At 68.6% G+C, this 90,421-nt stretch carries 92 protein-coding genes and 1 riboswitch (1 of these 93 running past the window's edge); of the genes, 57 read left to right on the top strand and 35 right to left on the bottom strand.

The features are described 5' to 3' along the window. The 8 genes in view from CFN17_RS03305 to CFN17_RS03340 are tightly spaced (at most 55 nt apart) and all read right to left on the bottom strand, a layout consistent with a single transcriptional unit that may run on beyond the window. Positions 1–756: the 5' portion of a sugar phosphate isomerase/epimerase gene (locus CFN17_RS03305; RefSeq protein WP_208749953.1), read on the bottom strand. Its footprint begins 348 nt before the window's first position; the window shows 756 of its 1,104 coding nt (coding positions 1–756); its start codon is at positions 754–756; its stop codon lies beyond the left edge, outside the window. Next, positions 753–1,148 carry a DUF6379 domain-containing protein gene (locus CFN17_RS03310; protein WP_208749954.1) on the bottom strand — a complete coding sequence of 132 codons (396 nt, stop codon included), beginning with the start codon at positions 1,146–1,148 and terminating at the stop codon, positions 753–755. Before CFN17_RS03310 ends, CFN17_RS03305 begins: the two co-directional genes overlap by 4 nt. A 55-nt stretch (positions 1,149–1,203) precedes the next feature. Then, positions 1,204–2,766, bottom strand: a complete 1,563-nt coding sequence (locus CFN17_RS03315; protein WP_208749955.1) for a GMC oxidoreductase — start codon at positions 2,764–2,766, stop codon at positions 1,204–1,206. Continuing rightward, positions 2,763–3,539, bottom strand: a complete 777-nt coding sequence (locus CFN17_RS03320) for a TIM barrel protein (RefSeq protein WP_208749956.1) — start codon at positions 3,537–3,539, stop codon at positions 2,763–2,765. The genes CFN17_RS03315 and CFN17_RS03320 overlap by 4 nt, the downstream gene beginning before the upstream one ends. A 31-nt stretch (positions 3,540–3,570) precedes the next feature. Further along, on the bottom strand, positions 3,571–3,942 hold the full coding sequence (locus CFN17_RS03325) for a nuclear transport factor 2 family protein (RefSeq protein ID WP_208749957.1): 372 nt from the start codon (positions 3,940–3,942) through the stop codon (positions 3,571–3,573). A 6-nt stretch (positions 3,943–3,948) separates the two neighbouring features. Next, positions 3,949–4,785 carry a carbohydrate ABC transporter permease gene (locus CFN17_RS03330; RefSeq protein ID WP_208749958.1) on the bottom strand — a complete coding sequence of 279 codons (837 nt, stop codon included), beginning with the start codon at positions 4,783–4,785 and terminating at the stop codon, positions 3,949–3,951. A 4-nt stretch (positions 4,786–4,789) separates the two neighbouring features. Next, the gene (locus tag CFN17_RS03335) at positions 4,790–5,749 is read right to left on the bottom strand and encodes a carbohydrate ABC transporter permease (RefSeq protein ID WP_208749959.1); all 960 of its coding nucleotides are present in this window, start codon (positions 5,747–5,749) and stop codon (positions 4,790–4,792) included. Positions 5,750–5,802: 53 nt separating this feature from the next. Further along, a complete protein-coding gene (locus CFN17_RS03340) occupies positions 5,803–7,098 on the bottom strand; it encodes an ABC transporter substrate-binding protein (protein WP_208749960.1) in 1,296 nt (431 codons plus the stop codon). A 232-nt stretch (positions 7,099–7,330) separates the two neighbouring features. Here CFN17_RS03340 and CFN17_RS03345 point away from each other — a divergent pair, with 232 nt between their 5' ends. Continuing rightward, positions 7,331–8,275 carry a LysR family transcriptional regulator gene (locus tag CFN17_RS03345; protein WP_208749961.1) on the top strand — a complete coding sequence of 315 codons (945 nt, stop codon included), beginning with the start codon at positions 7,331–7,333 and terminating at the stop codon, positions 8,273–8,275. 61 nt (positions 8,276–8,336) lie between these two features. Here CFN17_RS03345 and CFN17_RS03350 read toward each other — a convergent pair whose 3' ends face one another. Then, positions 8,337–9,815, bottom strand: a complete 1,479-nt coding sequence (locus CFN17_RS03350) for a DUF6379 domain-containing protein (protein WP_208749962.1) — start codon at positions 9,813–9,815, stop codon at positions 8,337–8,339. 30 nt (positions 9,816–9,845) lie between these two features. Beyond that, positions 9,846–11,138 carry a DUF6379 domain-containing protein gene (locus CFN17_RS03355; RefSeq protein ID WP_208751316.1) on the bottom strand — a complete coding sequence of 431 codons (1,293 nt, stop codon included), beginning with the start codon at positions 11,136–11,138 and terminating at the stop codon, positions 9,846–9,848. Between the two features lie 294 nt (positions 11,139–11,432). Between CFN17_RS03355 and CFN17_RS03360 the strand changes: the two genes are divergently transcribed. The 7 genes from CFN17_RS03360 to CFN17_RS03390 all read left to right on the top strand — a co-directional run bounded on the left by CFN17_RS03360 (position 11,433) and on the right by CFN17_RS03390 (position 18,783). Further along, a complete protein-coding gene (locus tag CFN17_RS03360) occupies positions 11,433–12,233 on the top strand; it encodes a hydroxypyruvate isomerase family protein (protein ID WP_208749963.1) in 801 nt (266 codons plus the stop codon). A gap of 33 nt (positions 12,234–12,266) precedes the next feature. After that, a complete protein-coding gene (locus CFN17_RS03365) occupies positions 12,267–13,145 on the top strand; it encodes a 2-hydroxy-3-oxopropionate reductase (protein ID WP_208749964.1) in 879 nt (292 codons plus the stop codon). 119 nt (positions 13,146–13,264) lie between these two features. Further along, positions 13,265–15,055: a glyoxylate carboligase gene (gene gcl, locus CFN17_RS03370; RefSeq protein WP_208749965.1), complete on the top strand. Its 1,791-nt coding sequence runs from the start codon at positions 13,265–13,267 to the stop codon at positions 15,053–15,055. A gap of 2 nt (positions 15,056–15,057) precedes the next feature. Beyond that, on the top strand, positions 15,058–16,266 hold the full coding sequence (locus tag CFN17_RS03375; protein ID WP_208749966.1) for a glycerate kinase: 1,209 nt from the start codon (positions 15,058–15,060) through the stop codon (positions 16,264–16,266). Beyond that, a complete protein-coding gene (gene allB, locus CFN17_RS03380; RefSeq protein WP_208749967.1) occupies positions 16,259–17,602 on the top strand; it encodes an allantoinase AllB in 1,344 nt (447 codons plus the stop codon). Before CFN17_RS03375 ends, allB begins: the two co-directional genes overlap by 8 nt. Further along, entirely contained in the window at positions 17,599–18,228 is a 630-nt protein-coding gene (locus CFN17_RS03385; protein ID WP_208749968.1) for a winged helix-turn-helix domain-containing protein, read from the top strand. Before allB ends, CFN17_RS03385 begins: the two co-directional genes overlap by 4 nt. A 45-nt stretch (positions 18,229–18,273) precedes the next feature. Next, positions 18,274–18,783 carry a peroxiredoxin gene (locus tag CFN17_RS03390; protein WP_208749969.1) on the top strand — a complete coding sequence of 170 codons (510 nt, stop codon included), beginning with the start codon at positions 18,274–18,276 and terminating at the stop codon, positions 18,781–18,783. A gap of 24 nt (positions 18,784–18,807) precedes the next feature. Here the strand turns inward: CFN17_RS03390 and CFN17_RS03395 are convergent, their stop codons facing one another. Then, positions 18,808–19,773, bottom strand: a complete 966-nt coding sequence (locus tag CFN17_RS03395) for a serine hydrolase (RefSeq protein WP_261792337.1) — start codon at positions 19,771–19,773, stop codon at positions 18,808–18,810. Between the two features lie 169 nt (positions 19,774–19,942). Here CFN17_RS03395 and bcp point away from each other — a divergent pair, with 169 nt between their 5' ends. Beyond that, entirely contained in the window at positions 19,943–20,422 is a 480-nt protein-coding gene (gene bcp / locus CFN17_RS03400; RefSeq protein ID WP_208749970.1) for a thioredoxin-dependent thiol peroxidase, read from the top strand. 66 nt (positions 20,423–20,488) lie between these two features. Here bcp and CFN17_RS03405 read toward each other — a convergent pair whose 3' ends face one another. Further along, entirely contained in the window at positions 20,489–21,337 is an 849-nt protein-coding gene (locus CFN17_RS03405; protein ID WP_208749971.1) for a methyltransferase domain-containing protein, read from the bottom strand. 100 nt (positions 21,338–21,437) lie between these two features. On the opposite strand from CFN17_RS03405, the gene CFN17_RS03410 reads away from it, so the two are divergent. The 3 genes from CFN17_RS03410 to purM all read left to right on the top strand — a co-directional run bounded on the left by CFN17_RS03410 (position 21,438) and on the right by purM (position 24,795). Then, positions 21,438–21,815 (top strand): hypothetical protein, encoded by a 378-nt coding sequence (locus tag CFN17_RS03410; RefSeq protein WP_261792338.1) that lies wholly within the window; start codon positions 21,438–21,440, stop codon positions 21,813–21,815. Positions 21,816–21,925: 110 nt separating this feature from the next. Next, the gene (purF, locus tag CFN17_RS03415) at positions 21,926–23,629 is read left to right on the top strand and encodes an amidophosphoribosyltransferase (RefSeq protein ID WP_208749972.1); all 1,704 of its coding nucleotides are present in this window, start codon (positions 21,926–21,928) and stop codon (positions 23,627–23,629) included. After that, positions 23,626–24,795 (top strand): phosphoribosylformylglycinamidine cyclo-ligase, encoded by a 1,170-nt coding sequence (gene purM, locus CFN17_RS03420; protein WP_208749973.1) that lies wholly within the window; start codon positions 23,626–23,628, stop codon positions 24,793–24,795. Before purF ends, purM begins: the two co-directional genes overlap by 4 nt. 61 nt (positions 24,796–24,856) lie before the next feature. Here the strand turns inward: purM and CFN17_RS03425 are convergent, their stop codons facing one another. Together CFN17_RS03425 and CFN17_RS03430 are read right to left on the bottom strand one after the other, a co-directional pair. Further along, positions 24,857–25,651, bottom strand: a complete 795-nt coding sequence (locus CFN17_RS03425) for a VOC family protein (RefSeq protein ID WP_208749974.1) — start codon at positions 25,649–25,651, stop codon at positions 24,857–24,859. 287 nt (positions 25,652–25,938) lie between these two features. Further along, entirely contained in the window at positions 25,939–26,172 is a 234-nt protein-coding gene (locus CFN17_RS03430) for a DUF3073 domain-containing protein (RefSeq protein WP_208749975.1), read from the bottom strand. 291 nt (positions 26,173–26,463) lie between these two features. On the opposite strand from CFN17_RS03430, the gene CFN17_RS03435 reads away from it, so the two are divergent. Beyond that, positions 26,464–27,276, top strand: a complete 813-nt coding sequence (locus tag CFN17_RS03435; protein WP_208749976.1) for a septum formation family protein — start codon at positions 26,464–26,466, stop codon at positions 27,274–27,276. A 94-nt stretch (positions 27,277–27,370) separates the two neighbouring features. Here CFN17_RS03435 and clpB read toward each other — a convergent pair whose 3' ends face one another. Further along, on the bottom strand, positions 27,371–30,028 hold the full coding sequence (gene clpB / locus CFN17_RS03440; RefSeq protein WP_208749977.1) for an ATP-dependent chaperone ClpB: 2,658 nt from the start codon (positions 30,026–30,028) through the stop codon (positions 27,371–27,373). A 685-nt stretch (positions 30,029–30,713) separates the two neighbouring features. On the opposite strand from clpB, the gene CFN17_RS03445 reads away from it, so the two are divergent. The 6 genes from CFN17_RS03445 to CFN17_RS03470 all read left to right on the top strand — a co-directional run bounded on the left by CFN17_RS03445 (position 30,714) and on the right by CFN17_RS03470 (position 37,060). Continuing rightward, entirely contained in the window at positions 30,714–31,772 is a 1,059-nt protein-coding gene (locus CFN17_RS03445) for a LacI family DNA-binding transcriptional regulator (RefSeq protein ID WP_208749978.1), read from the top strand. Positions 31,773–31,879: 107 nt separating this feature from the next. Further along, positions 31,880–33,199: an MFS transporter gene (locus CFN17_RS03450; protein ID WP_261792339.1), complete on the top strand. Its 1,320-nt coding sequence runs from the start codon at positions 31,880–31,882 to the stop codon at positions 33,197–33,199. 102 nt (positions 33,200–33,301) lie between these two features. Next, positions 33,302–34,066, top strand: coding sequence for an SDR family oxidoreductase (locus CFN17_RS03455; protein ID WP_208749979.1), 765 nt, complete (start codon positions 33,302–33,304; stop codon positions 34,064–34,066). An 18-nt stretch (positions 34,067–34,084) separates the two neighbouring features. Further along, positions 34,085–35,017 (top strand): 3-keto-5-aminohexanoate cleavage protein, encoded by a 933-nt coding sequence (locus CFN17_RS03460; protein WP_208749980.1) that lies wholly within the window; start codon positions 34,085–34,087, stop codon positions 35,015–35,017. 4 nt (positions 35,018–35,021) lie between these two features. Beyond that, positions 35,022–36,050, top strand: coding sequence for a glycerate kinase (locus CFN17_RS03465; protein ID WP_208749981.1), 1,029 nt, complete (start codon positions 35,022–35,024; stop codon positions 36,048–36,050). Between the two features lie 503 nt (positions 36,051–36,553). Then, positions 36,554–37,060, top strand: coding sequence for a carboxymuconolactone decarboxylase family protein (locus CFN17_RS03470; RefSeq protein WP_208749982.1), 507 nt, complete (start codon positions 36,554–36,556; stop codon positions 37,058–37,060). A gap of 52 nt (positions 37,061–37,112) precedes the next feature. Here CFN17_RS03470 and CFN17_RS03475 read toward each other — a convergent pair whose 3' ends face one another. From CFN17_RS03475 to CFN17_RS03490, 4 genes are read right to left on the bottom strand one after another with little or no spacing between them, the layout of a single operon-like run. Beyond that, positions 37,113–38,162 (bottom strand): sulfate/molybdate ABC transporter ATP-binding protein, encoded by a 1,050-nt coding sequence (locus tag CFN17_RS03475; protein WP_208749983.1) that lies wholly within the window; start codon positions 38,160–38,162, stop codon positions 37,113–37,115. Next, complete coding sequence (locus CFN17_RS03480) at positions 38,159–39,031, bottom strand: ABC transporter permease (protein ID WP_395926100.1); 873 nt, start codon at positions 39,029–39,031, stop codon at positions 38,159–38,161. The genes CFN17_RS03475 and CFN17_RS03480 overlap by 4 nt, the downstream gene beginning before the upstream one ends. Continuing rightward, positions 39,009–39,791 (bottom strand): molybdate ABC transporter substrate-binding protein, encoded by a 783-nt coding sequence (modA, locus tag CFN17_RS03485; protein ID WP_208749985.1) that lies wholly within the window; start codon positions 39,789–39,791, stop codon positions 39,009–39,011. The genes CFN17_RS03480 and modA overlap by 23 nt, the downstream gene beginning before the upstream one ends. Then, positions 39,788–40,198, bottom strand: coding sequence for a molybdopterin-binding protein (locus tag CFN17_RS03490; RefSeq protein WP_208749986.1), 411 nt, complete (start codon positions 40,196–40,198; stop codon positions 39,788–39,790). The genes modA and CFN17_RS03490 overlap by 4 nt, the downstream gene beginning before the upstream one ends. A 195-nt stretch (positions 40,199–40,393) precedes the next feature. Here CFN17_RS03490 and CFN17_RS03495 point away from each other — a divergent pair, with 195 nt between their 5' ends. Next, positions 40,394–41,731, top strand: a complete 1,338-nt coding sequence (locus CFN17_RS03495; protein WP_208749987.1) for an FAD-binding oxidoreductase — start codon at positions 40,394–40,396, stop codon at positions 41,729–41,731. A gap of 37 nt (positions 41,732–41,768) precedes the next feature. Next, on the top strand, positions 41,769–42,638 hold the full coding sequence (locus CFN17_RS03500; RefSeq protein ID WP_208749988.1) for a DUF4031 domain-containing protein: 870 nt from the start codon (positions 41,769–41,771) through the stop codon (positions 42,636–42,638). A 7-nt stretch (positions 42,639–42,645) separates the two neighbouring features. On the opposite strand, the gene CFN17_RS03505 is transcribed toward CFN17_RS03500, so the two are convergent. From CFN17_RS03505 to CFN17_RS03515, 3 genes are all read right to left on the bottom strand, one after another. Continuing rightward, positions 42,646–43,119, bottom strand: a complete 474-nt coding sequence (locus CFN17_RS03505) for an SRPBCC domain-containing protein (RefSeq protein WP_208749989.1) — start codon at positions 43,117–43,119, stop codon at positions 42,646–42,648. Between the two features lie 62 nt (positions 43,120–43,181). Then, positions 43,182–43,595: a YccF domain-containing protein gene (locus CFN17_RS03510; protein WP_208749990.1), complete on the bottom strand. Its 414-nt coding sequence runs from the start codon at positions 43,593–43,595 to the stop codon at positions 43,182–43,184. Positions 43,596–43,673: 78 nt separating this feature from the next. Then, a complete protein-coding gene (locus CFN17_RS03515; RefSeq protein WP_208749991.1) occupies positions 43,674–44,225 on the bottom strand; it encodes a YceI family protein in 552 nt (183 codons plus the stop codon). Positions 44,226–44,480: 255 nt separating this feature from the next. Between CFN17_RS03515 and CFN17_RS03520 the strand changes: the two genes are divergently transcribed. Continuing rightward, positions 44,481–45,584 (top strand): metallophosphoesterase, encoded by a 1,104-nt coding sequence (locus tag CFN17_RS03520; RefSeq protein WP_261792340.1) that lies wholly within the window; start codon positions 44,481–44,483, stop codon positions 45,582–45,584. Positions 45,585–45,685: 101 nt separating this feature from the next. Here CFN17_RS03520 and CFN17_RS03525 read toward each other — a convergent pair whose 3' ends face one another. Further along, entirely contained in the window at positions 45,686–46,411 is a 726-nt protein-coding gene (locus CFN17_RS03525) for a glycoside hydrolase family 16 protein (protein ID WP_261792341.1), read from the bottom strand. A 576-nt stretch (positions 46,412–46,987) separates the two neighbouring features. Between CFN17_RS03525 and CFN17_RS03530 the strand changes: the two genes are divergently transcribed. The 8 genes from CFN17_RS03530 (at position 46,988) to CFN17_RS03565 (ending at position 55,385) form a co-directional block, all read left to right on the top strand. Further along, positions 46,988–47,839, top strand: coding sequence for a glycosyltransferase family 2 protein (locus tag CFN17_RS03530; protein ID WP_261792342.1), 852 nt, complete (start codon positions 46,988–46,990; stop codon positions 47,837–47,839). Between the two features lies 1 nt (position 47,840). Continuing rightward, positions 47,841–48,839 (top strand): glycosyltransferase family 2 protein, encoded by a 999-nt coding sequence (locus tag CFN17_RS03535; protein ID WP_208749993.1) that lies wholly within the window; start codon positions 47,841–47,843, stop codon positions 48,837–48,839. A 99-nt stretch (positions 48,840–48,938) separates the two neighbouring features. Next, positions 48,939–50,039 carry a hypothetical protein gene (locus CFN17_RS03540; protein WP_208749994.1) on the top strand — a complete coding sequence of 367 codons (1,101 nt, stop codon included), beginning with the start codon at positions 48,939–48,941 and terminating at the stop codon, positions 50,037–50,039. Positions 50,040–50,050: 11 nt separating this feature from the next. Beyond that, positions 50,051–52,141: a glycosyltransferase gene (locus CFN17_RS03545; protein ID WP_208749995.1), complete on the top strand. Its 2,091-nt coding sequence runs from the start codon at positions 50,051–50,053 to the stop codon at positions 52,139–52,141. 11 nt (positions 52,142–52,152) lie between these two features. After that, positions 52,153–54,033, top strand: a complete 1,881-nt coding sequence (locus CFN17_RS03550) for a hypothetical protein (protein ID WP_261792343.1) — start codon at positions 52,153–52,155, stop codon at positions 54,031–54,033. After that, on the top strand, positions 54,023–54,406 hold the full coding sequence (locus CFN17_RS03555) for a hypothetical protein (RefSeq protein ID WP_208749996.1): 384 nt from the start codon (positions 54,023–54,025) through the stop codon (positions 54,404–54,406). The genes CFN17_RS03550 and CFN17_RS03555 overlap by 11 nt, the downstream gene beginning before the upstream one ends. Further along, positions 54,403–54,582: a hypothetical protein gene (locus CFN17_RS03560; protein ID WP_208749997.1), complete on the top strand. Its 180-nt coding sequence runs from the start codon at positions 54,403–54,405 to the stop codon at positions 54,580–54,582. The genes CFN17_RS03555 and CFN17_RS03560 overlap by 4 nt, the downstream gene beginning before the upstream one ends. Positions 54,583–54,656: 74 nt before the next feature. Continuing rightward, complete coding sequence (locus CFN17_RS03565; protein ID WP_261792344.1) at positions 54,657–55,385, top strand: hypothetical protein; 729 nt, start codon at positions 54,657–54,659, stop codon at positions 55,383–55,385. Between the two features lie 21 nt (positions 55,386–55,406). Here CFN17_RS03565 and CFN17_RS03570 read toward each other — a convergent pair whose 3' ends face one another. After that, the gene (locus CFN17_RS03570; RefSeq protein ID WP_208749998.1) at positions 55,407–56,033 is read right to left on the bottom strand and encodes a phosphoribosylanthranilate isomerase; all 627 of its coding nucleotides are present in this window, start codon (positions 56,031–56,033) and stop codon (positions 55,407–55,409) included. A 120-nt stretch (positions 56,034–56,153) separates the two neighbouring features. Between CFN17_RS03570 and CFN17_RS03575 the strand changes: the two genes are divergently transcribed. After that, a complete protein-coding gene (locus tag CFN17_RS03575; protein ID WP_208749999.1) occupies positions 56,154–56,789 on the top strand; it encodes a HutD family protein in 636 nt (211 codons plus the stop codon). 23 nt (positions 56,790–56,812) lie between these two features. Here the strand turns inward: CFN17_RS03575 and CFN17_RS03580 are convergent, their stop codons facing one another. From CFN17_RS03580 to CFN17_RS03595, 4 genes are all read right to left on the bottom strand, one after another. Further along, positions 56,813–57,640 (bottom strand): ABC transporter permease, encoded by an 828-nt coding sequence (locus tag CFN17_RS03580; RefSeq protein WP_208750000.1) that lies wholly within the window; start codon positions 57,638–57,640, stop codon positions 56,813–56,815. Between the two features lie 13 nt (positions 57,641–57,653). Then, a complete protein-coding gene (locus CFN17_RS03585; protein WP_208750001.1) occupies positions 57,654–58,583 on the bottom strand; it encodes an ABC transporter permease in 930 nt (309 codons plus the stop codon). A 73-nt stretch (positions 58,584–58,656) separates the two neighbouring features. Then, on the bottom strand, positions 58,657–59,844 hold the full coding sequence (locus tag CFN17_RS03590) for an ABC transporter substrate-binding protein (protein ID WP_208750002.1): 1,188 nt from the start codon (positions 59,842–59,844) through the stop codon (positions 58,657–58,659). 39 nt (positions 59,845–59,883) lie between these two features. Further along, positions 59,884–60,957, bottom strand: coding sequence for an ABC transporter ATP-binding protein (locus tag CFN17_RS03595; RefSeq protein ID WP_208750003.1), 1,074 nt, complete (start codon positions 60,955–60,957; stop codon positions 59,884–59,886). A gap of 184 nt (positions 60,958–61,141) precedes the next feature. Between CFN17_RS03595 and CFN17_RS03600 the strand changes: the two genes are divergently transcribed. The 6 genes from CFN17_RS03600 (at position 61,142) to CFN17_RS03625 (ending at position 65,323) form a co-directional block, all read left to right on the top strand. Continuing rightward, positions 61,142–61,882, top strand: a complete 741-nt coding sequence (locus CFN17_RS03600; RefSeq protein WP_208750004.1) for a FadR/GntR family transcriptional regulator — start codon at positions 61,142–61,144, stop codon at positions 61,880–61,882. Between the two features lie 79 nt (positions 61,883–61,961). Beyond that, a complete protein-coding gene (locus CFN17_RS03605; protein WP_208750005.1) occupies positions 61,962–62,741 on the top strand; it encodes a cache domain-containing protein in 780 nt (259 codons plus the stop codon). A gap of 58 nt (positions 62,742–62,799) precedes the next feature. Beyond that, a riboswitch (guanidine-III (ykkC-III) riboswitch) is annotated at positions 62,800–62,866 on the top strand. Between the two features lie 10 nt (positions 62,867–62,876). Next, complete coding sequence (locus tag CFN17_RS03610) at positions 62,877–63,200, top strand: multidrug efflux SMR transporter (RefSeq protein ID WP_208750006.1); 324 nt, start codon at positions 62,877–62,879, stop codon at positions 63,198–63,200. Then, on the top strand, positions 63,197–63,580 hold the full coding sequence (locus CFN17_RS03615; RefSeq protein WP_261792345.1) for a multidrug efflux SMR transporter: 384 nt from the start codon (positions 63,197–63,199) through the stop codon (positions 63,578–63,580). Before CFN17_RS03610 ends, CFN17_RS03615 begins: the two co-directional genes overlap by 4 nt. 61 nt (positions 63,581–63,641) lie before the next feature. Further along, on the top strand, positions 63,642–64,652 hold the full coding sequence (locus tag CFN17_RS03620) for an aldo/keto reductase (protein ID WP_208750007.1): 1,011 nt from the start codon (positions 63,642–63,644) through the stop codon (positions 64,650–64,652). Between the two features lie 20 nt (positions 64,653–64,672). Then, complete coding sequence (locus CFN17_RS03625; RefSeq protein WP_208750008.1) at positions 64,673–65,323, top strand: MBL fold metallo-hydrolase; 651 nt, start codon at positions 64,673–64,675, stop codon at positions 65,321–65,323. A 152-nt stretch (positions 65,324–65,475) separates the two neighbouring features. Here CFN17_RS03625 and CFN17_RS03630 read toward each other — a convergent pair whose 3' ends face one another. Together CFN17_RS03630 and CFN17_RS03635 are read right to left on the bottom strand one after the other, a co-directional pair. Further along, positions 65,476–67,350, bottom strand: coding sequence for a DEAD/DEAH box helicase (locus CFN17_RS03630; protein ID WP_208750009.1), 1,875 nt, complete (start codon positions 67,348–67,350; stop codon positions 65,476–65,478). 333 nt (positions 67,351–67,683) lie between these two features. Beyond that, the gene (locus tag CFN17_RS03635) at positions 67,684–67,989 is read right to left on the bottom strand and encodes a hypothetical protein (protein WP_208750010.1); all 306 of its coding nucleotides are present in this window, start codon (positions 67,987–67,989) and stop codon (positions 67,684–67,686) included. Between the two features lie 220 nt (positions 67,990–68,209). On the opposite strand from CFN17_RS03635, the gene CFN17_RS03640 reads away from it, so the two are divergent. From CFN17_RS03640 to cycA, 12 genes are all read left to right on the top strand, one after another. Continuing rightward, positions 68,210–69,211 (top strand): SAM-dependent methyltransferase, encoded by a 1,002-nt coding sequence (locus tag CFN17_RS03640; RefSeq protein WP_208750011.1) that lies wholly within the window; start codon positions 68,210–68,212, stop codon positions 69,209–69,211. Positions 69,212–69,213: 2 nt separating this feature from the next. Then, entirely contained in the window at positions 69,214–69,882 is a 669-nt protein-coding gene (locus tag CFN17_RS03645) for a cyclopropane-fatty-acyl-phospholipid synthase family protein (protein WP_208750012.1), read from the top strand. A 133-nt stretch (positions 69,883–70,015) separates the two neighbouring features. After that, entirely contained in the window at positions 70,016–70,432 is a 417-nt protein-coding gene (locus CFN17_RS03650) for an Asp23/Gls24 family envelope stress response protein (RefSeq protein WP_261792346.1), read from the top strand. Then, positions 70,429–70,620, top strand: a complete 192-nt coding sequence (locus CFN17_RS03655) for a DUF2273 domain-containing protein (RefSeq protein WP_208750014.1) — start codon at positions 70,429–70,431, stop codon at positions 70,618–70,620. The genes CFN17_RS03650 and CFN17_RS03655 overlap by 4 nt, the downstream gene beginning before the upstream one ends. Continuing rightward, positions 70,617–71,006: a hypothetical protein gene (locus tag CFN17_RS03660; RefSeq protein ID WP_208750015.1), complete on the top strand. Its 390-nt coding sequence runs from the start codon at positions 70,617–70,619 to the stop codon at positions 71,004–71,006. Before CFN17_RS03655 ends, CFN17_RS03660 begins: the two co-directional genes overlap by 4 nt. Positions 71,007–71,114: 108 nt before the next feature. Further along, the gene (locus CFN17_RS03665) at positions 71,115–71,588 is read left to right on the top strand and encodes a hypothetical protein (RefSeq protein WP_261792347.1); all 474 of its coding nucleotides are present in this window, start codon (positions 71,115–71,117) and stop codon (positions 71,586–71,588) included. Further along, positions 71,585–72,190 (top strand): hypothetical protein, encoded by a 606-nt coding sequence (locus CFN17_RS03670; protein WP_208750016.1) that lies wholly within the window; start codon positions 71,585–71,587, stop codon positions 72,188–72,190. The genes CFN17_RS03665 and CFN17_RS03670 overlap by 4 nt, the downstream gene beginning before the upstream one ends. 50 nt (positions 72,191–72,240) lie before the next feature. Then, positions 72,241–72,429 carry a hypothetical protein gene (locus CFN17_RS03675; protein WP_208750017.1) on the top strand — a complete coding sequence of 63 codons (189 nt, stop codon included), beginning with the start codon at positions 72,241–72,243 and terminating at the stop codon, positions 72,427–72,429. A 29-nt stretch (positions 72,430–72,458) separates the two neighbouring features. Beyond that, on the top strand, positions 72,459–73,058 hold the full coding sequence (locus CFN17_RS03680; protein WP_261792348.1) for an RNA polymerase sigma factor: 600 nt from the start codon (positions 72,459–72,461) through the stop codon (positions 73,056–73,058). Then, positions 73,055–73,675, top strand: coding sequence for an Asp23/Gls24 family envelope stress response protein (locus tag CFN17_RS03685; RefSeq protein ID WP_208750019.1), 621 nt, complete (start codon positions 73,055–73,057; stop codon positions 73,673–73,675). The genes CFN17_RS03680 and CFN17_RS03685 overlap by 4 nt, the downstream gene beginning before the upstream one ends. Beyond that, positions 73,672–74,091, top strand: coding sequence for a hypothetical protein (locus tag CFN17_RS03690; RefSeq protein WP_208750020.1), 420 nt, complete (start codon positions 73,672–73,674; stop codon positions 74,089–74,091). Before CFN17_RS03685 ends, CFN17_RS03690 begins: the two co-directional genes overlap by 4 nt. Positions 74,092–74,466: 375 nt before the next feature. Continuing rightward, complete coding sequence (gene cycA / locus CFN17_RS03695; protein ID WP_208750021.1) at positions 74,467–75,984, top strand: D-serine/D-alanine/glycine transporter; 1,518 nt, start codon at positions 74,467–74,469, stop codon at positions 75,982–75,984. A gap of 71 nt (positions 75,985–76,055) precedes the next feature. Here the strand turns inward: cycA and CFN17_RS03700 are convergent, their stop codons facing one another. Both CFN17_RS03700 and CFN17_RS03705 read right to left on the bottom strand, forming a co-directional pair. Continuing rightward, entirely contained in the window at positions 76,056–77,483 is a 1,428-nt protein-coding gene (locus CFN17_RS03700; RefSeq protein ID WP_208750022.1) for an MFS transporter, read from the bottom strand. A 59-nt stretch (positions 77,484–77,542) separates the two neighbouring features. Then, entirely contained in the window at positions 77,543–78,574 is a 1,032-nt protein-coding gene (locus CFN17_RS03705; protein ID WP_208750023.1) for an Lrp/AsnC family transcriptional regulator, read from the bottom strand. 157 nt (positions 78,575–78,731) lie between these two features. On the opposite strand from CFN17_RS03705, the gene CFN17_RS03710 reads away from it, so the two are divergent. Further along, positions 78,732–79,988 carry a M20 family metallopeptidase gene (locus CFN17_RS03710; RefSeq protein WP_208750024.1) on the top strand — a complete coding sequence of 419 codons (1,257 nt, stop codon included), beginning with the start codon at positions 78,732–78,734 and terminating at the stop codon, positions 79,986–79,988. A gap of 24 nt (positions 79,989–80,012) precedes the next feature. Beyond that, a complete protein-coding gene (locus CFN17_RS03715) occupies positions 80,013–81,302 on the top strand; it encodes an MFS transporter (protein WP_208750025.1) in 1,290 nt (429 codons plus the stop codon). 10 nt (positions 81,303–81,312) lie between these two features. On the opposite strand, the gene CFN17_RS03720 is transcribed toward CFN17_RS03715, so the two are convergent. Further along, entirely contained in the window at positions 81,313–82,521 is a 1,209-nt protein-coding gene (locus tag CFN17_RS03720) for an MFS transporter (RefSeq protein ID WP_208751325.1), read from the bottom strand. Between the two features lie 165 nt (positions 82,522–82,686). Between CFN17_RS03720 and trmB the strand changes: the two genes are divergently transcribed. Both trmB and CFN17_RS03730 read left to right on the top strand, forming a co-directional pair. Then, positions 82,687–83,643 carry a tRNA (guanosine(46)-N7)-methyltransferase TrmB gene (gene trmB, locus CFN17_RS03725; protein ID WP_261792349.1) on the top strand — a complete coding sequence of 319 codons (957 nt, stop codon included), beginning with the start codon at positions 82,687–82,689 and terminating at the stop codon, positions 83,641–83,643. A 148-nt stretch (positions 83,644–83,791) separates the two neighbouring features. Further along, on the top strand, positions 83,792–84,598 hold the full coding sequence (locus CFN17_RS03730) for a DUF1206 domain-containing protein (RefSeq protein WP_208751327.1): 807 nt from the start codon (positions 83,792–83,794) through the stop codon (positions 84,596–84,598). Positions 84,599–84,619: 21 nt separating this feature from the next. Here the strand turns inward: CFN17_RS03730 and CFN17_RS03735 are convergent, their stop codons facing one another. Next, complete coding sequence (locus CFN17_RS03735) at positions 84,620–85,300, bottom strand: anti-sigma factor (RefSeq protein ID WP_208750026.1); 681 nt, start codon at positions 85,298–85,300, stop codon at positions 84,620–84,622. Beyond that, entirely contained in the window at positions 85,297–85,806 is a 510-nt protein-coding gene (locus tag CFN17_RS03740; protein WP_208750027.1) for a sigma-70 family RNA polymerase sigma factor, read from the bottom strand. Before CFN17_RS03740 ends, CFN17_RS03735 begins: the two co-directional genes overlap by 4 nt. 188 nt (positions 85,807–85,994) lie before the next feature. On the opposite strand from CFN17_RS03740, the gene CFN17_RS03745 reads away from it, so the two are divergent. The 4 genes from CFN17_RS03745 to CFN17_RS03760 form a co-directional block, all read left to right on the top strand. Next, entirely contained in the window at positions 85,995–86,537 is a 543-nt protein-coding gene (locus CFN17_RS03745) for a hypothetical protein (RefSeq protein ID WP_208750028.1), read from the top strand. A 222-nt stretch (positions 86,538–86,759) separates the two neighbouring features. Beyond that, positions 86,760–87,767, top strand: a complete 1,008-nt coding sequence (locus CFN17_RS03750) for a LacI family DNA-binding transcriptional regulator (RefSeq protein ID WP_222612657.1) — start codon at positions 86,760–86,762, stop codon at positions 87,765–87,767. Positions 87,768–87,979: 212 nt separating this feature from the next. Beyond that, positions 87,980–89,674 carry a glycoside hydrolase family 13 protein gene (locus tag CFN17_RS03755; RefSeq protein WP_208750030.1) on the top strand — a complete coding sequence of 565 codons (1,695 nt, stop codon included), beginning with the start codon at positions 87,980–87,982 and terminating at the stop codon, positions 89,672–89,674. Positions 89,675–89,731: 57 nt separating this feature from the next. Next, positions 89,732–90,421: extracellular solute-binding protein (locus tag CFN17_RS03760; RefSeq protein ID WP_208750031.1), on the top strand; the 690-nt coding region annotated here is incomplete at its 3' end.

Consider the following 90,421-nt stretch of genomic DNA (forward strand, 5'->3'; position numbering starts at 1 on the left):
GTTGATGGCGAAGTCAATGCCGAGGTCGGGCCTGCCGTTGCGGGCGGCCAGGCCGATGAAGGCTCCGAAGCGCTCACCATGGGCCTTTTGGGTGTTGGGCGGCCCTTCGGCGTAGAACCCGTTCCACAGGTCAACCACCTGGCGGAGCAGATCCTCGGAGGCACCACGGCGGCGGTAGGCCTCCAGCAAGGAAGGAGCAAAGCCCGTAACGGTGGCACCCCAGTCGGCGGTGAAGCCCAGCAGCGGAGAATCGAGTTTCTCGTAGCGGTCCCGCAGGGCCAGGACACGCTCGTGCGCGCCGTGCTGGTCCGCGTGGACCTCCAGTGCCAGGGTGACCCCGTACTGCTCGGCGACGGGCAGCAGGCTCTCCATCGCGTCGGGAGTCAGCGAGATCTGCACGCGGGCGACCGGGAAGCCGAGCCGGGCGGCCACTTCGATCTGTTTGCGCATATATTCGACCAACTCGTCATGGTTCATGAGCCGGTCGCGGCGGATGCCGGTGTCAACGTTGACGGCGAGGGAGGTGGGAACCAGGTCCACTTCTGCCACCAGGTCACGGAACTGCCCGACGAAGGTGTCATCGACACGGTCCGGGAAGCCGCGGAGGCTGGAGAATCCGATGATTTCAAGCCCCGGGCCGAAGCCTTCGGCGGCCACCTTGCGGATCAGGCCATCGAGGTCGAACTGCCGGGCGTGGAATGCCCGGGTAAAGCTGTAGAGGGTAACGCCCTGGATGGGCGTGCCGAGGCTGGTCATCGCTGTGCCGCCTTCATGGTCTTGGTGTCGTGCTCGTCGATGTGCAGCACGCCGTGGTCGGTGATGATGTACGGGATGTAGAGCTTCAGGTCCACCCGGACCTCGTGCTCAGCCTGGGTGTCCGCGATTGGAAGGTCGCCGGACAGGACGGCCGAGTCCAGCGGGAACCACCATTCCCCGGTTTCATCCACGAGCTCTTCGAAACTGAACGTGCGGTTGTTCATGGTCCAGCGCAGGGAGCTCGCCGGGGCGGCGACGCCGTCAACCGTCAGTGCCGCCCCGGCGATGCACGAACCCGGCAGCGCGCGGTACCACGGGATGCGGACCTCAACGGCCGCCCGGCCGTCCTGGGTGGTAAGTGTTCCCTGCTCGATAATGCGGTCGGCGATCATCGAGACCTCCTTGTCTTTGCCTGTCGCGGAAGTGCGGCCAGTGGCCACTTCTTCACTATTGAGTCATTCTATTGTCAGATTCAGACATAAGTAAAGCGTCGCCAAGTTCCTCTGCGATTCGGCGCGCCCCGCGCACCGCGAGCGCCACGGCCGTCAGCGTGGGATTGCACGCTGTGGCGGTGGGGATGACGCCGTTACCGGCCACAAAGAGGCCGGGGACCTGCCAAACCTGGCTGTCCGGGGAACACACGCTCTCGCCGTCGTCCGCGGCGCCCATGCGCGTTGTGCCCTGGTAGTGCAGCGATGCTCCCGGCGGAAGCACGAACGGGCGCTCGTCCAGCGGTTCACCCACCGCTTTGCCCAGACGGACTATTTCCTGCCTGGCGCGTTCCAGCACGTCGTGGTCGCGCCCGGTGAGGCGGTAATGGATGCGCATGGCGGGCATTCCGTAGGAGTCGCGGGCCTCATCATCAAACGCCACCCGGTCGTCCCGCTGGAGATCCTTGGCGCAGAACAGGCCCAGCCCGACAATCGATCCCGGGACGATCGGGTCATCCTCGGCCAGCGGGACGGGAGACGCGTCCAACTGCATGATCTGGCCATGGAATGGTGCTTCGTCAGTGTACGGAACCCATGCCACCCCGCTTTGCTCGCTGAGTACACCGTCCGCAGCCGCCGGGCCTTGCCCGGCGTTGACGTCACGCAACCTGCTCGCGAAGACCACCTGCGCCTGGTCATTGAGGTAGCGGCCCAGCGCGGCGGGCCTGATGCCGGAGGCCCACAGCAGTTGCGGCGTGCGCAGGGCATCCGCGCCCACCACAACGTATCGGGCGGTAACCCGGCGGGTTTCCCCGCTGCGCCGGTCCTGGACTTCAACGCCGGCCGCCTTGCCGTCGCCATCGACGAGCACGCGGGTCACCAGCGACTCATCAAACAGTTCGAACCGCGGGTTTTCCCGGGTTTCGTTGCCCATCACCACGTCGGAGCCGGACCAGACGAGGCCGCCGTCCTCCCTGCGGTGCACGGCGAGCGGCATGGGCTGGACGCGGTAGGCCGGCCCCCGGCCCGCGTCCACCGCGGCTGCGAGGCGTTCGCGGACGAGGTCCGAGAACGGCGCGCCGTCGAAAGCGCGGGTGGTCACGCCCAGCAGGCGCTCCGCGTCCGCCAACAGCTGCTCAAGATCGGGCAGGAACGGGATGCGCTCCCTGCCGCCCGGCCGCGGGCAGGCCGCGGTCCAGTGGGCAGCCATGCCCCCCACATTGCTGGACATCGCGGCCACGGGCAGCCCGTCTTCGCCGGGGAACGCGTAGCCGTCCGGCAGGAGGTATGTCCCTGGCCGGGCACGGCGTTCGCCGCTTTTGACGGCGCCAGGTGAATTCACCGTTTCGGCACCGGCGCCGGGGCCCTCCGAGGCCCGCTGGGCCTGGCTGCGGCGCTCCGGATCCTCGATGTTCTTCACATGCGCCCCGGGCGGGGCGCTGACGGTCGGACCCGCTTCGAACATGGCGATAGTGGCGCCCGGCGCTTCCTCGCTGAGGATCCGTGCGTACGTTGACGCCGTCGGGCCGCTGCCGACGATGGCGATGTCGACGGCGTCGGGGTACCGGCGGGTGTTCACTGTCCCGCCACCAGTTCCTGGATGCGCCGGACGGACTTCGCCGAGTCGATGGTCGGGTAGTACTCGAGACCGATGGGGCCGGCGTAGCCGCTGTTCTGCAGGTCTGCGATCCGGGCGGCCCAGTCGATGGACCCGGACCCCGGTTCCCCGCGGCCCGGGGCATCGGCGATCTGCACGTACTTGACGAGGTCACCGGCGTTGGCCAGCTCGGCCGCCACATCCTCGCCCTCGACCGTAGAGTGGTACAGATCGTAGAGGACACCGAAGTTGGGGGCGTTCACGCCCCTGGCCACGTAGACGGCCTCCGCGGTCCGGTCCAGCAGCGCCCCGGGGTGGTCAACCCGGATGTTCACCGGCTCGAGGACCAGCGTGATGCCGGAACCTTCGATGTGCGCAGCGCCCTTGGTGAAGATCTCGATCAGCTCGTCCAGCTGGTCCTGCCGCTTGCGGCCGCCGAAGCCGGTGCCGCTGCCCACCACGATGCGGGGGCAGCCCAGCTGCCGGGCCACCTCGACGCCGGCGTCGAGCCCTGCGTAGAAGGGGTCGTGGTTCTTGGGCGGGATCATGAACTGCATGCGCGGCTCCGCGAGCTGGGCAGTGAGCGTGACCCCGGTTTGTTCGAGGGCGTCCTTCAGGGCCGGAATGTCCTTGCCCGTGGGGCCCCACATCTCTACGGCGTCGAAGCCGGCTGCTGCCGCGGCACGGACCCGGTCGGCAGCACTTTCGCCTGCTTCGGTGAACAAAAGGTCGATATTAGGCGCAAGTTGGAACATGGATGTCTCCTGGAGAATTGAAAGGGGTGGTCTAAAACATGGGGTGGTCGTGGACCGGGTGCTCCGGAACCGGCTGCAGCACGTCCCAGTGCTCAACAATCCGTCCGTTTTCGAAGCGGTAGATGTCTGCGACGGCGGCGTCGGGTCGCCCGGGACCTGAGGCGCGCACATGCACCAGCGCCAGGTCACCGTCCACCAGGATGCGCTGGACCTCGAAACGTGAGTCCGGCGATCCGTCGAACTTCGGCGTCAGCATGTTTACTGCCGCCTCAGGCCCGTCAGGAATGTGCGGGTTGTGCTGCCGGTAGTGGTCGGCCACAAGGAAGTCGAAGGCCTCACGCACCCGTTTTTGGGTGTAGAAGATCTCCACGAAGCGTTCGAACGCTGCGCGGTTGTCAACCATGGCGGATCAGCCCTTGAGTCCGCCGGCAAAGCCCTGGATGAACCTCTTCTGGGCGAACAGGAAGAGCGCCAGCATGGGAATCATTGACACGATCACGATCGCGAAGATCGAATTCCACTTCGAGACGAGAGAGCCAATGTAGTAGTACATGGCCACCGGCAGCGTCTGGTTGGCGGAACCCCCCAGGAAGATCAGCGAGGTGAAGAAGTCGTTCCACACGATGAGCCCGGCGAAGATCGTGACCGTCCCGGTGGCAGGAGCCATCATGGGCAGGACCACCTTCGAGAAGATCTGGGACCGGCTGGCGCCGTCGATGGTCGCGGCTTCCTCATAATCAGTGCCAAGGCCGCGGAAGAAGTTCGAATAGAGGAAGATCGACAGCGGCAGGAGCATGCCGGTGTACAGGATGATCAGGCCCCACGCCGATCCCGTGAGGCCCAGGGATCGGGCACCCATGTAAAGGGGAACGGCGCCGAGCTGACCGGGGAGGATGATGGCGATCAGGAAGAGGTAGTAGGCGCCCTTGCTCCAGCGCCGGGTGCTGCGGGAGATGACGTATCCGGTGACTGCACCCAGCGCGATGAGTCCGACAATGCTTCCCGCTGTAATGATGATGCTGTTCACGAGGCCCAGGACAACATTGGAGTTCCCCCGTGCCGTCAGGACAGCCACGAAGTTGCTAAAGTCCGGGCTGGCCGGCGGCGCCAGGGGCGACGTCGTGTACAATTCGCTGTCCGGCTTCAGGGCGGTCGTCACCAGGAAGTAGAACGGGGCGAGGAAGATCAGCGCCAGGGCCCAGAGCCCGACCTCCCGGAGCAAAGTGAGTTTGGTGTAGCGGAACATGTGATTAGTCCTCGGGGTTCGATCGCGTCAGCCGTTGCTGAATAACGGCGAAGAACAGGATGATGACGGCGAGCACCAGGGCGAGGGCGGCGCCTCCGCCGAAGTTGCCGAGCGCAAATGCCTGCTTGTAGACCTGGGTGGCCAGTGTTTCCGTTGCGCCGGCGGGTCCTCCACTGGTCAAGGCCATGATGGGATCGAAGACGCGGAGCCCCTGAACGATTCCAAGGGTTGTTGCGATGGCGATGGCAGGCCGGATGGCCGGCAGCGTGACGTTCCGAAAGCGCTGCCACAGGTTGGCACCGTCAATGGCGGCGGCCTCCTCCACTTCCACGGGTACACCGGCAAGTCCGGCCATGAAGATCACCATGGCGAACCCGGTGGAGCTCCAGACGAGCACGATGAGCACTGTCCAGATCGCCCACTGCGGATCGGCGAGCCATGGCTTTGCCAGGTCGCCGGCGCCGATCGAGGCGAGAAAGACGTTGACCGGACCGTCGAAGTCGAAGATGTACTTCCAGACGTAGGCGGTGGCGAGCGGGCTGAGTACCACGGGCATGAAGAAGAGCGTGCGGAGGATGTACCGCGTCTTCAAAACCCTGTTCAGGCCCAGGGCGATGATGAGGCCCGCGATATTGCCCAGGAGGACCGAGCCAAAGGCCAGGAAGAGGGTGTTGGAGAGCGCGCCGAGCTTGGTGGGATCCTTGAAAATGGCTTCGAAGTTCTGCCAGCCGACCATTTTGAACGAGCCGATGCCCGTCCAGTTGGTGAAGGCGAAGAAGCCGCCGATGCCGGTCGCCACGTAGTGGATGGCGATGACAAGGGCGATCCCGGGCAGCGCCCACCACCAGTGCCCGAACTCCAGGCCCCGGCCCCGGGGGCGGGCCTTCTGGTCCGCCCCCGGGGTGCGCCTGCCTCGCCGGGGTGCTTCAGCTGCTTCGCTTTTCGGTTGCATCGTCGCAGTCATGGTATTCCTTGCTTATCCCTTTGAGTCGTCGGAGCTTTGGTGCTGGGAACTGGTCACTGTCCCCAGGCTGCGTCCATGGCCTGCAGGACCTGGTCAGCAGTTTTCTGGCCGGTAAGGAGGCCTTGGACGCCGGTGGCGAGTGCGTCGTACACCGCGGAGTTCGGCCACTGGCTGTTCGGCAGCGGACCGTACTTCCCGCCCTTGATGAAATCGCCGACGTTCTTGTAGGCCCCGCCATTGAAGTCGTAGCCGTCAAGTCCGCTGACAGGGAGGGCGCCGTCGATCTCGGCGAAGGCCTTGGTCTGATCAGGCTGCGCAGCCCAGTCAAGGAAAGCTTTGGCAGCATCCTTGTTCTTGGACGCGGCATTGACGGAGAACGCGTAGTTGGCACTGGCGTACACGAACCCCTTGCCGGAGCTCTGCTCCGCAGGAAGCGCGCGGACATCGAAGTCGGAGCCGGCAGCTGCGGATTTCAGCTGCTTCCAGCTGGGGCCGGGGATGAACCCGGCGAGGGAGGTTCCGCTGGCCAGGCCCTTGGTGATGGCGTCAAAGCCGGCACCTGCGGCGCCTTTCTGGAAGCATCCGGCGTCGTTCAACTTCACGACTGCTTCCAGGGACGACTTCCAACCGTCCGAGTCAGCGAACTTCGTCTCATTGGCAGCACGCTTTTCGTTCCACTTTGGGTCGTCCGCGTAAACACGTGAGGCTGCCAGAGACATCGCCATGAGCCCGGTGTTGGGAGCAGCCGAGCCGGCAAGCGCGAAGAATGACTTGCCCGCGGATTCGAGCGTTTTGCACTGCTGCTCAAGGGAAGCGAAGTCTGACGGGAGGTCAGAGAGGCCTGCTGCCTTGGAGGCCGTCTCGTTGGACACCAGGCCAACGACCGTAATTTCCGCGGCCTGGCCGTACACCTTGCCGTCGGACCCGAAAAGGCTGTCGCTTCCTTCGGGGACCAGCTTCTTGGCGGCCTCGTCCAGCGGCTCAAGGAAGCCGGCCTGGGCGAGCGGCAGGATGCTGCGGCCGGTGCCCGAACCCGGCGAGGTCACTACGACGTCGGAGGCGTTTCCGGCCTGGAGCTGGGTCCGCAGGGTCTGGTCGTAGGAGTCATTGGGCTGCGGGTTGAACGTAATCTTCACGTTCGGGTGTGACTTCATGTAATTCTCTGCCAACACTTGGAAGGGACTCTCAATGGTGTTGGATGTCGCGAACGACAGTGAAAACTCCTGGGACCCATCCGAAGAGGAGCTGCTGCCGGTGGAGGCCGAGCAGCCGGTGAGGACAAGGGCTGCGATTGTAGGGACGGCGAGGGCGCCGACCTTCAGGCCCGAATAGCGACGGTGCTGTGTCATGTCCAGCCTTTCTGACTTCGTTGTCGAAAAATCCGGGAGCCGTGACCCCGGTCACTGATCAGTATGCAGGAGATGTGCCTAAAACGCACATAAGTCTTGCCGATGACAGACATAAGTTTGACGGAGGTTTACAGCAAGCGCTTGCATCGGTAATTGTGATGATCCCGCGAAACGTATCAACGCCGCTGATACACTGTGCTGACTTAGTTCTTCGTTGAAAGATCGCCGCGCCGTGACAAACCATGTCCTGCTTTCCCGGCTCGACCTCAACCTGTTGATATCGCTCGATGCCCTCATTACGGAGCGGAGCGTGACGAGGGCCGCCGAGCGCCTCCACCTGAGCCAGCCCGCGCTTAGCGCCTCGCTGGCGCGGCTGCGGTCCCACTTTGGTGACCCGATCCTGGCGCGGCGCGGAAACGCCTATGAACTGACGCCGTTCGCGCTCCGGCTCGCGGAGCACACCACCACGGCACTTGAGGCCGCACGCCGCGTCTTCGAGAGCCAGGCAACCTGGGAGCCCGCCGAATCGGAGCGCGAGTTCTCCATCTACGGTTCGGATTACGGCTTCACGACGATTGGCCGGGTTGCATCCGAGCTTGCCGCTGAACGCGCCCCCGGGGTCCGGTTCCGTTTTATGCTCCATAATCCGATGGTGGTGGAGGACGCCGCCAACCGCCTTCGTTCGGTGGACGGCATAATGATCCCCCACGGATTCCTCACCGGCCTGCCCTACCTGGACTTGTGGCGGGACGGGTGGGTGGCCGTGGTCTCCTCATCCAACGCCGCCGTCGGCGACCGCATCACCATGGAGAACATCGCGGAGCTTCCCTGGGTGATGACCTACCAAACACGGTCGGCATCCACCTCGGCCGAACGCCAGATCATGCAGCTCGGTGTGGAACCACGCGTCGACGTGGTGGTGGAAAGTTTCCAGTCCCTGCCGCACTTCGTGGTGGGAACCAACCGGATCGCACTGATCCAGGCGGCGCTGGCACCGTTCGCGCTGCGGGTAGGCGGGGTTCGGATCCTGCCGCTGCCCTTCGACGCCACCCCGCTGGTCAACGCCTTGTGGTGGCACCCCGTGCACAACCGTGACTCGGAACATGAGTGGATGCGGGGCCTTTTCAAAGAGGCCGCCGACATCGTGGCGGCCGCCGCAACCAAGCAAGTCCCTTAAATGCCTGATGCCCGCCCAATTCCGGACGGGCATCAGGGCCAGGGGAGCTTCGGCTGCGGCGTCAGGCCGGTGCCGGCGCCGCCCGCATGCTCTTGCGGATGAGGTCGTGCTGCTGCCGGACCAGCAGCAGGGGGTCGACCTCGCCGAGCTCGGCGAAGGCGTGCCCTTCCCACTCGCTGGACCAGTAGCCGCGGTAGCCGCCGTCCACGAAGACGCGGACGAGCTCGGGATAATCGATGGCCGGCTCGTTGCCCTGGTCATCAATGTCATAGAACTTCGCGTGGACGTGCATGATTTGCGGCATGATGTCGGCCCACTCCGTCGGGCTGACATGGCCGTGCATGTTGAAGGCCAGATGGGCGAAGGACCCAAGCCGGGCAGGATCGAAGTCGCGGCCCCGCAGGTACGCAATGAATTCCTCCTGCCGCACCCGCATCGGGGCGTCAGTGGCCCAGATGGCCTGCAGCCTTTGGACGGCGTCGTCGTCCAGCCCGGCACGGCGGACCGCGCGCAGGAGCGTGGGAGACATGCTGTGCATGGTCGAGGAGAAGTCAGCCACAAAACCCAACAGTGGCGAATCAAGCTCCGCGTAGACGTCACGGACCTTCATGATCTCCGGCGAGTTGGGTCCCAGCGGGGCATGGATTTCGTAGGCAAGTTTGAGTTCGAGGTCCTCCGCGAGCGGCAGGAGCCGTCGAAGCAGCTCAGGCTTCGCGCTCTGGATGCGGATGAGCGGGAAACCCAGCTTCTTGGCGCCGCGGAAGAGCGTCTGCGTGAAGTCGTACTCCTCGTCCGGGGTCATGTCCCGGTCCCGGCGCCGGCCCATATCCAGGTTGGCGCCAAAGGAGCTGGCAGTGAAGCCGTGCTTGTCGAAGGCCTGCTGCCAGGAGCTGGCGAAGTCATCCGTCACGGTGGGATACGTCGGCAGGACCTGCGATGCCACGATCTCGATGCCCGGACCGATGCCCAGCTCCGCCACCCGGTTCAGCAGGCCGTCGAAGTCGTACCAGCCGGCCCGGAATTCGGCACTCGCCGAGTACAGGGTGAGCCCAAGGGAGAACGGATCATCCCCGGCCTTGGGCGGAGGCGGGGTGGCCGCAGTCGTCAGTTCCGGGGCCGCCGCGGCCCTGTCCGTGACGGTCAGCTCGAGCGTCTGGTTGACGAAATTGGGGACGTACATGCCGGGACCGCCGTCCTGGCCGGGCGCAATTTGCATGTAGGGAAGGCGCAGCTCACCGATGAGCTGGATGGTGTGCTGCTCGCCCAAGGCAGCAGGGCTCCCGGTTTTGGCGATGAGCAGGGGATGTTCCTGCAGGTACCAGAGAGTTTCGCTTTGCGCGGGCAGGTCCGGGAGCGCATAGCGGACTCCGTCCAGTTCCAGGGTCAGGTCCTCGGCCGGAATCTCCTGGCCGTCGACGGTGAGCCGGAGGCTGGAGACCGAGGAAAGCCACAGGCTCCGGTACCACGGGAGTATCAGGGCCAGGGCGAGGCCGTCGGGATGGGGGCGGAGGCTTGCATCGTCAAGAAGTCCGTTTGGCATGGTTGTCTCTTTGCTCGGAAGTGGGATGGTTCAGGTAAGTCCGCCGGCGATGCGCCGGATCAGGGCGTGCTGGCGCCGCACCTGCTCAATGGCTCGCCATGGCGTGCGCTCGCCTTCATATTCGCTGGAGAGATAACCGGTGTAGCCCGAGTCCCTGAGGGCCCTGAGCACGGGCAGCCACGGAATCTGCTGGTCCTCCAAGCCCTCGTTGATGTCGTGGAACTTCGCCTGGACGAACACGACATATTGCGCGATGTCCGCGAAGTCGGCCGGATCGACGCCGATCCCGTCGAGGAAGGCGGGCCGGGTCTCGCGGGTCTCCCCTTCGCGCAGCGGGATGGGCCGGTCCTGGAAGATACCGGCGTCGATGAGCAGCCCGAAGTTCTTGGTTCCGGTCCGTTCGATCAGTGCGATGTAGTCCTCGACGACGGGGTGCTTGATCGGCGTCGGGGAATGAATCTCCGGGCAGATGATGATCCCCAGCGCGTGGGCCAGGTCAAGGGAGCGTTCCACGGACCCGGTCCAGATGGGGTCCGGGACCAGGTCGCTGGACACGACGCCGATTTTGGGGCGCACGAAGCCGAAGCCCAGCTGGTTGGCAAGCCGCAGGTCCCGCTGGAGGGCCTCCGCACCCTCCGCGACCGTCATGGTGCGGCCCGGGTGAAGACGGGTATCGATCCAGGAGCCGTAGTTCGTGGGCTCCAGCGAATACTTCTCCAGAAGGCCGAACCAGTTATCGATCCAGGCGGGGGACGGTGCCGGATAGCCGGGGATGTGGCCCTCGCCGAGGATCTCGACGCCGGTGGCGCCCACGTCCGCGACGGCGGCCAGGGCCGTTTCCAGGTCCATGACCGTGCCGTAGTCGCCCATGTAGCTGTAGAGGGAAACGCCGTAGCGGAAGGTGCCTTCGCCGCCTTCCGGCGCGAGCGTCACCTTGCGGCTGGTTCGGTGCACGGTGGGCTGGTGCTCCACGGGAATGTAGGACATGCGCAGCCGCAGCTCGATGGAGAGCTCATGGACTCCCTGCGGGAGTCCGCCGTCGAGGGGAACGGTCACCACGGCCGCTTCCTCAAGGGGCCAGCGCACGCCATCGCTTTCCCACAGCTGCTGCAGGGTGTAGGTCCGCCCCCCGAACGTCCACAGCGGAACGTCAGGACCGACGTCGACGATGTCGCCAACGCGAACTGCAATGCCGTCGATGAGGGACGCGGCCATGCCGCGGTAGGAAGGCATTCGGACCCGGAACTGAAAGCCGGTTACACGTCCGCCGTCCGTGGTATTGCGGAAGCCGACGGACTGGATGAGGTCTCTTTCGAGAAGCATCATTGCTCACTCTCTCTAGGTGCGGAATCCAGACTAGCAATCATTCCGCCTATTTCATACCTAAGTTAGTTCATAAATGGCAGAACTTCACGCGGACCTCCGGAAGGGTTGACTGCCGCCCGACCCGCCCCTAGACTTTTCATACAGCAAGATAATGTTTCCACAATACGAAATACGCCGCCGCGGTTGCACTGCAGAGGAACTCCCGCACAGCGGGCCCGTGGAAATAGAGTCGAGATACCAACCGCCAGGACCCGCCGGACCGCTCCGGTTTCGAGCCCGAAGGAACCCACAATGACGTACTCCGTGAACTGCTCCATCCTCCTGACGGAGCTGCCCCTGCTGGAACGGCCCGCCGCGGCCAAGGCCGCCGGCTTCGACGCCGTCGAGTTCTGGTGGCCCTTCGCGAGCTCCGTCCCCGCCGACGCCGAGGTCACCCGGTTTGAGAACGCCATCTCCGACGCCGGTGTCCAGCTCACCGGACTGAACTTCAATGCCGGCGACATGCCCGGCGGTGACCGGGGCCTGGTGTCCTGGATCGGCCGCGACGCCGAGTTCAGGGACAACATCGACGTCGTCGCCGGGATCGGCGGGCGCCTCGGCTGCACGTCGTTCAACGCCCTCTACGGCAACCGCCAGGCCGAGTACTCCGCCGAGCAGCAGGACGAACTCGCCGTGGCGAACCTCGCCGCCGCAGCGGCCGGCGTGGGCCGGATCGGCGGCACCGTCCTGCTCGAACCCGTCAGCGGCGCACCCCGCTACCCGCTCCTCACGGCCGCCGACGCGCTGGGCGTCATCGCCCGGGTCAAGGAGGAAACCGGCACGGAGAACATCAGGCTCCTGGCCGACTTCTACCACCTGGCCGTCAACGGTGACGACGTCGCCGCCGTTGTTGAGAACCACGCCAAGGACTTCGGCCACATCCAGATTGCCGACAACCCCGGCCGCGGCGCCCCCGGAACCGGGACCCTGCCGCTGGGCGAATGGATCACCCGCAGCCGCGAACTCGGCTACGAGGGCTACATCGGCCTCGAATACAAGGAGCCGGCGGAAACCGCGTTCGCCTGGGCCATCCGCGAACGCGCCTCCCGCTGATCCGCACCCAAGACTTTTAGCAAAGGAACCACAATGAGCAACGTTGCAGTGATCGGACTCGGCATCATGGGCCTGCCCATGGCCATCAACCTCGTCAAGGCCGGCCACACGGTCACCGGTTTCAACCGCAGCCAGGACAAGATCGACAAGCTGGTCTCCGAAGGCGGCCGCGGTGCCGGCAGCATCGCCGAGGCCGTCAAGGACGCCGACGTCGTCATCACCATGGTGCCGGACTCCCCCGACGTCGAGGGCGTGGTCAGCGGCCCCGAGGGCGTCTTCGCCAACGCCCGCAAGGGAACCCTGTGGATTGACGCGTCCAGCATCCGTCCGGACGTGGCCAAGCGCCTCGCCGACGACGCCCGGGCCGCCGGGATCCGACCCCTCGACGCCCCGGTCTCCGGCGGCGAACAGGGCGCCATCGACGCCGTCCTGTCCATCATGGTCGGCGGGGACGCCGCCGACTTCGAGGCGGCCGGGGAGGTCCTGAACGCCGTCGGCAAGACCATCGTCCATGTCGGCCCCTCCGGCTCCGGCCAGACCGTCAAGGCAGCCAACCAGCTGATCGTGGCCGTCAACATTGAAGTCCTCGGCGAGGCGATCGCCTTCCTCGAGGCCTACGGCGTGGACACCGACGCCGCGCTCAAGGTCCTCGGCGGCGGTCTGGCCGGTTCCAAGGTCCTGGACCAGAAGGGCCAGAAGATGCTGGACCGCAACTTCGACCCAGGCTTCCGCCTGGCCCTGCACCACAAGGACCTCGGCATCGTCACCGCCGCGGCCCGCGAGGCCAATGTCGCCGTTCCGCTCGGCGCCGTCGTCGCCCAGCTCGTCGCCGCCACCGTCAACCAGGGCGACGGCGGCCTGGACCACTCGGGGCTCTTCAAGCAGGTCCTCCAGCTCAGCGGCCGCAGCTAACCCAGCCACCTCCGCCGCACCCACCCTCCGCCGCCACGTCCCCGGACGGCACAGGGCTTCCTTCAGCACACCCAAAAACAGCCCGCCAAGGGCATCCCAAGACTTTCAAGGAGCACACCATGACGAAGATGCGCACTGTTGACGCAGCCGTCGCCATCCTGGAAAAGGAAGGCGCCACCGAGGCGTTCGGCTTGCCGGGCGCGGCCATCAACCCGTTCTACTCCGCCATGCGGAACCACGGCGGCATCCGCCACACCCTGGCCCGCCACGTCGAAGGCGCCAGCCACATGGCCGACGGCTATTCCCGGGCCAAGGACGGCAACATCGGCATCTGCATCGGCACTTCCGGCCCCGCCGGCACCGACATGATCACCGGACTCTACGCAGCCTGGGCCGATTCCATCCCGATGCTCTGCATCACCGGCCAGGCCCCCGTGGCCAAGCTCCACAAGGAGGACTTCCAGGCCGTGGACATCGAATCCATCGCCAAGCCCGTCACCAAGATGGCCATGACGATCCTGGAACCCGGCCAGGTCCCCGGCGCCTTCCAGAAGGCCTTCCAGCTGATGCGTTCCGGCCGTCCCGGCCCGGTCCTGCTGGACCTGCCCATCGACGTGCAGCTGGCCGAGATCGAATTCGACATCGACACCTACGAGCCCCTGCCCGTGGAAAAGCCCCGGGCCAGCCGCAAACAGCTCGAAAAGGCACTGGACATGCTCACCGCGGCTCGCCGCCCGCTGATCGTCGCCGGCGGCGGGATCATCAACGCCGGTGCCTCGGAGCAGCTCGTGGAACTGGCCGAACTGCTCGGCGTCCCGGTGATCCCCACCCTGATGGGCTGGGGAGCGATCCCGGATGACCACGAGCTCATGGCCGGCATGGTGGGCCTGCAGACCAGCCACCGCTACGGCAACGAGACCTTCCTGCAGAGCGACTTCGTGATCGGCATCGGCAACCGCTGGGCCAACCGCCACACCGGCGGCCTGGACACCTACACGGCCGGCCGCACCTTCGTGCACATCGACATCGAGCCCACCCAGATCGGCCGCGTGTTCTCCCCGGACCTGGGCATCGCCTCCGACGCCGGAGCCGCGCTGGACGGACTGGTGGAACTGGCCCGCGAGCGCCGGGCCGCGGGTTCCTTGCCGGACTACAGCACCTGGGTGTCCGAGTGCGCCGGCCGCAAGGCAACCCTGCACCGCAAGACACACTTCGAGAACATCCCGATCAAGCCGCAGCGCGTCTATGAGGAAATGAACCGCGCCTTCGGCCCGGAGACGACCTATGTCTCCACGATCGGCCTGTCCCAGATCGCCGGCGCACAGATGCTCCATGTGTTCGGCCCGCGGAAGTGGATCAACGCCGGCCAGGCCGGCCCGCTGGGCTGGACCGCCCCGGCCGCCCTGGGCGTGGTGCGCGGCAAGCCCGGCGAGACCGTGGTGGCGCTCTCCGGCGACTACGACTTCCAGTTCATGATCGAGGAACTCGCCGTGGGCGCGCAGTTCAACCTGCCTTACATCCACGTGGTGGTCAACAACTCCTACCTCGGCCTGATCCGCCAGTCCCAGCGCGGCTTCAACATGGAGCAGAACGTGTCCCTGGCGTTCGAGAACATCAACTCCACTGATCTCTCGGCAACGGCCAGCGGCTACGGCGTGGACCACATCAAGGTGGCCGAGGGCCTGGGCTGCAAGGCCGTCCGGGTGGAGGACCCCAACGAGCTAGGCACCGCGTTCGCCCAGGCCGGCGCGCTGGCCGCCGAGTTCCAGGTGCCCGTGGTGGTCGAAGTGATCCTGGAAAAGGTCACCAACATCGCCATGGGTGTGGAGATCAACGCCGTCAACGAATTCGAGCCCCTGGCCGAGACTCCCGAGGACGCCCCGACCGCCATCCTGGCCCTGCAGGCCTAATCATGCGGATCGTGATCGCGCCGGACAAGTTCAAGGGCTCACTCTCCGCCCCGGACGTCGCCCGGCACCTCGAAACCGGGCTGCAGTGGACGCGCGACAGCGGACGGATCAGCAACCTTGAGGTTCTCCGGATTCCGGTGGCCGACGGCGGCGAGGGGACCCTCGACGCCGCGGTCGGCTCCGGCTTCGGCCGCCGCAGCGCGGTGGTCACCGGCCCCACGGGACAGCCGGTCCGCGCGGACTTCGCCGTCCGCGGCCGCGATGCCGTCATCGAGATGGCCGCCGCGTCCGGACTCGCCGTCCTGCCCGGCGCCGCCGCGGGCGGCGCGCCCGATTCGGCGACCGCCACCGGCGCCAGCAGCCTCGGCACCGGCGAACTGATCCGCGCCGCGCTCGACGCCGGATGCCGGCAGATCATTTTGGGCGTCGGCGGGAGCGCCAACACCGACGGCGGCGCCGGTGTCCTGCAGGGCCTCGGCGCCCGGCTGCTCGACGCCGACGGTTGCGAACTGCCGCCCGGCGGGGCGGCCCTCACCCGGCTGGCCCGGATCGACTTTTCCGGGTTCGACGCCCGGCTCGAGGAGACGCGGTTCGTGCTCGCCAGCGACGTCGGCAATCCCCTGCTCGGCCCCTCCGGGGCCGCCCGGATCTTCGGCCCGCAGAAGGGCGCGACCCCCGCCGATGTGGAACTTCTCGACGCGGCCCTGGCCCACTTTGTGCAGGTCCTGGCGGCCGAGATCGGCCCCCGGGCGCTGCGGGCCGCGGAGGCTCCCGGCGCCGGGGCGGCCGGCGGCGTCGGCTACGCCGCCATCGCGGTCCTCGCCGCGACCCGCAGGCCGGGCATCGACGTCGTCCTTGAATTCACCGGACTCGCAGAGCGGCTGGCCGGCGCGGACCTGGTGATCACCGGCGAGGGCAGCCTCGACGAGCAATCCCTGCTGGGCAAGACGCCGGTGGGCGTTGCCCGGGCCGCCCGGCACGCCGGCGTGCCGGTGGTTGCGGTCTGCGGCCGGTCCGCGCTCAGTCCGGAGCAGATCAGCACCTCCGGATTCCGCGCCGTCCATGCTTTGACGGAGCTCGAAAGCAATGTAGACACGTGTATAGCGGAGGCGGCAGCGCTTCTGGAACGCCTGGGACGGAACATCGGCCTGCAGCTGGCGGGGCCGGCTGCCCAACACACGACTGTGAGCAAGGAGAGCCAACATGCCTGAAGAAACTTATGACCTCGTCCTCCGGGGCCGGCGCATCCTCACCACCGCCGGTCTCGCAGCCCGTGAAGTGGGTGTGCGCGGCGGCAGGATCGTCGCCATCGAGCCGCTCGGCAACGGGCTTTCCGGCACGGAAGTGATCGAGCTTGCCGAGGATGAAACCCTCATCCCGGGCCTCGTGGATACCCACGTCCACGTCAACGAGCCCGGCCGCACCGAGTGGGAGGGCTTCGCGTCCGCCACCCGGGCGGCCGCGGCCGGCGGCGTCACCACCATCATCGACATGCCGCTGAACTCCATCCCGCCCACCACCACCGTGGAAGGGCTCAAGCTCAAGCGCGAGGTGGCGGAGGACCAGGCGTTCGTCGACGTCGGATTCTGGGGCGGTGCCGTGCCAGGCAACAAGGCGGAACTGCGCGGCCTGCACGACGAAGGCGTGTTCGGCTTCAAGTGCTTCCTGCTGCATTCCGGTGTGGACGAGTTCCCGCATCTGGAGGCGGACGAGATGGAAGAGGACATGGCCGAGCTCAAGTCCTTTGACTCGCTCATGATCGTCCACGCCGAGGACTCCCACGCAATCGACCACGCACCCCACCCGGGCGGTGCCCACTATTCGACATTCCTGGCTTCCCGCCCCCGCGGCGCCGAGAACAAGGCAATCGCCGAGGTGATCGAACGGGCCCGCTGGACCGGCGCCCGCGCCCATATCCTGCACCTCTCGTCCTCCGACGCCCTGCCCATGATCGCCAGCGCCAAGCGCGACGGCGTCCACCTCACGGTGGAGACCTGCCCGCATTACCTGACCCTCATGGCCGAGGAAATCCCCGACGGGGCCACCGCCTACAAGTGCTGCCCGCCGATCCGCGAGGCCTCGAACCGCGAACTGCTCTGGGCGGGCCTGCAGGACGGCACGATCGACTGCATCGTCTCGGACCACTCCCCGTCCACCCTGGACCTGAAAGACCTGGAGAACGGGGACTTCGCCGTGGCCTGGGGCGGGGTCTCCTCGCTGCAGCTGGGCCTGTCGCTGATCTGGACCGAAGCCCGGCACCGCGGCATCCCGCTGGAGCAGGTTGTCTCGTGGATGTCGGCCAAGCCGGCCGAGCTCGCCCGCCTCTCGCAGAAGGGCCAGCTGGCCCTCGGATACGACGCCGACTTCGCCGTCTTCGCCCCCGACGAGGCGTACGTCGTGGATGTCTCCAAGCTCAAGCACAAGAACCCCATCACCCCGTATGACGGCAAGGCGCTCTCCGGCGTCGTCCGGCAGACCTTTCTCCGCGGCGCCCTGGTCGACGGCCGGACTCCCACCGGCAAGCTGATCCGCCGCGGCGGCGTATGAGCCAGGCGGCCGTGGCCGGCACCGCCGCCCACGGCCAGCGCCGGCGCCCCTGCGAGTCCGGCCAGGCGGGCCAGGCCCGGCAGTCGGGCCTCACCGCGCAGGGGCTGGCCGTCTGGGTCACCCTGCCGGAGGACGCCGCCTGCGACCCCGCCGTCCTGGCCCGCGCGGCAGAACTCGTGCTCGGCCGCGCCCTGAGATGTGCCCCGGAGGCGGAAGTCCACTTCAGGCCTGCCGCCGGGGCCGCAACGTCCGCCGTCGTCGAGACTCCCGGCGGGGAGCCGCCGGCTCCGTCCGCCGGGAGCATCAGCCGGCTCGCCGTCGACCTCGCCGCCGGGGACGCCAGGGTCGACGGCGAACGGGTGCCCCTGACGGACCTGGAGTTCGCTCTCCTGAGGTGCCTCGTGCAGAACTGCTCGCGCACCGTCAGCCGGCAGGAACTGCAGCACTGCCTCGACGCGTTCGGCACCCCCGGCGCGGCGGCCCGGTCCATCGACGTCTACGTCGGCCGGGTGCGCCGGAAGCTCAAAGGCTGCCGGCACGCCGTCGTCACCGTCCGCAGCGGCGGCTACCGGTTCATCCCCGGCCCGCTGGCCACGGTGCGCGGCCCGGCGGAATACAGCATCTGATGCCTGCGCCCGCCACGCCCGTCCCGACCCCGATCGAAGGAACCCATGAACCCCACCGCCACCACTGAAACACCCGCTACCACGGCAGCGACGGCCAGGCTGCGTGCCGGAGCCCCGGCCCCCGGCTTCACGCTGGCCGACGCCGCGGGCCGGCGGGTTTCCCTCGCCGATTACCGCGGCAGGAACGTGGTTGTCTACTTCTATCCGCGTGCCGCCACCCCGGGCTGCACCACGGAAGCCTGCGACTTCCGCGACAACCTCGCCAGCCTGCAGGGTGCCGGCTACGACGTCCTGGGCATCTCCCCCGACGCCCCGGCGGCGCTGGCCTCGTTCACCGGCGATTTCGGGCTGACCTTCCCGCTGCTCGCCGACGAGGACCACGCCGTGGCGCTGGCCTACGGCGCCTGGGGAGAAAAGATTGTCGACGGCGAGGTCCGGGAAGGCGTCATCCGGACCACGGTGGTCGTGGACCCTGAAGGCACCGTGGTCCTGGCCCGGTACGCGGTCAGCCCGCAGGGACACGTGCGCGCGCTGCGGGACGAACTCGGGATCTGAGCCTCCGGACCGGAACAGCGCCCTTCAGAACAGCGCCCCCGCCACCGCCTGCGTCAGCTGGTGGATCACCTCCGTGCGTTCCGGGACATCACTCAGGTCCTGGCCCTTGGTGTAGATGACCAGGGCGTAGGCCTTGCCGTCCTTGGCGAGGATGCCGGCGTCGTGCAGTTCGTCGTCCAGGAGCCCGTACTTGTGGAACACCGTGATCCCGTCCGGCACGGCCGCGGGAATGAGGGTTTCATAGTTGGTGTCCTGCATGTAGGACAGCAGCTCGGCGGTGTCCTCGGCGTTCAGGAGCCTTCCGGAGTAGACCCCGGACAGGATGCCGGCCATCTCGGCCGGGGTCAGCGTGTTCGTTTCCGGCACGTAGCTCACGCCCAGCGACGCCGCATACCGGGTCAGCTCCTCGTGGCCCACGGCGTCCATGATCAGGGACCAGGAGTCGTTGTCGCTCTGCTGGATCATGGCCTTGAGCTGGAACCCGGCGGTGTAGGCCCCCAACGGGTCAGCCAGGCTGGCAGCACCGGTTTCGACCAGGTGGTAGTAGGCCGCGGCGGCCAGGACCTTGGCCGTGCTGGCCGCCACAAACGCGTCCCGCACGCCGTATTCGTGCACGTCCGAAGGGTCTGCGCCGGCAGACACATCGACCAGCGCCACACCGATCTGGTACTGGCTGTTGGCGGCGATGATCGCGTTGATCCTGGCATCCAGCGCGTCGCCGATGGGCGCCGCTGCGGCCTGGGCCGACGCGTCACCGCCGTCCGCCGGTGCGCTGCTGCCCGACGCCGCCTGGGACGCAGCCGCACCGGCGGCCGACGCCCTCGCCCGTGGCTCCCCGGCGGAAACGATGCCGGCCCCCAGCGCGGCAGCCAGTAGCGCGGCGCAGACTGCAATAATCAGGGCCCGGGGCCGAACGGGCGCCCGGCGGCGCCGGCTGCCTGTGGCTGGCCGGGGCCCGAACCGTCGCTGCGGTGGCTTGTGCTGTTCCATAGTGGGTTCAAGCTAGCCAGCCCGGCTATGCCCAAGCTATGAAAGAGCTGTCACCGCGCCCAGCCGGCAGCCCCGAGGTTGGCCGCCCCGGGCGTCGGGCCGCCCGGAATACTGTCTTCGGCGCCGGTGTTGTGCACCACAGACCCGTCGTTCCCCCGGAAGGATCACCATGAGCCCCAACCTGACCGTCAAGCTCCAGCCCGGCACCCAGGCACCGGAATTCACCTTGCCCGATGCCGAAGGCAGGTCCGTGTCCCTGGCCGATTACCGGGGCAAGAACGTCATTGTCTACTTCTATCCGCAAGCCGCGACGCCGGGCTGCACCACCGAGGCCTGCGATTTCCGTGACAGCCTCGCGTCCCTGCAGGGCTCCGGCTATGAGGTGCTGGGCATCTCCCCCGACGCCCCGGAGGCCTTGGCTGCCTTCACCGGCGACTTCGGCCTGACCTTCCCGCTGCTGGCCGACGAGGACCACGCGGTGGCCCTCGCGTACGGCGCCTGGGGAGAGAAGCTGGTCCACGGCGAGGTCACCGAGGGCATCGTCCGCTCCACCGTCGTGCTGGATCCCGAGGGCAAGGTAAAGCTGGCGCAGTACCAGGTCAAGGCCCAGGGCCACGTCGCCGCGCTGAAGCAGGAGCTGGGCGTCTAGCGACGAGCCTGCACGGCGGCGGCCATCCCCTGCACGGCAGAGGTCCCGCCCCGGGACGCTTCCGGCCTAGACCTTCGTCCCGGCAACCACGGTGGCCGTGGACCGCAGCCGGATGGCGCCGTCGTGTTCGTAGCGGCCCAGCAAAGCGAACACGTCCGAGCGGATCAGAGCCTTGGACGCGTCATCCGCCTTGGCGAGCCCCATCGCCACGGTGGTCGCGATCTCGGTCATGAACGCCCAGTAGTCCTCGGGGGATTCGCGCACCAGCTCCGTGCTGACCTTGTCCTCGGTCACCTCCGCGAGCCCGGCTTCGTGGAACATCCGGGTCATGAATCCCGCTGGTGCGCACCGGAACAGCCCCGGGGACCCCGCGGACGGAATGGGCAGTTCGCGGTGCCGGGCAATTGTGCCCAGGATCAGGGTGGCCCACGGGTTCTCGGCGGCGCGCCCCCAGACAACAGCGCCGACCCGGGCGCCCGGCTTCGCGGCCCGCACCATCTCCCGCATGGCCGCGGACATCACCGGAAAGAACATCAGTCCGAAGCGGCAGTACACCGCGTCAAACATGTTGTCAGCGAAGGGCAAAGCGGCGGCATCACAAACTTCAAAGTCCACGTTATGCAGGCCGCGGGCCGCCGCCTTCTCGCGGGCCACCCCGAGCATGCCTGCGGAGATGTCGGCAAGGACCACGCGCCCGTCCGGCACCTGCCCGGCCGCATCGAGCCCGGGTTCGCCCGATCCGGCCCCGACATCCAGTACCCAGGAGGCCGGGCGGAGCCGCAGCTCGCGGAGCAGGGCCTCCCCGAACGGGGCATGCCAGCGGAGCAGCTCCGCGTCCCATTTTCTCCAGCCGGCCGAGAACTCATCCCAGATCAAGCGCTGCTCTTCGCGGATACGGTCGGCTGAGGCTAACATCGCGATTCCTTAGCTCGTCTGCACCTAGCCCTCCCCCACCCCTAGTGTGCCCCGCGAACCGGTCACCGGCAATGAGCAGAAGGGCATTAGGCTTAACGGCATGTCCTCCCACGAAACACCCGGCACCGCAGGCAGCGACCCCCAGCGGGGTACAGCCCCGGGGAACAGCCCGCAGCGGCGCGAAATCACCGTCCGCCGGGCACCGAAGTATGTGCCGTTCCTGATCCTGGGCGGGCTCGTGGGCATCGGCGTGGCCGCCGTCCTCGCCTACGCCTTCCCCGGGGACGCCAGCTACGACACCAGCTCCGTGTTCGGCTTCTTCATGGTTCTTTGCGCGGCCGGCGGCGCCATCCTGGGCGCCGTGGTGGCCCTGGTGCTGGACCGGCTGAGCGTGCGCCGCGCCCAGCGCGCCGTCGTCGAGTCCGTCCCGGAGTCCGCGGACGGGGAGCCGGACGGCGACGGCGGCTACCGCGCCTGAGCTGTGTCGGAGGCGCGCCTGAACTGTGCCTGAGCTGCGCCTGAGCCGGCCGGCAGGTCATAAACCGGCCGCCGGAAAAGTCTTACCGCACATCGTGAGATAATCGACCAGTGGCACGCGGCGATGGAAAACTTTCTCATGATCTTCTCCCAGGCGAAAAAGGCCCTCAGGACGCATGCGGCGTCTTCGGGGTCTGGGCACCCGGTGAAGAAGTAGCAAAACTTACCTACTACGGGCTGTACGCACTGCAGCACCGGGGTCAGGAGTCGGCTGGTATTGCGACCAGCGACGGCAAGCGGATCAACGTCTACAAGGACATGGGCCTCGTATCCCAGGTCTTCGACGAGGCGACGCTGAACACCCTGACCGGGCACCTGGCCGTCGGCCACTGCCGCTATTCCACGACCGGCGCGAGCCACTGGGCCAACGCCCAGCCCACCCTCGGCGCCACCGCCACGGGCACCGTGGCGCTGGCCCACAACGGCAACCTGACCAACACGGCCGAGCTCAAGGCCATGATCACGGACCGCAACGGCGGAAACCTCAGCGGCGAGATGAAGCAGGGCAACACCTCGGACACCGCCCTGGTCACGGCCCTCCTGGAAGGCGAGGAGGGCAAGTCCCTCGAACAGACCGCCCTGGAACTCCTGCCCAAGATCAAGGGCGGCTTCTGCTTCGTCTTCATGGACGAGGGCACCCTCTACGCGGCCCGCGACACCTACGGCATCCGCCCGTTGTGCCTGGGCCGGCTGGAGCGCGGCTGGGTGGTCGCCTCCGAGCAGTCCGCCCTGGCCACGGTCGGTGCGAGCTTCATCCGCGAAATCGAGCCCGGCGAGTTCATCGCGATCGACGAGGACGGTGTCCGTTCCCAGCGCTTCGCCGAGGCCACACCGGCCGGCTGCGTCTTTGAATACGTCTACCTCGCCCGCCCGGATGCCGCGATCGCCGGCCGGTCGGTCTACGAATCCCGGGTGGAGATGGGCCGCCAGCTGGCCCGCGAGAACACCCAGGAAGCCGACATCGTCATCCCCGTGCCGGAATCCGGCACGCCCGCCGCCGTGGGTTACGCCGAGGAATCCGGCATCCCGTTCGCGCACGGCTTCGTCAAGAACGCCTACGTGGGCCGGACGTTCATCCAGCCCTCGCAGACACTGCGCCAGTTGGGCATCCGGCTCAAGCTCAACGCGCTGGAATCCGTGATCCGCGGCAAGCGCGTGGTGGTGGTGGACGACTCGATCGTCCGCGGCAACACCCAGCGCGCCATCGTCCGGATGCTGCGCGAAGCCGGTGCCGCGTCCGTGCATGTCAAGATCTCCTCGCCGCCCGTGCAGTGGCCGTGCTTCTACGGCATCGACTTTGCCTCCCGCGCCGAACTGATCGCCAACGGCGCCACCATCGAGGAAATCGCCCAGGCGATCGGCGCCGACTCGTTGGCCTACATTTCCGAGGACGGCATGATCGCCGCCACCCGGCAGCCGCGCGAGCGCCTCTGCACCGCCTGCTTCACCGGCAAGTACCCGATCGAACTGCCCGGCGCCGACAAACTCGGGAAGAACCTGCTCGAGCGCCCCGACTCTGTCGGACAGCCCGGCGGCCTCCCGGCTGCCGCAGGCACTCCCGCCGCCGTGTCCGGCGGCGCTACGGCACCGACCGCAGGTCCCGAGTCCGACGCCGAACCCGGCACCACGATCTCGGACGACCCGGCCGACAAGGCCGGCGCCACGGGCTGCGATCCGGGGCCGGACTCCGAATACGAAGAACTGCTCACCGATGCCGACCGCGTCACCACAGCCGACAAGAAAGAGCCAGTATGACTTCCGCCTCCCCGGCCGCTGACATGAACGCCGCCCAGAACTCCGGCATCACCTACGCCTCCGCCGGCGTCGACGTCGAAGCGGGAGACCGCGCCGTCGAACTCATGAAGGATGCCGTCAAGGCAACCCACAACGCCTCGGTGATCGGCGGCGTCGGCGGGTTCGCCGGCCTCTACGACGTCTCCCGGCTGCTGACCTACAAGCGGCCGCTCCTGGCCACGTCCACGGACGGCGTCGGCACCAAGGTCGCCATCGCGCAGGCCATGGACATCCACGACACCATCGGGTTCGACCTCGTCGGCATGGTGGTGGACGACATCGTCGTGGTGGGCGCCGAGCCGCTCTACATGACCGACTACATCGCCTGCGGCAAGGTGGTTCCGGAGCGGATCGCGGACATCGTCCGCGGGATCGCGGCCGCCTGCTCCGTCGCCGGCACCGCCCTGGTGGGCGGCGAAACCGCCGAACACCCCGGCCTGCTGGGTGAGCACGAGTACGACGTCGCGGGTGCCGCCACCGGTGTGGTGGAGGCCGACGCCCTGCTCGGACCGGACCGGGTCCGCGCCGGCGACGTCGTGATCGGCATGGCGTCCTCGGGCCTGCACTCCAACGGCTACTCCCTGGTCCGCCGCGTCATCAACCACGCCGGCTGGGCCCTGGACCGCCAGGTCTCCGAACTCGGCCGCACCCTGGGCGAGGAACTCCTCGAGCCCACCCGCGTCTACGCCGCGGACTGCCTGGACCTCGCCCGCACGTTCCCGGTGGACGGTTCCGCCGGCGGCCGGGCCGTCCACGGTTTCAGCCATGTCACCGGCGGGGGCCTCGCGGCCAACCTCGCCCGCGTCCTGCCGCAGGGCCTGCTGGCCACGGTCGACCGCGCCACGTGGCAGCTGCCGGCCATCTTCAAGCTGGTCTCCGAACTGGGCAACGTCCCGCTGGCCGACCTCGAGCGCACCCTGAACCTGGGCGTGGGCATGGTCGCCATTGTCTCCCCGGAGGCCGCCGACGCCGCCGTGACCCGGCTCAACGACCGCGGCCTGCCGTCCTGGATCATGGGAACGGTCGAGGAAAACTCGGATTCGATCGTCAAAACCGGCCCGGATTACGTCCAGGGCGCCAAGGGCGTCGACGGCGGTGCGGTCCGGCTGGTCAACGCCTACGCCTGACGTTGCACCCCGCACCCTCGTCGGGTGCTCCGTAACTGCTGTTACGGAGCACCCGACGTTTTTAAGCCTCGAGCAGGCTGAAGACGCCGCCCTGCGGGTCCTGGATCGTCGCAATGGCTCCGCCCTCGCCGGCGTCCTCCGGTTCAATCAGCACGACGCCGCCCGCGGCCACGGCCGCCTGGACCGCCGCCTGCACGTCCGGCACGCCGAAGTACACCTGCCACCCCGGCTGGAGGGTGTCCTGCGCGTCGCCCGGTACCCGCGCGATCCCGGCCACCTCGGCGCCGTCCACCATCAGCGTCGTGTAGGTGCCGCCGTCGTCCTGGGGGTATTCGGTCACCTCGTGCCCGAAGAGCTGCTGGAAGAACCCGACGGCGGCCTGCGGCTCCGGCGTCAGCAGCTCGGCCCAGGCCAGCGAGCCCGCGGCCTGGATCCGGGCGGCTCCGAAGTGGCTGCCCGCCTGCCATGCCCCCGTGGTGCCGCCGCCGGGCGGGGCGAAGAAGACCAAGGTTCCGGTGTCGCCGATTGCCTCGGGACCGAACTCGAGGCGCCCGGCGGAATGAGCCAGCTCGGCGGCCAGATCCCGCGCGTCGCCGGTGGCGAAGTACACGTGCCAGCGGCCCGGTCCGTCCGCCGCTGCCTGCGGTGTGCCCTGCGGCGGGTTCTGCGGCGCGAGCACCGTGACAAGGTCGTCGCCGAGGAACGCCTTGGCGTAGCTGCCCCCGCCAGGGGTGGGCAGGTCCTCGAACCGCCAGCCGAACACCGCACCGTAGAAGGCCTTCGCCGCCTCCACATCCCTGGTCTGGAGGTCGGTCCAGCAAAGCTCGCCCGTGGCGAAACCTGTGCGGATGGTCATGGCTGTCCCTCCGGGGTATGGACACCGTGCCCGGGGAAACCCGGCGCGGCTGACGCGGCCGGCACGGCAACACTCAACACAGAAACATTCAACACAGAAACATTCAACACTGAAACATTCAACACTGGGACGGTCAGTGCGGCAACGATTAAGCCGGGGCCAGCCCGGGCACACGAAAGGCCGCCGGCCACGCCTGAGACAGGAGTGGCCGGCGGCCTGAAATTCGTTGGCCGGCACCGCGGTGCCGGCAGGGTCCCCCGGACAAATCTACCGGGCGGAAGTGTCGACTAACCTATCCGACGGGAATTTACCTCGTCGTCGTCGTCTTCCAAATCGTCCGCGTACTTGTCCACATACGCCGAATAATCCGGTTCGACCGGGTCATCCGCGTAGTGCTTCGTGGCACGACTGCCCGGGCCCGTGAGCTCGCGCTGAAGGGCCGAATAGTCAGTGTTCGGGGAGTAGTACTTGATGTCCCGAGCCTGCTTGGTAGCTTTTGCCTTTTGACGGCCGCGCCCCATGGCGTGACCCCCTTTTGTACTTGGACCGGAGGTGGTCACCTTTGGCGATCGGTGAGGCCCCGGAATGTTTGGTCAATTTGTCGTACACCTAGATTACATGCTTTCGGCCTCAGCCGCTTGCCGGCCCGCCCCTGTGGACAGTGTCGCGCGTCCGGCAGGGACGCCCGGGGCCGCCGTGGCATGCGCCCGGCGGCGCTTCTTCGATAGAGTTTCGTGATGTGCGCCCGGAAAAGGGCCACGATGCCGGGCCTCCAGCCCCGGCAATGATGCACGGAAGTGGTGAATTTCTCAGTGACTGAAGAGAATCCAAGGCACGACGGCGGGATCATCCCGCCGCCGCCGTCGAGGCCGCCGACGTCCGCCCTGCCCGTGGTTACCGTCACCCGGGAACAGGACACAACACCGCCCCCGGCGCCGTCCGCCGAGTCCGCCGGCGGTGCCGCGGAGACCGCGAAGAACCCCCCGGCAGCCAAAACCCTGCCGGGCAAGCTGTCCGGGAAGCTGTCCGGTGTCACGTTGCCCGGGTTGACGGCCGCCGTTTCACGCCGCGCCCGCCCCCTGGTCCGCCGGATCCGCCGGCAGGGACCCAAGCGGCTTGGCGCGGCGGCGGCCGTGCTCGTGGTGCTCGCGCTTCTGGTGTGGTGGGCCGTCGCCTCCTTCGCCGGTGGTCCGCAGTCTTCCGCGAACGGCGGCGGCACGGACCCGGCAGCGCCGTCGGCGGCGGCATCGGCCCCGGCCACGCGTGGCGCCCTGCCGCTGGAAGGTGTCAGCCCCCTGGAGTTCCAGTTGCGTGATTGTTTCAAGGATTTCGATCCGGACGCCCAGCAGTCCACGATTGTGGACTGCAGCACGGCGCACTCGGCCCAGCTGGTCGCCGTCGAAAAATACGCGGCGGACGATTCCTATCCCGGCCGGGAAGCACTGAAGCAGAAAGCGCGCGGCGCCTGCAAGGCCGCACCCCTGACCGAGAAGGCCGGCGACTACGACCTCAGCTACAAGCTGGCCTACCCGAGTTCGAGCAGCTGGGACAAGGGCGACCGCCGGGTTGACTGCTATGCCGTGACGGACGGCGGGAACGTCATCAAAGAGTCCTTGCTCCCCTAGTGCTTGTGGTTAACGATGGTCAGATGCCGCCGGCAGCCGGGATTCCCCGGCTGCCGGCGGCATTTAATTTGGATGAGGCATCCAGGTCCGGCGGTTATTCCTTGCGGCGGACCGACAGCCCGCTGCCGGTCGACGCGAGGCCCGCAGGCCGGTCTGCGCCCGAAGCCCCGCCCATGGTCAGTTCCATGAGGTCCGGCGCGGTGTCCACCACGACTGTGTCGCCGTCGGAGATCTCCCCGGCCAGGATGGCCTTGGCCAGCCGGTCGCCGATCTCGCGCTGGACCAGCCGGCGCAGGGGCCGGGCGCCGTACGCGGGGTCGAACCCGGTCACCGCCAGCCACGCACGGGCGCCGTCGGTCACTTCAAGGTTCAGGCGGCGGCCCTTGAGCCGCTCGCCCAGCTCCTTGACTTGCAGTTCCACGATCCGGGACAGCTCCTCGACGCTTAGCGGGTCGAACAGCACCACTTCATCCAGCCGGTTCAGGAACTCGGGCTTGAAGGAGGCGTGGACGGTGGCCATGACGGCGTTCCTCTTGGCCTCGGCGTCCAGGTTGGGATCCACCAAAAACTGGCTGCCAAGGTTCGAGGTGAGCACCAGGATCACGTTGCGGAAGTCCACGGTGCGGCCCTGGCCGTCGGTGAGCCGGCCGTCGTCGAGGACCTGCAGGAGGATGTCGAAGACCTCCGGGTGGGCCTTTTCCACTTCGTCGAGCAGCAGCACCGAGTACGGGCGCCGGCGGACGGCCTCGGTCAGCTGGCCGCCCTCCTCGTAGCCGACGTAGCCGGGAGGTGCCCCGACCAGCCGCGCCACGGAGTGCTTCTCCGAGTATTCGGACATGTCGATCCGCACCATGGCGCGTTCGTCGTCGAACAGGAAGTCGGCGAGGGACTTGGCGAGCTCGGTCTTGCCCACGCCGGTGGGGCCGAGGAACAGGAAGGAGCCGGTGGGCCGGTTGGGGTCGCTGATTCCGGCGCGGGCGCGACGCACCGCGTCGGAGACGGCGGCGACGGCCTTGCTCTGGCCGATCAGCCGCTCGCCCAGGACCTGTTCCATCTCCAGCAGCTTCTGGCTCTCGCCCTGGAGCATGCGCCCGGCGGGGATGCCGGTCCAGGCCGAGATCACCTCGGCGATGTCATCGGCGGTGACCTCGTCGGCCACCATCTGCCCGGACTTGTCCGGCACGGCGGCCTCCGCCTCGGCGGCGGCGTTCAGCTCCCGCTCCAGAGCCGGGATTTCGCCGTAGAGGACCCGGGACGCCGTCTCGAGGTCACCCTCACGCTGGGCTTTGTCGGCCGCGGACCGGAGCTCGTCGAGCTTGGCGCGGAGGTCGCCCACCCGGTTCAGGCCGGCCTTCTCAGCTTCCCAGCGGGCGTTCAGGGCCGCAAGCTCTTCCTTCTTGTCGGCCATGTCGGCGCGAAGGGCCGCAAGGCGTTCCACGGAGGCGGGGTCGGTCTCGCCGGCCAGGGCCAGTTCCTCCATGGTCAGCCGGTCCACCTGCCGGCGCAGCTGGTCGATTTCCTCCGGGGCGGAGTCGATCTCCATGCGCAGCCGGGACGCGGCCTCGTCCACGAGGTCGATCGCCTTGTCCGGCAGCTGGCGGCCGGAGATGTACCGGTTCGACAGGGTCGCGGCCGCCACGAGCGCCGAGTCGGCGATCGAGACCTTGTGGTGGGCCTCGTAGCGTTCCTTGAGGCCGCGCAGGATGCCGATGGTGTCGTCCACGCTCGGCTCGCCGACGTAGACCTGCTGGAACCGGCGTTCCAGGGCGGGGTCCTTTTCGATGTTCTCGCGGTACTCGTCCAGCGTCGTGGCGCCGATCAGCCGCAGCTCGCCGCGGGCCAGCATAGGCTTGAGCATGTTGCCGGCGTCCATGGAGCTGTCGCCGCTGGCCCCGGCACCGACCACAGTGTGGAGTTCGTCGATGAACGTGACAATCTGACCCTCGGAGCTCTTGATCTCCTCCAGAACGGCCTTGAGCCGTTCCTCGAATTCGCCGCGGTACTTCGCGCCGGCCACCATCGAGGCGAGGTCCAGGGCGATCAGGGTCTTGCCGCGGAGGCTTTCCGGCACGTCGCCTTCCACAATGCGCTGGGCGAGGCCTTCGACCACCGCCGTCTTGCCGACGCCGGGCTCGCCGATGATCACCGGGTTGTTCTTGGTGCGGCGGCTCAGGACCTGGATGATCCGCCGGATCTCGGCATCACGGCCGATCACCGGGTCCAGCTTGCCCGAGCGGGCGACCGCGGTGAGGTCCGTGCCGTACTTCTCCAGCGCCTGGAACGAATTCTCGGGGTCGGCGTTGTCCACCTTGCGGTCGCCGCGGACGCCCGGCAGGGCGGCAAGGAGCGCCTCATGCGAGGCGCCCGCCTCGCGCAGAAGCCGCCCGACGCCGTCGCTCCCGGCCGCGAGCCCCAGCAGCAGGTGCTCGGTGGAGACGAAGCTGTCGCCGAGGCGCTCGGCCTCGTTCTGGGCGTTCTGGATGGCCTGCAGCCCGGCCCGGGACAGCTGCGCCTGCTGCACGCTGCTCCCGGAGGTGGACGGGAGGGCCTTGATGGCGGTGCTCGCCTGGACGCTGACAGCATCCGGGTCGGCCCCGGTGGCCCGAAGCAGCGCGACGGCGACGCCCTCCCGCTGGTCCATGAGCGCCTTGAGCAGATGGGCTGGTTCGAGCTGCGGGTTTCCTGCGGTCGAGGCGTTCATGGCCGCTGCAGCGAGAGCCTCCTGGCTCTTGGTGGTGAATTTGGCGTCCAAAGAGGGCTCCTTCCGGAATGGTCCTGATTTCAAAGTTGAGTCTACATCGCTCAACTTTGCGATGGCAGCCGCACGCACCATGTTTGCCGACAGCGAAACGCCTGTCTAGGGGCGGAGTGCCCGCGGGGGTTCAAGGCAGATGGCGGGCACCTTGCCGGGGGCGGGAGCGGAGGCTTGCTTTCACCGGGGCGAGGGGCCGGGGCGAGGGGCCGGGGCGAGGGGCCGGGGCCTGGGGCCGGGGCGAGGGGCCGGGGCCTGGCGCCGGGGCGAGGGGCCGGGGCCTGGGTCTGGGTCTGGGTCTGTGTCTGGGTATCCCCCACCGCACCCCCACCGCAGGGGACATGCTCATTCCTCCCCGCCGCCCCGTGGGACATGCTCATTCTTCCCCGCCGCTCCCGGGGGACATGCCCTCCCCTCAGCCCATGGACTGGACATAGGACCACTATGTCCATCCCTCCGCCCCAAGACTGGACATGCGCCCTTGGCCGGGGCGCGAGGAATGAGCATGCCCCGCCGGCGACCCACGAAGAATGAGCATGCTCAGCACGACGGGGCAGAAACGGGCATGCCCGGCGGCCCGCGCCGCTGAACGGTCAGAAATCACTTAACGTTGCTTAACGTTCCGCAGCGTCCTTACTGTAACTGGAGTCACAGGAGCACAAATCGACGCGAAGGAGGGCCGGACATGCAGGAACATGCCACAAACAACGTCATGGACGGCCGCGCGGCGCCGGTTTCTGCCGCGGCGGTAGCGCGGGCGGCCGGGGTATCCCCGGCGTCAGTGTCCTATGTCCTCAACGGCAAGGGCGGAGTCTCGCCCGAAACGCGGCGCCACATCATCCACGTGGCCAATGAGCTGGGCTTCAGGCCCCGTAAGCCCTCGCAGTCCACGGACCCGCAGCGGACGCGGGTCATCGGACTGATCCTGCCCAACATCATCAACCCGATGTTCCCCCGTTGGGCCCAGGGCGTGATCTCCGCGGCGGCTGAATCCGGCTACGAGGTGTTCGTCGCCACCACCCAGGACGATCCCGCCACGCTCGCCCAGGTCACCTCGACGCTCGCGCACCGCAACGTGGACGGCATCATCCTCGCCGCGTCACTCCGGGACGACGCCACAGCCCTGCGGACCCTGCGTGCGGCCCGGATCCCCTACGTGTGCCTGTCCCGGCGGGCGGATTTCCTCGACTCTGACTTCGTAGGGATCGACGACGACGCCGCAGCCACCGCGCTGATGCAGCACATGCTTAGCCACGGCTTCACCGAAATCGCCACGGTGATCGGCCCGCGGTTCTCCACGGCCTCCCTGGCCCGCGAACAAGCCTTTGTCCGGACCGCCGCCGCGGCCGGGATCACCATCAGCAGCGACCGCAAGATCAGCACCCGGGTCAACAACGAGGGCGGCCGGCTGGCCGCCGAACGGCTGTTCTCCGCCGGGACCCCGCCGCAGGCCGTGGTGTGCGGCAGCGACGAACTTGCCATCGGCGTCATGGAATATGCGTTGTCCCGCGGGCTGCGTATCCCGGACGACGTCGCCGTCGCCGGCTGTGACGGCCTGCCCCACAGCCGCTCCGGGCTGATCAACCTAACCAGCATTGTCCAGCCGCAGCAGGAGATGGCCAACGAGGCCTTCGCCATGCTGCTCAAACGCATCGATTCCCCGTCCGCCACCTACACCTCCAAAGTGTGCCGGCACCGCCTGCACGTCGGCCGCACCTGCGGCTGCACGCCGGCCACGTCCTGACTCCCCGCACCACCCCAGACCCGCACCGTACCCGACCAGGGCTTCTCCAATGCTGCCCGCTGTCCCCCAAACCCTGCCCCTTTACCCCGACCCAAGGACCCCGACCCATGTCAGTTGTATCCGCACCAAAGAAGATGCGCACACCGCAGGAAATAAACGGCGTAATCCTCCGCCGCGTTATGCCGCTGCTGATCGGCGCCTACATCATGGCCTTCCTGGACCGAACCAACATCGGCATGGCCAAGGACCGGCTGGAAATCGACCTCGGCATCTCCGCCACCGCGTACGGAATCGGCGCGGGGCTGTTCTTCCTGACCTACGCCCTGTCCGAGATCCCGTCCAACCTGATCATGCACAAGGTCGGGGCCCGCTTCTGGATCATGCGGATCATGATCACGTGGGGCCTGATCTCCGCCGGCATGGCCTTCGTCCAGGGCGAATGGTCCTTCTACATCATGCGGATGCTCCTGGGCGTGGCCGAGGCCGGCCTGTTCCCCGGCGTCATGTACTTCCTGACCCAGTGGTTCGTGGTGAAGGACCGGGCCAAGGCCAACGGGATGTTCCTGCTCGGTGTCTCCATCGCCAACATCGTCGGCGCCCCGCTGGGCGGCCTGCTCCTGACGCTGGACGGGCTCGGCGGCCTGCATGGCTGGCAGTGGATGTTCATCGTCGAGGGGCTCCCCGCCTGCATCCTTGCCTACGTGGTCTGGAAGAAGCTCCCGGACCGCCCCAGCCAGGCCAAGTTCCTCAGCCCCGAGGAGGCCGCCGACCTCGAGGCCCGGATCGCCGCCGAAGAGACCGCCGGCGCCGAAGCCTCCGGCAACCACCGGCTCCGCGATGCGCTCAAGGACAAGCAGATCCTCCTCGTCGTCGGCGTCTACTTCACGCACCAGATCGCCGTCTACGCCCTGTCCTACTTCCTGCCCTCCATCATCGGCACGTACGGCAAGCTCAACCCGCTGCAGATCGGCCTGCTGACCGCGATCCCGTGGATCTACTCCGCCGCCGGCGCCCTGCTGGTCCCCCGCTTCGCCACCGACGGCCGGCGTTCCCGGGTGCTTGTCACCGGCACCATGACCGGCATCGTCGCCGGCTTCGCGCTCGGCGCCGTCGGCGGTCCGGTGCTTGGCATGATCGGCTTCTGCCTCGCCGCGTTCAACTTCTTCGCCCTCCAGCCGATCCTCTTCACCTACCCCGCCACCCGGCTCAGCGGCGCCGCCCTCGCCGGCGGGATCGCGTTCGTCAACACGGTCGGTCTCTGCGGCGGCTTCCTCGGCCCCTACGTCATGGGCTTCATGCAGGACGCCACCGGCTCCAAGCTCTCCGGCCTGTGGTTCATCGTGGCCATGTGCGTGGTCGGCGCGCTGCTCTCCCTGCTGCTCAAGCGCGGCACGGAAAAGCCTGCCGCCGTCCCCGCGGCGCACTGACGCCCAGCCCCTGACGCCCTGCCCCACCGCCCCCCGCTCCGCTGACAGGCCTCGCGCCTGTCAGCGGAGCGGCCCACCGAACTACCACTGCAAGGAAAACCCATGGATTTCACCGCCAAGCGCGTCCTGGTCACGGCCGGAGCCAACGGCATCGGCCTGGCCATCGCCAACAAGTTCCGCGAACTCGGCGCCGCCGTCTTCGTCACCGATATAGACCCCGACGCCGTCGAGAAGGCCCGCGTCAACGGCCTGCAGGCAGCAGTCAGCGACGTTTCGGACGAGAACCAGGTCCGCACCCTCATGGGCACGGTCCGGGACGGGCTCGGCGGCCTCGACGTCCTCGTCAACAATGCCGGGATTGCCGGGCCCACCGGCCCGCTGGAAACCCTGGACGCCGCGGCGTGGAAGGCCACGTTCGACGTCAACATCCACGGCCAGTTCTACTGCATCAAGCATGCGCTGCCGTTGCTCCGGCAGGGCCGCGACGCCTCGATCGTGAACCTCTCGTCCGCGGCCGGCCGGCTCGGCATGGCCGGCCGCAGCGCCTATTCTGCGTCCAAGTGGGCCGTCGTCGGGCTGACCAAGACCCTCGCGATCGAACTCGGCCCGGACCGGATCCGGGTCAACGCGATCTGCCCCGGCGCCGTCAATGGTCCCCGGATCGACGCCGTCATCGCCGCCAAGGCGCAGATGCTGGGGCGACCGGCCGACGAGGTCTCGGAGCTCTACCACAACCAGTCGTCGCTGGGCCGGCTGATCGAGGCCGAGGACATCGCCAACATGGCCGTCTTCGCCGCCAGCAGCATGGCCCGCAACGTCAACGGCCAGGCCCTCGCCGTCGACGGCAACACCGAAAAGCTCTACTGACCCGAAGGAGACTCTCCCATGGCTGCTGTCCGCAAGGTCATCATCACCAGCGCCGTCACCGGCGCCATCCACACCCCGTCCATGTCCCCGCATCTGCCGGTCTCGCCCGATGAGATTGCCGACGCCGCGCTCGGCGCCGCAGAGGCCGGCGCCGCCATTGTGCACATGCACGCCCGCGATCCCAGGGACGGCCGCCCCTCGCAGGATCCGGAACACTTCGCGCCCATCCTGGACAAGCTCAAGCGCAACACCGACGCCGTCATCAACATCACCACGGGCGGCTCGCCGCACATGAGCGTGGAGGAACGGATGCGGCCGGCGGCTCTCTTCAAGCCCGAGCTCGCCTCCCTCAACATGGGCTCAATGAACTTCGGGCTGTACCCGATGCTGGAGCGCTTCACCGAATTCGGCCACGCCTGGGAACGCGAGGGTCTCGAAAAGAGCCGGGACCTCGTCTTCAAGAACACCTTCCAGGACATCGAAACGATTCTGGGGATCGGCAACGAGAACGGCACGCGCTTCGAATTCGAGTGCTACGACATCTCGCACCTGAACAACCTCGCCCACTTCCACGCCCGCGGACTGGCCCGCGGCCCGCTGTTCGTCCAGTCTGTCTTTGGCTTGCTCGGCGGCATCGGCGCCCACCCCGAGGACCTGATGCACATGCGCCGCACCGCGGACCGGCTGCTGGGCCAGGACTACGAATGGTCCATCCTGGGTGCCGGCAAGAACCAGATGCCGCTGGCCACGATTGGCGCCGCCATGGGCTCCCACGTCCGTGTGGGACTGGAGGATTCCCTCTGGATCGGTCCCGGACAGCTCGCCGCTTCGAACGCCGAACAGGTCACCCGGATCCGCACCATCCTGGAGGCCCTCAACTTTGAGGTCGCCACGCCCGACGAGGCCCGGCAGATGCTGCAGCTCAAGGGCCGCGACAACGTGGGGTTCTGATCCCGTGAACATCCTCGTGGCCCCGGACAGCTTCAAGGGCACGTTCAGCGCGGCCGAGGTCGCCGCGCACATCGCGGCGGGCATCCGGTCCGCCGGCGGCGCCGCCCGCGAACTGCCCGTGGCCGACGGCGGCGAGGGCACCTTCGAGGCGCTCGCCGCCGGGCTGGATGCCCGGCCCGTCCGGGTCGCCACCGTAGGTCCGTGGGGCGAACCGGTCGACGCGGTGATCGGGCTGACCGACGGCGGAACCGCCGTCGTCGAACTTGCGGCCGCGAGCGGCCTGAACCTGCCCTCCTGCACGGGCCGGGACCCGGTCGCGGCCAGCACCTACGGCACCGGCGTACTGATCGCGGAGGCCGCCCGCTACGGCGCACGGCGCATCCTGGTGGCGGCCGGCGGCTCGGCCACGACCGACGGCGGCGTCGGGGCCATCGCCGCAATCGAGGACCGCGGGGGGATTCTCGGCGCGGAGATCGTGGTCCTCAGCGACGTCACGACCCGTTTCAGCGACGCGGCCCGGGTTTTCGGTCCGCAGAAAGGCGCCGGGCAGGACACGGTCGGGCTGCTCACGCGCAGGCTGGACATGCTCGCCGAGTCGTTCGCCCACGACTACGGGCGTGATCCGCGGCCGGTGGACCGCACCGGCGCAGCCGGCGGGTTCTCCGGCGGCCTGTGGGCCCGCTACGGCGCCAGCCTGGTTTCGGGAGCGGATTATGTGCTGGACCTGCTGGGCTTCGATGCACACCTGGCCGGGAGCAGCGCGGTGGTGGTCGGCGAGGGCCGGCTGGATTCCCAGACCGGCCAGGGAAAGATCATTGCCGCCATCCTGGCCCGGGCAGGCACCACGCCCGTGTACGCCGTGGTGGGATCGGTGGATCCGGACTTTGGCGCCGCCGCCGACCGTTTTGCCGGCATCATCGTGGCCGGAACTCCTGCCGCAATGGCAGCCGCGGGCGCTGAACTGGCCGGGGTGGTCCCGCAGTCTCCCCGGCCGCGGGACATGCCCTCCGTTAGGGCTCACCAGTGGACATAGGCCCACTCTGCGCATTCCTGGGCTCGAAGATTGGGCATGCCCCCGCGCGCCCGGCCTCAGGACTGGGCATGTCCCCCCATTGCCCCGCCCGAAGGCCGGGCATGTCCTCCGTGAGGGCCGACCAGTGGACATAGGCCCACTCTGCGCATTCCTGGGCTCGAAGATTGGGCATGCCCCCGCGCGCCCGGCCTCAGGACTGGGCATGTCCCCCCATTGCCCCGCCCGAAGGCCGGGCATGTCCTCCGTGAGGGCCGACCAGTGGACATAGGCCCACTCTGCGCATTCCTGGGCTCGAAGGTTGGGCATGTCCCCGCGGGAGGGCGCGAAAAATGGGCATGTCCCTCGGAGAGGGACCGGGGCGGAAAGAGCGGTGCGGCGGCCGGGTCCCCCAAGGAACCGGCCACCGCACCAATCACTCCCACCAGGAAAGCTTGTCACATGTTTGACAAAATTGTCACACGACGCTCCGCGGCGCAGTGAAGCTCGTCGGTAATGTGGATTCCATGAACGAAACCGCGGCACCGCAGAATCCCGAGCACCGGAGGGTCTTTCTTGACAAGGAGCACCCCGCTGCTTGGCGCGCACTGAACGGGCTGGGCCTGAAGGCCAAGGAGGCGGCCGCCGAGGCCGGGCTGGACGGGAAGTTGATCGAGCTTCTGAATGTCCGCATCTCGCAGATCAACGGCTGCGCCTTCTGCCTGGACCTGCATGTGGGCGATGCCCTTAAGAACGGCGAATCGCCCCAACGCCTCGCGGTCCTGCCGGCATGGCGGGACACCCCGCTGTTCTCCGAGAAGGAACGCGCGGCCCTGACGCTTGCCGAGGCCATCACCTCCATTTCCGATGCCCACGCCCGCGATCACGAGGGCGCCCAGGCCCGGAAGCACCTGACGGCCGAGGAATTTTCCGCCGTCAGCTGGCTGGCCATCACGATGAACGCGTTCAACCGGGTCTCCATCGTCAGCCAGCACCCGGTCCGTCCACCCCGCGGCGCAGCCGCCCAGGATTAACCCTGCAGCCGCCCAGGATTAACCCCGCGGAGCCCCCAAACGTGACCCGCACCTACGCCGGGTAAATCGCCACCGCCGCGGCCTTGACCACGAAGTAGGCCTCCAGCCCCGGGGCCAGGCCGAGGTCCGCGGAGGCCGCCGGCGTGATGTCGGCCGCCAGGTCCCCTGCCCGGACGCGGACCTGGTCCCCGTGCGGTTCGAGGTCCGTGATCGTCACCCGGAACGAGTTCCGCGGGCTGCCGTGCGCCTCGCTGAGGAATACGGAGACGGCCGACGGCGCAAAGGCGGCCACGCCGGCCTGCCCGGGGATCAGGGGGTCATCATGCTGCCCGGCAAATTCCAGGCCCTCGGCGGAACGGATGCCGGCCGCGGTCACGGTTCCCGATACCAGGTTCAGCCCCGCCAGGCCGGCGGCGAAGCGGCTCCGCGGCCGCCGGAGCACCTCACGGACGGGGCCCTCCTCGCTGATCCGGCCGCCTTCCAGGACAATCACCCGGTCCGCGAGCATGTAGGCGTCCAGGACGTCATGGGTGACAATGACGGCGCGGCGCCCGGCGAGGACGCGCTTGAGCAACCGGCGCAGCAGCGGCGCGGCGTGAACATCGAGGGCCGCCATGGGCTCATCGAGCAGCAGGAGGTCGGGGGCGGCGGCCAGCGCACGCGCCACGGCCACCCGCTGCGCCTGCCCGCCGGACAGTTCCCCGGGCCGCCGGGCTGCGAGCGCGGCGGCGTCGACTTCGGCCAGCCAGTGCCGCGCCGTTTCCCGGGCCGCGGCTATGCCCATGCCGGCGCTCCGGGGTCCGAAGGCGACGTTGTCCAGCGCGCTCAAGTGCGGAAACAACAGCGGCTCCTGCGCCAGGAGGGCCGTCCCGCGGCGGTGGGGCGCCGTCCACGTGTTCGCCCCGGGGCCGAGATCGAACAGGATCCTGCCGTCCACCTCGCACCTGCCGGCATCCGGGCGGAGCAGGCCCGCCATGACGGCGAGCAGCGTGGACTTGCCCGCTCCGTTGGGGCCCAGGACCGCGAGGGTTTCGCCCGCCGCCAGGCTCAGGGAGACGTCGAAGCCGCGGGCAGCGATGGCGGCATCAATCCGGACGCTCACGGCACCACCTTCTCCGGCGCCGACGGCAACTCCGGCGCCCCGCCTCCGCCGGTTCCCGGCGGGCGCCGGTAGGACAGTCCGACGACGGCGACGGCCACCGCGACTAGGACCAGTGAAAGCGCGACGGCGGCGTCGGCGTCGGTCTCACGCTGCAGGTAGATCTCCAGCGGAAGGGTGCGGGTGACGCCCTGCAGGCTTCCGGCGAACGTGAGCGTGGCGCCGAACTCGCCCAGGCTGCGCGCGAAGGAGAGCACGGCTCCGGACGCGAGCCCCGGCAGCACCAGTGGAAGGGTCACCCGGCGCAGCACCGTGGTGGGGCGGGCCCCAAGCGTCGCGGCGACGGCCTCGTACCGGCTCCCGGCCGAGCGCAGCGCCCCCTCGAGGCTCACCACGAGGAACGGGAGCGCCACGAAGGCCTGGGCGAGGACCACCGCCGTCGTGGAAAACGCGATCTGGATGCCGGCGACCTGCAGCGAGCGCCCGAGCAGCCCCTGCCTGCCAAAGGTGTAAAGCAGCGCGATGCCCCCAACGACGGGCGGCAGGACCAGCGGCAGCAGGACGAAGGAGCGCAGCAGCCGCTGCCCGCGGAACTGCGCGCGGGCCAGGACGAGCGCCAGCGGGACGCCAAGCACGAGGCACAGGACCGTGCTCGCCGCCGAGGTGCGCAGGCTCAGTCCCAGGGCGGTCAGGGACGCGTCCGAGGTGATCAACGGGACGAACTGCGCCCAGTTGACCCGCGCGACGACGGCGGCGAGGGGAAGGAGGACGAATACTGCCCCCACCGCGGCGACGCCATAGATCCACCGTGGAATCCCCGCGTACCCGCCGCCGTGCCTCATGCGGTGCTCACGGTGCGCCGAACCCGGCATCGGCCAGGACCTTTTTGCCCTCGGCGCCGGTGACCAGCGCGCTGAAGGCAGCCGCCAGTTCCTTGTTCCTGCTGGAACCCACGGTGGCGATGGGGTACACGTTGACGGCCTTGCCCGCTTCGGCGAAGGGGATTCCCTTGACCTTGTCACCGGCGGCCTTCACGTCCGTGACATAGACGATGCCGGCGTCGGCCTCGCCCGAGGTCACCTTGCCCAGAACGTCGGTGACGGAGGATTCCTCGCTGACCGGTTTCAGCGTCACGCCGGTGGCTTTTTCGACGGCGGCCGTGGCGGCGCCGCAGGGCACCTGGCCGGCGCACACCACCACCCGGACGCCCGGGCGGGCGAGGTCGGCGAAGGACGCGATCGACGCCGGGTTGGCCGGCGGGACTGCGATCGCCAGCACGTTGGTGGCGAAATTCGCGGCTGCACCATCCAGCAGACCGGCATCGGCGAGCTTGGTCATGTTCCTGGTGTCGGCCGACGCGAACACATCGGCGGGGGCTCCCTGGCTGATTTGGGTGACGAGGTCGGAGGAGCCGGCGAAACTCAGAGCCACTTTGGTGCCCGGGTGGCCCTCTTCAAAGGTGGCCGCAAGCTTGGTGAAGGGTGCCTTGAGCGAGGCGGCGGCAAACACGGTGAGGGTCCTCCCGGAGTCCCCGGCTGCAGGATTCCGGTCTGCCGGTGCGGCGCAAGCTGCGGCGGCACCGGACACGGCCGCGGCCATGACGACGGCGGCAATCCTGTTGCCCAGCTTCATGCGATGCCCTTTCCCTTGGGTGTTTCGATGATCACGGTGGTGGCTTTCACGACGGCGGTCGCCACGGAGCCGAGCTCCAGCCCGAGGTCGCGCACGGCCTCGCTGCTCATCAGGGACACCACGCGGAACGGTCCGCACTGCAGCTCCACCTGCGCCATCACGGTGTCCGCCGTAATGGCGGTGACGAGTCCGACGAAACGGTTCCGGGCCGAACTTCCCACTTGGGCCGGATCGTCGGGAAGCTGGGCCTGGTCCCGGGCCAGTTTCGCCAGTTCCAGGCCGTCCACTGCCAGGCGGCCGGCATCGTCCTTGAGAGGCGTCAGGCTTCCCTGCTCAATCCAGCGCCGGACGGTGTCGTCGCTGACGCCGAGGAACCGGGCCGCTTCGGAGACGCGAATATTAGGCATGCCCCCACTATATTCCTCATTTGCGGAAGAATCCGCCGCTCAGCACCGCAAAGGCCACGCAACGGTGCTGCCAGGACGGCGCGTCGGGTGCTGCCCTGCCCCGGCGGCCGTAAGACATTTGCCATGGCCTGCGGCGGCGCACCACCGTAGGCTTTGGACTGGGGCGGAGCCGCGGTCAGGCGAGGGAGCACTGCCATGAAGTGGGTCAGGCCGGGTCATCCGGAGTACGACGAAACACGAAAAGTCTTCAATACGATGATCGACCGCCATCCGGCCGTCATCGCCCGATGCGCAGGCCCGGCCGACGTCGCCGAGGCCCTGGCCTACGCCCGGTCGCACGGCCTCGACGTGGCCGTCCGCGCGGGAGGCCATTCGGTGGCCGGGATGTCCACCAATGAGGGCGGCCTGGTGGTGGACGTCCGCCCGATGAAATCGATCACCGTGGACCCGGACGGGCAGACCGCCACTGTCGGGGCCGGAGTGACGTGGGGCGAGTTCGACCGTGCCACCCAGGAACACGGCCTGGCCACCACCGGCGGCCGGGCCTCCACCACCGGTGTCGCGGGGTTCACCCTGGGCGGCGGCTCCGGCTGGCTGGAGCGCAGCTACGGATTCGCCTGCGACAACCTGGTTTCCGTCAACCTCGTGACCGCGGACGGGGAGCGCGTCACGGCGAGCGCTGCTGAGAACCCGGAGCTGTTCTGGGCCCTGCACGGCGGAGGCGGCAACTTCGGCGTGGCCACGGAGTTTACGTTCAAACTGCACCGGCTCGGCCCCCAGGTCATGGCCGGGCTCATGCTCTGGCCAGGTGCCGCCGCTGCGGAGATCAGCCGCGGCTACCGGGACATCGCCCTGGCCGCGCCCGACGCCGTCGGCGGCGCACTGGTGTACCTCACCGCCCCGCCGGAGCCGTTTGTCCCCGACGACATGGTGGGCAACCTCGCCGTGGGAATGGCGTTCCTCTACGCCGGGGACCCGGCCGAAGGCGCCGAACACGCCGAGGCGTTCCGCGCGCTCGGCCCGGCCGTGGACCTTGTGGACGAGATGAATTATGCCGATTTCCAGTGCATGATCGATGACCCGCCCAACCTTTATCACTACTGGAGTGCCGACTACCACGATGAGTTGCCGGATGCCGCCCTGGACGTGACAGTGGACGCGGCCCGGCACCTTCCCGAGCCGTATTCCCAGCAGCTTATTGTCCGCTGGGGCGGCGCGGTCGCCGGCCCGGCAGCCGCCGGCACTCCGCTGCAGAACCGCGCCGCCCAGTGGGTTACCCACCCCTATGGAATGGAGGCAACGCCGGCGGCCGCGCAGGACGCCAAGGCGTGGGTGAAGAAGTTCCGGGCGGACATCGCGCCGTACGCCAACGGCGGGGTCTGGCTGAACTTCGTCGGGGACGAGGGCCAGGACCGCGTCCGGGCCGCGTTCGGCGAGGAAAACTATGCCCGGCTGGCGCGGGTGAAGCGCGAGTTCGACCCCGGGAACGTCTTCCACGGCAACCAGAACATCCGTCCCGCCGCCGCGGTGTGACCCCGGAGGCGGACCGGACCGGCGTTAGACTGCCTCCATGGCCGTCTATGTCGATCCGCCGCTCTGGCCTGCCCACGGAACCCGCTTCTCCCACCTCGTGTCGGACACGTCCCTCGAGGAGCTGCACGCTTTCGCCGCCGCCGCCGGCATCCCGGAACGGGCGTTCGACGGCGACCACTATGACGTGGCCGAGGCCCGCTACGGGGACCTCGTCGCGGCCGGGGCCGTCCCCGTGGAAGGCCGGGTCCTGGTGCGCAAGCTGGTTGCGAGCGGCCTGCGCATCCCGGCCCGGCGGCGCGGGAAAGCACTCCGGGTTCCGCTCCTGAACCGCTGGAACGAAGTCCTCCCCGGCCACGATGCGCTCTTCCTTGACCTGCTGGACCGCTGGGGCGAAGACCACCGGAAGTACCACGGCCGCACCCACCTGCTTGCCGTGCTGGAAGCTCTCGACCTGCTGACGGAGCCGGCCCGCCCGGCCCGGACCGTGCTGCTCGCTGCCTGGTTTCACGATGCCGTCTACCGCGGCATCGCCGGCGAGGATGAGGAAGAGTCGGCCAGGCTGGCCGGCGACCGGCTACACCTCGCCGGACTCCCGGCCGGCGAGGTGGACGAGGTGGTGCGCCTGGTGCTGATGACGGCGGACCACCGCCCGGATCCCGGAGACGACGCCGGCGCCCTGCTCAGCGACGCCGATCTCTCCGTGCTCGGCGGGGAACCGGAGGCCTATGCCCGGTACGTGGCCGCCGTCCGGGAAGACTTCGCCCACATCGGCGACGCCGACTTCGCCGCCGGCCGCGCCGCCGTCGTCCGCCAGCTGCTGCAGCTCGATCCGCTCTTCCACACGGAGCGCGGCCGTGCCCTGTGGCTGGACGCCGCCCGGAGGAACCTGCAGGGCGAACTCAGCTGAGCGTTACTCACGCGGCGATGCTGAGGTGGCTCGCCAGCCGGTCGAAGGAATCCCGCCAGCCCTCGCCGTGACGGTCGCGGCTGGCCGCGGACTCGAACGGGCCCTGGGTGAACGTCATCTGGGTGCCCCCGTCGATCTCCTCCAGCCGGATGGTCACCTCGGTCTCAAAGCCGCGGGTGCCGTCCGGCTTGTCCCAGGCGTGCGTGAACACGAACAGGTGCGGCGGCTCGACGTCGGTGTGGACGCCGCTCCACCAGTATTCCTGCCCGGTGCTGTCCTGGACCATGCAGGCGCGGTACAGTCCGCCGACTTCGAGGTCGGCGTCAATGCTCTCCCGCGGCACGTGAAAGCCCCGCGGGCCCCACCAGTCCGGAGCCTGGTCGGGGTCCGTCAGCGCGGACCAGACCACCCCGAGCGGTGCCCTGAACTCGCGGACAATGACCAACATGAGGTCCGTGTCGCCGGACGCCTGTTCGCTCATGAACCTCTCCCTCGGTTTCCTCGCACGTGGCGGCGGCTGTGTCCGCAGGCCGCCCGGCCGCCCTAGCGGCGGCTGTGGCTGTAGGCCGTGACGAAGGGCCTGCTGGACGGGACGATCTGTTTGCCCAGCGGCATCAGCGACACCGGGATGAGCTTGAGGTTGGCGATGGCCAGCGGGATGCCGATGATCGTGATGGCCATGGCGAAAGCCGTGATGACGTGCCCGATCGCCATCCAGATGCCGGCCACCACCAGCCAGATGACATTTCCCAACAGGGTGAAGACGCCGTTGCCGCCCGGCTTGTCCACCACCATGCGCCCGAACGGCCACAACGTGTAGGAAGCGATGCGGAACGAGGCCACTCCCCACGGGATGGTGACGACCAGCAGGCAGCAGACGACGCCGGCGAGGAAGTATCCGAGGGCCAGCCACAGGCCGCCGAAGAGCAGCCAGATGATGTTCAGGAGTGTCTTCATGGATCCATTCTCGCCCGTCGGAGTGACATTCGACCTAGGGGTTGGCCCGGAAAAATCCCTGAGTTTCGGCTACCGCCCTTACGCGTCCGGCTGCTTGACCATGGCGGCTTCAACACTGATCTTGACCTTGTCGCTGACCAGCAGGCCGCCGGCCTCGAGGGCGGCGTTCCAGGTCAGGCCGAATTCCTTGCGGCTGATGTCCGCCTCGGCACTGAACCCGGCCCGGGTGGCGCCGAACGGGTCCACCGCAACGCCGGTGTACTCGACTTCGAGCTCCACGGGTTTGGTGACGCCGCGGATCGTGAGGTCTCCGGTCAGCACGTAGTCGTCCCCGTCACCCCGGATCCCGGTGGCCCGGAATGTCATGTCCGGGTAGGTTTCGACGTCGAAGAAGTCCGCGCCGCGGACGTGGGCGTCACGGTTGGCGTCGCCCGAGTCGAAGCTGGCGGTCTTGATCGTGGCGTGCAGGCTGGCGTCGGCGAGTGAATCGTGCACCCTGGCCTCGGCAGAAGCCTCGTTGAACCGGCCGCGGACCTTGCTGATGCCCGCATGGCGGACGCTGAAGCCGACTTCACTGTGGGACATGTCCAGCGTCCACACTCCGGGGGTCAAACCTTCGGGCAGAGTCACAACGGTCTCCTTCGAGCCGGGGCGGGCCTGTCCCGCCGGGACGGTCGGGGTGTTTCCCCACCCAGCATGCTAACGAGGAAGCCCCGCGCGGGCTAGGTCCCGCCGGCTCTTGACGCCCGGCGCCTGCTCTGGCCATCGCCCCACGGCCGGGTTAGTCTGGCCTGTAAATGCCGGGTAATCACCCAATTTCACGGCAGTACGCAAACCAACAACACTGTTCAAACCATCCTGATCGACCAAGTGATGCGAGGAAACGTGGCCGGGACCCTGGGGAAACGTGGCAAGGCGGGTGCGGGCGCGGCCCTGTTGGGTCTGGTCCTGCTGCTGTCCGCCTGCGTTCCCGGACCGCCGGAGCCCTCGCCGCGCCCGAGCCCCGGCACGACCTCGCCGGGCCCGGCGCCGTCCGGACCGCCGTCGCCGACTGCCGCACCGTCCCCCGGAGAGACCGTGCACTTCACCGCCCAGGGGGACATCGGGATCAGCTCGGGCGCCAGGAAGGTGCTCGACGTCGTGGCCGGACTCCAGCCCCAGTTCAACCTGGCGCTGGGCGACTTCGCGTACAAGGCCGGGTTCGAGCAGGAGTTCTGCGACATGGTCACCGGCCGCCTCGGCGGGGAGTTCCCCTACCAACTGCTGACCGGAAACCACGAGAGCGACGGCCGCGACGGCGACATCGGAAAGTACGTCCAGTGCCTGCCCAACAGGATGCCCGGACTCCAGGGGGAATACGGCACGCAATGGCGCATGGACGTCCCGGAGCAAAATCCCGTCGTCCGCTTCATTCTCGTCTCCCCGGGCATCGACTTCGCCGACGGACAGCCGCTGGACTACTCACGGGACAGCGAACGCTGGCGCTGGACCGTAGACGCGATCGACGACGCCAAATCGCGGAACATCGCGTGGACCGTGGTGGGCATGCACACCCCCTGCCTGAGCGTCGGCAACTACGACTGCCAGGCCGGGCAGGAGTTCACGAACATGCTGATCGAGAAAAAGGTGGATCTGGTCCTGTCCGGCCATGACCACGTCTACCAGCGGACACACCAGCTGGCCACCGGAGCGAACTGCCGGGAACTCGTTCCCGCCAGCTTCACCGCCGGCTGCCTGGCGGACACCGGCTCCTCGATGACCCAGGGTTCCGGCACCGTGTTCGCCACTGTCGGCGTCGGCGGCGTCGGGCTGTACAACGTGAAGACCGACGACCCGGAAATGCGCTACTTTGCCAGCACGTCCGGGAAGAACCAGGATCCGGCCCTCGGGACACTGGATGTCACGGCCACGCCGGAGGAACTGGCCGCCCGGTTCGTTCCCGCCGACGGCTACACCTTTACGGATACGTTCACGCTCCGGCGCGGGTAGGCGGCCCGGTGCGGGACCGCCAGGCGCGGGCCAGGCGAGGGCCAGGCGCGCCGGCTGGAAGCCGGCACCGCTCAAGAAGGGACCGCTCAGGAAGGGACCGCTCAGGCCGGCACCCAGATGCTGATCCAGTCGAGGGAGACGTGGCCCTGGGCCGTGGGCGCCGGGCAGCCGGTCAGGCAGGACTCGGTCTGCAGGATCAAGTGCATGGGGGTGGTGGGCGCCTTGTTGCTGACGCCCAGCGAACGACCGTCAAGGAAGAACTCGACCCGGCCCGGGCTCCATTCCATCGTGGCCACATGCCAGGACGTGACGGACTGGTCGGAATCGAACTTTTCAAACGCGTCCGCGCCGTTCCGGTCATAATGCACGGCACCGTAGATGATCTTGGCCAGGTCCCCTTCCGGGAAGTCGACCTCGCCGTCCCGGGGCCAGACGCCGCTGTCCGGCCACAGAAGCCACGCCGTCTTGAATCCCGGGATCGCGTCGGCCCGGTAGCGCACCGAATACCGGCCGTAGAGCAGGCTGTTGGCCCGCGGCGGGTTGGAGCTGGCGTTGGGGATCTTGGGCGTGGGCGCCGCCCCCATGATGATCCCGTTTTCCGTGTGCAGGTACCAGTCGAGTGTGCCGTTGCGGACGCTGAGAACTTTGGACGGGTAGTAGCCGGTCTTGCCCCCGTTTTTCTGCCCCGCCGTGTCCGGCGTGCCGTCCTTGTAGCCGGCGCTCCACCGTGAGCTGTAGAGCGGGCCGGGAAAACCGCCCACCGGGACGTCACCGGCGGAGAAGTCCTCGACGAAGACCTGCTTCCAGCCGGGAAGATCGCCCGTCATGGACACGTCAGTGGTCCGGACCGGACCCGGCGCCGCACCTGCCCCCGCCGGCGGCGCGGAACCGGCGCCAGGTTCCGCGGCCGCCGGCGGTGCGGAGGCAGCGGGCGCCGGAGCAGCGGGCGCTGCGGCTGGAGGCGTCGCTGCAGGCGTCGCCGGAGGGGTTGCCGGCTGGCTGTTTGGAGAGGCCGAAACCGAGGTGAACAGCGGCCGCTCGGCGACAGGTGCGGTCACGCTGCCGCACCCGGCCAGCGCCAGGACCACGGCCGGGACCGGCAAGAAGCGAAAAAAATGGAGGCGTCGGCTGCGGATCGGCACTCGCCCCCTGTCAACGGGTGTCCGCATCCGGCTAGTCTCGCATGCGGGCAGCGGTCCATCAACCGAATCCGCAGTTTTTTAGTTGAAACTACAAGTTAATCCAAGGTTAATGCAAGGTGCCGTGATCAAACTTTAATCCTGGGGCAAATAACTAAGTTGTCCACAACTGTCGGGCGTGTGCATCGGGTCTGTTTCCGGGTCGAGCTACCGGGAAGCGCTGCAGTTGGGGCGAGCAGAATACTTCTTTGAGTGGTGAGGCCAGTGTCCATCCCTAATCTCAAGCCGACCGCGCGCCCCCAAACGACGCCCCCGCCGGCGAATCCCTCCGTCAGCGTGGTGATACCCACGCTGAACGAGGCAATGAACCTGCCTTGGGTGCTGCGGCGCATGCCCTCATACGTCGATGAGGTGGTTATTGTCGACGGCCGCTCCCTGGACGGCACCGTGGAAGTTGCCCAGGCTTTGCGCCTGGACGTCGTGGTGGTGAAAGAACCCCGCCCCGGCAAGGGAAATGCCGTGCGCGCCGGATTCGCGGCCGCTTCCGGCGACATCATTGTCATGCTCGACGGCGACGGCAGCATGGATCCCCAGGAAATCGGCTGGCTGGTGACTCCCCTGCAGCACGAATACGACTTCGTCAAAGGATCCCGCTATGTGACCGGCGGCGGCTCGGACGATCTGACCTGGTTGCGCAGCGGCGGGAACAAGATGCTCACCGGCCTCGCCAACGCCGTGCTGCACAGCGACTACTCGGACCTTTGCTACGGCTACATCGCCCTGCGCCGCGAATGCGTTGACATCCTGGAGCTGGAGTCGGACGGGTTTGAGATCGAAACGGAACTCATCGTCCGGGCCTCGAGGGCCGGCCTGCGCATTGCCGAGGTTCCCAGCCATGAACTGTCCCGCATTTCCGGCCAGTCAAACCTGCACACGTTCCGGGACGGCTGGCGGGTGCTGCGCACACTGGCGCGCGAGCGCGTGAGCTGGGAGGCCCCCACCGCCGGGGCACGCCCCGAGGCCCTGCGCCGGGTCAAATACAAGTACCCGAACGAGGCGTTCCCGCACGTTCCCACCGATCCCAGCAGCGTGCTGGGCGTACGGGCAGGTGACTGAAATGTCCCTGAATCCGGGCCTGCCGGCCGTATCCGTCGTCATTTGCTCCTATTCCGAAGACCGCTGGGACCTGCTGATGGGGGCCCTGGACTCGGTCCGGACCCAGACCGTCCCGGCCAAGCAGACGATCGTCGTCGTCGACTACAACGTGGACCTCTACAAGCGGCTCATCTTCAGCGTCCCTGACGCGGTGATTGTCGAGAACACCGGCCCCAAGGGCCTCTCCGGCGCCCGGAACACCGGCACCGCCGTCGCGAAGGCCGAGATCGTGGCGTTCCTGGACGACGACGCCGAAGCCGCACCGGACTGGCTCGAACGGCTCGCGGCCCTGTACGACGACCCCGGCGTCCTCGCCGTCGGCGGCCGGGTGGAACCGATCTGGGAAGCCGGACGACCGGGCCACTTCGCCAACGAGCTCGACTGGATCGTCGGCTGCACCTACCGGGGCATGCCCAAGGTTGCCGCCGAGGTCCGCAACGTGATCGGCGCGAACATGTCCTTCCGCGCCGACGTCCTTGACCGTGTCGGCGGCTTCAACACCGCCCTGGGCCGCCAGGACGCCGTGCCGCTGGGCTGCGAAGAAACCGAGCTGTGCATCCGCGCCGTCATCGGCGCCCCGGGATCGCGCGTGGTCTACGAGCCCGCGGCCCTGGTGCACCACCACGTTCCGGCCGGGCGCGGCACCCTGCGGTACATGCTGGCGCGCTCCTGGTCAGAAGGTATTTCCAAGGCCCAGGTCAGCAAGGTGGTCGGCCACAAGCGGGCGCTCGGCCCCGAACGGCGGTATGTCCGGCAGGTCCTGCCCCGTGCGGTGTTTGCCGGCGTCCGCAGCTGGCTCAGCGGTGAGGACCGGGCCGGGCTCGGCCGGGCGGCAGCCATCGTCGCCGTCCTCACCGCCACGGCGGCCGGCTACGTGCGCGGCCGCCGCCTGCCCGTTGCTCCCGCGCCGCTGAAACCGGCCCCGGTGCCGGCCGAAGAGCCCTGGAGGGAAGTCCAGTGACCGGCGCCGGCGAGGCGTCCGTCCCAGAACCCGGCACGGTGCCCACCCTGCACCGGGAACCACCCGACCGCCCGAACCCGACCCCAGAAAGTTTGGATTATGAGCCAGTCTGAACGCGACGTGAAACAGCCGATGAGTGCGTCCGCAGGAGCCTCCTTCGACGTCCATGGGATCGTAGGAATCGATGTGGAGGCCGGGACACCGGGGGAACCGCAACTCCGTGACATGCTCGCCCCGTTCCTGGGGAACTCCAGCGCGCCCCGGCGGATCACCGTCGGCGGGAAGGTCTCGCCGGTGTCCAGCCAGTCACACGCGGAGGACGCCTACCGCTTCACCGGCGAATCCCTCTACATCCCGGCGGACCGGGTCCAGATCCTCGAGACGAAGGACGGGTACCGGATCGAAGGCGCCGGCGAGCTGCTGACCTCCGTCATCCCCCTGCTGGACCGCCTCTGCGTGCAGGAGGAAACCGCGATGATCCACGCCGCCGTGGTGGACTTCCGCGGCTCCGGGGTACTCCTGCCGGCCTGGGGCGGGGTCGGTAAGACCAGCACCGTGGCGAAACTGGTGGCCATGCCCGACGTAAGGTTCATGGCCGACGACTGGGCCTTCATGGGTTCCGGCGGCATGCTCATGGGCTACGCCAAACCGATGTTCATCAAACCCCATCATCGCGCCATCTACCCGGACATGTTCCGGGGGACGCGCAAACCCCTGGCCCCCGGCTGGCTGACAACCCCTGTCGCCCACCTGGCCACGGCGGTCCATCCGGTCATAGTCCGGTATCCAAAAACGGCCGCCTTCACCCGCCGCTGGTCCCCCGAGCACCGGATGGTGCAGCCGGAACATGTCTTCGGCGCGCAGCGGATCTCCTCCGCGGCGCCAACGCAGCTGGCCATCTTCCTCGAGCGCTTCGACGGTGCCGACGCACGGCTGGAGGCACGCAGCGCGGAGTGGATGACATCGCGGATCGTCGGCAACTTCCATTCGGAACTGCCCATGGTGTCGCGGCGGCTCGTCGAGGCCCTCGGCGCCACCAGCCTCGTTCCCCTCGAGGCCCACTTCGGCCAGAAGGCCGCCGTGGTGCGCCGCGCCTTGGAAGACGTCCCCTGCTGGCTGCTCCGGCTGCCCGCCGCCTGGTCCGCGGACCAGGCATCCGACTTCATCGCAAACCTGGTCCGCTCAAAACTGGATGAGTGAGGCGGTTCCACGTGAGCGATCTGAAGGTGTCGGTTGTGGTTCCGGCGCGCAATGCCGCAGCCTGGCTGGGCGAGTGCCTGGAATCAATCCGCAGCCAACACCCGCACGAAATGATCGTTGTCGACGGCTGCTCGACGGATGACACGGCCGCGATCGCGCGCGCGTGCGGCGCCACCGTCATATCCGACGAGGGCGCCGGCCTGCCGGCGGCACGGATGCTCGGCGCCCGGACCGCGACCGGCGACGTCGTCGCCCTGATCGACGCCGACGTCGTCCTGCCGCCGGACAGCCTGCGCCGGCTGCTGGCCGAGTTCGAGGCCGGCGGCTACGACGGTCTGCAGTTCGGCCTGGCCAGCGAAGCCGACGGTCCCGGGTATTGGGGGGCGGCGCTGGCCTGGCACCACAACCACAGCCGCGTGCGCGGCTGGTTCGGCGTCAGCGCCACCCTGATGCGCCGCGACGTGCTCCTCGCGGTCGGGTTCGACGACGACTTCCGCTCCGGCGAGGACGTGGAGCTGCGGATCCGCCTGGAGCAGGCAGGCTACCGGCTCGGGGTGTCCGACTCGGTCGTGGTCAGGCACCGGTTCGGCGACACGTTTGACTTCGCCCGCGACCAGTGGCTCCAGGACGGGGCCGGGATGGCCCGGACCGTCCGCAAGCACCGGCGTCATGGCTGGATGGTGTTGGTGCCGCTGCTGGCCACCGTGCGCGGGGCGGGCATGTCCTTGTTCCGGGCTCCCCGCTTCCTGCCGTACTGGGTGTGTTTCTTCCTCTACAACTACGGCGCCATGTTCGGCGAGATCCTGCGCCCGGCCAATAAACCCATCTCGGTCGGCGGAAATGCGGCCTGGCTGGCGGCCGCGAGGATCGCGCCCATGGTGACGGGGTTCCTGTTCTGGGCGCTCGCGGCCCTCGTGCTCCCGCCCGCGCAACTGGGCCTGGGCTCGGCGGTAGTGTCCGCCGCCCTCCTTACAGTGCAGCTGGGGATGTTCGGCGTCGGCCCCGCCACGCTGACCCTCCTGCCCTCGGAATCCGACGGCGGCAGGCGCCTCATCGCGACAAGCCTGCTGACCGTCGCCACGTTCTCCCTCCTCGGCGCCGGCCTGCTGGTCGCCATCACACGCTGGATCGGCACGGGCGTCGGCGAGGCCTGGGACGATCCCCTGGTCACGATCCTGTTCGTCGCCACTGCGCTCCTGGCCGCGAGCGCCTACCAACTGGACCACGTGGGTGTCGCCCAGGAACGCGCGGACCGGACCCTGGTCCGGAGCCTCGCGCAAAGCTTCGTGCAGCTGGCCTTCCTGGCCGCCGCGTTCGCGGTCGGCTTCCGTGACCTGGCCGTGGTGGTGGCCGCCGTTGCCGCCGGCGCTCTGGCCAGCGTCCTCGTGGGCCTGCGCCAGCTGGGACGGGCAAAGGTTTCCCCGGACTGGCGGCACGGTCTCCGGCCGCGTCCGGCGCTGAAGCTCCTGAAGCCGGGCCTGCCCAACCACGCCCTCATGCTCGCCGACCGCGCCCCCGGCTACCTGCTCCCGCTCATTGTCGCGTCCACCTTGGGCCCGTCCTCGACGGCCGCCTGGTACATGGTGTGGATGATGGCCTCGGCGGTGTTCTTCGTGCCGCAGTCGGCCGGCTTCACCCTGCAGACGGCCCTCGCCGGGACACGGGCCAGGCCCGGCCTGGTCAGCTCCGCGCTCCGCGCCAGCCTCCTGCTGACTCTCGCCGCAGGCCTCCTCCTGATACTTGCCGGCCCGTTCCTCCTGGGGTTCCTCGGTCCGCAGTATGCGTCCGCCTGGGTCCTGCTGCCGGTCCTCGTTCCGGCCTTGCTGCTGAGCTGCGTGACCCAGGTCTACTACGGGCTGTGCCGGGCCCAAGGGCGGCTTCTCGAAGCCATCGTCGTCGCCACGTTGGCCGCGATCCTGGTCGTGGCACCCGCCGCGGCCGTGGCCCAGCAATCCGGCCTCACCGGCGTCTCCGTGCTCTGGGCAGTGGCCCAGGCGGCGGCTGCGCTCATCGCCGCCCGGCGTCTGGTCCTCCTGACCCGGGCGAAACACGCCGCCACCACAGGCGAGCGTCCTTCAGCGGCACGCCACCAGCCGACCTGAATCGAGAAATCATGACACATAGAACGGCTGGGAGCCCCCCGGCGCACGCCGCCAACCGGCACGACCCCCGGGTGCGCGACGGCGCCGCCAAACCGCCCACCCACCGCAACCTTGGACTGACCCCCACGTGGCATGTCGGCGCCCTCGCCGCGGCCGCCGCAGTGGCCCTCGTCCTCGGCGTCTGGAGCATGACGCAGGTCGATCCCACGCGGATCGGCGGGTCCGGACTCATTGATGTCCTCCCGCCGGCCTACTTCGTCGCCCTCGCTCTCAGCCTGACCGGGTTTGTGGCCTCGCTGAGCCTCCGCCGCCTCGTTCCGGCCCTCCTGACGTGGCAAATCATGGTCACGGTGGTCGTGCTGCACGGCGCCGACGCCGTCATCCATGGCCTGCCGCGGCTTGAGGCCAGCTACCGGCATCTGGGCATCGCCGACACCATCGCCCAGTCAGGGCAGCTGAATCCGAACCTGGACGCCTACTTCAACTGGCCAGGATTCTTCAATCTGCTCGCCATGCTGTCCGGCGCAACCGGGACCAAGGACCTCATGGGCATCGCCACGTGGGCGCCGGTCGGAATCAACATCCTCCTGCTGGCACCCCTGCTGGCCCTGGCCCGGCGCCTGACCGCCAATCCGCGCCAGGCGTGGGCGGCCGTCTGGATCTTCTACCTGGCCAGCTGGATCGGGCAGGACTATCTGTCGCCGCAGGGCTATTCGTTCCTCCTCCTCGTCACGCTGGTGGCCTGCCTGCTGTGCGTCTTTGGCGGATGGGCCTGGCCCCCGGACCGCACCCGGTCCTCCCGGTGGCTGACCCGGAATGTCACCAGGCTGGACGGCGCTGTTCCCCGGCAGGGCATCATCGAGCCGTCACCGAGGGACGCGGCGGTGCTCGTGGTGGTCTGCGGGCTGCTGCTGCTGGCCATGACGACTTCACATCAGCTCACCCCGTTTGCCGCGATCCCCATCCTGGCGGCGCTGCTGCTGACCGGCCGCCTGCGGCTGCGCTTCCTGCCGGTACTTGCCGTTGTCCTGCCTGTCGGCTGGCTGTTCTTTGCGGCATCGACTTTCCTTGAAGGACACTTCGGCCAGCTGTTCAGCGCCCTCGGTGACATCGGCGCGAACAGCTTCGGCGCCCTGAGCACCCGGGTCTCCGGCAGCGACGCCCACGTGTTCGTCGTCTACACGCGCATGGCCGAGGTCGCGCTGGTCTGGATTCTCGCGGCCATCGGCGCTTTCATGGGCTACCGGCGGAAAGCGCCGTGGCTGGCCGCCGCGGCCGGGGCCCTTGCCCCGCTGGTCCTCATTCCGCTCCAGCCATACGGCGGTGAACTGCTCCTGCGGCTGTATCTGTTCAGCCTGCCGTTCGCCGTCTGCCTGGCGGTGCTGCCGCTGATGTCTGACCGGTCGGCCGGGCTGAGCCTCCGGCGCGCCGTCGGGCTGCTGCTGATGGGCGCCGTCCTGGCCACGACCACGATCGTTTCGCGCTACGGAAACGACAGCATGGAGAGCTTCAATGACGACGAGATCGCTGTCGTGAACCACCTCTATGCCACCGCGCCCACCGGTGCCGTCCTCATCGAGGCGGTCCGCAACACCCCGTGGAGATTCCAGCACTACGCGGAGTACGACTACCGGGCGCTCGTGCCTGCCGAGCCCATTCCCGACGCCCCGCCGCTCAGCTGCGACGCCGCCAACCAGATCGCCCGCAAGGCGGGCGCGTACCTGATCATTACCGAAAGCCAGCAGGCGGCGGCCGAACTCCGCGGCTCAACCCCTACCGGCGACCTTCAACGTTTTATCGCCACATGCGCCACCAGTCCGGGCTGGACGAAGGTATATGAGAACGCCGGCGGCGTGATTTTTCACATCGAAGGAGTTAGCAATGCCAAGTGAACGCAGCTACGTGACTTACACGACGGCGGCCGTCGCCGTCGCCGCCATCCCGCTTTCGTTCGTCGGGCCCGAGGGCCTGCGCCTGGCGGTGATCGGCCTGCTGATGCTGGCCGGGCCCGGGACAGCGCTGGTCCTGCTCCTGCGTCTGGACCCGCCGCGTTCGGCGCAGGCCACCGGCGCACTCCCCCTCAGCATCGCCATCGCCATCGCCACCAGCCTCGCTATGTCCACCCTCGTGGCGACAGCCATGATCTATGCGCGGCTCTGGTCACCGCCGGCAGGCGTCTGCATCCTCGCGCTCGTCACCCTCGCCTTCCTGGGCCTTGAGCTCAGGAGGCCGCGGCGCGCCGTGTCACAGGTGCGTGCGAAATGATCGTCTTCCTGACCGGGCTGGCCACGGTCTCGGCCCTCGTGACCTGCGATGTGCTGCGCGTCCTGAAGCCGGACAAGGCCCTCCCCCGGCCCGTACTGATCATCACCGCAGCCCTGCTGGCGATCGTCGCAGTCTCCGCGGTGGTGCGCCTGGTGCAGCTGACACAGCTGGCGTGAACTCGCCCAGCCGTGCCGGCGCCATGGCGCCGGCACACCTGAACAAATCCACCCCAGCACGGAAAGTACTGTCCATGAGAAAACTCAAAGCCCTCAGCATGGCGGGAACGCTCGGATTGCTCGTAGCCGGTTCCCTTGTTTTTGGCTCCGCCCAGGCCGCTACCGCTGCAACCTGCAGCCCCGCGCCGACCAACTCCTATCCCGGAACGGTCGTGCTGGCCACAGGATTCGAGGCGGGCGGCTGGTGCGGCCTGATTCCCCAGGTAGGGGGCACGGGCACGGCCACTATTTCCAGCTCCACGAAACACGCCGGCTCGAAATCGGCCAAGCTCCACGTCACCACGGACTCCGGCTCGCTCGCCAACCTTTCTTCCCCGGCCTTTGCCTCGGGAACCAAGACCTCGTACGCGGACGGCTGGTTCAACATCACCGTTGCCGGTGTTTCGGGCAATGACGTCCCATACTTCCGGTTCTTTTCCGGCTCCACCCGGGTTGCCGACATTTACCGGTACAACAGCAACGGGCAGCTGTGGCTCCGGGTGACGTCGCCCAGCGGCTCCTTCGTGTACACCAAGCTGGTCTCCTCAAGCATTTCCCTGAGCGCCTGGCACCACGTGAGCATGCGGGTGACGGCCAACGGCAGCTCAACCACCATCCAGGTATGGTTCGACGGCGTCCAGCGGTACAGCAGTTCCAGCGTCAGCATGCTCGGCAGCAGCCTGAGCAAGGTTCAGCTGGGGGCCGAGCATTACCGGCAAAAGGGCGACGAATACATCGACGACGTCATCATCAAGCGCTCCTAGGCAAGCGAACGGCGGGCAGCCTCACTCCGACGACTTGGCTGCCCGCACGAAATCCCCGATTTTGGCCAGGTCCTTGACGCCGCGCGCCGACTCGACCCCCGAGGAGACGTCGACGCCCCACGCACCGGCTTCCGCGGCCGCGCGGGCCACATTGGCCGGGTCGAGGCCGCCGGCCAGGAGCCACTTCCGTCCAGTGAGGGATCCAGCCAAGGATCCGGACACGGATTTGGCCCGGACGGAGCCGTAGTCCCAGGCTTCGCCGGAGCCGGGGACAGCGGCATCGATCAGGAGCAGCTCCTCGCCCCAGTCCTCGAAGGCTTCCGGGGAGGCTGCCATGGTGACGGCCCGGATGAGCTTCATCCCGGCGTCGTGCACTGTCCGGACGTCCGCCGCCGAACGGTCGCCGTGGAGCTGGACCCAGTCCAGGCCCGCCTCGCGGGCCACGGCGACGGCGTCGGCCGCGGATTCGTGCCGGAACACCCCCACGGCCGGCAGTCCGGCCGGGACATCGGCGAGCAGAATCCTGACCTGTTCCGGCGTGACCTGGCGCGGGCTGCGGGTCAGGACGAAGCCGACCGCGTCCGCGCCCGCCCGGGCCGCGGTGCGCACTGATTCCGGGGTGCTCAGGCCGCAGACTTTGACGAACATTCGGGCTCCTTTTGAACGCTTCCTGCCTTGACGTTAGCAAGACCGGGCATCCGCCGCCGACTTCACGACGGCTCCGGTTCGATCGTCCGGCACGGTGGTCCGGCCCGATAGGCTGAGGCGATGCAGATCATCCGCTATGCCGAGCTCAATGCAACCCCCTGGCGCAACGGCGGCGGGGTGACCCGCGAACTGGCACGGCACCCCCGGGCCGCGTCGGGGCAAAACGGCGCGGACAGCACCCCGTCGGACTGGCGCATCAGCATTGCCGAGGTCGCCTCGGCCGGGCCCTTCTCCGCCTTCACCGGCATGGACCGCGTGCTGACCGTCATTGACGGCGAGTTGCTGCTCCTGAGCGTGGACGGAGCCGAGCACCCGCTGGAGAAGTACCGCCCATTCCGGTTCTCCGGCGACGCGGACTCCGCGGGCGCACTTCCCACGGGCGACATCATGGACCTGAACGTCATTACCCGCAACGGCGCCTATAGGGGTTACACGTCCATCGTCGAACTCTCGAAGAAGCGCGCCTATCCGCTGTTCGCGGGCCAGTTCGGCATCCTGCTGCAGGGCCAGGCCAGCGTCAGTCCCGCCCCGGCAGCCCCCGTGGAACCGCCGGCCGCCGGCGCATCCGCGCCCGAGCGGATCGAGCTGAGCCGTTACGACGCCGTCGTCGGTGCGGATGCGCAGACGCCGGAAGTCCTCGGCCGCGGCTTCCTGGCGGTCGTCTCCATCGACGCGGTAGAGGCGGCGGCGCGGTAGCGTCCACCGGCGCCCGGCAACGATTAGCCCTTCTCGGCCTTCACCCGCGCCCCGCCGACACCGACCGACTCCCCGGAGAGCCGCTGCGCGAGCCAGATGGGCACGATCGAGACCACGATCAGCACGACGGCGACGACGTTGACCACGGGCGCCTGGTTCGGGCGGAACAGGTTCTGCAGGATCCAGATCGGCAGCGTGGTCTCCCCCGCCCCGATGGTGAACGTGGTGACGATGATCTCGTCGAAGCTCAGCGCGAAGGCCAGCAGCCCGCCGGCCAGCAGCGCAGAACGCAGTTGCGGGAAGGTCACCAGGTTGAACGTGGTGAAGACGCCGGCGCCGAGGTCGGCGGACGCTTCCTCCAGCCCGGGGCTCATGCGCCGGAGCCGGGCAATGACGTTGTTGAACACCGTCACCATGCAGAAGGTGGCGTGCGCGATCACGACCGTCCAAAGGCTCAGCGGGACGCCGAGGATGGTGGTGAACATGTTGTTCAGGGCGATGCCGGTGACGACGCCGGGCAGCGCGATCGGCAGGATCACCAGGAGGTTGATGACGTCCCGGCCAAAAAACGCGTACCGCTGCAGTGACAGCGCCAGCAGCGTCCCCAGCACCAGCGAGACGACGGTTGCGACCACGGCCACCCACAGGGAGGACACGACGGCCTCGCGGACGCCCGGGGAGTCGAAGGCCTTGCCCCACCACTCCAGGGTGAAGCCTTTGGGCGGCCAGCCGAATGTCCGGTCCGCATTGAACGAGTTCACCACCACCAGCAGCAGCGGCGTGTAGATGAACAGGAACACGAGCGCGGTGATGACGCCCAGGACCACTTTGGCGCTGCGGGAAAGTCTCATGGTGCTCCTCGCGCTACAGGTTGTTCAGGGCGCCGGTACGGCGGACGATGAAGAGGTAGAACATGATGATGGCGATCGGCACCAGCGAGACCGCCGCGGCGAACGGCAGGTTGTTCGCCGCGCCGACGTTGGCGTAGACCACGGTGCCGAGCATCTGCGTGGTCCCGCCGACAATTTGCGCCGTGATGTAGTCGCCCAGGGACAGGGAAAACGTGAAGATCGTGCCCGCGATGATGGAGGGGACCAGCAGCGGAAGCATGACAAGGCGCATGGTGGTCAGCGGTTTCGCGCCGAGGTCCCCGGAGGCCTCCAGCAGGGAGTCCGGCACCCGGTCAAAGCCGGCATAGATCGGCAGGATCATGTACGGCAGCCAGATGTAGGACAGGGTCAGGATGACGGCGGTCTCGCCGTACCCCGGCGATGACAGGCCGATCGGCGCCCCCAGCCATTCCAGCAGCCCGCCCTCGGCCAGGACATTCCGCCAGGCGTACGCCTTGACCAGGTAGCTGGCCCACAGCGGCATCAGCACGGCCACCACGAGCAGTTTCTCCCAGCGGGCGGGAGCCACCTTGGCGATGAAGAACGCGATGGGCAGCGCCAGGACCATGTCGATCAGGGTGACCGCCACCGCGATCCATAAGGTGCGCAGCGTGATCCGCTGGTACACCGGGTCGGTCAGGACCGTGACGATGTTCTCGGTGGTCCACTCCGTGGACACCTGCCCGGTGAAGGTGTCCACGGTCCAGAACGCTGTGACCAGCAGTGCGGCCAGGGCCGCAATGTAGACCAGCACCAGCCACAGCGCCGGTGCCGTGAGCAGCCCGGCAAGCCGAAGCCGGGGCGAACGGTGCAGCAGTGCCGAGAACGTGTTGGCCTTCGCCCGGGGCACGTCCCCGGCTGTGCGGGGTGCCCCGGGCGGAAGCTGCTGGATCTGTTGTGCCATCTCGCCTTAGTTTCTGCCGGCCGCCGGGCCGGCTGGTGATGTGCAGGTTCGCTGCCGCGTGGGGGGGTCGGACTCAGCCCTTGATTTCCGTCCAGGCCTTGGTCCATTCCGAGTAGTCGGTACACTTGACGTCCTTGCGGCCGTCCAGGCATGCCGCCACCGGGGTGGTCCAGTACCAGATCTTTTCGGCGTAGGCCTCGTCACCGGAGTGGTAGGTCTCGCAGTGCTTGGGGTCCTTGGTCTGCCCGCAGGCCTTGGCATTGGCCGGCGACTCGCCGAAGTACTCCGCCACCTGAGCGTTCACCTTGGGGCTGGCGATGTAGTCAAGCCACTTGTACGCGCAGTTCGGGTTCTTGGTCTTGGACCCGATCATCCACGTGTCCGACCACCCCGTGGCGCCCTCCGACGGAAGGAAGGCTGCAACCTTGGCGCCGTTGGCCTCGGCGAGGTTCGCCCCCACCTGCCAGGTGGTGCCGACCACGGTGCTGCCGGACGTGAAGGCCTGGACTTCCTTGACGACGTCGCTCCAGTACTCGCCGACGTGCGTGCGCTGCTGCTTGAGCAGGTCGACGGCGGCGGCCAGCTGGTCCTTGTCCAGTGCGTAGGGGTTCTTGATGCCCAGCTCCGGCTTGTGCGCCATGAGGTAGACGCCGGCGTCGGCGATGTAGATGGGCGAATCGTAGGCCGTGACCTTGCCGGTGTTCTTGGCGGCGTCGTCAAACACGGCGTTCCACGAGGTGGGCGCCGGGGTGACCTTGTCCGTGGAGTACATCAGCAGGTTGGCGCCCCAGCCGTGGGGCATCCCGTAGTTCACACCGTCAACTGTGTTCCAGGCCTTGTCCTTCAGGAACGGGTAGATGTCCGGGTAGTTCTTGAGCAGGCTCATGTTGACCGGCTGCACATCCTGCCCGGCGACGAGCCGCAGCGAGGCATCGCCGGAGGCCGAGATGACGTCGTACTGTCCGGTGCGCATCAGGGTCACGGCCTCGTCCGAGGTGCCGAAGGGCTTGAAACTGACCTTGCACCCGGTTTCCTGTTCGAACGGGTGCACCCAGTCCACCGCGGGGTCGTTGCTGCCGTCCTCCACATACCCGGGCCAGCCGAGGATGGACAGCTGGCCCTCGCCGGCGCCGATCTCGGTCTTGGCCGGCTGCGCCGACGGCGAGGAGCCCCCTCCGCCGCTGGTTCCGCAGCCGGCGAGCGCCAGCGCTGCCGCCGCAACCGCCCCGATCACGAGGGAGGCTTTTGTTCTGGGTGCCATGATCCTTACCTTTCGAGGTGGGTTGAAGAGATGGAGTGGTCAGCCGCCGTGCGCCGGAAGCCAGACGACGGCGTCGTCGTCCCAGCTGACGGTGACGGGCCGGCCCACCAGCTCCGCGTCGCTGCCGGGAAGCGTCTCCGGGACGAGCGCGACGACGGCGGGACCGCCGTCGAGCTGGACCCGCACCTGGGTGGCGTGCCCGACGTACACGAACGACGTCACGATCCCCGGCCGTGAGGTGGTGCCGGGCCGGTGGTCCGGTTCCCCGGACCAGGCGAGGCGCAGGCGCTCGGGGCGGATGCACAGCGGCTCCTCCCGGCCGTAGACGGCCCGGGCCTGGGCGGCGTCGAAAATGTTGGAGGTGCCGACGAAATTGGCCACGAAGACGCCGCCGGGGTGCTCGTAGATCTGGTGCGCGGTGCCGATCTGCTCGATGCTGCCGTTGTTGAAGACGCCGATCCTGTCACTCATGGTCAGGGCTTCTTCCTGATCGTGGGTGACGAAGATGAACGTGATGCCCAGCGAGCGCTGCAGCTCCTTGAGCTCGACCTGCATCTGCTGCCGGAGCTTCAGGTCAAGGGCACCGAGCGGCTCGTCCAGCAGGAGGACTTTCGGCTCAACGACCAGCGCCCGGGCCAGGGCAACCCGCTGCCGCTGCCCGCCGGAGAGCTGGGCGGGCTTGCGGCCGACGAACTTCCCCAGCTGGACGCGGTCCAGGGCCTCCCTGGCCCGTTCCCGGCGCTGGTTGCCGGGCATGCCGCGCACCCGCAGCCCGTAGGCGACGTTGTCCACGAGGGACATGTGCGGGAACAAGGCGTAGTCCTGGAAGACCGTGTTGACGTCCCGCTGGAACGGCGCCATCCCCGTGACGTCCTTGCCTTCGAGTTCGATGCTGCCGGAGGTCGGCAGTTCGAAGCCGGCGATGAGCCGCAGGACCGTGGTCTTGCCGGAGCCGGACGGGCCCAGCATGGAGAAGAACTCCCCTTGCCGGATGTCCAGGTCCACGCCGTTGACCGCGACGGCGTCCCCGAAGACTTTGGTGAGCTTGCGAAGGCGGATTGCCGGGACCTCTTCGGTCCCGGTGGAGGTGCCAGCGGCCAGTGTTTCGGTCATGCGGTGCGCCTTAGGTCGTTGCCGGATCATCCACGGGAAAGCCACGCAGCCGAATGTGATCCAGTCCACACCGGGCTGCTGGCCCAAATGCTATTACTTCATAGGTTTTATGTATAGACCCCCCGGCAAAGCCCGGATTAGGATGGCATCAGCCCGGATACCGGCGTAGGGAAGGGAGGCCCTGGTGCTGCTGTCACCCAAAGACGCCTCCCGAAGCCTGGCGGCCGTGTTCACCCCCATCAAGTCCCGCGGACTCGTCGACGAGGTGTGCGGCCGGATCGAACAGGCGGTGGAAACCGGGCTCCTGACCAGCGGACAGCGGCTGCCCAACGAAACCGAACTTGCCGCCGCACTCGGCGTGTCTGCGGTGACGGCGCGGGAGGCCCTGTCCCAGCTGCGGGCCTCGGGCATCATCCGGACCGCCCGCGGCCGCAGCGGCGGAAGCTTCATCGCCGACAACGTGCTCCCCTCCCGGGAACGGGCCCTGGCGCAACTGCACGGGCTGAGCCGGCTGCAAATCAGGGACCTGGCCCTGCACTACCAGGCGATCGCCGCCGCGTGCGCTGGCGTCGCCGCCCGGCGCTCCGACGCCGCCGACATCGCCACGCTGCGCTCGTTCATCCCCGCCATGGACGATGACCCGCTCAGCTGGCGCCTGGCGCTCTCCGAGTTCCTGCTCGAAGTCGCGGCCATTGCCCGCTCCGCCCGGCTCGCCCGGGAACTGATCCGGCTGCAGGCCGATCTCGGCACCCTCACCCTGCTGCCCTGCGCCGACGCGGGCTACCGCGGGCGCACCACGCTGCTGCTGGAGGACGTGGCGGCGGCCATCGAAGCCCACCAGCCAGGGGCCTCGGAAACCGGGGTCAAGGCCCTCATCTCCGCCACGACGGACTGGCTGCTCACCGAGCAGGCCAAACGCTATTGACCACGGAATGTTGACCCCGGAACTTTGACCCCAGAACGTTGACCACAGGATCCCGGCCCTTCGAGCTAAGGCAGCGACCATGACCAAAACCACCTCCACCGCAGGTCAGGCGGCAGGTTCACCCGACGCACCGGACTACCCGAGGACGTCAGGCCCAAGTTTGTCGGGTCCGGGACCTGCCGGACGGGCCGCCGCCGAGCTCGACGCCACGATCGCCGGCATCGAGCACCGGCTGGCCGCGTGGGCCGCCGAGGCCGGAGCGGCCTTGGCCGCCCTGTCCGGAAAGGTCACCGGCACGGCCGTGGACAAGCTCATCCGGCCGGTCGTCGAGGAGCTCGTGCAGCTGCCGGACGGCTATGCTGCGGGCGCCGGGTTCATCGCCAACGCCGGACTCCTCGGGCCCGGGCGCAGCTACATCGCCTGGTGGCAGGGCCCGGACCTGGAACCCGTAGACGCCCTGGCCAACTTCAGCCCCAACTCCATCAGCCGCTACGTCAAGGCCGAGTGGTTCCGGATCCCCGTCGAAACAGGCCAGGCGCATGTCACCGGGCCGTACGTGGATTTCCTCTGCAGCGACGAGTACGTCCTGACCTTCACCCACCCGGTTTTCACCCGGCCGGACGGCCCTGTGGCGGGAATTGTGGGCATCGACGTCACAGTCCAGCGGCTTGAACGCGGCGCCATGCCGGCGCTGCGGCGCATCGGGGCCCGGGCCACCCTGGTCAACGCCGACGGCCGGGCGGTCGTCTCAGCCGCGCCCGACATCGACGCCGGCGACCTCACCGCGCCGGAGGCGCCGTGCACGCACTACTCCGTGGGGCGCACGTTCACGGTCTGGAGCGATGCCGCCGGGCTGTGACGCCGGCGGTGCCGCATTGCCCGCCCCGCCGCGGCGCGGGACTTGCTAAACTTGGGCCCCAAGGCCCGCTGTTCCGGGCCTCCGGACGACGGTTCAGTACCCGGCACGCGACAAGACTGGCCACAGGAGCTTGTCATGTCGTGGCTGATACTCGTTCTTTCCGGGGCGCTGGAGGCCGTCTGGGCCGCCGCCCTGCACCGCACCGCGCAGGCAACGGGCCGCCGCAGGATCGTCCCCGCCCTCGTCTTCCTCGTCTCGGTCCTGGCCAGCACCGGGGGCCTCGCCGTCGCCCTGCAGAGCATCCCGACCGGCACCGGCTACGCCGTGTGGGTGGGCGTCGGCGTTGTGCTGACGTCGGCGTACGCCATCATCACCAAAGTTGAACGAGCAACACTTTCCCGGCTCCTGCTGCTCGGCGGCATCGCCGCCGGCGTCGTCGGGCTGAAGCTGGTGGCATGATGACGACGACACCGCGCACGGCACACCGGCCGGCCCCGGCCCTCGCCTGGCTGGTCCTGCTCGCCTCCGCCGTCCTGGAGGCCGTCTGGGCTACCGCCTTGGGCCTGTCCGACGGCTTCAGCCGGCCGCTGCCGACCCTCGTGTTCGCGGTGGCCGCCACCTTGAGCATGGCCGGGCTCGGCCTGGCCGTGAGGCGTATTCCGCTCGGCACGGCCTACGCCGTCTGGGTGGGAATCGGCGCGGCGCTGACGGTCGGCTGGGCGATGGCCACCGGCGTCGAACCCGCCAGCCCGCTTAAGCTGCTGTTCATCGCCGCCATTGTCGGCTGCGCAGCGGGCCTGAAGCTCCTGCCGGCCGGTGAAGCGGCAGCCCCGGAATAGCAGCGCGCGCCCGGCGGTTCTTGGCAGGGACGGAACCACCCACAGCGCGAACGGAGACCACATGACGGCAACACCAGTCCAGCTCGGCGACGGCCTCACAGTCAGCCCCCTGGGCTTCGGCGGCATGGCCCTGACCCCTGTCTACGGGGACGTGGACCCGGCCGAAGCCCTGAAAACCCTGCACCACGCGCTCGACGCCGGCGTCACGTTCCTGGACACCGCCGACATTTACGGCGGCGGCAGCAACGAGGAACTGATCGGACAGCTGCTCCGGGAACGGCGCGGCGAGGTCCAGCTGGCCACCAAGTTCGGCCTCGTGGGGACCCCGTCGGCCGGCTACACGGATATCCGCGGCGACGCCGCCTACGTGAGACAGGCTGCGGACCGCAGCCTGCAGCGGCTCGGCACCGACGTGATCGACCTCTACTACCTGCACCGCCGTGACCTCCGCGTTCCGATTGTGGAAACCGTGGAGGCCATGGCGGAGCTGGTGCGCGCCGGCAAGGTGCGGCACCTGGGCCTGTCCGAAGTGACGGCCGAGGAGCTGCGGGAGGCCAGCAGCGTCCACCCGATCGCCGCGGTCCAGAGCGAGTGGTCCATCTGGAGCCGCGACGTGGAACGCAACGTGGTTCCTGCCGCGGCGTCGCTGGGCGTGGGCTTCGTTCCCTACTCGCCGCTGGGACGGGGATTCCTCACCGGCACCGTGGACGCCTCGAAACTGGGCAGCAACGACTTCCGCCGCAACATCCCCCGCTTCGCCGAAACCGCGCTGGACGCCAACCAGGCCGTGGTCGCCGCGGTCCGGGCTGTCGCCGCCGAACTCAGCAACCCGGGACACACCGCGACTCCGGCCCAGGTGGCGCTGGCCTGGCTACTCGCCCAGGGCCGCAAACTCGGGTTGCCCGTGGTCCCGATTCCCGGCACGCGCCAGGCGGGCCGGATCGACGAGAACCTGGGCGCCCTGGCGCTCGAGTTGACGCCGGCCCAGCTCGGGACGCTCGACGCCGCGGCGGACGCCGTGGTCGGCTCCCGGGCGGCCGACCCGAGCTGGGTCTCCCAGGGCCGCGAATAGGCCGTCCTAGACTGAAGCCCATGGACTCGCTTATTCACTCGTTACGTGACATCACCATCCGCAGGATTTCAGTCAGCGAGATGGACAACAACGTGTACCTGCTGACCGCGAAAGCCTCTGGTGCCCAGCTCCTGATCGATGCGGCCGATGACTTGGCCGCCATCCAGGGGCTGCTCGCCGACGCCGCCGCGGATACGGCCGCGACGCCGAAGCTGGCGCTGATCGCCACCACCCACCAGCACTGGGACCACGTCCGCGCGCTGCCGGGCCTCGTGGAAGCCACCGGGGCGAGGACCGCCGCCGGGACCCTGGATGCTCCGGAGCTGCCGGTGCCGGTGGACGTACTGCTCGATCACGGGGACGTCGGCAACTTCGACGGTTTCGACGTGACGGCAGTGCACCTGCGCGGGCATACACCCGGCTCGGTGGCGCTCGTGTACCAGGACCCGGCGGGCCCGGCGCACATCTTCTCCGGCGACTCGCTGTTTCCCGGCGGCGTGGGCAACACGCAGAAGGACCCGGAACGGTTTGCCCGGCTGATCACCGACGTGAGCGAGCGGCTGTTCGACGTCTACCCGGATGACACCGTGGTGCACCCCGGCCACGGCAGGCCCACCACCCTGGGCGCGGAACGGCCGCACCTGGACGAGTGGCGCACCCGCGGCTGGTAGCTGGCGCCAGGCTTTGTGACTTGCGTAGCGAAGATCCTGGGGCCACGACCGCCGGTTCCCTGACCGTGGAGCCGCGCCGGCGAGGGCCCCGACCCGAGCTTGCGAGGGCCGGGAGCCGGTGCGGACTTGCGAGGTTAGGGAGCGGTTGGGGATTAGCGGCCGCGGCGCTCGTTCGAGGCCGGGGCCGACGCGCGGCGCGGGCCGCTGCGGGCCGGACGCCCGTTGCCGGAGCGGCCGTTGCCGCCGCCGGCGTACGACCCGCCCGACGTGCCGCCGGTGTTGGAAGACCACACCGTGGCCGCGCCACCGGACTTGGCACCACTGGACTTGGCACCGGCGGCAGCCCGCTGGCCCGTGGCCGGACGCCCGCCGCGCTGGCCGCCGGCCGATGCGCCCGTGCGGGGAGCACCGCTGCGGGGAGCAGAAGCCCCACGGGTGTCGCTGCGTCCGTCTGCGGCGCGGCCGTCGGAGCCGCGGCCGGCCGCGGCACGCCCGCCGGCGGCCGGGACGTCGTTGTGGTGCGCGTACGCCGTGGCGCGGCCGCGACCCCGGGCGTTGCGGCGCTCGGCGCGCGCGGCGTCGGCACGGTCCTGGTTCTGCTCCGCGACGCGGTCCGCGGCGTCGCGCGCGGCGGCCCGGCCCTCGTAAGCGACAGCGCGGCGCTCGGCGCGGGGAAGGTCGGTGCGGGGCGCCTCGGCGGACACCCGTCCGCGTCCACCCCGGCCGCCGCGGCCACCCGCCGTGGGTGCAGCCTGGCGGCGGGCGCGCTTGCGCTCGGCGTTGGCGCCGGTGGAGGTGCCGCCGCCGTGGTTCATCTTGGCGGCCAGCAGCGCGGCGCGGGTGCGGGGATCGATCTTCTCGGCCATTTCGCCGACGAGCTCGGCCACCAGCGGGGAGTTGGCGGTGACGCGCTCAAAATTGACGTCGACGCCGGCGGCCTTCATGAGCTTCTTGACGTCCGCCTGCTGTTCCGGCAGGGTCAGCGTGACCACGGTGCCGTCGGAACCGGCGCGGGCGGTACGGCCGGAGCGGTGCAGGTAGGCCTTGTGCTCCGTGGGCGGATCGACGTGGATGACGAGTTCGACGTCGTCCACGTGGACGCCGCGGGCCGCGACGTCGGTGGCCACCAGGACGCGGACGTCGCCGGAGGAGAACTCGGCCAGGTTGCGGTCGCGGGCGTTCTGCGAGAGGTTGCCGTGCAGGTCGACGGCGGGGATGCCGGCGTCGGTGAGCGTCTTGGCCAGCTTGCGGGCGTGGTGCTTGGTACGCATGAAGAGCACACGGCGCCCGGCGCCCGAGGCGAGTTCGACGATCAGCTGCTTCTTGACGGTCTGGTCGTTGACCACCAGGACGTGGTGCTCCATGGTGGTCACCGCGGCCTGCGGGTCGTCCACGGAGTGGGTCAGCGGGTTGGACAGGTAGCGCTGGACGATCTTGTCGACGCCGTTGTCCAGCGTGGCGGAGAAGAGCAGGCGCTGGCCCTGGCTGGGCGTCATGTCCATGAGCTTCTTGACCACGGGGAGGAAGCCGAGGTCAGCCATGTGGTCGGCCTCGTCCAGGACGGTGATTTCGACGGCCTCGAGGGTCAGGATGCGCTGGCGGATCAGGTCCTCCAGGCGGCCGGGGCAGGCGATGACGATGTCGACGCCGGCGCGCAGCGCCTTCTCCTGGCGGGCCTGGGAGATGCCGCCGTAGATGACGGTGGTGGTCAGGCCGGCGGCCTTGGCCAGCGGCTCGATCGTCGCGTTGATCTGGGTGGCGAGCTCGCGGGTGGGGGCGAGGACCAGGCCCATGGGGCGGCCCGGCTTGCGGAAGTAGCCGGCCTCGCGCTCGGCGAGCCGTGCCACGAGCGGGATGGCGAAGGCGATGGTCTTGCCGGAGCCGGTGCGGCCGCGGCCCAGGACGTCGCGTCCGGCCAGGGTGTCCGGCAGGGTCTTGACCTGGATGGGGAACGGTTCAACGATCCCCTGGGCGGTGAGGGTGTCGGCGAGGGCCTTGGGCGTGCCGAGGGCAGCAAAAGTAGTCATGTGTTTCAAAGGTCTTTCAGGCGGTATCCGTGCGGATATCGGCCCCCGGCGCCGGTTGGCCCAGGGGTTCGCCGAAGAAAAGTCAGGTGGTCAACCGGGCTGCTGCCAAAGTTCGGCAGGCGGCCGCCGGGACCAAATGGAACGCGTTCATCGACGCAGGATGTGCCTCTCACATGAAAAAACCCACTACCTGCCAGAAGATTTCCGAAGAAATCCGGCAGGAGCTCCGGCGGCTAAACCGGAACCGGTAGTGGGCATCACTGCACATCAAGTTTCACCAGTCTACCATCCGGCCGGGCCGGGCCCCGTGTCGGCCGCCGTTGGGGCAGCTCCCTAGCCGGCCAAGGTAGGGGCCTGGAACAGCGGCATATGGGACGGCTGGGCAGGCGTTCGGACCGGTGTCCGGGACGCCACCTTGGCCGTGGCCGGGTCCGCCGCCCGCAGGATGACGAGCGCCTCGGCGTCGATCAGCCGCCGCGTTCCCGTCCGGGAATCCAGGATCCAGAACAGATCCATAGCCGTGACCGTCTGGGTAACCGTGCCCCGGTGAAAAAGCTTGCCGTTGTGCCAGGCTTCGATCTCGTCGCCCACGTTCAGCTCACTCGAGCGGCGGATGTGCCGTGCCTCTTCAACGTCCATGATCAATGCCTTCCCCAGCGGTCCAACGTCGTGTGCCCAGCATTCACGACGCACGTTTCGGGATGGTTTCCGGAGCGTGATTTCCGTGTGTCCGCCAGCGCTGGGCGGCCGTTGTGGACCGCCCACAGCGTTTGCCGCCGGCGTTGTTGACCGCAGTTGCGTCGCGGAGGAGCATGGTGGGCGGGCAGGGCGGCGAGAGGAGACGGACACGATGCCGGGCATGGTCGCTGCTGGATTCTTTCGGGCCATCCAACTGGCTTTGTTCCCCCTCGCCGTCGCGGCGTACATCGCTACCGTCCCGCGGATGCTCGCCTACAGCCGGCGCACGGGAGTCTCGGCCACCTTGTTTGCCTCCCTCTACACCCGCTGCATGCAGCACCGGCTGCAGACACGGCCTGATGACCCTGCTGCCCGGCTCCTGGCGGTCATGCCGAATGTGTCCCGCGAAGGGCTCCGGCTGGAGACGGCACCCACCCTGGTGGGTCACCTGCTGACAGGCTACGTGCCCAGGATTTACCGCTACCCGTACCGGGGGCCGGCCCCGATGCGCCACCAGTCGACCGCACGCACCACGTACTACGACGCCGCCCTCCAGCGCCACCTGGCCGGCGTGGACCAACTCGTGATTCTCGGGGCGGGATTCGACACCCGGGTGTTCCGGCTGCCGCCGGGGAACCGCATGCGCTGCTTTGAAATCGACACGCCCCGGACCCAGGCCTACAAGATCGCGATGCTCAAGAAAGCGGGCCTGCCCACGCATCTGGCCACCTATGTGAGCGCCGATTTCGAGACCGAGGACTGGATGGAAAAACTGGTGACGGCGGGCTTTGATCCCGGCAGGCCCGCGTTCTTCATCTGGGAGGCGGTGACCATGTACCTGGACCGGGCCTCCGTGGAGGCGACACTGCGCAGGATCGCCGGCACCGCACCCGGCAGCGCCGTGGCCTTCGACTACTTCTCCACAGAAATCCTCGCCTCGGGATCGCCCTACATGCGGTACGCCAGGGCCGCGACGAACTACGTCGGCGAGCCGCTGAGCTTCGGCATCGACAACACTCCCCCGGCCAGGAAGAGCGCCTCCGACTTTGTCGGCTCCTTTGGGCTGATCCTTGAAGAACACAGGAATTTCGGCCGGGAGACCCGGTGGCGGTCCGCGCCGGCCGGGTTCGTCACCGCCGTCGTGCCCGCCGGCAGCGGACACAGCCGCCAGGAAGAGGGATAACCATGACAGACCACAGCCCCGAGCATCACAGCGAGCCTGCGGAGCGGGTCAGCACCGCCCGGCTATGGGACGAAAAATACAGCAGCCGCCCCAGGATGTGGAGCGGGCAGCCGAATCCGCAGCTCATCGCGGAGGCCTCGCACCTGCCGCCCGGGGAGGCGCTGGACCTGGGCTGCGGCGAGGGTGCGGACGCCATCTGGCTTGCGGCCCGCGGCTGGTCCGTGATCGCCCTGGACGTCTCCGCCGTCGCGCTGGAACGCGCCGCCGCCCATGCCGAGGAACGCGGGCAGTCCGCCCGCATCGAGTGGGTGCAGCAGGATCTCGCCACGTGGGTCCCGGACCGGCTGTTCGACCTCGTCACCGCCCAGTTCCTGCACTCCACCCAGATGCCGTGGCAGCAGGCGCTGCAACTCGCGGCCGCCGCGGTCCGCACCGGCGGGACACTGCTGATCGTCGGCCACCACCCCGACGGACTGCCGCCGTGGGGCGGACACCACACCGCGGAAAAGTTCTTCACCGCCGAGGAGCTCGCCCGCGAACTCCGCATCGAGGAGCCCGCGTGGCGCCTGGAGGTCCTGGACAGCCGGCACCGCAGCGTCACCGGGCCCGAAGGCGAAGCCGCAGCCCTCACCGACGCCGTCCTGAGGGCCACGCGCCTGGCCGCCCAGTAGCGTACCGGCAGCCCCAGGAGGCTGCATGTGATGCAGCTCACTCCGATTCGACCGTGAGGATTTCCGCTCCGGGCCCGTCTTACTGATGACGGCGCCACGGAGCGCCTTCCTCAACCGATCAGGAGTGATTGCCTTGACCACCCAGACACACACCCCGGCAGACAGCCGCGGCGAGACCAACGTCGCCGACGCCGTCGTAGCCAAGATTGCCGGCATCGCCATCCAGGAAATCGAGGGGGTGCACGCCCTCGGCGGCGGAGCCGCCCGCGCCTTGGGTACCCTGCGTGAGAAAGTCGGGCAAAAAGACCTCACCCAAGGCGTCGCCGTGGAGGTCGGGCAGACCCAGGTCGCGGTGGACATCACCCTCGTGGTCGAGTACCCGTACCCGCTCCAGCAGGTCGCGGACAAAGCCCGCAACGCCGTCTACACAGCCATCGAAGACCTCGTCGGCATGGAAGTCACCGAGGTCAACATCACCGTCACCGACATCCACGTGCCGAGCGATGACGAGGGCGCGGACGACACCCGCACCGAGTCGAGGGTGGCTTGAGCCCCACGGTGGGCGGCCTGGCCATCGGCGCAGTCCTGGCCGTCGTCACCCTCGCGTTCGGGTTCTGGGGCTTCCTGCTCACGGCCCTTTGCATGGGGGCAGGGGCCGCACTGGGCCGCTCCGCCGAGGGCCGGCTGGATCTCGGCGGAGTGCTGGACGCCCTGCGCGGCAAGCGTTCGTCCTCATGACCCGGGCGGGGCACACCCGGATCACCCCGGCAGCCCTGCGGCATACCGTCGAAACGATCGCGGCCCGCGCCTTCGGCGTTCCACGGTCCGGCGTCGCGGCGGTGCTGGAGGACGACTCCGGCCGGCTCGGCGCGACAATCTCCGTGCACCTGGCGCTTCCGCCGCTGCTGGGCACCGGGTTTGAGTCCTCGGGGTTTGAGGGCTCTGTGCTTGAGCGGTCGCGGGCGGCCAGGGCAACCATCATGGCCCGCGGCCTGGACCTCACCGGCAGGACCCTGGGCAGGGTGGATATCCGGCTCCGCGGGGCGAAACAGGCCGCCGGCACCGCCAGGGTCGACCCGCCGAACAGGCCGCACGGGAACCGCAAAGAACGGACGATCGCATGAGCCAGGACAAATCCGTCCGGCGCCTGGTGCGCCGGGAAACCCATTCCTCCCGGGCCCTCCCTCCCGTCCGTGCTGACGGCAGGTATCTGTACGGCAGTCTTCCTCTGGTTGGCGCTCGAAAGCGTCCTGGCGCTGCTGCGGGAGAGCCCGCTCCTGATCAGCCCCGACGGACTGGGGCGCTGGCTCGCCGGCGTGCCGGACCGCACCGTTCCCGCCGGCCTGGTGGCCGCAGGTGCGGGCCTGGCTGCCCTTGGGCTTTCCCTGCTCGCCACCGCGGTGGCGCGCGGCCGCCGCGCCCGGCATGCCTTGCGCAGCGGGCGCAGCGCCGTGGTGGCGGACGCCGGGGTCATCGCATCGGCGCTGTCACGCCGGGCACGCCTCAGCGCGGGGCTGGCGGCCGGGCAGGTGACCACCACCGTGGGCCAACGGGCCGTCCGTGTCCTGGTCCGCCCGACGTCGGGCGCTGCCGTTGACCGGAATGCGATCGCCGCCGCCGTGGATGACGAACTGGCCACGTACTCCCTCAACCGCCGCCTCACACCCATAATCCACATCTCCACGGAAGGAGCGCCGGGCCAATGAGCCGGACCAACAGGGCACTGAACCGGATCCTGCTGGCTTTGGCCGGGCTGGTGCTGCTCGCGGCCGGGGCCGCGACAGCCGCCGCCGGGATCCAGCCGGATATTGCGGCGGCATGGACGGCCACAGCATCCGCCCTCGGGGAGCAGGCCCGAAGCCTGCTCGGCTCCGCACCGCTCGCGGGCACTGCCCGCAGCTGGTGGGCCGTGGCAGGGGTCGCCGGCCTCCTCCTGGCGGCCGGGTTCAGCATCGCCTGGCTCGCCTCGCAGGGCGGCGGCCGGACACCCCGGCTCGCCCGCGACTCCGACGGCGACGCCGGCACCACCGTGGTCGAAACCGGACTCATCGCGGCGGCCGTCAAGCAGGCCCTCGACGGCAACCGCCTCGTGCTGGGGACCTCGGTCACGGCGTGGGAAACAAGGGGCGGCACGGGGCTTCGACTGCAGCTTCAGGCCCGGCAGGGAGCATCCCCGCGGGAGATCGCGGACACCGCAGACGAGCTTGTCCGGGGAATCGACGCCCTGCTGGGTCATCCCCTGCCCGTTGTGGTGCGAATCATCAGCGGGACCAGAACCAGGGTGGCCGCGCCTGATCGCGCCCGCTAGGCAGGGCGTACCGGCTGCTTCACCAAAGTATTCCGAGGAAGGAAAACATCATGGGATCCGACAACAAGGCCAACGACACGGTCATCCACCACATCGGGGCCGCCAAAGATGGTGCCCGCGGGACGGCGGGCGATGGCAACGCCAAGCGCGACGCCCAGGACCAGCAAGCCCGGGCGACGGCGCAGGAGGTCCGGGACCGGGCCGGAGCCCAGGACGGGGAAGGCCTCAGCGGGGAGTAGGTCCCGCACGACAGCCCATGACTGACCACGTGACTGGTTCATCCCCGCCCCCGTCCCCGGCCCCGCATCAGCTCGACCTCGTCCCGGACGCGCTGCTGGCCGGACGCGCCGCCGACGGCGACACAGCCGCCTTTGAGGCGCTTGCGCGCCGGCACGGCCCGGTCATGCGGGCCTGCGCCCGCCGCATGACCGGATCCCTCGCCGACGCCGACGACGTCGTGCAGGAATCGTTGATGCATGCCTGGAAGCAGCTCGACACCCTGCGTGACGGCGCCGCCGTGAAGAGCTGGCTGCTGCGGATCACCGGCAGCCGCAGCATCGACTATCTGCGCCGTCGAAAGACCCACGCCGACCTCGGCGATGTGGACCAGGGCGTGGAGGCCGGTGCGGGCGCCGCCCGTCAGGACCACCCGGAAACCGCCGCACTCAGCGGCTCCCGGATGGACGCCCTCAAGGCCGCGCTGGCCGCCCTGCCCGAGGAACAGCGCCGCTGCTGGGTACTGAAGCAGTTCAATGACCAAAGCTATGAGGAAATTGCGCAGACCTTGAACATCAGCACCGCCAGCGTCCGTGGCCGCCTGGCCCGGGCACGGATCACCCTGGCCCGCGAAATGGAGGAGTGGCGATGAGCACCCCCGGCGACATCCTCGGCTGCGGGCACAGCCTGGCAGACCTGAGCGAATATCTGGACACCGGACAGATCAATGATCCCGGCCACCTGGCGGACTGCCCCGAGTGCCAGGCCGGGCTGGCATCGCTGCGCCGGCTCTCGGCCCTCGGCAACGAACTGCTCGAGGCGGACACCGCCGCGTCCGGCAGCGGGAACGACGACTGGATGAAGACCATCCTGGGCAACCTGCGGCTCGAACTGCGGCCGGGCAGGGACATCCCCCTGCGCACCGACACCTCCGGAGACATCCTCACCGAGACAGAGGGGGCCGTTTCGGCGCTGATCCGGTCCGTCGCCGATTCCCTGCCCGGCACGGCCGCCGGCAAGTGCCGGCTGCACGGGGACGTCACCGAACCCGGGGCGCCGGTCACCGTCGCCGTGGACCTCGCGGTGGTCTACGGGCATCCGCTGGATGAGCGCGCCGCGACACTGCGCCGGATGCTGGCCGCGACCCTCGCCCGGCAGACGGAACTGAACATCACGGCAATCGATGTCACCATCACCGACGTCCTGGAGCCGCGGCTCCCGGAACCCCCCTCCCCCGGCCACCCGTCGATCCCGCAGGAGAAGCCATGACCGAGCCATTACCTCCCGGCAGTGCCACCCCCGGGGTGCCGTCCGGCGGAGGACTGTCTGCCGCACTGCAAGAGATTATCCAGTCCGTGGACGGCGTGACGGCCGTATACCCGGCGCGCCCGCTCTGGCAGACGATCGCAGGTGCGGCCAGGTCCGCCGTCAGCGGGGAGCGGCAATGGGCGGTCGACGTCGACACTTCCGGCGGCGCGACGACGGTCCGGACACGCATCGGCGTGAGCGGTGCCCGCCCGGCGCCCGAGGTGGCCCGGGCCGTGGCCGCGGCGGTGCGCCGGCACCTGGACCCGGGCACCGCGACCGTCAACGTCGGGATCGTCCGGATCGGTGCCGACCAGCCCGCCACTGGCCAGACCGGCTCCGGCGGCCTCGAGGACGGCGCCGCCGGGCCAAAAACATGACAAAAGACAACGGGCGACAACTGGAGCTAAGATATTCGACAGTTGTCGACCCGTCCCGGCGCTGTGTGATCCGCGCCATGGGGTGCCGGCGTCCGCAACGGGGACCCGCCGCCGTCGCCGCTTTTCCGCCCGGACCTGCGGCGAATGTTGTTTCCGCCCCGCGCCACGCATGACGCGGGGCGGCCGGACGGACCGGGCAAGCGGCGGCCCGGCAGGCAGAGGGCCGGGACGGGGTGGCAGCAGGGCGGCGAAATATCGGCCCTAATCTTGATTCACCCGCCAAAACTGTTACCTCCGTCACACCCTGACGGATCCGTGCGGAGCGCAACGCGGAACCCCGCCCGCTGCGCCCGCCTGTGACAAGGAAGAAGACTCATGTCTGAACGCACCACCACGGCCGCTCCGGCCACCGCAGCATCTGACACCGCAGCATCTGACACCGCCAACCGCGACTCCGGCGCCGGGAGCCACAGCCGCGAGCCGCACCTCGCCCGCGCCCTCGGCAACCGCCACATCCAATTGCTTGCCATCGGCGGTGCCATCGGCACCGGCCTGTTCATGGGATCCGGCAAGACCATCTCCCTCGCCGGCCCGTCCGTCATTTTCGTCTACATGATCATCGGCTTCATGCTGTTCTTCGTCATGCGCGCCATGGGCGAGATCCTGCTGTCCAACCTGAGCTACAAGTCGTTCAGTGACTTCGCGGGCGACCTGCTGGGCCCCTGGGCCGGCTTCTTCACCGGCTGGTCCTACTGGTTCTTCTGGGTCGTCACCGGCGTGGCGGACATCGTGGCCATCGCCGGGTACGTGGACAAGCTCGCGCCGGGCACGCCGCTGTGGATCCCGGCCCTCATCACGCCCCTTGTGCTGGTGCTCCTGAACCTCCCCACGGTCAAGGCATTCGGTGAGGCCGAGTTCTGGTTCGCCATCATCAAGGTCGTGGCCATCGTGGCCCTGATCATCACCGGCGCGGTCATGATCGCCACCCACTTCACGTCCCCGGGCGGCGCGGAGGCCAGCCTCGCCAACATGTGGAACGACGGCGGCATGTTCCCGCACGGCATGTTCGGCTTCATCCTCGGCTTCCAGATCGCCATCTTCGCCTTCGCCGGCATCGAACTGGTGGGCACCGCCGCTGCCGAGACCAAGGACCCCGAGAAGAACCTCCCGCGCGCCATCAACTCCATCCCGGTCCGGGTGCTCCTCTTCTACGTCGGCGCCCTGGTGGTCATCATGGCGGTCAACCCGTGGCGCACCATCGACCCGGGAAGCAGCCCGTTCATCGGCATGTTCACCCTGGCGGGTCTGGGGATCGCCGCCGTCGTCATCAACCTGGTTGTCCTGACCTCCGCGGCCTCCAGCGCCAACTCCGGCATCTACTCCACGTCCCGCATGGTCTACGGCCTCGCCCAGGACGGCAACGCGCCGAAGGCTTTCGGCAAGCTGAGCGTCCGCAAGGTCCCGCAGAACGCGCTGCTGTTCTCCTGCATCTTCCTGCTGGCCGGGCTTGTCCTGCTCTACTCGGGCGACTCCGTGATCGGCGCCTTCACGATCGTCACCTCGGTGGCGTCCGTGCTGACCATGTTCGTCTGGTCCATGATCCTGATCAGCTACATCGTCTTCCGCCGCCGCCGGCCGTCCCTGCACGCGGCGTCGTCCTTCAAGATGCCCGGCTCCGCCTTCATGCCTTACGTGGTGCTGGCGTTCTTCGCCTTCATGCTCGTGGCGCTGGCCCAGGCCGATGACACCCGCCTGGCGCTCGTCGTGGCCCCCGTGTGGTTCCTGCTGCTGGGTGCAGCCTGGTACTTCAACCGGAAATCACCGCTGCAGCAGGCACGGATTGTGGAATGGCAGGCCGTCCGCTCCGAGGAGCAGGCCCGCGCAACAGTCTGACCCGTGCGTCATACGCAGGAGCCCCGGCCGGATCTTCCGGCCGGGGCTCCTTTGCGTTCGGGGCGCGGCCGTCAGGCCCGGACGACGGCGACGCGGGGCGCGACGGCCACGGCTGCGGCGCCGATCGCCGCCGTCAGCGCGAAGACGCCGGCAAACGGCGCCGCCGGCGCCGCGGACGCGAACGCGGCGAACACGATCCCCGTGCCGGCCAGGGCCAGCGCGCCGCCGAGCGAATCCGAGATGGACATCGCCGAACTGTTAAACCCCTCGGTGTCCTTGGTGGACAGGGCCAGCGTCATGACGCTCAGCCGCGGATACATGAGCCCCATGCCGCCCCCGGCAAAGATCCAGCCGGCGATCGCGACGGCGGCCGGCCAGGCCAGGACGGTCGTCACGAGGGCCAGGACAACGGCGCCGAGGACCATCGCCGAGCCGGTCCGCACCGCCCGCCGGTCCGGCAGGCGGGACCCCAGCCTGCCCTGGACGGCGGAAGCCGCGGCCCAGGCGATGGCGCCGCCGGTCAGCGTGAGGCCGGCAAACGTGGGCGCGAACGCATACCGTTCCACGAGCAGGTAGGGCAGGTAGACTTCGGCGCCGAAGAAGGCGGCGGACGCGAGCCCGCGGGTCAGGATGACGCTCGGCAGGCCGCGGCGGGCAGTCAGGGTTCCGCGCGGCATGAGGGGACGGACGGCCAGGAGTGCGACGGCGACGGCCGCCCCCGCCAGGACGCCGCCGGCCCCCGCGACCTCCGCGGACAGGTTCAAGCCGAGAACGGAGACGGCCGCGAGCGCCGCCAGGCCAAGCTTGGCGAGGCCGGCGGCCGGACGCGCGCCGACTGCGGACGGCTCCGCGGACGGCTCGCGGGCCGCGGCTCCGTGCAGTCCGCGCAGGGCCGGGGCGGTCAGCAGCAGGGCCGGGACCACCAGGCCCACGACGCCGAGGAACACCCAGTGCCAGCTGGCCAGCTGCGCCACGAGGCCGGCGGCGAACGGGCCCACCAGGGAGGGAATGACCCAGGCCGCGGAGAAGGCGGCGAAGATTTTCGGGTGCAACACCGGCGGGTAGACCCGGGCAATGACCACGTAGAGGGCCACCGTAAGCCCGCCGCCGCCCAGTCCCTGCACCAGCCGACCGGACACGAGCACCGGCATGTTCGCGGCGGTCCCGGCGATCAGCAGGCCGAGCACGAACATTCCGACGGCGGCCAGGAGCGGCGCCACGGGCCCCTTGCGGTCCGACCAGCTGCCGGCGGCCACCATCCCGATCACCCCGGTGGCCAGCGGACCGGCAAACGCCAGCGCGTAGAGGCCTGCGCCGTCCAGCTCCCGGCTGACCAGCGGCATGATGGTGGTCACCGCGAGGGATTCGAAGGCCGCCAGGAACACCAGGGCACAGGCTCCGAGGGTCACCAGCAGGTAGCTGCGGTGGAAAATGCCGGCTGATGCAGGGACGGACTCCTGGCTGGATTCCCGGCTGGCGGGCGGGTCGGTTCGGGGCACCTTCCACAGCCTACAAGAGCCGCGCGTGCCGCCGCCGGGAAAGCTCCCCGGCCACCCCGTCAGCCGGCCGCGTCGAGCCCCTGGGCCGGGACCACGACGGCGCCGCTCGCCCTCGAGTCCGGGTTCAGCATCCAGCCCACGCGCTTCACGGTGCTCAGCATGACCACGCTTTCCACCAGCTCGATTCCCGGCACTTTCTGCTGCAGGGCGAGCTCGACGTTCATGACGTCTGCCAGGGTCTGCAGCCACATGACGATCACGAAGTTCGTGGGACCGGTGGTGGAGGCACTGAGCCGGACGTTGCGCATGGTCCGCAGCTCGGCGGCGGCAGCCTCGTGCCGGCCGGCGGGGACATTGACGAACCACTGGCAGGTCACCGGGAAGGCCGAGAACTTCTGCGCCACCTCGCACCGGAAGGACAGGATGCCGCTGGCGAGCACGCGGTTGAGCTGGCGCTGGACGGTGGCCGGGTGCCGGCCCAGCCCGCGGGCGATCTCAGCCGCCGTGGCCCGGCCGTCCCTGGCCAGGAACGGCAGGAGCGCCAGGTGGCTTTCCGGCAGCGCCTCCCGGGCGGCGGCCTGGGTGACTCCGGTGGCGTCGGGCCCGGCCAGTGACCGCACCGCGGCCTGCTGGGCACGGGTCAGCACGTTGAGCCGCCACGAACCGCCGCTCGCGTGCAGCCGGGTGCACAGGGCGGTCTGGTATTTCAGCAGGCCCTCGATCTCCTTCAGCCGGGAGACAACCTTCAGGCTGAAGTCCTCCAGGGAGGGCGTAATGACGGTCAGCATGAGGTCCCGGTTGCTGGCGGCCTCCTCGACGGTGATGATTTCGGGCACCTCGGCGAGCCTGGCAGTGACATCCTCGCGGCGGTGCATTTCGCAGTCCACTGCCACAAACGCCAGGCACATCTGCTGGGGATCCCCGATCAGATGTGCGGTCACCCACGAGGCGCCGGCCGAGCGCAGCCGTTCCCAGCGGGCCGCGAGAGTGGTGGCATGGACGCCCAGCACCTCGGCGGCGTCGGCCCAGCTCAGGCGCGGGGCGATTTGCAGGACGTTGATCAGCGCGAGGTCGTCTTCGCTAAGTTCCATCCGGCACCCTTCCTCCTGCACGAAACGTGTGAAAACAGGTGCTTGGTGCATTTTTCCAGCCCTTTGGCCACCTGTGAGTCATGTCACTCCAGAATAGACGCAAGCGGTCCCTCCCGGACCCGCCCCAGCTACTGACAAGCGACCCAGAGGAGAACACGTGCCGATCACCGCAGACGCCCGGGACATGCAGGCGGACCTCGCCCGGTTCCGCCATGAACTGCACCGGGAGCCCGAGATCGGCCTGGTGCTGCCCCGCACCCAGGAAAAGGTGCTCAAGGCCCTGGACGGTCTGCCCTATGAAATCACGCTGGGCCAGGACACGACGTCGGTCACCGCGGTGCTGCGCGGCGAGGCTCCCGGGACCGGCACCCGGCCGGCCGTGCTCCTGCGCGCGGACATGGACGGCCTGCCCGTGCAGGAAAAGACGGGGGTGGACTACACGTCCAGGATCGACGGCGCCATGCACGCCTGCGGCCACGACCTCCACACGTCCATGCTGGCCGGGGCCGCCACCCTCCTGGCCGACAACCGGCACCGACTGGCCGGCGACGTCGTCCTCATGTTCCAGCCCGGCGAGGAAGGCTTCGACGGCGCCAGCCACATGATCCGCGAAGGCGTGCTGGAGGCCGCCGGCCGGCGCGTGGACGCCGCCTACGGCATGCACGTCTTTTCCGCCCTGGAACCGCACGGCACGTTCTGCACCAAGCCCGGCGTCATGCTCAGCGCCTCCGACGGCCTGGTGGTCACCGTGCTCGGCGCCGGCGGGCACGGCTCGGCCCCGCACTCGGCCAAGGACCCGGTGACAGCGGCCGCCGAGATAGTCACCGCCCTCCAGGTCATGGTCACCCGCCAGTTCAACATGTTCGATCCCGTGGTCCTGTCCGTGGGCGTTCTCCAGGCCGGCACCAAACGCAACATCATCCCGGAGACGGCACGCATCGAAGCCACTATCAGGACCTTCTCGGAGGAATCCCGGCAGAAGATGATGGACAGCGTGCCGCGCCTGCTGCGGGGCATCGCCGCGGCACACGGGCTGGAGGTCGACGTCGACTACCAGCAGGAGTATCCGCTCACCATCACGGACGAGGACGAAACGCACACCGCGGAAGCCGTCATTGCCGGCATGTTCGGCGATTCCCGGCTCTCCCGCTGGGCCACCCCGCTCAGCGGCTCCGAAGACTTCTCCCGGGTCCTCGCCGAGGTTCCCGGCACGTTCATCGGGCTCAGCGCCGTCCCCCGCGGCGCCGACCACGCCGCGTCCGCGTTCAACCACTCCCCCTACGCCACGTTCGACGACGGCGTCCTGGCTGACGGCGCCGCACTCTACGCGGAGCTCGCCATCTCGAGGCTGGCCGTGCTGGCGGCAGCGGACGCTCCCGCTGCCCCCGTCGGCGCCTCCTCCACCCTTTCCTAGCCCCGATCCCAGAGGGAAAAGACCATGATCACCACCGCCGCCGCACCAACGGAAACCCGGACGTCCACCCGCAAGACCATCATCGGCACCGGCATCGGCAACGCCGTGGAATGGTACGACTGGGCCATCTACGCCACCTTCACGCCGTTCATTGCCAGCCAGCTGTTCAGCAAGTCGGATCCCGCGTCCGCGGTGCTGTCCACGCTGGCGATTTTCGCCGTCGGGTTCGTTGCCCGCCCCTTCGGCGGATTCCTGTTCGGCTGGATCGGTGACCGGATCGGCCGCAAGGCGTCCATGACCCTGGCCGTGGGGCTGGCGTCGCTGGGCAGCCTCATGATCGGCATCGCCCCGACCTTCGCGGCAGTGGGTGCCTGGGCTTCGCTCATGCTGCTGGTGGCGCGCCTGGTCCAGGGCCTGGCGCACGGCGGCGAGCTGCCGTCGTCCCAGACCTACCTGTCCGAAATGGCGCCGAAGGAGCACCGCGGCTTCTGGGCCACCCTGATCTACACCTCCGGCACGGTGGGAATCCTGTTCGGAACCCTGCTGGGCGCGGTGCTGAACATGACCCTGAGCACCGAGGTCATGAATGCGTGGGGCTGGCGCATCCCGTTCCTGATCGGCGCGGCCATGGGCCTCTACGCGCTCATCATGCGCTCCCGGCTGCACGAGACCGACGTGTTCGAAGGCGAAGCGTCCTCGGACAAGCGCGCCCCGATCTGGCCGCAGATCGTCCGTCACCGCAAGCAGGCCCTGCAGGTGATCGGCCTGACCGTCGGCCTGACCGTCATCTACTACATCTGGGGTGTCGTCGCCCCGAGCTACGCGACCACCGCGCTGAAGATCGACCGCGGCGAAGCCCTGTGGGCCGGGGTGATCGGGAACATCGTCTTCATCGCGGCGCTGCCCTTCTGGGGCAAACTCGCGGACCGGATCGGCCGCAAGAAGGTGCTGTGGGCCGGGGCGATCGGCGCCGGCGTCCTGCACTTCCCGATGACCGCCTTGCTCAAGGATTCCGCCTGGCAGCTGGCTGTCAGCATGTCCGTGATGCTGATCTTCATCGCAGCCAGCGCGGCAATCGTTCCGGCGGTCTACGCCGAGCTGTTCCCGACGAGCATCCGCACCGTCGGCGTCGGGGTGCCGTACTCCATCTGCGTGGCCGTGTTCGGCGGCACCGCCCCCTACCTCCAGCAGTGGCTCGGCACGTCCCTGCAGATGCCGCAGCTGTTCAACGTGTACGCGGTGGTGCTGCTCGCGATCTCCGCGGTGTTCGTCTTCACCATCCCGGAAACCAAGGGCAAGGACCTCACCGCCTGATCCCCTTGGGTCAGCCGCCGACGAACCGGTCCTGCCCGGCCCGGTACCCGAACACGGCAGCGAGCGACCCGACCAGCAGGAACAGCACGCCCGCCGCGGCAAAGGACCCCGTGGCCTGGTGCAGCTGGCCGACCATCAGGGTGCCGGTGGAGCCGACCCCGTAGCCTACGCCCTGCATCATGCCGGACAGGTGGGCCGCGGTGTGGCCGCCGCGGGTGCGGACCATGATCATGGTCAGGGCCACGGCCGTCAGGCTGCCCTGGCCCAGGCCCAGCAGCCCGGTCCACAGCCAGATAAGGTCCAGCGGGCCGAAGATGCTCAGTGCGAACCCGCCGCCGGTCATGAGGGCCACCACCGTGTTGATGGCCCGCTGGTCACGGAACCGGGTGGCCAGGGCCGGGGCGAACAGGGATCCAAGCATCTGCAGCACGATCGAGGCGGAGACGATCAGCCCGGCCGTGCCGCCGTCCACGCCGCGCTCGCGCAGGATCGGGGCCAGCCAGGCGAAAACGCTGAAGGACATCATGGCCTGCAGGACCATGAACAGGGTCACCTGCCAGGCGACCGCGGAGCGCCACACGTTGACGCCGTCGGCCGTTCGGGGCTGCGGGGCGGGCCGGGCCCGGCGCGCCAGCGGCAGGAAGAGGAAGAGGACGACGGCGGCGGGCAGCGCCCAGAACCACAGCGCCGCCGTCCACTGGCCGGTCGCCCGGAACACCGGGTACGTGAAGCCGGCCCCGAGGGCCGCCGAGGCGCAGATCGCCGTCGTGTACAGGCCGCCCATCAGGCCCAGCCGGTGCGGGAAGTCCCGCTTCACGACGCCGGGCAGCAGCACGTTGCACAGCGAGATCGCCGCGCCGCACGCCGCGGTTCCGCCGAGCAGGGCCGGCAGGTGGCCAGCCGCGGGCAGCTCCACGGGCCGCAGCAGCAGCCCGGCCGTGAGCACCGCCATGGCACCGAGCAGCACACGCTCCGCGCCGAACCGGCGGGCCAGCCACGGGGCCACGGGGGCGAACACGCCCAGGAGCGTCACCGGCACGGTGGTGAGCACCGTGACCGCCCAGCCCGGCAGGCCGGCGTCGGCCGTCACCTCGGGCAAGACGGCCGCGAAACTGGAAAATACGGTGCGGAGGTTCAGCCCGATCAGGACCAGGCACACGGCCAGGTAGGCGAGCGTGCGCCGGCCGGCGGCGCGGGCCGGCCCGGCGTCGGCGCGGATGGCGGCGGCCCGGGTGACGGCGCCTGCGGAAAGATCCTGTTCGTCAGTCTTCTCTGCTGAGGTCACCGCCCCATTCTTGCAGTCCGCCCCGGCTGCGGCGCCGCACGGGGGCCAGCGGAGCACCCCGGGGCGGTCCGGTCCGCAAACTCAACTATTCTGGAAAGGATGAGTGAATCCCCAGAATCCCCCGCTTTGCCGGCCGTTCCGGAGTCCGAAGCTCCGGACGAGGCGCGGCTGCCGCGCCCGGTAACACCGGGCAGCCAGGCCTCGTTCGGCACGTACGGCGGCCGTCCGGTCAGTTTCGTGCGCCGCGGCACGCGCCTGCAGGGACGCCGCCAGGCCGCCTGGGTGGAGCACTCCGGACGTTGGGCGCTCGATGTCCCCCGCCATGTCGCCAACACGTCCGTGCACCCGGAGTACGTCTTTGATGCGGAGGCCGAGTTCGGCCGCAAGGCCCCGCTCATTGTGGAGATCGGCTCCGGGCTGGGCGACGCCGTCTGCCACGCCGCGGAGGAGAACCCGGACAAGGACTTCCTGGCCGTGGAGGTCTACACCCCCGGCCTGGCCAACACCCTGATCAAGATCAACAGCCGCAAGCTGACCAATGTCCGGGTCGTGGAGGCAAACGCCCCGGAGGTGCTCGCGACCATGCTCCCGGCCGGTTCAGTCACGGAACTGTGGGTGTTCTTCCCCGACCCCTGGCACAAGTCTCGGCACCACAAGCGCCGCCTCATCCAGCCGGCGTTCGCCGGCCTCGCCGCCCGGGCCGTCAAGCCCGGCGGCCTGTTCCGGATCGCGACCGACTGGTCCAACTACGCCGTCCACGTCCGCGAGGTCATGGCGGCCTCCGCGGAGTTCGAGAACCTCCACGAGGGCGAACGCGCCGGTACCGACAGCCCCCTGACCCAGGTATGGGAGTCGGGCGTCGAATCCCGTGTGGGCGGAGCGCCCGTCAAGGAGGGCCGGGCACCGGTCAGCACGGAGCACACCGGACCCAACGAGGGCGTCGACAGCACCGGCGGCTGGGCCCCCCGGTTTGACGGCCGGATCCTGACCAGCTTTGAGAACAAGGCGCACGAGGCCGGCCGCATGATCTTCGACCTCTGCTACCGCCGCCGCTAGGCATCGCCCGGTCCATGGATCGCCGGGCGCGGGAAATCTGTTCCAAAACGCCGCCGCGTGGCACGATTACGGAAGGCGGCGGCCGGGACGCTCTGGTTCCGGAACGGACCGCCCGGGTAGCACTAAGGAAACGATCATCAAAAGGGAAATAAGGGAAGCGGCGGACGTCGCCGAGGACGTCACCAATTCAAAGCCGCTCGAAGTGGTGGCACGCGCGGGGTTCGCCGTGTCGGGGTTGCTGCACTTCCTCATCGGTCTGGTCGCGATCCGGATCGCCATGGGCGGCCAGGGCCAGGCCGACGTCAGCGGCGCCGTGGAAGAGCTGGCCGGGCAGCCGATGGGACCGGTGCTGCTCTGGAGCGCCTTCACCGCCTGCGTGGCGCTGGCCATCTGGCAGACCAGCGATGCCATCTTCGACTTCGAGCATCTGGAGACGAAGAAGAAAGTCGCGAAGAAGCTGAAGGCGGCCCTGCAGGCGGTGGTGTACGCCGGGTTCGCCCTCACGCTGGCATCGGTGGCCCTCGGCGCCCACGCCGATCACCGCCAGTCCACCAGCGACCTGACGATCAACCTCATGAAGGCGCCCGGCGGCGTTGCCCTCCTGATCGTTATCGGCGCCGCGGTTGCCATCACCGGGATCGTCTACGCGATCCGCGGCTTCAGGAAGTCCTTCCTCAAGTACCTGCGCATGCCGTCCCGGAAGCATGCGCGCACAGCGGTCACGGTCGTCGGCGTCGTCGGCTACGCCGCCAAGGGCTTCGCGCTGCTGCTCGTGGGCCTGCTCATCATCATTGCCACTGTGAAGGCGCACCCCGAGGAATCCACCGGTCTGGACGGCAGCCTGAAAGCGCTGCGCGAACAGCCGTTCGGTGTGTACCTGCTCGCCGCCGTCGGTGTCGGCCTGATCTGCTACGGCATTTTCATGGCGGTGCGGGCCAGGCTCGCGAAGATGTAGGTCCCGGCCTGGACTTAGGGCCTAACCCTGCGGCACGGCGATAACGGCCACGGCCTGCTGCTGGGCGTTGCGCATCTCGACACTGGCGATCCTGGCCAGCTGCACTGGCGTCGCCCCGGTGATCCGGACCCTCCCGGTGGGCGTGGCCGTCCACGCGCAGGCGCGGTCTTCGCCGCCGTCGCGGTCCTTCACCCACAAGGAGAGCGTCCCGTCGACGGGCAGGCTGCGGCCGTCCACCGCGAGTTCGGTGCCCCATGTCTTCTTCACGAGTCCGACGGTGACCTGCAGCCCGCTGCCGTCCGCCACGGAGTAGCTCGCGTCCGGCCTGGCGGGCGGGTTCAGCACCGGACCGGCCAGGACCCCGAGCGCCAGGCACGCCGCTGCGGCGCCGACCACGGCGGCCACCCACCGGCGCCGCACTTTCCGGCGGCGCACGGAGAGCTCGTCGAGGAGCCGGCGCGGGACGGGTTCGGGCGCCACCGGCGCCGCCCCGCCCGGGACTGCCGCGGCCGCCGCGGTGAGCGCGACGGCGTCGGGCACCGGGACGGCGTCGAGGAGCGCCGGGATGCTGGCGAGTTCGTCGAGTTCCTTGCGGCAGTCCGCGCACACCGCCAGGTGCGCATCGAAGGCCGCGGCCTCGGCCGGCTCCAGCCCGCCGAGCAGGTACGCGCCGAGGAGTTCATGGAGCCCGTTCCCGTTCACCGCTGCACCCCCATTTCGTCAAGGATCGACCGCAGTGCCCGCACGGCGTAGAACGCCCGGGATTTCACGGTGCCGCCGGGGATCTTCAAGTGGACGGACGCCTCCTGCACTGTGTAGCGGCGGTAGTGGAGGGCTACGAGGACATCGCGGTGTTCAGCGCTGAGCCGCAGCAGCGCCTCCTCCATCAGGACTTTGTTGAGCAGGTCATCGATGCGTCCCGCGGCGTCTGTGCCGTACGGGGGGTCCGGGACGTCACGTTCACCTGTTTCCTGCGGGCGCCGCTGGGCCTTGCGGTAGTTGTCGATCATGATGTTCCGGGCCGTCCGGAACAGGTAGCTGCGCAGGCTGCCGGTGATCTGCGGCGCCTGCTGCCAGACCCGCAGCACCGTCTCCTGGACGACGTCGTCCGCGAGCTGAGGATCCCGGGAAGCGCTGAGGACAAACCGCTTCAGGGCCGCCCCGTGGTCGCGGTAGATCGCGGCCACCACGTCCTCGTCCAGCGGCATGTCCCACCTCCCGCGTGCAGTTCTCCTGCCCCTGTATGACGCACGGGTGCGCCTATTGGTTCAGTGTGCCGCAAATTCCGGCCGGTCACGTGAACCGTTTGCCCGGCGGCGCCGTCGTATCCGGTAGCGCCGGACCTGTCGGGTTGGCCCGGCTCGGGTCAAGGAACAGCAATAAACAAGGAGCAGCAATGAAGAAGCACCTCAGCATTGGCTTGTCCGCTTTCGCCCTCGCCGCGCTTCTCTCCGGCTGTGGCGGCGGCGCCACCACCACAACAACGACGGCGGCATCCACCAGCGCAGCGGCCAGTTCGGCACCGACCTCCACCAGCGCCGCGGCCGGTTCGGCACCGGCATCCACGTCGGCGGCGGTGCTCTCGGTGGGACAATCGTCCGCGGGCCAGATCGTGGTGGGCAGCACCGGACTGAGCGTCTACTACTTCACCAAGGACACCGCGAACTCCGGCACCAGCGCCTGCACCGGCGACTGCCTGGTCTCGTGGCCGGCGGTCACCTCGACGTCGGCGACCCCCGCCGTCGACGGCGTCACGGGCAAGATCGGCACCATTCCCACCGCCGACGGCAAGATGCAGGTGACCATCAACGGGATGCCCGTCTACTACTTCGCCAAGGACCAGGCCCCCGGCGACATCCTGGGCCAGGGCGTCGGCGGGGTCTGGTACCTGGTTGCACCCTCCGGGGACATGATCAAGACCTCGACGGGCGGCTACTAGGCGGCTGGCGGGAGGGCTGCGGGATGCCGGCCGGAAGCGGCGGCATCCCGCCTCGGCAGGCCCGGAGTGACCAGCGCTCAGGCTGCGGCGAGACTGGCGCCTGAACAGTCGGCTTATGATGGGGGAAGCGCGTCGACGAGCGCGGCCGGCAGGCTATGGTGCTGGCGCAGACGGCTGCGGCCGAGACCAGTCCGAGGGGGGAACTTACACATGGCGGCGACGATGGCCGATGTTGCGCGTGCCGCCGGGGTCTCCAGGAGCACGGTCTCATACGTGCTAAGCGGTACCCGGCCGATCTCGGACATGACGCGGGAGAGGATTCTCCGCGCCATGAAGGAACTGAATTACACGCCGAACGTCTTGGCTCAGGGCCTGGCCGGCAGACGCACGGGAATCATCGCCCTGATCTTTCCGCTCAGCGAGGTCGGGTTCAATCCCACGGAAATTGAGTACATCCGCGCGGCATCTGAGCAAGCCCGCGAAGACGGCTACAACCTTCTCCTTTGGCCCTTCGGTGCGGACGAAATTGAGGAAGTGCGCAAGGTGGTCAATCAAGGCCTTGTTGAGGGCGTCGTCCTCATGGAGGTCCTGACGGCCGACGAGCGCGTACCGTTCCTGATTGAATCTGACATTCCGTTCACGATGATCGGGCGGACAGCGGATCCCCGTGACTTGGCCTATGTGGACACCGATTTTGAGGCAAGCGGTTCGATGGCCGTAGACCATGTGGCCGGGCTGGGCCACACAGAGATTGGTTTCCTTGCCCGGACCCAGGACGATCTGGATGCCGGGCACGGCCCTGCCGTCAGGACGCGCGACGCCGTCCTCGCCGAAGCCGGGAAATTGGGCATCCGGGCGCACATCTTCACGGCGTCGCCGACGTTCCCGGCAGGCTGGGATGCCTTGAAAGAAATCAGACGAACGGCCCCGGGCCTGACGGCCCTCCTTGAACTCAATGAACCGGCAACCCTTGGACTCATGGCGGCCGCCGCCGAGCAGGGAATCCGGATTCCGGAGGATCTTTCCATCGTTGCCGTGAACGCAAGCGAGACCACCGCACAGATGAGCAAGCCCGCGCTGACCAGCGTGTCTCCGACCCACGGCGATCTAGCCCGGCTCGCAGTCAAGTACCTGGTCCGGCGCCTCCGCGGCGAAGACCAGTCCGCCTTTCAGACACTGGTCGAGCCCAAACTGATTGAACGCGGCAGCACAGCCGTCGCCCGGTCCTAAGCGGCCTAGCCGCCCGCACCCTTCCCGGTGTGACTCTTGACACCCGCCCCTACTCCTCCTAATCTCGATTATTGACGCGCGTCGACGAAGCGCGTCGACAACCCGCGTCGATTGAATTATTGCCTCGATTGACTCATTGCCGAGTCCATCCGTCCTCGCCCGGCTCCGGAGCTTCATCCCGGCGCTCCGGAAGGCAGAACAGGAAGCAACCCTTGAGCACCAAACCCGCGAATATCCCTGCCGACAGCAAGGAAGTGTCGGATGCAGACTGGTGGCGCCAAGCGGCCGTCTATCAGATCTACCCGCGCAGCTTTTCCGACTCCAACGGGGACGGCCTGGGCGACATCAACGGCATCACCGCCAAGGTCCCCTACCTGGACAAGCTCGGGGTCGACGCCGTCTGGCTTTCCCCGTTCTACCCCTCGGCGCTGGCTGACGGCGGTTACGACGTCGACGACTACCGCGACGTCGACCCCAAGCTGGGCACATTGGCCGACTTCGACAAGATGGTGGCCGCCCTGCACGCCGCGGGCATCAAGCTTGTAGTGGACATCGTTCCCAACCACTCCTCGGACCGGCACGAATGGTTCAAGGAAGCCCTGGCCGCCCCGAAGGGCTCGGCAGCACGGGACCGCTACATTTTCCGCGATGGCCTGGGCGAAAACGGCGATCTGCCGCCTTCGGACTGGGATTCCAAGTTCGGCGGCCGTGCGTGGGAGCGCGTTACCGAACCTGACGGCACCCCCGGGCAGTGGTACCTGCACATCTTCGCGAAGGAGCAGCCGGACTTCAACTGGGACAACCCCGAGGTCCGCGAGGACTTCCTGGAAACCCTGCGCTTCTGGTCCGACCGCGGCGTGGACGGCTTCCGCATTGACGTCGCCCACGCCCTGACGAAGGATCTGTCTGAGCCTCTTCCGTCCAAGACCGAGCTTCCGGTGGAAGGCAGCGGGGTTGATGGGCTGGCGGATGGTTCCCATCCGTTCTGGGACCGCGACGAGGTGCACGGGATCTACGCGGAGTGGCGCAAGGTGTTCAATGAGTACACCCCGCCCCGGACCGGCGTCGCCGAAGCCTGGGTGCACGCGGACCGCCGTGCCCGCTATGCCAGCCCCGAAGGGCTGGGCCAGGCCTTCAACTTCGACCTCCTGCAGGCCGATTTCGACGCCGAACAGTTCCGCAGCATCATCATCAAGAACCTCGCCGAGGCTGCAGCATCCGGCGCATCCTCCACGTGGGTGTTCTCCAACCACGACGTTATCCGGCATGCCACCCGGTACGGGCTGCCCGACGGCACCGGTCGGAACGGCCCGGCCCGGGCGTGGCTGAAGTCCGCGGGCAGCGAGCCGGCGTTGGACCGGGCCCTCGGCGAACGCAGGGCCCGCGCGGCCACCCTGCTCATGCTCGCCCTGCCCGGCTCGGCCTACCTGTACCAGGGCGAGGAGCTGGGCCTGCATGAAGTCGTCGACATTCCCGCTACAGACCGGCAGGATCCTGCCTTCTTCCGCAACCCGGGGGTTGAAATCGGCCGTGACGGGTGCCGCGTTCCGCTGCCCTGGACCTCCGAAGGTGTCGCCTTCGGCTTCGGCGAGGCGGCGCCGCATCTGCCCCAGCCCGATTGGTTCAGCACCTACGCCGTGGCGAGCCAGGAAATGGAGCCCGGCTCCACTCTTGCGCTGTACCGCGAGGCGCTACGGCTCCGGGGCAGCCTCCAGACCGACGAACTACTCAAATGGCTGGATGCGTCCCACGATTCGGTGCTGCACTTCACCCGTCCCAACGGATGGCAATCGGTGACCAACTTCGGCACCGCGCCCGTGAAACTGCCCGCCGGCACCGTTGTCCTCAGCAGCGGCCCGCTGACGGATGGAAACCTTCCGGCGGACACCACCGCCTGGATTATTTGACCCTTCACCACCGCCCCGCCGGAATGCCGGCCCGGGTTCACTGACAAAGGAGTGTTCATGAAAGCAAAGCTGACAGCCACGGCGGCACTGATGGCCGCAGGCGCGTTGGCGTTGTCCGCCTGCGGCGGCAACGCGAGCGGCGGCACCACAGCCGGCGGCGATGCCGCGGCCAATATGGATGGCCGTGGCCCGATCACGTATGTCCAGGGCAAGGACAACAGCAACGTGGTCCGCCCGCTGATTGAGAAGTGGAACGCCGCGCACCCGAACGAGAAGGTCACCTTCAAGGAGCAGACGGACCAGGCCGATCAGCAGCACGATGATCTCGTCCAGCACTTCCAGGCCAAGGACGCCGGTTACGACGTGGCCAGTGTTGACGTTGTCTGGACCGCCGAATTCGCCGCGAAGGGCTGGCTGCAGCCGCTGAAGGACAAGGCCGCGCTCGACACCTCGGCCATGCTCAAGCCCACCGTCGACGCCGCTTCCTACAAGGGCACGCTGTACGCGGCGCCGGTCTCCTCCGACGGCGGCATCCTGTACTACCGCAAGGATCTGGTGCCGACGCCCCCGAAGACCTGGGACGAGATGATGGGCATGTGCTCGGTTGCCAAGGCCAACAACATGGGCTGCTACTCGGGCCAGTTCAAGAAGTACGAGGGCCTGACGGTCAACGCGTCCGAGGCGATCAACTCCGCCGGCGGCGCCGTGCTGGATGCCAACGGCAAGCCCAGCCTGCTGACCGCGGAA

This window comes from Arthrobacter sp. PM3 (genome assembly GCF_003352915.1).
Lineage (GTDB): Bacteria > Actinomycetota > Actinomycetes > Actinomycetales > Micrococcaceae > Arthrobacter.

What these genes read in the sequence shown, in the direction of transcription:
- gcl (WP_208749965.1), top strand. Translation starts at nt 13,265, where the DNA reads ATGACGAAGATGCGCACTGTTGACGCAGCCGTCGCCATCCTGGAAAAG.
- CFN17_RS03670 (WP_208750016.1), top strand. Translation starts at nt 71,585, where the DNA reads ATGAGCCGGACCAACAGGGCACTGAACCGGATCCTGCTGGCTTTGGCC.
- CFN17_RS03330 (WP_208749958.1), bottom strand. Translation starts at nt 4,785, where the DNA reads ATGTTCCGCTACACCAAACTCACTTTGCTCCGGGAGGTCGGGCTCTGG.
- CFN17_RS03565 (WP_261792344.1), top strand. Translation starts at nt 54,657, where the DNA reads ATGAGAAAACTCAAAGCCCTCAGCATGGCGGGAACGCTCGGATTGCTC.
- cycA (WP_208750021.1), top strand. Translation starts at nt 74,467, where the DNA reads ATGTCTGAACGCACCACCACGGCCGCTCCGGCCACCGCAGCATCTGAC.
- CFN17_RS03705 (WP_208750023.1), bottom strand. Translation starts at nt 78,574, where the DNA reads ATGGAACTTAGCGAAGACGACCTCGCGCTGATCAACGTCCTGCAAATC.
- CFN17_RS03320 (WP_208749956.1), bottom strand. Translation starts at nt 3,539, where the DNA reads ATGTTCCAACTTGCGCCTAATATCGACCTTTTGTTCACCGAAGCAGGC.
- CFN17_RS03500 (WP_208749988.1), top strand. Translation starts at nt 41,769, where the DNA reads ATGGCCGTCTATGTCGATCCGCCGCTCTGGCCTGCCCACGGAACCCGC.
- CFN17_RS03750 (WP_222612657.1), top strand. Translation starts at nt 86,760, where the DNA reads ATGGCCGATGTTGCGCGTGCCGCCGGGGTCTCCAGGAGCACGGTCTCA.
- CFN17_RS03325 (WP_208749957.1), bottom strand. Translation starts at nt 3,942, where the DNA reads ATGGTTGACAACCGCGCAGCGTTCGAACGCTTCGTGGAGATCTTCTAC.
- CFN17_RS03595 (WP_208750003.1), bottom strand. Translation starts at nt 60,957, where the DNA reads ATGACCGAAACACTGGCCGCTGGCACCTCCACCGGGACCGAAGAGGTC.
- CFN17_RS03495 (WP_208749987.1), top strand. Translation starts at nt 40,394, where the DNA reads ATGAAGTGGGTCAGGCCGGGTCATCCGGAGTACGACGAAACACGAAAA.
- CFN17_RS03575 (WP_208749999.1), top strand. Translation starts at nt 56,154, where the DNA reads ATGCAGATCATCCGCTATGCCGAGCTCAATGCAACCCCCTGGCGCAAC.
- CFN17_RS03635 (WP_208750010.1), bottom strand. Translation starts at nt 67,989, where the DNA reads ATGGACGTTGAAGAGGCACGGCACATCCGCCGCTCGAGTGAGCTGAAC.
- CFN17_RS03390 (WP_208749969.1), top strand. Translation starts at nt 18,274, where the DNA reads ATGAACCCCACCGCCACCACTGAAACACCCGCTACCACGGCAGCGACG.
- CFN17_RS03630 (WP_208750009.1), bottom strand. Translation starts at nt 67,350, where the DNA reads ATGACTACTTTTGCTGCCCTCGGCACGCCCAAGGCCCTCGCCGACACC.
- CFN17_RS03340 (WP_208749960.1), bottom strand. Translation starts at nt 7,098, where the DNA reads ATGACACAGCACCGTCGCTATTCGGGCCTGAAGGTCGGCGCCCTCGCC.
- CFN17_RS03660 (WP_208750015.1), top strand. Translation starts at nt 70,617, where the DNA reads ATGACCCGGGCGGGGCACACCCGGATCACCCCGGCAGCCCTGCGGCAT.
- CFN17_RS03455 (WP_208749979.1), top strand. Translation starts at nt 33,302, where the DNA reads ATGGATTTCACCGCCAAGCGCGTCCTGGTCACGGCCGGAGCCAACGGC.
- modA (WP_208749985.1), bottom strand. Translation starts at nt 39,791, where the DNA reads ATGAAGCTGGGCAACAGGATTGCCGCCGTCGTCATGGCCGCGGCCGTG.
- CFN17_RS03450 (WP_261792339.1), top strand. Translation starts at nt 31,880, where the DNA reads ATGTCAGTTGTATCCGCACCAAAGAAGATGCGCACACCGCAGGAAATA.
- CFN17_RS03625 (WP_208750008.1), top strand. Translation starts at nt 64,673, where the DNA reads ATGGACTCGCTTATTCACTCGTTACGTGACATCACCATCCGCAGGATT.
- CFN17_RS03675 (WP_208750017.1), top strand. Translation starts at nt 72,241, where the DNA reads ATGGGATCCGACAACAAGGCCAACGACACGGTCATCCACCACATCGGG.
- CFN17_RS03740 (WP_208750027.1), bottom strand. Translation starts at nt 85,806, where the DNA reads ATGCCGCTGGACGAGGACGTGGTGGCCGCGATCTACCGCGACCACGGG.
- CFN17_RS03425 (WP_208749974.1), bottom strand. Translation starts at nt 25,651, where the DNA reads ATGACCATCCGCACAGGTTTCGCCACGGGCGAGCTTTGCTGGACCGAC.
- CFN17_RS03365 (WP_208749964.1), top strand. Translation starts at nt 12,267, where the DNA reads ATGAGCAACGTTGCAGTGATCGGACTCGGCATCATGGGCCTGCCCATG.
- CFN17_RS03690 (WP_208750020.1), top strand. Translation starts at nt 73,672, where the DNA reads ATGACCGAGCCATTACCTCCCGGCAGTGCCACCCCCGGGGTGCCGTCC.
- CFN17_RS03445 (WP_208749978.1), top strand. Translation starts at nt 30,714, where the DNA reads ATGCAGGAACATGCCACAAACAACGTCATGGACGGCCGCGCGGCGCCG.
- CFN17_RS03745 (WP_208750028.1), top strand. Translation starts at nt 85,995, where the DNA reads ATGAAGAAGCACCTCAGCATTGGCTTGTCCGCTTTCGCCCTCGCCGCG.
- CFN17_RS03355 (WP_208751316.1), bottom strand. Translation starts at nt 11,138, where the DNA reads ATGCTTCTCGAAAGAGACCTCATCCAGTCCGTCGGCTTCCGCAATACC.
- CFN17_RS03385 (WP_208749968.1), top strand. Translation starts at nt 17,599, where the DNA reads ATGAGCCAGGCGGCCGTGGCCGGCACCGCCGCCCACGGCCAGCGCCGG.
- CFN17_RS03360 (WP_208749963.1), top strand. Translation starts at nt 11,433, where the DNA reads ATGACGTACTCCGTGAACTGCTCCATCCTCCTGACGGAGCTGCCCCTG.
- CFN17_RS03605 (WP_208750005.1), top strand. Translation starts at nt 61,962, where the DNA reads ATGACCAAAACCACCTCCACCGCAGGTCAGGCGGCAGGTTCACCCGAC.
- CFN17_RS03685 (WP_208750019.1), top strand. Translation starts at nt 73,055, where the DNA reads ATGAGCACCCCCGGCGACATCCTCGGCTGCGGGCACAGCCTGGCAGAC.
- CFN17_RS03610 (WP_208750006.1), top strand. Translation starts at nt 62,877, where the DNA reads ATGTCGTGGCTGATACTCGTTCTTTCCGGGGCGCTGGAGGCCGTCTGG.
- bcp (WP_208749970.1), top strand. Translation starts at nt 19,943, where the DNA reads ATGAGCCCCAACCTGACCGTCAAGCTCCAGCCCGGCACCCAGGCACCG.
- CFN17_RS03540 (WP_208749994.1), top strand. Translation starts at nt 48,939, where the DNA reads ATGAGCCAGTCTGAACGCGACGTGAAACAGCCGATGAGTGCGTCCGCA.
- CFN17_RS03375 (WP_208749966.1), top strand. Translation starts at nt 15,058, where the DNA reads ATGCGGATCGTGATCGCGCCGGACAAGTTCAAGGGCTCACTCTCCGCC.
- CFN17_RS03640 (WP_208750011.1), top strand. Translation starts at nt 68,210, where the DNA reads ATGGTCGCTGCTGGATTCTTTCGGGCCATCCAACTGGCTTTGTTCCCC.
- CFN17_RS03525 (WP_261792341.1), bottom strand. Translation starts at nt 46,411, where the DNA reads ATGACGGGCGATCTTCCCGGCTGGAAGCAGGTCTTCGTCGAGGACTTC.
- CFN17_RS03615 (WP_261792345.1), top strand. Translation starts at nt 63,197, where the DNA reads ATGATGACGACGACACCGCGCACGGCACACCGGCCGGCCCCGGCCCTC.
- CFN17_RS03620 (WP_208750007.1), top strand. Translation starts at nt 63,642, where the DNA reads ATGACGGCAACACCAGTCCAGCTCGGCGACGGCCTCACAGTCAGCCCC.
- CFN17_RS03430 (WP_208749975.1), bottom strand. Translation starts at nt 26,172, where the DNA reads ATGGGGCGCGGCCGTCAAAAGGCAAAAGCTACCAAGCAGGCTCGGGAC.
- CFN17_RS03310 (WP_208749954.1), bottom strand. Translation starts at nt 1,148, where the DNA reads ATGATCGCCGACCGCATTATCGAGCAGGGAACACTTACCACCCAGGAC.
- CFN17_RS03510 (WP_208749990.1), bottom strand. Translation starts at nt 43,595, where the DNA reads ATGAAGACACTCCTGAACATCATCTGGCTGCTCTTCGGCGGCCTGTGG.
- CFN17_RS03560 (WP_208749997.1), top strand. Translation starts at nt 54,403, where the DNA reads ATGATCGTCTTCCTGACCGGGCTGGCCACGGTCTCGGCCCTCGTGACC.
- CFN17_RS03395 (WP_261792337.1), bottom strand. Translation starts at nt 19,773, where the DNA reads ATGGAACAGCACAAGCCACCGCAGCGACGGTTCGGGCCCCGGCCAGCC.
- CFN17_RS03715 (WP_208750025.1), top strand. Translation starts at nt 80,013, where the DNA reads ATGATCACCACCGCCGCCGCACCAACGGAAACCCGGACGTCCACCCGC.
- CFN17_RS03335 (WP_208749959.1), bottom strand. Translation starts at nt 5,749, where the DNA reads ATGACTGCGACGATGCAACCGAAAAGCGAAGCAGCTGAAGCACCCCGG.
- CFN17_RS03470 (WP_208749982.1), top strand. Translation starts at nt 36,554, where the DNA reads ATGAACGAAACCGCGGCACCGCAGAATCCCGAGCACCGGAGGGTCTTT.
- CFN17_RS03585 (WP_208750001.1), bottom strand. Translation starts at nt 58,583, where the DNA reads ATGGCACAACAGATCCAGCAGCTTCCGCCCGGGGCACCCCGCACAGCC.
- CFN17_RS03490 (WP_208749986.1), bottom strand. Translation starts at nt 40,198, where the DNA reads ATGCCTAATATTCGCGTCTCCGAAGCGGCCCGGTTCCTCGGCGTCAGC.
- CFN17_RS03570 (WP_208749998.1), bottom strand. Translation starts at nt 56,033, where the DNA reads ATGTTCGTCAAAGTCTGCGGCCTGAGCACCCCGGAATCAGTGCGCACC.
- CFN17_RS03410 (WP_261792338.1), top strand. Translation starts at nt 21,438, where the DNA reads ATGTCCTCCCACGAAACACCCGGCACCGCAGGCAGCGACCCCCAGCGG.
- CFN17_RS03350 (WP_208749962.1), bottom strand. Translation starts at nt 9,815, where the DNA reads ATGCCAAACGGACTTCTTGACGATGCAAGCCTCCGCCCCCATCCCGAC.
- allB (WP_208749967.1), top strand. Translation starts at nt 16,259, where the DNA reads ATGCCTGAAGAAACTTATGACCTCGTCCTCCGGGGCCGGCGCATCCTC.
- CFN17_RS03550 (WP_261792343.1), top strand. Translation starts at nt 52,153, where the DNA reads ATGACACATAGAACGGCTGGGAGCCCCCCGGCGCACGCCGCCAACCGG.
- CFN17_RS03580 (WP_208750000.1), bottom strand. Translation starts at nt 57,640, where the DNA reads ATGAGACTTTCCCGCAGCGCCAAAGTGGTCCTGGGCGTCATCACCGCG.
- CFN17_RS03460 (WP_208749980.1), top strand. Translation starts at nt 34,085, where the DNA reads ATGGCTGCTGTCCGCAAGGTCATCATCACCAGCGCCGTCACCGGCGCC.
- CFN17_RS03405 (WP_208749971.1), bottom strand. Translation starts at nt 21,337, where the DNA reads ATGTTAGCCTCAGCCGACCGTATCCGCGAAGAGCAGCGCTTGATCTGG.
- purM (WP_208749973.1), top strand. Translation starts at nt 23,626, where the DNA reads ATGACTTCCGCCTCCCCGGCCGCTGACATGAACGCCGCCCAGAACTCC.
- CFN17_RS03535 (WP_208749993.1), top strand. Translation starts at nt 47,841, where the DNA reads ATGTCCCTGAATCCGGGCCTGCCGGCCGTATCCGTCGTCATTTGCTCC.
- CFN17_RS03590 (WP_208750002.1), bottom strand. Translation starts at nt 59,844, where the DNA reads ATGGCACCCAGAACAAAAGCCTCCCTCGTGATCGGGGCGGTTGCGGCG.
- trmB (WP_261792349.1), top strand. Translation starts at nt 82,687, where the DNA reads ATGAGTGAATCCCCAGAATCCCCCGCTTTGCCGGCCGTTCCGGAGTCC.
- CFN17_RS03480 (WP_395926100.1), bottom strand. Translation starts at nt 39,031, where the DNA reads ATGCCGGGTTCGGCGCACCGTGAGCACCGCATGAGGCACGGCGGCGGG.
- CFN17_RS03505 (WP_208749989.1), bottom strand. Translation starts at nt 43,119, where the DNA reads ATGAGCGAACAGGCGTCCGGCGACACGGACCTCATGTTGGTCATTGTC.
- CFN17_RS03645 (WP_208750012.1), top strand. Translation starts at nt 69,214, where the DNA reads ATGACAGACCACAGCCCCGAGCATCACAGCGAGCCTGCGGAGCGGGTC.
- CFN17_RS03555 (WP_208749996.1), top strand. Translation starts at nt 54,023, where the DNA reads ATGCCAAGTGAACGCAGCTACGTGACTTACACGACGGCGGCCGTCGCC.